Origin of the sequence: Bacillus sp. SH5-2 (genome assembly GCF_008368905.1) — a bacterium.
Lineage (GTDB): Bacteria > Bacillota > Bacilli > Bacillales > Bacillaceae_G > Bacillus_A > Bacillus_A luti.
The window spans coordinates 229,229-343,218 of sequence record NZ_QOSD01000020.1; the positions used below are offsets into that span (position 1 = coordinate 229,229).

Consider the following 113,990-nt stretch of genomic DNA (forward strand, 5'->3'; position numbering starts at 1 on the left):
AATGAGAGAGCTATTTAGAGAAATGCCGTTACCAGTCACGCGTGAAGAATTTGAAATACGTGCAAAACTTGTTCAACTTGTATATGAAATGGAGCAATATTTACTCATTAAAAGTCGTTTTAAGGGAAAGGATAATATAAAAGAACTTATATAGAAGGTAGGAATTATTTATGCCGTATCTTCTCTCTTTCATATTATGCCTATCTTTATCGCCGATTTGGCCTCTTGGTGATAATCCGCGTGCAGGGGACCCTTTCATTATCGTAAATAAAGCAACGAATAAATTAGCTTACATTGACGATGGAAAGATTCAAAAGGTTTTTCCAGTAGCGACAGGGAAAACGAATGAATTAACTCCAGAAGGAACTTTTGATGTTGTAATGAAAGCAAAGGATCCGTATTACATTGCGAAGGATATTCCAGGTGGATCGCCAAAAAATCCGCTTGGGTCAAGGTGGATTGGATTTAATGCAAGAGGAACTGATGGAAGTAAATATGGAATACATGGAACAAACCAACCGAGTTCAATTGGAAAGTATATTTCACAAGGGTGTATAAGAATGAAGAAAAACGATGTGGAATATTTGTTTGATCGCATTCCAATTGGAACGAAAGTATGGATTGTGAAATCGAAAAAATCATTTCAGCAATTGGCAAAAGAAAAAGGATCCGTTGCATATGAAAAAGCCAACGAAAAGGTTGGCTTTTTCTATTATAATAAGTTGTCTTGACATGTGTACATAACCGTGCGTTAATGAGAGTATAGAAAGATAAAATTAGATAAAGGGGTTGCTCATATGTACTTGAATCCAAAACTTTCGTATATGCAGTTTTTTATGGGATTTCTATTTGTTATTACATTCATATTGGCAACTTTTAATATATGTTCTTATCTTGTAGCGATTGTATGTATGGCATTACTTAATCTAACTTTTGTTATTGGGGCATTTCAGCAGAAACAATATACAAGTTTTGTAATAGCACTTGTAATGTCATTTTCCTTTAGTATTGTAGCGATTGTGTTTTATATAAAATAAACCATCTCGATGTCGAGATGGTTTATTTTGTCATATATGAAAAGTAAAAAAAGGACGAATACATCGTCCTTTTTACCAAAACATACTCGCGCCAGCAAGTAATGTTGTTACAAGCATAGAAATTAGCATTAAATAAACCATAATTTTTTGAGCTTTTTTATGCATCATGATACCTCCTTGCAAATCAGTACAATATCATTGTAACGAGAAATGATATTGTGGACAAGGGGAGAGCAAAGACAAAATTCGGGAAGAGGTTGCAACATATAACAGGAAATTTGCGTATGCGCAGAGAATATATTAAAAGAATAGATGGTTAATGTTTTGTTATGCAAGCTGAAGAATGGAGATACGATGATGAAAATATATGAGACAGATCGTTTACATTTAAGGGAAATTGATGAGTCGTATGCGGAAAAAGTTCTTCAATATTACGACAGAAATCGTGAATTTTTAAAAGCTTGGGAAGAGTATAGACCAGAGGGTTTTTTTACATTAGATTATCAAAAGAAAAGGTTACAAAAGGATAGAAAAGAGTTTGCAGAAGGAAAGATTATTAGGCTATGGATTTTTAAAAAGGGTGATGATACGAAAATAATTGGTTGTATTTCATTTAATTTAATTGTTCGTGGTATTTATCAATCTTGTGTACTCGGTTATAAATTAGATAAAGCAGAGTTGAATAAAGGCTATACGACAGAAGCGCTTAGAAAAGCCATTCAAGTTGCTTTTGAGGAATCGCATTTACATCGTATAGAAGCACCGATTATGCCGCGTAATTTAGCATCTATACAAGTAGTGACGAAGATAGGATTTCAATATGAAGGAGTATCTAGGAAGATGTTAATGGTAAATGGCGTTTGGGAAGATCATATGCGCTGGGTATTGTTAAATGAATAATAGAAAGCAGATGGGTATCTAGACATATAAACCATCTGTTTTTGTCTTGTATTTCGAAACTTTTGCGAAATTCTGTTATAATTAATATTGTTACATACATAATGGTAGTGCAGGAGGCGCAGTCTTATGATTAATCAAGAACGTTTAGTAAATGAATTCATGGAATTAGTACAAGTAGATTCTGAAACGAAATTTGAAGCAGAAATCTGCAAAGTATTAACAAAGAAATTTACAGATTTAGGTGTAGAAGTATTTGAAGACGACACAATGTCTGTAACTGGTCATGGTGCAGGTAACTTAATTTGTACTTTACCAGCAACAAAAGATGGTGTTGATACAATTTACTTTACTTCTCATATGGATACAGTAGTTCCTGGTAATGGAATTAAGCCTTCTATTAAAGATGGATATATCGTATCAGATGGTACTACAATTTTAGGTGCGGATGATAAAGCAGGATTAGCATCGATGTTCGAAGCAATTCGTGTTTTAAAAGAGAAAAACATTCCTCATGGTAAAATTGAATTTATTATTACAGTTGGAGAAGAATCAGGTCTTGTTGGTGCAAAAGCGTTAGACCGTGAGCGTATTACAGCGAAATATGGTTACGCATTAGATAGCGATGGAAAAGTTGGTGAAATCGTTGTTGCAGCTCCAACACAAGCGAAAGTGAACGCAATTATTCGTGGGAAAACAGCTCACGCTGGTGTAGCACCGGAAAAAGGTGTATCTGCAATTACTATCGCTGCGAAAGCAATTGCAAAAATGCCACTTGGTCGTATCGATTCTGAAACAACTGCAAATATTGGCCGTTTTGAAGGTGGTACACAAACGAATATCGTTTGTGATCATGTACAAATCTTTGCAGAAGCTCGTTCTTTAATTAATGAGAAAATGGAAGTACAAGTTGCGAAAATGAAAGAAGCATTTGAAACGACTGCAAAAGAAATGGGCGGTCAAGCAGACGTTGAAGTAAACGTTATGTACCCAGGTTTTAAATTTGCTGATGGCGATCACGTTGTAGAAGTTGCAAAACGTGCAGCTGAAAATATCGGTCGTACACCTTCTCTACACCAAAGTGGTGGCGGAAGTGATGCAAACGTAATTGCTGGACACGGTATCCCAACAGTTAACTTAGCAGTTGGTTACGAAGAAATTCATACAACAAATGAGAAGATTCCTGTTGAAGAGTTAGCAAAAACGGCAGAATTAGTTGTTGCGATTATTGAAGAAGTAGCAAAATAATGTAATAGAGAAAGCGTGTAAATCAATTTTGATTTACACGCTTTTTATTTTGATTCAATTGCTTTGACAAGACGTATAAGCCAATATAAGAAAATCCATGGCAATATATAAGTTGTTACTATATGAACTAGGCGAGGGAAGAATCCAGCTATGTTAATATCGAAAATAGGAAGTAGTAAATAGTTGATTACGATGATTAGTATAATTACGAGAAACGTATAATCGAGTCTATTAGTTGATTTCATAACAACCACCTTTCTTTATAATTATATCCATTTTATGTAAAATATAGCGAAAAATATAATGGAAAAGAACAAGTAATTATTATAACTATTGTATAAAATTTGATATAATAAAAAGAACGGACGTTCTGATTAGGGAGTGAGTATTATGCGAGAAATGTATCCGAAAAATGGTCGTGTAATTTTGCATGTAGATATGAATTGTTTTTTCGCATCTGTTGAAATTGCTCACGACCCATCATTACAAGGGAAACCACTAGCGGTTGCTGGAAATGAAAAAGAAAGAAAAGGAATTATCATAACATGTAGTTATGAGGCGAGAGAATATGGAATACGTACGACGATGCCACTTTGGGAAGCGAAAAGGTTATGTCCAAAATTAGTTGTAAGACGTCCTAATTTCACATTATATCGTGAAGCTTCATTTCAAATGTTTCAAATCCTTTCCCGTTTTACGGAAAAAATACAACCAGTCTCAATAGATGAGGGATATTTAGATATTACAGATTGTTATGCACTCGGTTCGCCTCTTGAAATAGCAAAGATGATTCAGCAAGCGTTATTAACAGAGTTACAGTTGCCGTGTAGCATCGGAATTGCTCCAAACCTTTTCCTAGCAAAAACAGCTTCTGATATGAAAAAACCTCTCGGTATTACCGTACTTCGAAAACGAGATATTCCAGAAATGATTTGGCCACTTCCAGTGGAAGCAATGCATGGGATTGGCGAAAAAACAGCTGAAAAATTAAATGAAATTCATATACATACAATTGAACAGTTGGCAAAGGGAGATGAGCATATCATTCGTGCTAAAATTGGCAAGCATGGTGTTGATTTACAAAGGCGTGCGAAAGGTACGGATGATAGAGAAGTTGATCCGAGTCAAATGGGACAGCATAAAAGTGTCGGCAATTCGATGACTTTTTCAAAGGATATGGATGAAGAGAAAGAGTTACTTGATATGTTAGAACGGTTATCAAAATCAGTAAGTAAAAGATTACAAAAGCGAACTCTTGTCAGCTATAATATTCAAATTATGATTAAATATCATGATAGGCGGACAGTAACGCGGAGTAAGCAATTGAAAAATGCAATTTGGGAAGAACGAGATATTTTTCAGGCAGCATCTCGTTTATGGAAGCAACATTGGGATGGGGATTCCGTTCGTTTGCTAGGTGTTACAGCTACTGAAATAGAGTGGAAGACAGAATCAGTGAAACAATTAGATTTATTTTCATTTGAAGAAGATGCGAAAAAAGAACCGCTACTTGCTGTCATTGATCAAATTAATGATAAGTATGGAACGCCCCTCTTACAGCGAGGTAGTCAACTATTACGTAAGCAAGAGAAGTCGTTTCAACAAAAGTTAGAAAATAAGTTTATGTAGAAGGTGACATGAATATAAAATCTTTTTTTAGATAGAACAGAGAATCCAAATATGCGTAGAGGCGGTCAGATTCTTTTTTAACCCCATGCCAAGTTAAAACAAAAAGATTGAAAGAGTGTGGATATAAATAAAAAGCACTGTATGTAATCAGTGCTTTTTATTATACATTACGAGATTGTAGCATTTTCAAAAATAACAATCTCTGAACGATTTGTTGTTGAAACGCGTTGTGCGTAATATGTTAAAGCTGAAGAAATATAAGATGGCAACGTCTCATTTGTATGTGATGTTGTATATTCATGGATTAATTCTTTTAAAGTCGTCCATTCTAATTGTGCTGGGTGATCAGACACGAAAGAACTTACCCAGCGATCAAATGAAGATGAAAAATCAGTTTGTAAACGAAATACTTCTTTCATAATAAAACGCTCCCTTAAAATGTAGTATATTTATTTTAACATAAAACACGAACAATTACTAAGTTTTTTAAGTGTAACGTTCGTGTTATATAGTTGTCTAGATGATTGGTTATGTAAATTCAATTTGCCATTTGAAATAACATTCCGTAAGATGAGAGATAGATTATATAAAGAGCTGGAGGAAAGAAAGTGGAATTTGTATTTTTAGGAACTGGTGCAGGTGTTCCTTCAAAAGGAAGGAATGTTTCAGCAATTGCTTTGCAGTTGTTAGAAGAACGAGGACAGACTTGGTTATTTGACTGTGGCGAGGCGACGCAACATCAAATATTACATACATCTGTACGCCCACGCCGCATTGAAAAAATATTTATTACCCATTTACATGGTGATCATATTTTTGGATTGCCTGGTTTATTAGGTAGTCGTTCGTTTCAAGGAGGGACTACACCGTTAACAGTATATGGACCAAAAGGAATTAAACAATTTATTGAAGTAGCATTATCGGTAAGTACAACACATGTCAAATATCCACTTGAAGTTGTTGAGATAGAGGAAGAAGGCACCGTGTTTGAAGATAATGAGTTCTATGTAGAAACGAAAAGGTTGTCGCATGGCATTGAATGTCTCGGATACCGTATTGTAGAGAAGGATATACAGGGAGCACTTTTAGTCGATAAGCTCTTAGAAATGGGTGTGAAACCAGGTCCAATTTTTAAACGTTTAAAAGATGGAGAAGTAGTTGAATTAGAGAATGGGACAATGCTAAATGGAAAAGATTTTATCGGTCCGTCTCAAAAAGGGAGAATTATTACCATTTTAGGTGATACACGATATTGCGAAGCAAGTAGAGAGCTAGCACAAGACGCCGATGTACTTGTTCATGAGGCAACTTTCGCAGCAGAAGATGAACAACAAGCGCATGATTATTTTCATTCTACATCTAAGCAGGCTGCGAGTATTGCACTTCAAGCAAATGCGAAACGATTAATATTGACTCATATTAGTTCTCGTTATCAAGGCGATACATATAAGAAATTATTGGAAGAAGCAAGGGAAGTATTTTCTAATACGGAAATAGCAGCGGATTTGAAATCATTCCCAGTAGAAAGATAATAATTTCAATAAAAAAATGGTGACTTATGTTTACCATTTTTTTATTTTCAAAAAAAATTAGTAAGCAGCTGTTATCATTTTGTAGTTATACTTGTATAACACAGAATTTTATAATGCCTTGAATATATAGGATAAAAATACGAAATACCGATTGTTTAGAAAAACTGTTACACAAGAAGATGTACGTACAAGTAATACAAATGAGAAAATAAGATTTTTATTCAGAAATTTTAAAATTCAATAAAAGTAAGCGTTTTACAAAAAACAAGCTATAATGAGGGCACATTATAATTTATTTGAAATACCATTTTTAAAAGAGGTTGGACAATCAGTGGGTAGTCTAGAAGGCATAGTTGTATTTAGTGAGGGGTGTATCTCCTGTTTATGCTATGATTGTAGAGGCTTCTGTGTTAAACTTTGGATTGCTACCAGGCTTAATTGCTGGTTATCTTATATCATTTTAAATGAAAGTAATGCTATATTTCGTACATGGTATCAGGTATTATTTCAGGATATATTGGTTCACTTTTATTCAAAAACTATCCAATTCGTATAGCGGGGCAAATTCGTGGCACGGCTGGAAAAGCAATAGATGCGGTAGCTTAATAGAATGGTAAAAAATTTTCATAGAGGTTTAGGGGGAATTTTGATGAAGTATCGCTCGGTATTTGATATTATTGGTCCGGTTATGATTGGTCCATCAAGTTCACATACAGCAGGGGCAGCAAGAATGGGGCAAGTTGCTCGCCAACTGTTTCGTCATGAACCAGAGAGGGTTAGTATTTCATTATACGGATCATTTGCAAAAACGTATCGTGGGCACGGTACGGATGTGGCACTAATTGGTGGAATACTTGGATTTGAAACAGATGATTTGCGTATTCCAGATGCATTAGACATTGCAAAAGAGCGCGAAATTGAAGTGGAGTTTATTGAAGAAGATGCAAATGCACCTCACCCAAATACAGCGAGAATTCGTTTGTATAAAGGGGAGGAAGAAATTGAAGTTGTTGCATGTTCTATTGGTGGTGGTAAAATCGAAGTGGTAGAGTTAAATGGCTTTGATCTACAATTATCAGGAACGAGCCCAGCACTTCTTATTGTAAATAACGATCGCTTTGGTGCTATTGCAGCAGTAGCTTCAATCCTTGCGAAACATGAGATTAACATTAGTACAATGAGTGTTTCTCGTAAAGAAAAAGGAAGAAGAGCACTTATGGTCATCGAAACAGATGAACTGTTAGCAGATGAAGTGATTGAAGAAATAAATGCGCAACAAAATATTTGTCAAGTAACTATTATGGATTAATTGCAGGGGGGACACACCATGTTTCGGAACGCAGCGGAACTAGTGGCGCAAGCTAAAGAACAAAATGTGAAAATCGCAGAAATTATGATTCAATGTGAAATGGAAACTAGAAGTATTTCACGTGAAGAAGTAATTGCTGGTATGGAAAAAAACTTAGTCGTGATGGAACAAGCGGTAGAACGAGGTATTCGTGGCGTAAAATCACCAACTGGTTTAACTGGCGGAGACGCTGTAAAAGTTCAAACGTATATGAACAGTGGAAAAGGCTTATCTGGAGATACGATTTTAGATGCAGTGAGTAAAGCTGTTGCAACAAATGAAGTAAACGCAGCGATGGGAATCATTTGTGCAACACCAACAGCAGGATCTGCTGGAACAGTGCCAGGCGTACTGTTTGCACTAAGAGAAAAATTGCAGCCTACACGTGAAGAAATGATTGAATTTTTATTTACAGCAGGAGCTTTCGGGATGGTTGTTGCGAATAACGCTTGTATTTCTGGTGCGGCAGGAGGATGCCAAGCTGAAGTTGGTTCAGCAAGTGGAATGGCGGCTGCAGCAGCAGTTGAGATGGCTGGTGGAACACAAGATCAAGCAGCTACAGCGATGGCAATTTCATTAAAGAATATGCTTGGGTTAGTATGCGATCCGGTTGCAGGACTTGTAGAAGTACCTTGTGTAAAACGTAATGCAGCAGGAGCTGCGAATGCGATGATTTCAGCTGATTTAGCATTAGCTGGTGTAACTAGTACAATTCCATGTGATGAAGTAATTGAGGCAATGTTTAGAATCGGACAAACGATGCCAGTAGCACTTCGTGAAACAGCTGAAGGTGGACTTGCAGCAACACCGACTGGTCGTCGTCTGCAAGAAGAAATTTTTGGTAAAGTTAATAACTAAGCGTAATAATAAGAAAACGGAGCTCAAGTAAATTTGAGCTCCGTTTTTTATTTTTCTTTCGTAATTTCTTCTAATGTTTTTCCTAGATCATGTGAGCGTTTCGTTGCCTTCGTAATACATGAAACTAAAGTTTGTTGAAAGTTATGTTCCTGTAACACTTCAATGCCTGCTTCGGTAGTTCCGCCAGGAGAAGTAATTTCCTTTCGCAAAATAGAGGGGTGTTTTTCGCTTGCTTTTAGCATTTCAGCAGCACCAATCATCGTTTGAAGAATAAGTGATTTTGCAACATCTTCTTTTAAGCCTATTTTTTTTGCGGCTTCCTCCATCGCTTCTACTACATAATAAATATAAGCTGGTCCACTTCCGGATAATGCAGTGACGGCATGCATATCATCTTCCTTTACAACAGAGACGAGACCGATCGTTTCAAATAAAGCTATGGCAGTCTGAATATGTTCTGTTGTTGCATGTTTTGAAGGCGAGATAGCAGTAGCTGATTTTAAAATAGCCGCAGATGTATTTGGCATTGCACGAATAATCGGAACGTCTTTTTGAAGTAGATCTCTAATTGATTGAATAGAAACACCTGCTAATAACGAGATAATAAGCAGATTAGGATTTGTATATTCTTTAAGCGGGATAATGGCTTCGGCAACATCTTTTGGTTTCATTGCTAGAAAAAGAATATTTGCATCAGCAAGGAGTTCTTTTTGGTTATGCGTACCTTTAACACCGTATTTTTTATGTAGCTCCTGTAGCCTTGTTTCGTTAGAACGATTACTTACGGTAATTTGTTCTCCTTTAACAACGTTTGCTTGTAATAAGCCACCAATAATTGCTTCGGCAATGGAGCCTGCACCGAGAAAGGAAATATTTTGAATAGACATGATGTTCCTCCTTAAAATTTATATAGAAATTCTTATAAATGTACATACATTCGTTTTTTTATAGAAAACCCCTCTTTTTATCTGAAAATAATGACAAATCAACAGGGAAGTTGTAAACTGAAGAGGTATTCATTTTTGAACCGGAAAGAGACAGGGGGGCTAGGCATGACGGCGATTCACCGAATGGAGATTCCTGTACCATTTGCAGTTGAGACAGTGAATGTGTTTTTAGTTGAGGGGGAGACATTAACGTTAATTGATACAGGGACGAATACAGAAGGGGCAAGGAGTGCGTTAGAAAGTCAATTAGGTGCATTAGGATATACGATAGAAGATATTAAAACGGTAGTGATTACACATCATCATGCGGATCATTGTGGACTGTTAGATATATTTTCAGAGAAAACGCATATTATTGGACACCCTTGGAATGAGCCTTGGATCACGCAAAATCCAGAATTTCTAAAGTGGTACCATGAGTTTTTTAAAGAGACAGCCTTGCAGTTTGGTGTTCCAGCAGCATTTTTGAAAGACGAGGAATTATTGACGACAAAGACACTTAAATATTCTTGTAATAGATCATTAACACATACTGTGAGAGAAGGTGATCGTATTGATTCGCTACCTGGGTTTACAGTGATTGAAACACCAGGTCATGCTTCTACTCATATTTCTTTATATAGAGAATCTGATGGAATATTAATTGGTGGGGATGCTCTCATTAGTCATATTTCTTCGAATCCAATATTAGAACCACCATATGAAGGGCAAACAGAAAGGGCACGTCCATTACTACAATATAATCAAACGTTACAACGTTTAAGTGAAATGAATATTTCACGCATTTTATCAGGGCATGGGGAAGATGTTTTAAATGTGAAACAACTTATTGAAACGAGGTTACAAAAGCAAGAAACACGTGCGTTTAAAGTGCTTGAGTTATTAAAGGAAAAACCAATGACAGCATTTGAAGTATGTGTAAAACTATTCCCAGTATTATATAAGGAGCAATTGCCACTTACTATTTCAGAAACTGTTGGACAATTAGACTTTTTAGCATATAATCAACAAGTGATGATTGATGAGTCTTCGCAACAATTGATTTATTATGCAAAGTAGGTGACAACAATGACGGGACGTTTACAAGAAAAAATAATCGTCATTACAGGTGCTTCTAGTGGAATTGGAGAGCAAGTTGCAATGCAAGTTGCAGAGCAAGGAGCGACTCCAGTATTAATGGCTAGAACAGAAGAGAAATTAAAAGCGTTAGCAGACAAAATTAAAGAAACGTATAATACGCCTTGCTACTATTATGTATTAGATGTAAGTGAAGAGACGGGGGTAAAATCTGTTTTTTCAAAAGTATTACAAGAAGTGGGACGTATTGATATATTAGTAAACAATGCGGGATTTGGTATTTTTAAAACGTTTGAAGATGCGTCAATGGATGAAGTGAAAGATATGTTCCAAGTAAATGTATTTGGATTAGTAGCTTGTACGAAAGCGGTACTACCTTATATGGTGAAAAGAAACGAAGGACATATTATTAATATTGCTTCACTTGCTGGGAAAATTGCAACGCCGAAATCGAGTGCGTATGCAGCGACGAAACATGCCGTATTAGGATTTACGAATAGTTTACGCATGGAGTTATCGAATACAGATGTTTATGTGACAGCAATTAACCCAGGTCCGATAGATACGAACTTTTTTGAAATAGCTGATCAATCAGGTACATATGTGAAAAATATGGGACGTTACATGTTAAAACCAACATATGTAGCAGAACAAATCGTAAAATCGATGCATACGAAAAAACGTGAAGTAAACTTACCGAAGTGGATGGGAATGGGTCCGAAACTTTATGCATTATTCCCAGGTTTATTTGAGCGTGTTGCAGGTAAATCATTAAGTAAAAAATAGGAGGTTTCCATATGGAAACCTCCTATTTTTTTATTTTCCAGTCACATAATCGTAAACGATATCCTCAACTGCTTCGTATACATCAATTTTAGTATTTGAATGAATTATCGTTTGAATATGTTTAATAAGCATTTCCTGATCCTCATTTGACATAGGAGTACATTGATATTGCTGAAAACTTTTTATAATCATTTTCTCAATTATTTTTTCATTCATGCTTTCCCCGCCTGTATGTACATATGTATTGTTTTTATTGTACTTGAAGTGGAGTGAAAAAACTACCATGCACTGATTATGTATAAAAATTCGGTTGTATATATTGTTTTTCTAGTAAAATTAAGTTCTTTAAGTTTATAAAATTTATAAATATTTAATTGACTCTATAAATATACAATATTATAATCATACTTAATTTAAAGAATCGATATGAGGAGGAGCATATGAAAGTCGCGATTATTGGAGCAACTGGGTATGGAGGTATTGAGTTAATTCGGTTATTAGAGCAACATCCATATTTTTCGATAGCATCTCTCCATTCTTTTTCACAAGTTGGCGAGTGTATAACAAATGTATATCCGCATTTTCAAAATGTTTTTGTTCATACGTTACAAGAAATTGATGTGGAGGAAATAGAGAAGGAAGCAGAAATTGTATTTTTAGCAACCCCAGCAGGAGTATCAGCAGAGTTAACTCCAAAATTATTGGCAGTAGGTTTAAAGGTAATTGACCTATCTGGAGACTTTCGTATGAAAGATCCTTTGATATATGAACAGTGGTATAAAAGGGCGGCTGCAAAAGAAGGAGTCCTTAGGGAAGCTGTATATGGGTTAAGTGAATGGAAAAGGTCCGAAATTCAAAATGCAAATTTAATTGCAAACCCGGGATGTTTTGCTACAGCTGCATTATTAGCGATATTGCCGTTAGTTCGTAGCAGCATAATTGAAGAAGATTCAATTATTATTGATGCGAAATCGGGGGTATCTGGAGCAGGCAAAACGCCAACAACGATGACTCACTTTCCTGAGTTATACGATAACTTGCGTATTTATAAAGTAAATGAGCATCAACACGTTCCTGAGATTGAGCAAATGCTTGCAGAGTGGAATAGGGAAACGAAGCCAATCACGTTTAGTACACATTTAATACCGATATCACGGGGGATTATGGTTACACTTTATGCGAAAGTAAAACGAGAAATGGAAATAGAACAACTTCAAAAATTATATGAAGAAACGTATGAGCAATCGGCTTTTGTTCGAATTCGCAAGCAAGGAGAGTTTCCAAGTCCGAAAGAAGTGAGAGGCTCAAATTATTGTGATATGGGGATAGCTTACGATGAAAGAACAGGAAGTGTGACAGTCGTTTCTGTTATAGACAATATGATGAAAGGTGCGGCTGGGCAAGCGATTCAAAATGCAAATATAGTAGCGGGACTAGAAGAAACAACAGGTTTACAACATATGCCGCTTTATCTATAAGGGGGACATGATGATTAAAGTAGAGTCTATTACAAAATTAGAAAATGGTTCAATTGTAACGCCAAAAGGCTTTTCGGCAATCGGTACTGCAAATGGTTTGAAAAAAGAAAAAAAGGATTTAGGTGTAATCATTTGTGAAGTGCCAGCATCATGCGCCGCCGTTTATACAACAAATCAAATACAAGCAGCCCCGCTGCAAGTAACGAAAGACAGTATAACGGCTGAGGGGAAATTACAAGCTATTATCGTCAATAGTGGAAATGCAAATGCTTGTACAGGAATGAAAGGATTACAAGATGCATACGAGATGCGTGCATTAGGGGCGGAACATTTTGGAGTAAAAGAAAATTACGTTGCAGTAGCTTCAACAGGTGTAATTGGTGTTCCTTTACCGATGGAGATAATCCGAAAGGGAATTGCAACTCTTATCCCGACGAAGGAAGAAAGTGAAGCGCATTCTTTTTCTGAAGCAATCTTAACGACGGATCTTATAACGAAAGAAACTTGCTATGAGATGATTATTGATGGGAAGAAAGTGACGATTGCTGGTGTCGCTAAAGGTTCAGGGATGATTCATCCGAATATGGCAACGATGCTAAGTTTTATTACGACAGATGCTCATATAGAGCATGACGTATTGCAAACAGCATTATCACAAATAACGAATCATACATTTAATCAAATTACGGTGGATGGAGATACTTCTACAAATGATATGGTCATCGTTATGGCAAGTGGATTATCAGAAACGAAGCCAATCAATATGGAACATAAAGATTGGGAAACATTCGTATTTGCTTTACAGAAGGTATGTGAAGATTTAGCAAAAAAAATTGCGCAAGATGGTGAAGGCGCTACGAAGTTAATAGAAGTAAATGTGTTAGAAGCTCGAACAAATGAAGAGGCAAAGAAAATTGCAAAGCAAATAGTCGGTTCGAGTCTTGTGAAAACAGCAATACATGGTGAAGACCCAAACTGGGGGCGAATTATTAGCAGTATTGGACAAAGTGAAGTAGCGATTAATCCAAATACAATTGATATTACTCTTCAAACTATCACTGTGTTAAAAAATAGTGAACCTCAAATGTTTTCTGAAGAGGAAATGAAAATGAAATTAAAAGAACATGAAATTATGATTGATGTGTGTCTACATTTAGGAGAAGAGACAGGATCAGCTTGGGGTTGTGACTTAAGTTATGAATATGTGAAAATAAACGCTTGTTATCGTACGTAAGGAGAGAGAAGATGAGTGATTATATTGTAGTGAAATGCGGCGGTAGCATGTTGGATCGATTAAATGATGTGTTTTTTGATTGTATAAAGAAATTGCAACAGAAGTATAAGGTAGTGATTGTTCATGGTGGTGGCCCAGAAATTGATGCTAAATTAAAAGATTGTAACATCAAAGTAGAAAAAAGAGATGGATTACGGGTAACGCCAAAAGAAGTTATGGATGTTGTTCAAATGGTGCTATGCGGAAGTACAAATAAAAAGTTTGTAATGAGTTTACAAAAGCATAATTTACTTGCGGTAGGGCTTTCAGGGTGTGATGGTAATTTACTTCAAGTTCAACCTATCAGCGAAGAGATAGGATATGTAGGAGAAGTAAGTTATGTTGAAACGGCCTTACTAAAAGGATTAATAAATATGAATTACATTCCTGTTATTGCTCCGGTCGGGATACATGATAATGAGATTTATAACATAAATGCGGATAGCGCTGCAGCTGGGATTGCGGTCGCACTATCCGCAAAAGAACTCATTTTTATTACAGATGTAGATGGGATATTACACGAAGGGAATTTGATAAAGAAAGCGGATGAATCTGAAATTGTTACTTTTATAGAAAAAGGAATCATTACAGGTGGGATGATTCCGAAAGTACAGGCAGCACTTACATCATTAAAAATGGGAGTACAGAAGGTTAGTATCGTAAATGGTACAAAGGATTTTACTAAAGTTACAGGAGAGTGTATTGGAACGACGGTAACGAAAGGCGTGAGTATTGTATGACAAGTCATCTTTTTCAAACGTATGGAAGACGAAATATTGAGTTTGTAAAAGGAAATGGAACGAAAGTCATTGATAAAAATGGTAAGCAATATTTAGATTTTACATCGGGTATTGGAGTGTGTAATTTAGGGCATTGTCATCCTATTGTTGTAAAGGCAGTAAAAAAACAACTTGGAGACATATGGCATATATCTAACTTATTTACGAATTCCTTACAAGAAGAGGTTGCATCGTTATTAACAGAAAATACAGCATTAGACTACGTGTTCTTTTGTAATAGCGGGGCAGAGGCAAATGAAGCAGCTTTAAAGTTAGCACGTAAGCATACTGGAAAATCTCTCGTCGTAACATGTGAGCAGTCTTTTCATGGTAGAACATTTGGAACGATGAGTGCAACAGGACAAGATAAAGTGAAAAAAGGATTTGGTCCATTGCTTCCGTCTTTTTTACATATCCCTTTTAACGATTTACAGGCGTTAGAGGAAGCAATGAATGAAGAGGTTGCGGCGGTAATGGTAGAGGTTGTTCAAGGAGAGGGTGGGGTAATACTTGCTGACCCATCCTTTTTGAAAGAAATTGAAAAACTGTGCAATAGGTACAATGCTCTTTTTATTATTGATGAAGTACAGACGGGGATAGGAAGAACAGGAACGTTATTTGCTTATGAGCAAATGGGAATACAGCCTGATATCGTTACTATTGCAAAGGCACTAGGAAATGGTATTCCTGTTGGAGCGATGATTGGTCAGAAAGAACTGGGAACTTCCTTTGCTGCTGGATCACACGGTTCAACTTTCGGCGGGAATTATATTGCAATGGCTGCGGCGAAAGAAGTATTACAGTTAAGCAAAGAAGCGACGTTTTTAAAAGACGTGCAAGAAAAAGGCGCGTACGTATTAGCGAAATTGAAAGAAGAACTGTGCAGTGCTGAATGTATTAAAAATATTCGTGGTAAGGGCCTTATGATTGGAATCGAATGTAAGCAAGAAGTTGCGAGTTTTATAGAACAATTAGAAAAAGAAGGACTGCTCGTATTACAAGCGGGTCCTAATGTTATAAGACTATTACCACCACTCATTGTAACGAATGAAGAGCTAGAACAGGCAGTATATATGATAAAAAAAGTAGTTTGTACAAAAAACGTATCAATCATATAAGGGGGAAGTTCCATGTCAACTGTACAAGTACCGAAATTAAATACGAAAGATCTTTTAACATTAGAAGAATTGACGCAAGAAGAAATCATTTCATTAATTGAGTTTGCTATATATTTAAAAAAGAATAAGCAGGAGCCTTTATTACAAGGTAAAATATTAGGGCTTATTTTTGATAAGCATTCCACTCGTACTCGCGTTTCTTTTGAAGCAGGAATGGTACAGCTCGGGGGACATGGAATGTTTTTAAGTGGGAAAGAAATGCAAATTGGAAGAGGGGAGACTGTTTCAGACACAGCAAAAGTATTATCACATTATATTGATGGGATTATGATACGTACATTCTCACATGCAGATGTAGAAGAGCTGGCAAAAGAATCAAGCATTCCTGTTATTAACGGATTAACGGATGATCATCATCCTTGTCAGGCGTTGGCGGATTTAATGACGATTTATGAAGAAGTGAATACATTTAAAGGAATTAAATTGGCTTACGTAGGTGATGGGAATAATGTATGTCATTCATTGTTATTAGCGAGCGCAAAAGTCGGAATGAATATGACTGTGGCAACGCCTGTAGGGTACGAACCGAATGAGGGAATTGTAAAAAAAGCATTAGCGATTGCAGGTGAAACAGGGGCTGAAATTGAAATTTTGCATAATCCTGAATTAGCGGTACGTGAAGCAGATTTCATTTATACGGACGTTTGGATGAGTATGGGGCAAGAGGGAGAAAAAGAGAAATATACGTTATTTCAACCGTATCAAGTTAATAAAGAACTTGTTATGCATGCGAAACAAACGTATCGTTTCTTACACTGTTTACCTGCTCACCGTGAAGAGGAAGTAACAGGAGAAATTATAGATGGACCGAAGTCTATCGTCTTTGAACAAGCGGGTAATCGATTGCATGCTCAAAAAGCGTTATTAGTGAGTTTATTTAAAAATGTAGAGGAGCCTTCCTAAAAGGGAGGTTTTTTTATGTTGAAATGTCGGATGTATATTTAGTTAATTATTTCTATATCATTTATAATAAAAAGAGAAAACTAATTTTATTTTTCATATGATGTAAGGACATACTAGGTATAAAAATATAGTTAAAGAGATGATGAATTTGAAAACAACTAAGAAAACATATTCGTTTTTTCATCGAATGTGGAGAATATTAAAGTATCAATATTATAAGTTGCTTCGGTCGCCAGAAGGAGCAAAGAAAGTATCATTAGGGTTTGCTATAGGCTTTGGTTTAGAAATGTTAGTAATTTATACGGCATCGCTCGTATATTTAATATTTTATCCAATCGTCAGGTTAGCGAAAGGGTCTTTTCCAGCGGCAGTCATTGGTAATATTATTGGAAAGATATCGTTTCTCCCAGTATTTTTATTTCCGCTTGCTTATGCATTAGGGAAAATGATTTATCCGTTTCCGCTGCAGAAATTACACCATAAACCATTTACAATATCAGATTTGTTTTCGAGCCATATTTTTACGGTATTAAAGAGTTTATTGCAGAGTGAAGTGTATGTATTAATTGGAATGACGATTTTAGGAGTGGTGTTTGGTACTATTTCATATTTCGTTGTGCATTATTTATATGAGAAGAACCGGAAGTTACGTTTGAAGAAAAGAAAGAAACGAGTGCGAGAACCACTTGTGCAAATATAAAGGGTGTCACATCCATTTTCTCCTTTGAATATGTTTAAGAAAAAGGAGGGAAGCATGAATGTATTATTACGTACCTCAAGTATATCCATATGTAAATTATTATCCTGTATATGATATGAGTAGACAATACGAATGGTATCGACAACAACAATTGCAGCAATTATCACAAATACCACAACAACAGCCTACGCAGGACCAAAAACCATATTTAACAACATGGCCGTATTCAAATGTATACTATGGTAATTATTACGAATCATAAAGCTGCTTCTATTTAGAAGCAGCTTTATGCGTTTGTTTTCAAAATTAAATTTTGAATGGTTTGAAGAGAATGAATGAGCTTCTCACGCTCTTCCTCAGATAATGTTTGGAAATTTTCTTTTAGTTTGTCTAAAATGAATTGCTGATACTGATTTACTAACAATTTCCCTTCACCTGTTAGGGAAATTAAAATGACCCGTCGATCTTTTTCGCTATAATGACGCTCTATTAGTTCTTCTTGAATCAATTTGTTTAATAGAGGTGTCATGTTAGGCCGTGAAATCGCTAGCCGCTTGCCGATTTCAGAAACTGCTAATGTTTCATTTTCATGCAGAAGCAGTAATACTTGTGTATGTGATGGCGGCATATGTCTTTGAGAAGAAAATTCTCCAGGAAGCATAAATTTGCGATAAAAAAGAGGCACTAGCGAAAGAAGATGATCAACAATACGTTCCCACTCGCGTGATTCCATATAAAGGCCCCCTTCCAATATCATTGTAACAAAAAAGACATGTTATAAAAATAGAATTGTTTTATGGAAACTTTAATATTTGTAAGCTAACACTTTTTTTGTAAATGAATTGGCAATAATCGTATAGCCAGTATCATTAGGATGTACTTGGTCAAATAGTAACTCTTTTTTATCATTCGATATTAATTTACGAATTGGTAAAACGATAGATGGTTGATTTGCTTTTGAAATGGAATAAACGGAGTCATTCCAGCCATCTAAAAACATATCTGCATAACTTGCGATGGAATCATCGAGTTGTAACGGGTTATAGAGTTCAGAGAGAATGAGTAAAGCATCTGGATTTTGATCTCGAACTGTCTTTACAATATCTTTTACATCTGCCTCAAAATGAGCTTTTTCTTTATTTAACATTTTAATACCATCTATAACACCAACATCACGATTTAAACGGAATAAATTATTTCCTCCAATACTAATTGTAATAATATTTGCAGCTCTAATCTTTTGTTTTACATCTTCTGATTGCACTTTTTTAACGAGACGATCTGTTGTAAGACCGTTTATGCCAAGGTTTTCTACTGTAATTGGTTTATGAATTTGTGCTTCTATTTGTCTAGAGGCTAATTCAGCAAATCCACCTTGTGTTGATCCATAACCTTTAGCGAGTGAATCACCTAATACGAGGTGATAAAAGGAATCGTTTGTTTGCTTGTCAATCCAACTTGGAGCGGATGTTTTTGTTGTTTTCTCTTCGGCTTCATTTTGTTTTGTCTCATCGTTCTTCTCAAAATAAGAATAAGAAATGATTAGAAGGAGGAGACAAACAATTGTTAAGATGACTTTTTTCATAAATTCATCCTCCTTGTAATTGGTAATTGTATCATATTCAGCAGTATTAACAATGTAAGGGCATATTATATATCTATGAAAAGTTTACAATAACTTTACAGAAAATTTGTAGAAGTATGTCAAAAAATATTGACGATATGAAAGGACATTATATATGATAATGTCAGATAAGGTAAAACTACGCTTAGTGGGAAGTCTATTTCCCGTTAATAGTTAGTCTTTAGTTATCGAGCTTTTGTGGGGACTACCCGTTAAAGCGGAATGAAATAAAAATCGAATCTCTACTAGAAGAAAAAAGATATGAGGTTAGAGATAGATAGAGGTTTATTTCATTATATTGGGTAATTGTATAAGGGGGATTTTTTGTGAAAAAGTCAAAAAAAATGCTAGCTGGAGCAACTCTTGCTATTGGCGTAATAGCGCCGCAAGTATTGCCAATAACAGCTCATGCGGATGAGAACAATGGGGAGAGTACGGTTAATTTACGAATTCTAGAAACATCAGATATTCACGTTAACTTAATGAATTACGATTATTATCAAACGAAAACAGATAATAAAGTAGGTCTCGTACAAACTGCAACACTTGTTAATAAAGCACGTGAAGAAGCGAAAAACTCTGTCCTATTTGATGATGGGGATGCATTACAAGGGACACCGCTTGGAGATTATGTAGCGAATAAAATAAATGATCCGAAGAAGCCTGTGGATCCTAGCTATACACATCCATTATATCGTTTAATGAATTTAATGAAGTATGACGTCATCTCTCTTGGAAATCATGAATTTAACTACGGTTTAGACTATTTAAACAAAGTAATTAGTAAAACAGAGTTCCCAGTTATTAACTCGAACGTCTATAAAGATGATAAAGATAATAATGAAGAGAACGACCAAAATTACTTTAAACCATATCATGTTTTTGAAAAAGAAGTAGAAGATGAATCAGGGCAAAAACAAAAAGTGAAAATTGGCGTAATGGGATTTGTTCCACCTCAAGTTATGAACTGGGATAAAGCAAATTTAGAAGGAAAAGTTAAAGCAAAAGATATAGTTGAAACAGCGAAGAAAATGGTACCAAAAATGAAAGCAGAAGGTGCAGATGTTATCGTTGCACTAGCGCATTCCGGTGTTGATAAGAGTGGATACAACGTTGGCATGGAAAACGCATCGTATTATTTAACAGAAGTTCCGGGTGTAGATGCAGTATTAATGGGACATTCACATACTGAAGTGAAGGATGTATTTAATGGTGTTCCAGTTGTAATGCCTGGTGTCTTTGGAAGTAACTTAGGTATTATTGATATGCAATTGAAAAAGGTAAACGGAAAATGGGAAGTACAAAAAGAGCAATCGAAGCCGCAACTTCGTCCGATTGCTGATAGTAAAGGAAACCCATTAGTACAATCTGATCAAAAATTAGTTAATGAAATTAAAGATGATCATCAAGCGACAATTGATTATGTGAATACAGCTGTAGGAAAAACGACAGCACCAATTAATAGTTATTTCTCATTAGTACAAGATGATCCTTCTGTACAACTTGTGACAAATGCACAAAAATGGTATGTAGAAAAGTTATTTGCTGAAAATGGACAATATAGCAAATATAAAGGAATTCCAGTTTTATCTGCCGGCGCACCATTTAAAGCAGGTGGCCGAAACGGTGCTACATATTATACAGATATTCCAGCTGGAACGTTAGCAATTAAAAACGTTGCAGATTTATATGTATATCCAAATACGTTATATGCTGTAAAAGTAAATGGGGCACAAGTGAAAGAATGGCTTGAAATGTCTGCAGGTCAGTTTAATCAAATCGATCCAAAGAAAACAGAAGAACAGCCATTAGTAAATATAGGCTATCCTACATATAACTTCGATATTTTAGATGGCTTAAAATACGAAATTGATGTAACACAACCGGCGAAATACGATAAAGATGGAAAAGTTGTAAATGCAAATGCGAATCGTATTATAAATATGACATATGAAGGTAAGCCAGTAGCTGACAATCAAGAGTTCATCGTCGCTACAAATAACTATCGTGGAAGTAGCCAAACGTTCCCAGGTGTAAGTAAAGGGGAAGTTGTATACCAATCACAAGATGAAACACGTCAAATCATTGTGAAGTATATGCAAGAAACACCAGTTATTGATCCGGCAGCAGATAAAAATTGGACGTTTAAACCGATTGTTGCAGATAAATTAAATACAACATTCGATTCTTCACCAAATGCACAAAAGTATATAAAGAAAGATGGGAAAATATCATATGTTGGACCATCTGAAAATGAATTTGCTAAATATGCAATTGATATAACGAAGAAGGACGAGGATAAGGAAACTGGTGGAGAGAATCCGACGCCACCACCAACAGGTGAAGGCAATAACGGAGAAAATCCAACGACACCACCAACAGGTGAAGGTAATAACGGAGAAAATCCAACGACGCCACCAACAGGTGAAGGTAATAACGGAGAAAATCCAACGACACCACCAACGGATGAAGGTAATAATGGAAATAACGCAGCAAATGAACAAACTACGACGGACAATCAAAATACAAAAGAAACAACTGTAAGTGAAAATAAAGAAGAGCGTGATTTACCGAAAACAGGTACAAGCGTCGTTTCTACAATTGGAGCAGGCTTGGCGTTTGTTGGAGCGGGATTCCTTCTGTTATTTAGAAGAAAGAAAGCAAATAGATAGTAGAGGAATATAAAAAGGATTACCGATTGAGGTAATCCTTTTTATTATATTATGAAACTGGTACTGCTTTTTCTTTCTTCCATGAAAGGCCAAATCCAGTAAATCCAACGATGATCGTTAAGACTGGGCAAGCTAAACAGAAGATTGCGTATGGAAGGTAATCGAATGTCGGAACGCTAAGGACGTTTGTTAAGAATACGCCACTTACACCCCATGGTACGAGTGGGTTAATAACTGTACCCGCATCTTCTAATACGCGTGATAAATTACGACGTTCTAAACCGACTTCATCGTATTTGTTAGCGAATGCTTGTCCTGTTAAAACGATGGATAAGTACTGTTCACCAAGTAAGAAGTTTACACCAATTGCAGTTGAAGCTGTAGAAATAATTAAGCGTGTACTATTTTTTACGAAGCTAGAGATAATATTCATTAGCTGCGCTATAATACCCATTCCTTGTAATAATCCTCCCATACAAAGAGCTAGGAAAATAAGAGCAATTGACATCATCATACTTTGCAGGCCACCGCGAGATAATAAGCTATCAATATCTTTTATACCAGTTTTAGAAACGTAACCGTCTTGCATAATTTTCATTAAATCAGCTAAAGAAGTACTAGGGTTAAAAATAAAGAGAATAATGATTCCTACTACAATTCCAGCAAGTAATGTTGGAACTGCCGGAACCTTTTTAAATGCGAATAGGAACAGTAATAAAATTGGAATCAGTGTAACGATAGAAATCGTTGCGTTTTTCTCTAATGTACTAATAAAGTTTGTGAAGTCAACGTCTCCACCAGTACCGCTTCCTAAAATGAAAAATGCGACAAAAGAAATAATGAAAGCTGGAACTGTTGTCCAAAGCATGTTACGAATATGCTCAAATAAATCTACACCCGTTACCGCAGGAGCTAAGTTTGTTGTATCAGATAAAGGAGACATTTTATCTCCAAAGAATGCACCAGAAATAATTGCACCAGCAATAAGAGCTGGATCGTATCCAAGGGCACTGCCCATTCCCATAAAGGCAAGTCCTACTGTTGCCGCAGTTGTAAAGGCACTACCGATACTTGTTCCAACAATTGCACAAACAACAAAAACAGTTGGAACGAAAATCTTTGGAGATACAAGCTGGAAACCGTATACCATTAAAGTTGGAATTGTTCCAGCGGCGATCCAAACACTAATTAATACGCCTACAAGTAAGAAAATAAATATAGATGGAATACCAGCGGAAATACTACTTATCATTCCTTTTTCCATAGTAGACCAAGAGACTTTTTTTATAAATCCAAATGCTAATAAAAGAACGATGCCAAATAAAATCGGGATGTGTGGTGAAACTTCTAATTTGATAACACTAAAGCCAATGCAGAAAAAGATAAAAATTGTTAAAAGAACAGATTCAATTTTTGAAACCATTGTTTTCCCCTCCTAAGTAATCTAAAATAGCTCTTTTTTATATAAAATTCGCCAATATTGTTTATTTCCTTCTAAAATTTAGAATTTTGTGACAAATTACCGGTAATTGTCCATATCTCAATATGATGCGGAAATGATTGGATAAAAAAACGTCCCTGCATATAATTATGCAGGGACGAAGAAATCGCGGTACCACCCTAGCTTGTGAAATGAATGTATCACAAAATAAAGGATCGTATGATATGAGTTAATAAAATAAAAACGCCCCTGCAATATATGCAGGGACGAAAAATTCGCGGTACCACCCTAAATTGTGAAACAGTGTCGTTTCACCACTCTTTAGACATAACGGTCTATAACCGTCTTTCACTACTCCTTACGTTTCGTAAAAGAAGCTCCAGGGGGTAATTCATAATTCGCTCTGTACTGGTTCGCACCGACCACCAGCTCTCTGAAATCAGAAATCGAAATACTACTAAATCCTATCAACGCCGATTCATATGATGTTAGTTAAATTTTTATCATATATTCGTCTTACATGTCAATAAAAATGTTCAATAATTTTTTAGGAAAATATAGGAGAAAGGTTTTAATACTGTGAAAACGTGCGTTATAATGAATTTGAAAGGGGAGGAAAGAGTGAAGAAAAAAATAATTCTTTTTACCACCTTACTAGTCGTTGGCGGAAGTGCTGGAATTTACACAGCTTTTGCAGCTGAGTCAGAGCAGTTGAAACAAAAGCAAATACAGCAGTCAGAAGTGAAGAAAGTGAAAGAAACTGAAGAGAAGAAGTCGATGGAAAAAGCAGCTACGAAACTAGGAGTTTCTACTGAAGGAAAAACAAAAGAAGAGATTACGAAAGAAGTAAATACAGCAAGATTTGAGCAGCGCCATGATTTATTAATTGAGCATGCGAAGCAACTTGGAATTGATACAGAAGGAAAAAAAGATGAAGAGATTATTTTAGAAATTGGAAAGATACAACATGGAAAGTAGAACAACTTATCGTATGATAAGTTGTTCTTTTTTAAGAACTATTTGATTTAAAAATAATTGACAGTCATTTAATTTTAATGTTAACTATATTTATAAACCAGTTAACATTAGGGGTGGCAATTGTGACTGTTAATAGTAATACGACTGAAAAATCATCTTATACATATGAAGAGTTATCGAAGAAAAATAAAGCTTACGTATGGCATCCGTTTACACAAATGAAAGATTATTTAGAAGAAGATCCTGTCATTATTGAACGTGGAGAGGGAAGAAAGCTATACGATGTAAATGGAAATGAATACTGGGACGGTGTTTCGTCTATTTGGTTAAATGTTCATGGGCATCAAGTACCGGAACTAGATGAGGCAATTCGTGAACAATTAAATAAAATTGCACATTCTACAATGTTAGGGCTTGCTAATGTTCCATCTATTTTATTAGCAGAAAAAATAATTGATGTTGTACCAGAAGGTTTGAAGAAAGTATTCTATTCAGATTCTGGTTCAACAGCTGTTGAAATTGCAATTAAGATGGCTTTTCAATATTGGCAGCACAAGGGGAAACCGAGAAAACAAAGATTTGTCACATTAAAAGAAGCGTATCACGGCGATACAATTGGAGCGGTTTCAGTAGGAGCAATTGACTTGTTTCACCAAGTGTATAGTTCACTTTTATTTGATGCGATTAAAATGCCATATCCGTATACATATCGTTCTCCTTATGGAGATGATAAGGAAGAAATTGTGAAGAAACATTTAGAAGAAATGGAAGAATTGTTAAAAGAAAAGCATGAAGAAATAGCTGCCATCATTGTGGAACCGCTAATGCAAGGTGCTGGCGGGATGATTACAATGCCAAAAGGATACTTAAAAGGACTGCGCGATTTATGTACAAAATACAATGTATTATTTATTACAGATGAGGTAGCGACTGGATTTGGGCGTACAGGGAAAATGTTTGCATGTGAACATGAAAATGTGACACCGGACATTTTAACGGCTGGGAAAGGTTTAACAGGTGGATATTTACCAATTGCAGTTACAGTAACGACAGACCAAATATATAATGCTTTCTTAGGAGATTATGAAGAACAAAAAACGTTTTTCCATGGGCATAGTTACACAGGTAATCCGCTAGGGTGTGCCGTAGCAATTGCAAATTTAGAACTATATGAAAAAACAAATTTAATAGAAGATGTTGCATATAAAACGGAATATGTGTCTGAGCAATTAGCGGCACTTTATGAATATAAACATGTGGGGGATATTCGTCAGTGCGGATTAATGATTGGTATTGAACTTGTGAAAAATAAAGAAAAGAAAGAATCATATGAATGGACAGAAAGAGTCGGTGTTCAAGTATGTAAACGCTCAAGAGAGTTAGGCATGATTTTACGTCCACTTGGTAACACCATTGTATTTATGCCTCCTCTGGCATCTACAATTGCCGAAATTGATGAGATGTTACGAATTTTATATAAAGCAATCTCGGATGTTACGGAGGGAGAATAATGGGTGGTTTCTTTATAACAGCAACAGATACTGAAGTTGGAAAAACTGTAGTTGCAGGTGCGTTAGCAGGTGTATTTAGAGAATTAGGATATAACGTAGGAGTATATAAACCGATGCAAAGCGGGCATGTTGCGTCAAATCCAGAGGGAGATGCAGCAAGGCTAAAAATATTATCGGGTGTACCGACAAGAGAAGAAGAAATTTGTCCTTATTCTGTTGAAGAACCGCTTGCTCCGAGACTTGCTATGAAAAGAGCTGGAAGGACAGTAACGTTAAAAGAAATTACGGATCACTATAATGAACTACTAAAAGAGTTTAATAGCCTACTTGTAGAAGGTGCAGGTGGACTAGCTGTTCCATATACAGAAGACGCTTTAGTAATTGATTTTGCAAAAAAATTACACCTTCCTCTTATTGTAGTAGCACGTCCTACATTAGGAACAGTAAATCATACAGTTTTAACGATTGCTTATGCAAAGGCACATGGCTTAACAGTAGCAGGTGTCATTTTATCTGGCTGCAAAGAATGCGAAATGGAAAGGGTACAAGAAAATAAAGTAATGATTGAAGAGCTGAGCGGGGTACCGGTTTTAGGCTTATTACCATTCTTTGAAGGTGAGTTTACAAAAGAAGAAGTCTTGGAATCTGCAAAGGAATATATAATGATTTCAAAATTAGAGGAGTTCATCCGAAATGAATCAACCGTGGCGCACACATCTTCAAACTAAATTACAACAATTACATGAGCAAGGGCAGTATCGCAATTTGCGTGTAACAGAACAAGCAGAAGAGACATGGCTTATTCGAGATGAGAAAAGGATGCTAAATTTAGCGTCAAATAATTATTTAGGGTTAGCTGGAGATGAAAGGTTAAAAGAAGCTGCTATCGCATGCACAAAAAAATATGGAACTGGGGCGACAGCATCAAGGCTCGTTGTAGGAAACTATTCGCTGTATGAAGAGGTTGAGAGAAGTATATGCGATTGGAAAGGCACTGAAAAAGCCTTAGTTGTAAATAGTGGATATACTGCAAATGTTGGAGTGATTTCTTCGTTAGCCTGCCGCCACGATATTGTTTTTAGTGACAAATTAAATCACGCAAGTATCGTTGATGGAATTATATTAAGCGGAGCAGAACATAAAAGATATCGTCATAATGATTTGGATCATTTAGAGAAGCTGTTGAAAATAGCGTCACCTGAAAAGCGGAAATTAATCGTAACAGATACTGTTTTTAGTATGGATGGTGATACTGCCTATTTGAAAGATTTAGTGCAGCTAAAAGAGAAATACGGGGCAATCATTGTAGTTGATGAAGCACATGCAAGTGGAATATATGGAATCGGCGGAGCTGGGTTATCTCATATAGAAAAAGAACTGGCTCAAAAAATTGAAATACATATGGGGACGTTTAGTAAGGCTTTAGGGTGTTATGGTGCGTATTTGACAGGTGATGCAATTTATATAGAGTATTTACAAAATATGATGAGAAGCTTTATTTTTACTACTGCTTTACCACCAGGAACGTTAGGAGCGGTACAAAAAGCGATTGAAATTGTGAAAGAAGATAATGAAAGAAGAGAGAGACTTATAGAGAATGGAGCATATTTCAGAAACCATTTACGAGAAGCTGGTTTTGATATTGGGAATAGCTCAACTCATATTGTACCGATTGTAGTCGGTTCAAATGAAACAGCTTTACGGTTTAGTAAAAGGTTGCAAGAGGTAGGTATTGCAGCAATTGCAATTCGTCCACCAACGGTTCCAGTTAATAGTTCACGGGTCCGTTTTGCAGTTACGTCTCAACATACAATAGCTGATTTGAAATGGGCTATTGAGCATATTATACGCATTGGTAAAGAAGAGGGGTTTTTAGTATGAAAGAGCTAAAGATTATTTTTATTCCTGGGTGGGGAATGGAAGAAGGTGTTTGGACTTTAGTTCGGCCGTATTTTAAAGGATATTCTGTTCAATGTATCAATTGGCGTAATGTGAAAGAACAAAGTGAATTTGCAGAGCGAATAATAGATGTAGCGCAGGATGAAAATGTAATTTTAGTTGGATGGTCACTAGGAGCGTTAGCAGCAGTAGAAGCTTATAAAAAGGTTAAGGCGAAAGGTATAGTACTAATTGGTGGTACTGCCAAATTTACAAATACGAGCGACTATACGAGTGGATGGAATGCTTTGCATATAGAACGGCTGAAAAAGAATGTGGCGAGAAAGAAAGAAGATACGCTCAAGCGTTTCTATGAAAATATGTTTACAAAAGATGAACTGAAAGAGAATACGAGTTTTGAAGAGATTGCGCTGAATTTTAAAGGAGACTCGATTCAGTCATTACAATTAGGCTTAGATTATTTAATAGAAACAGATATGAGAAACGAATTAACAGATGTCAAAGTCCCGCTGTTACTTCTTCATGGAGAACAGGATGTGATATGTCCATTATCTGCAGCTCATAGTATGACAGAGAATACGAATGCTAAGTTAAAAGTAGTAAGTGAGGCTGGGCATGCATTATGCGTAACGAATTTTGAATATTGCGCAAATGAAATCATTCAATTTGTAGAGGGGATACGACATGATCAACAAAACGTTACTGCAAAAACGGTTTAACGGGGCGGCTGTATCCTACGATCAATATGCAAATGTACAAAAAAAGATGGCGCATTCATTACTTTCTACATTGAATCGGCGATATAGTGCAAATTCATCGATCCGTATTTTAGAACTTGGATGCGGGACAGGATATGTTACAGAGCAATTATCAAACTTATTTCCGAAAGCGCATATTACAGCTGTTGATTTTGCTGAAAATATGATTGCAATTGCGAAAACTAGACAAAATGTGAAAAATGTAACGTTTTACTGTGAGGATATTGAACGATTACGACTAGAAGAAACATATGATGTCATTATTTCAAATGCCACATTTCAATGGCTAAATGATTTAAAACAAGTGATAAGAAATTTATTTGATCATTTGTCTATAGATGGGATATTACTCTTTTCAACATTTGGACATGAAACATTTCAAGAATTGCATGCTTCGTTCCGGCGGGCGAAAGAAGAGAAAAATATACAAAACGAAACATCGATTGGGCAACGTTTTTATTCGAAAAATCAGTTACGCCATATATGTGAAATAGAAACAGGAGATGTGCATGTTTCTGAAACATGTTACATAGAGAGTTTTACAGAAGTTAGGGAGTTTCTGCATTCTATTCGAAAAGTAGGAGCGACTAATAGTAATGAAGAATCATATTGCCAAAGTCCCTCACTCTTTCGTGCAATGCTTCGCATATACGAAAGAGACTTCACGGGAAATGACGGGATAATGGCAACGTATCATGCTTTATTTGTGCATATAACAAAAGAGGGGAAGAGATGAAATGAAACAAGTACAAACAAAAAGGGATTGGAAAAAACTTGCATATGACGTAGTAGAAGAGAAAATGATTACGAAAGAAGATGCAATAGCGATATTAGAGGCTGATGATACAGAGGTTTTGGAAATTATGAATGCAGCTTACATCATCCGCCATCATCACTTTGGTAAAAAAATAAAGTTAAATATGATTATTAATACGAAATCTGGATTATGTCCTGAAGATTGTGGATATTGTTCACAGTCTATTATTTCAGAAGCACCGATTGATAAATATGCATGGTTAACGCAGGAAAAGATTGTAGAAGGGGCGCATGAAGCGATTCGCCGTAAAGCGGGTACATATTGTATTGTAGCATCTGGTCGTCGTCCAACAGATAAAGAAGTAAATCACGTAATTGGAGCCGTTAAAGAGATTCGTGACACGACAGATTTGAAGATTTGTTGTTGTTTAGGTTTCTTAAATGAAGATCAAGCAGGACGTTTAGCGGAAGCAGGCGTACATCGTTATAACCATAACTTAAATACGCACGCAAACAATTATGATAGCATTTGTTCAACTCATACGTATGACGATCGTGTTGATACAGTTCAAAAAGCGAAACAAGCTGGTATTTCACCATGTTCTGGTGCAATTTTTGGAATGGGAGAGACAATTGAAGAGCGTGCTGAAATTGCATTTGAATTACAACGTATAGACGCAGATTCTATTCCGTGTAATTTCCTTGTTGCTGTAAAGGGTACGCCGCTTGAAGGACAAAAAGAGTTAACACCAGTAGAATGTTTAAAAGTGCTGGCGATGATGCGTTTTGTAAACCCAACAAAGGAAATTCGCATTTCAGGTGGTCGAGAAATTAATTTACGTTCTGTACAGCCGCTTGGTTTATTCGCAGCAAATTCTATTTTTGTCGGTGATTACTTAACGACAGCTGGGCAAGAGCCGACTGCGGACTGGGGTATGATTGAAGATTTAGGATTCGAGATTGAGGAATGTGCATTATAAGATAGATGGAAAAGCAAACCTGTAAAAAGGTTTGTTTTTTTTGTAAATAAAATGTAATAAAAAGCCATTATGACTTGATATGAATGGTTTTTCAGCGAGAAAATGAATTTTTGTGGACGAATTTTCCAAGCCCTAGTTGTACATAGTAAATATGTAATTTATATTGGGTTGGAGGATTTTACATGCACAAATATATATTAGCGATTATGACTTGTCTCATTTTACTAAAAGCAATAAGTGCTGATCCAGTTAAGGCCGCCGAAAATCCTGAACAAAAAGAGATGCAACAACGAATTGAACAACATTTTCGAACGAAAGCTGAACATTTTGGATTGAAAACAGAAGGGAAAGATTTAAAGGAAGTACGAAAAGAAATTACTATTATAGAAGAAGCGAAGAAAAGAGAGAATGTATGGAGAACAGCACAGACGCTTCGTATACAAACAGAAGGAAAAACAATGGATGAATTAATAAAAGATGTACGGAAAAAAGTGAAGAAATAAAAAAAGAGGCCGCAGCCTCTTTTTTTATGCCCATTGTTTTGATAAGTGAGCCATTTCAATCGCAGCAACGGCGGATTCATAGCCTTTATTACCAGCTTTCGTGCCCGCGCGTTCAATCGCTTGCTCGATCGTTTCTGTCGTCAATACACCGAAAATAACCGGGATGTCTGTTTGTAGTGATAAAGATGCAACACCTTTTGCTACTTCATTACAAACGTAATCGTAATGTGTTGTAGCACCTCGAATTACTGTCCCTAATGTAATAACAGCATCATACTTTCCGCTATTAGCCATCTTTTTAGCGATTAAAGGAATTTCGAATGCGCCAGGAACCCACGCAACATCAATATCATTTTCTTCTACACCGTGACGCTTTAATCCGTCTAAAGCGCCGCCGAGTAACTTACTTGTAATAAATTCATTAAAACGTCCAACAACAACCCCAACTTTTAATCCTGTACCAACTAAATGACCTTCGAATACCATAATAAATCTCTCCCTTAATTATAAGTTTAGTAAATGTCCTAATTTGTTTACTTTCGTTTGTAAATACGTTTTATTCTCTTCTTTTGCGGGCATTTGCAATGGCACACGCTCAATTACTTCTAAATCGTAACCTTGTAAGCCAGCAATTTTTCTTGGATTATTCGTTAATAATCGTAAATGTTGTAAACCTAAATCTTTTAATATTTGAGCACCGATACCGTAATCACGCAAATCAGCAGGGAAGCCAAGCTTTTCATTTGCTTCTACAGTATCGAATCCTTCTTCTTGTAATTTATAAGCGCGAAGCTTATTAAGAAGGCCAATGCCTCGTCCTTCTTGTCTCATATAGAGAAGAACTCCTTTTCCTTCACGCTCAATTTGAGCAAGTGCAGCATGGAGTTGTGGTCCGCAATCACAGCGGCATGAACCAAATACATCTCCTGTTAAGCATTCTGAATGAACGCGTACAAGTACAGGCTCTCCTGTTGAAATATCACCTTTTACGAGTGCGATATGTTCTTTCGTATCTAATGAGTTAGAATAGCCAACTGCATGGAAAGTACCGAAATCTGTAGGTAATGTAATTTCCACTTCTCTCGTCACTTGTGTTTCATGGTGGCGGCGATAAGCAATTAAATCTTCTATTGTGATCATTTTTATATCGAATTGTTTTGCACACTGTAGTAAATCAGGTACGCGTGCCATCGTACCGTCTTCATTTATAATCTCGCAAATGACTCCAGCTGGTTCTGCTCCGCAAAGCTGTGCTAAATCAACAGCAGCTTCTGTATGACCAGCACGGCGCAGGACACCGCCTTCTTTCGCGATTAATGGAAAGATATGTCCAGGACGATTGAAATCATCACCTTTTGATGCAGGGTTTAACAATTCTTGTATCGTAGTTGCACGTTCGTGAGCGCTAATCCCTGTTGTTGTAGAAACATGATCAATGCTCACTGTAAATGCAGTATGGTGCGAATCTGTATTATGAGCTACCATTGGTTCTAATTGTAGACGTTCTGCGTATCCTTCCGTAATCGGTACACAAACGAGACCACGCCCATGTGTAATCATAAAGTTAATCGTTTCTGGCGTAATATACTCTGCTAAAGCGATAAAATCGCCTTCATTTTCACGGTTTTCATCATCACATACGATAACAACTTTTCCTTGTTTTAAATCTTCTAGAGCTTCTTCAATACGATGAAACATAATGCTTCCCCCTTATAGAAATCCGTTTTCTTGTAAAAAGCTTTCGGTCATTGAGCCTGTTCTTTTTACTGGTTTAGTAATAAAGCGTTCGATATATTTACCAATCATGTCACACTCAATGTTTACGATGTCTCCCGCATTCTTTTCTCCGATAACAGATTCACTTACTGTGTGCGGAATGAGTGAGATTGTAATGGAAGATTCGTCTATATCAAATATTGTTAAACTCGTTCCATCAACAGCAACGGATCCTTTATGCAAACAATAGCGCAGCAATTCATCAGAAATAGCTATTTTGTAATAGACGGCATTATAGTGTTGTTTTTTGTTTAATATCGTTCCGATGCCATCAATATGTCCCGAAACGAAATGTCCACCGAATCGTCCGTTTGCAGCCATTGCTCGTTCTAAATTTACTTTAGAGTGAGGTTTAAGCATGCCAAGTGATGTTGATTGCATCGTTTCAGGCATTGCATCCAATGTGAATGAATTTGTTGTGAAATTCGTTACAGTTAAGCAAATACCGTTAACCGCGATACTATCACCTAAGTGAACATCTGATAAAATTTTATTGGCATGAATCGTTAACTTCATCGCTTCGCCGCTTTGTTGCATGTTTGCAATCGTTCCTAATTCTTCTACAATTCCTGTAAACATTCCGTCACCTCACTTCGGGCATTCGCAACGATTTTTATATCATCGCCAATTTGTTTCATCTCTCGAATTTCTAAGGAAAGTGCATCTTGTAATGTTGCGAAACCATTTCCCCCAAATAAAGTAGGGGCATCTTTCCCGCCAATTAATTTTGGGCTTATATAAGTTATAACTTCATTAAAATGCTTTGTTTGTAAGAAGCTTGCATGAATGGATTGGCCTCCTTCAACGAATAGAGAAAGAATTTGCTTCTCTCCAAGAACGAAAAGGAGGTCCTCGATTTCAATTTCCTTCGTTTTCATTTGGAATATAGCTATATTTTCAGATTCATAAGAAGCTATTTTTTCTTTATCTACATCCTTACCGACAATAATCCATGTTGGTGCTAAACCATCTGTTATGACATGAGAAGATGGTGGCGTTCGTAAATGGGTATCTAAAATAACGCGAATAGGGTGTTTCCCACCATTTGGAATTCTTGTCGTTAAATGCGGATTATCAGCTATAACCGTATTCACTCCAACGAGAATCGCATCATGTGTATGACGGTATTGGTGAACATCAGCTCGTGCTTCTTCACCTGTGATCCACTTACTTTCACCAGTGACAGTTGCTGTTTTTCCATCTAAGCTCATCGCTGTTTTTATTGTTACAAATGGACGTTTCGTTTTCATGTAGTGAAAAAAGAAACGATTTAATAAGGTGGCTTCTGCTTCAAGAACACCGGTAGTTACTTCAATGCCAGCTTCTTCTAATCTCCTTTTTCCATTACCAGAAACGAGAGGGTTGCAATCAAGCGTAGCAATTACAACCCGTTTGACACCCTTTTTGATGAGCAATTCACAGCAAGGTGGTGTTTTTCCAAAATGACTACACGGTTCAAGTGTTACATAAACGGTAGCTCCTTTTGCTTTTTCACCAGCCATATGAAGAGCATGAACTTCTGCGTGTTCTTCACCAGCACGTAAATGAGCTCCCATACCGACGATGTTTCCGTCTTTTGCAACAACAGCACCAACCATAGGATTTGGACTTGTTTGTCCGGATGTTCCTTCTGCTAACTGCAGGGCAATCCTCATATATTCTTGATCTGTCATTCTCTTCACCTCTCCTGAAAAAATCAAAAAACCCCAAGGATTTTATATCCTTGGGGTTTGGGAGACGTGATTTCTAGAAATATAGTTCGAATACGAAAGTATAGGAAAGAAACCTAACGATGATTGATATTTTTGCATGAGGAAAAAACCTAGCAAAATATCGAATTTTTCAAACGCTAGTCGTATCTTTTTATTTCAGTATAGAAACATAAGTATACAAAATAAAACATATATAAAGATTCAAAACGAAACTTTATATATATGCATACTGAAATAAAAGTGTATTCGCTATATAAAATTACTAGAAAACATATCCTTCTCCCATCCAGACTATACTGTCGGCCCTAGAGTTTCACTAGATCCACCGTTTTCGAGTTGAAAACGGGTCACGGACTTAGAAGCTTTCGCTTCATCACCGCCGGTTGGGAATTTCACCCGACCCCGAAGGATGTTGTTTGCTCAAATTATAGCACAAAAAAAATAAAAGGCTAGTAAAAAATATTCGAATGTGAAGAATTGTGTGAAAATACATGTGAGTTGGAATGAGGTCAAAAGTATGAGAAATGTTGTAAGGAAAAGGGGGGACGAGAGTTAATGAAAAGAAAAAACATGCACAAAAAAATGTGCATGCCACATGTGAAATTATTCTGCCTCTGGTGCTCTAACAACAGACTCGAATTTACCTTTATGCGAAGCATCGCAATAAGGCATGTTTTTTGATAAACCACAACGGCATAAAGAAAATGCCGGTTTTGCTGGGAATACATTCCCTTGTGAATCGACTAATTCCACGTCCCCTGTAACGCGAAAAGAGCCATTATCATTTACTTTAATTTGTACTTTTGCCAACGTTATCCCTCCTTCCCAAACGCTTAATTTCATCATATAATTAAGGGAAGTACTTGACAATATAAAAAGAGCACTTTGTTTGAGAAAGAAGAGAGTGTTATAATAGTTTTCATAACTGACTAGAGTAAGGTGACGAGAGATGGATAAACAATTACATACATTACGAAACATTGCAAATGAGCGCACGTGGGCATCATTTTTGAATGATAATCATCCATATAGTTTGTTACATTGGTCCATTGCAGGTGTAGGGCAAGAGGCAAAAGATGTTTGGTTACTTCAAGATGAAGTAACATTTCAAACGACAGAATTTCCAACGTTAGATGATGCAATGCAATGGATTTCTGAAAATATGGAACAAGTTACAGACGTTTTAGCGCAATAAAAAACAGGCTTATGCAAGCCTGTTTTTTGTTTCTTTTACGTATGTGTTTAAAAATTGATCGAGGGCTGCCTCGTACTCTTCTTTATTTTCGTTATAAGAGCAAGCGTGTGCACCGTGTTCTGCAATATACAGTTGTTTATTATTTTCTTTCGCTTCATATAACGCTTTTGTCATATCAGCTAAAATATAATCGTCATCTTTACTGTGAATAAAGAGAACGGGATTGTTAATGTTTTTTATACAGTCGATTGGTGAAACTTCACGAATTGTATAACCGTCACGAACTTTTAAAAATGCGTTTGCTAAAGGTAATAAAGGCCATTTTGGTAAATGGAATTCAACTTTTAAACGGTGCTGTAATTGTCCGTAAAAATCAGAGAAAGGACAATCTGCAATATAAAAATCAGCACCATCTTCTACAAGTCCTGCGTATTGAAGAAGTGTTGCAGCTCCCATCGATTCACCATGAATACCAAGGGTTATATTTGTGCCGAAACGCCTTTTTAGCCAATCAACTACAGATTTTAAATCATGTTTTTCATAGTATCCATAGCTTGTTGTTTTTCCGCCAGTTCTACCATGACGACGATGATCATAAATAACGACATTATATCCTCTGTTTAAAAATAACTTTGCATATTTTACAGAGTTCATTTTATTTACAGTTACGCCGTGACAAAAAATCATAAACTTATTGGAATGACCAGAAGGAATGTAATATCCGTGAAGATCATATCCGAATTGCGAAGGAATATGAATTTCTTCTTTATGAAGAGCATCAAAATCCTCTATACGAAAATGTTTTTTCGTTTCTCTTTCGAGTACTTCTTCCTCTGTTTTTTTCTTTAAGTACATCACTTTATTTGTAAAGAAAATCCCAAGGGCAGTTATCGCACCTAGTATAGTAAACAATGCTGCAAAAAAACGTTTCATACTTTACCTCATCCTCCAAATACCGTTACATGTGATACACTTATATTGTATCACAATGATAGAAAAGGGGAGAAATAGGAAATGCTGCATATACAAAAAATTACGCCAGCGATGAAAGAAACAATCCGAATGTTCATGTGTGAGAACTGGGGAAGTTCATTGATGGTTTCACGTGGTAAGGGGCATCAGTTAGAAGAGTTGCCAGGATTTGTTGCGCTCTTAGATGACAGAATAATCGGAATTATAACATATGAAGTGACCGGAAATATGTGCGAAATTGTATCGTTAGATAGCTTTGAAGAAAGAAAAGGAATAGGGACGAAACTTGTGGATTGTGTATTACAAGTTGCAGAAGAACAAGAGTGCAAGCAGGTTTGGCTCATTACAACGAATGATAATATGAACGCATTACGTTTTTACCAAAAGCGTAATTTCATGATGACACATTTATATGTGAACGCAGTGGAAGAGGCACGAAAAATAAAAAAAGAAATTCCGCGTATTGGGTATGATCAAATTCCAATCTTACATGAAATTCAGTTAGAATATCGTATAATGAAATGATGTAACAATTTTCAGAAATGTAAGTTATTATCCTTGACGAAAGTTGTAATTTAAGTTACCGTGAAATTGTAATCTATTACCATATTAAGGGGTGACGATGTGGCAACTATACGTGATGTTGCAAAATTGGCAGGTGTTTCAGTCGCAACTGTTTCAAGAGTTATTAATGAAAAAGGATACGTTCATGAAGACACAGTAAAACAAGTAAAGGAAGCAATTGAGGAATTACACTATAGACCAAATAGTGCGGCGAAACCATTATTTAAACAAGATTCAACGATAATTGCATTACTTGTAGATAATTTATGTAATCCATCAAACATCACTTTGCTACATTGTATTGAAGAACTAGCATATAAAGAAGGATATCAAATAATTGTTTGTAATATAGAGAATAAAGATAAATATATACATATGTTAAAGCAAAATAACGTTGCAGGTGTTATTTTGACGAAAGCAGTTTTTAAAAATCTAGGGGAAATCTCACTTCCGTTTGTAGTGATTGATGAAAAACAATCTCTTACAGATTATTATGAAGGTGGACAGAGAGCTGTTTCTGTACTGAAAGAGAAAGGGTGTCACTTTCTTGCTTATATCGGTGAGGGGGATGAAAGTGAAGAAAAAGAAGACCATGTGTCAGGATTTTTAGACGCTGTTTGGGAGGAAGGAATCTCTTATCGAGAAGAAAGTGTGCAAGGATATACGAATAAGCAGTTCATTACATTATTACAAAATCACCCGTATATAGATGGAATTGTAATCTCAAATGATAAGATTGCTATTGAGTTAATCCGAGCAGCGAAATTTTTAAATATCCATATACCAGATAAATTACAAATTGTTGGACCTAACGGGTATATAGAGTGCGGATGGATAGGCCCATCACTATCGATAATTGAAAGTGATGTCGAAGAAAATGGGAAAATAGCTTTTCAAAAATTAATTGGAAAAATAAAAGTAAAAGGTGCGTTGTAAAAAACGCACCTTTTATAATGTAATGGCGGCAATAAAGCCGAATATAAGTAACGGTATATTATAATGCAGAAAAGTTGGTACACATGTATCCCATATATGATGATGTTGACCATCAGCATTTAAACCGGATGTTGGTCCAAGTGTACTATCTGATGCTGGAGAACCTGCATCACCTAGCGCTCCTGCTGTACCGATAATTGCAATCGTGGCCATTGGACTAAATCCAAGTTGGATGCAAAGCGGTACAAAAATTGTTGTTAAGATAGGGATAGTTGAAAAGGACGAACCAATTCCCATCGTAACGAGAAGTCCAATAACAAGCATCAGAAATGCAGCAAGTGGCTTGTTATTTCCAATTATTTGTGCACTCGTTTGCACAAGAGATTCAACATGTCCTGTTTTTCGAAGAACAGCTCCAAATCCAGCGGCAGCAATCATAACAAAACCAATAAAGGACATCATGCGCATTCCGCTTGTTAATATCGCATCTGCTTCTTTAAGTGGTAGACTGCCACTTACTGATAAGACGATAATCCCCGCTAAAGCACCGAAAATCATTGATTCGGTCGCTAATTGAACAGTTAATGTGGCTATGATAGATAATAATCCGAAAGTAATACTACGTTTTGTATAGGGAACGATTTCATTTTCGGTAGTGTGAATTTGTTCTGTTTCATACGTACGAGGTTTTCGATACGTAATGAATACTGCTATACATAATCCAATAATCATACCGATTGCTGGAATAGTCATTGCTTTTGGAATAAGCGCAACATCAAATGTAAGACCGCTTTGCGCAGCATTTGTTTGCAATACGTCATGATAAATTTTTCCGAAACCTGCTGGAATCCACATATAAGGAGTAATCAACCCGAATGTAATAATACATGTAACTAGTCTGCGATCCACTTTCAGCTCATTTAATACTTTTAAAAGTGCTGGAATTAAGATGGGGATGAACGCGATATGAACAGGAATAACGTTTTGTGAGAAACAAGCCATCGTTAAAATGATGAATAAAATAAGTATTTTAGAATAAACTTGTTTTTTCGTGTCTTGCTCATTGCCAATCCATTTTAATGCAGTTTGAATCATAGCATCAGGAAGCCCTGTTTTAGAAAGGGAAATAGCGAAACCGCCAAGCATTGCATAACTTAAAGCGATTGGAGCACTGTTTCCAAGACCAGTTGTAAAAGTGTTAATAGTTTCTGAAATACCGAGTCCGCCGATAATTCCGCCTGTTAAAGCTCCAACAATGATGGCGACAATGACCTGGACACGTAACAAACTAAGCAATAGCATAACTGCTACTGCGACGAGTACAGCATTCATAATAAATGTAATCTCCCTAAATTTTTATTGTGCTAAGGCAAGTAAATATGAAGCACCTTGCTATATTTATACATAGTTGCGACATATTATTATAAAGTGTTTTCTATGAAATGTAAAAGAGCCTTTTGTTATTAATGCTGAAAAGCCAGCTCTTGTTTAATTGATTGTAAAGAATGAGCGAATAATTCTGGTTCTTCTAAATCGGGAGAATGTGCTGAATTTGGGAACCAAATCATCTTTTTTATGGGTGCTTCTATAACATCACAATATTCCTGAACGAGTGCATAAGGAGTTTGGTAATCATAGCGACCAGAACAAAAATAAACCGGAATAGATAAACTTGAAATAGAAGAAAAGAAATCGATTGTCAACATTTCTTCCCATAAAACGCCAGATTTTAAATTTCCTGCGAGAAACTTGAACCAATCTAATAGCGTATATTCAGGAGAAAAGAAGCCTTTCCGTATGAAAGAAAAGGAAGATCCGTTTTGGATTGCTCCTCCGAATGTGCCAAGCCACTTTCTTTGAATAATAAGACGTCTCGTATCCAAAAATGGTGGTTTACCTAATTTTAAAAGAGACGCTAATGCTTTTTTATGGTCATGTTTTTTCGCAGAATGAATCAAATGCTGGTATAGCAATTCTTCGTTTTGTTTCATATGTACAATCTGCCCAATACCGATGTAAGCCTCGATATACTGTGGATATTGATGTGCTATGTTAAGCCCAATAATGCTTCCCCAAGAATGACCAGCGAGAAATAGTTTCTGTTTATTGAACTTTTTAAGTACATATTGAATTACTTCTTTTGCATCGGCAATGAATTGTTCGATTGTAAAATTGGCTCCGAAATCTTTCATTGAAAAGGATTTACCTGCCCCGCGCTGATCCCAATTAATAACGATGAAGTGTTTCTCCAATTCTTTTTGAAAATGACGGATAAATCCAATTTGTGCCATGCCAGGTCCGCCGTGACAGCATAATAAAAGGGGTTGCTCTACGTTTTGCCCGCGCATAAGGAGAGTTAGTTTTCGGTTATTAATTATAACGCTTTCTAGCGTAGCGATACTATTTGGAATGAGTTGTTTATTTTCATCATAAAACTGTGGGGTATTGCTACGAAAAAGCATGTGGAAACCTCCTTTTCTGAAATGATACGAATCGCACAGGCTATTTGTTTTGCATATACTGTTAGAAAATCATTGTAACATACCATACTAGTGTCATTTCAACACGGGAGGAGGGAAATTGTGACGATTGGAGAAATTATAGATTGTTTAAATAGACGTGAATCCATCGCTATTATAGCAAAACGTCTTGAAATAAGCCCGTATACATTATCGAAGAAATTAAGATTGATTGGATACGAATATGATGGAGAACGGAAGAAGCGTATTTTTGTAGGAGATGGAGAAGAACCGCGTCACTTACAACTCCAAGAAGCGACCGCCCTTCAATATGCGAAAACAGATTATCAACTATTAATTTATGAGCAATTACAAAGTATTTATGAGTTATTAAGAAAGAGAGAAGAAGTAATTGCGCCCATTATGAATATAAGTACAGAAAAAAAGAAACGTACCTTTTCTATTAATATAGAAATATTAGCGAAATTAGATGTTATATCAGAATCGAAAGGAATTCAAAAATCTAAACTTGTCGAAGAGGCGTTACAACAATTTTTACAACAATATGATGTTAACAAAACATCACATTTTGATAACTAAAGAAAAGGATACTATGTTCATGTTAAGAACGAGTATCCTTTTTGGGGTTCACATATATTACAAGTAAAATAAAGGCTGTTTGTTCCTAGCGTACTTAATTTATTTTTTGAATTCTTCCATCAATAATTGGTTGAATCGGTTCTTTTAATTGTTTTACATAATCGACTAGCGCTTCAAAGTCGTTTGGACCAGTTTCTGAATTCTTCCCATTTTTAAATGATACGAATCCGTCACCACCAGAAGCTAAGAAAGCGTTCGCAACTACGCTATATGTTTTAGATGGAGATAATTCTTCGCCATTTGTTAAGCGTATATTTGTAACCTTTTCACCGTTTGGTTTATTTGCATCCCAAGTATATTGAATACCTGAAATTTGAAGCATTCTTGTTGTTCCTTTTTGCCATTGTTGATTTAAAATATCACGAATATCTTGACCTGTTAAATCTACTTTAATCAATTGATTTCCAAAAGGCTGAATGCCGTATAATTCGCCCCATGTAATATCACCAGCGTCTAAATCATTACGAATGCCACCAGGATTCATAAGTGCGATTTGAGCTTGCATCGTTTGGCGCTGTGCATCGGCAATTACATTTCCAAGAGTGGACTCACCAGCATCGTTTTGTTTACGATCGATAGGTGCTGTAGACTTTCCGACTACTTCATTTACAAGTGGTGCAATTTTTTCTTTATATTGATTTAACTTTTGTTGTACTTGTTTATCAGGTTCTACACCTTCATGATATGTTGTAATAACTTCAGCTTTTTTCTTTACAATATCTTTTGTTTTACGATCAATCGTTACATCTACGTCAGAGAAAGCCATTCCGTAAGAGTTCGCTTGGACAATTAGTTTATTATTAACTGTACCGTTTACATACGTGTGACTATGTCCACCGAAAATAACATCAACTTCTGGATCTGTTTCATTGGCAATTCGAGTAAGATCTCCATTTGTTACGCCTGACTCCTCGGTCGTTCCGCCAACATGGGCAAGGACGACAATGGATTTAACGCCGAGACGCTTTAATTGTTGCGTTGATTTATTAATAGCTTCCACTTCGTCAGTAATCTGTACATTTTTAAGCATAGTAGGCATAACAACATTTGGTGTATCAGTTGTAACAACGCCAATGAATCCTACAGGGACACCATCTATCATTTTTACAGTAAATGGTGGTAAAAATAAGCGACCAGTTGATTTGTTATAGAAGTTAGCAGCGACATAAGGGAAGTTAGCACCTTTGAAATTCCCTGTTTTTTCGTGATAGCCACCGTAAATAAGGCGTTTCATTTCATCGATGCCTTCATCAAATTCATGGTTTCCGATTGTACCGACATCAAATTTCAAGTCATTTAAAAATTCAATCGTCGGCTCATCTTGTAATAATGCTGAAACTGGTGGACTAGCTCCGACAATATCACCAGCATGCACGAGAAGTGTATTAGGGTTTTGTTTTTTACGTTCTTTTAAATAAGTAGCTAAGTAATCAGCGCCACCAGCTTCTTTGTTATTAATTTTTTTTACAGTATCTAGTTGTCCATGGAAATCATTAATACCAAGCATTTGTACGTCTATGTAGCGGTTTTTTTCAGCTGGAGTCTGAGATGGGGGAGCGGCAAATACACTTGAAAAAGTAATGGTGCTTAAAACAGCAACGGCAGGAATAATTTTTTTCCACATAGTTCATTTCTCCTTTTTTATTATCTGACATCATACGACATAATTTTAATAGATTCATAGGATTATATCTATAATAAAATTTAGTTTTTTCGAAAAATTAACACATTTACAAAAAAAGAATAATAAAGTAGGGAACCTTTTTTATTGTCGATTCTACTGAGTATCTACTATAATGGAGAAAAAAGTAAAAGGTGAGCAGCATGAAGAAAAAGAAACAAAGACAAGTACAAAGACAATCTCAAGTGAATCAACAAAAGAATGAATCGCTAACATTAGGGGATCAATTAAATGATTCACTTATGCAACAATTAAAAAATAAGAAAAAAGAGTTGCAAGTGAGAGAAGAGAAAAAAGAGGCAGCAGAACTAGAAAGAAAGCGTCAAGAACAAAAAGAACGTGAAAAAAATAAATCATTTGAAGAACTGTTAAGTGAAAGCAATCTTACTTGGAAAGACTTTAAATAATAACAAAAATGATCAGTGAAATAGCACTGATCATTTTTTGACGAGTTTGTAAGAAAAGGGGAGTTAGAATGAGAAAAATTGTAGTCGTTCCGTATGAAAATCATTGGGGTGAAAAGTTTCAAATCGAAGCTGAAAGATTAAAGTCAGCGATGCCAGAAACGGTGAAAATCCATCATATTGGCAGTACATCGGTGCCAGGACTGGCAGCTAAACCTATTATTGATATGATCATGGAAGTAGAAAGTATTGACAGAGTAGATAGGTGGAATGAACGATTTATAGAACTTGGTTACATCGTCAAAGGGGAAAATGGTATTTCAGGACGCCGCTTTTTTATTCATGGAACGGAGGAAAAGCGCTCGTATCACTTGCACGTGTTTGAAAAAGGAAATCCGGAGATAGTAAGGCATTTAGCATTTCGTGACTATATGATGGCTCATTGTGAAGAAGCAGAGGCGTATGCAACTTTAAAGAAAGAATTAGCCGAAAAATATACATATGATGGCACGCGATATACGGAAGGGAAAAATGAGTTTGTCCGTAATGTGGATGAAAAAGCGAAAGAATGGAGAGAAGGAAATGTGAATAATTGAGTTCACGTTTTTAGTGTATAAAATTATTATGTAAACTGTACGTATGTTTTGACTTTTGGGATAAATATTGTTGAAATAAAGTTGTGGTTTATAAAAATGTAACAATGAAAGGGAGACGACTGTGCATATTCCAACAATTACACTTCATAATGGCGTGAAAATGCCGATGATTGGCCTAGGCGTTTATAAAGCGAAAGAAGGCGACGAAGTAAAGCAGGCAGTAAAAACAGCGTTAGAGGTTGGATACCGTTCAATTGATACAGCAACTGTATACGAAAATGAAAGCGGTGTCGGAGAGGCGGTTCGTGAATCAGGAATCCCGAGAGAAGACATATTTATTACGACAAAAGTTTGGAACGACGATCAAGGATACGAGGAGACACTTGAGGCGTTTGAAAAAAGTTTAAAGAGATTACAAATGGAATATGTAGATTTATATTTAATCCATTGGCCAATTAGAGGAAAGTACGTTGATACGTACCGAGCTTTAGAAAAATTATATGAAGAAGGTAAAGTGCGCGCAATTGGTGTTTCTAATTTTCATCAACATCATTTAGAATTGTTATTACCAAATTGTAAAGTTAAGCCAATGGTAAACCAAGTGGAGCTTCATCCGATGTTATCGCAATTTGAATTGCGTACTTTCTGTCAAGGTGAGCAAATTCAAATGGAAGCATGGAGTCCATTAATGAGGGGCGGCGAAGTATTCCAGCATCCAATCATTCAAGCTATTGCTAATAAATACGAAAAAACACCTGCGCAAGTTATATTACGATGGGATATTCAAAGTGGAATTGTTACAATTCCTAAATCTGTTACACCATCTCGCATTCAGGAGAATTTTACTATTTTTGATTTCTCACTAACTGAAGAAGAGATGAATCAAATTAATACGTTAAATCGTAATTTACATGTAGGAACGAATCCAGATAAATATGATACGCTATAAAAAAGACGCTACCAGCATGGTAGCGTCTTTTTAACGATGTAAAGCATAGATATCACATTTGGCAATTTGCTGAAGCTGTATATATTCTTCTTTTGTTAATTGTGTTTGTTTACTAGCCTGTATATTCTCCTGTAATTGCTGAATAGAACTTGCACCAGGTATAACAGCTGCAACAGTTTCATTATGTAAGCAATATTGAATAGCTGTTCCTGTTAAAGAGCTTTCTCCAATCGTTTCTTTTACACTCGCTAGTGTTGTATTTAATTCATCGTAGGAATAAGAAAGATAATCCTTTTCTTTTACTCTTTCTATCTTTCTGGCATTGTTGTCAGTTAAAATTCCTTTTGCAAGTGGTCCGCGAGCAATGACGCTAATTTGATGTTCAGTAAGAAGTGAGAACCATTCTTCTGGACGACGATTTAAAAGGCTATATTCCATTAGTACGCTAACGATATTTGAGCGTTTTGCATACTGGCGGATGACATTTGGACGTATAGAAGAAATCCCGTAATGGCGAATGATACCTTCTTTTTTCAATTCTTCAAAAGCTTCAATGGTTTCATCTATAGGATCTTCAATCGTCCCGCCATGTAGTTGATAAAGATCAATATAATCTGTTTGAAGTCTACGTAAACTTTCTTTTACTTCAGTCTTTATATAAGCTTTGGAAGGATCCCAAGACCAGCCATTTTTTTCTTCTGTCCATCGATTTCCAACCTTCGTTGTAAGAACAAGTTTGTCTCGTTTTCCTTTTAAGGCTTTTCCAACAAATTCTTCATTTAATCCATAATCATATAAATCCGCTGTATCAAAAAAATTGATTCCCAAATCGATTGCTTCATCGATAATACGCATAGCCTCTGTTTCAGATGTACCGAGAGACATACAGCCAAGGCCCATTTCTGTAACAAACAAATCTGAGTTTCCTAATTGACGTTTTTTCATAGGTCAACCTCCTTATCTTTATTGTACGAGAGGGAAAAGAGGTTGACAAACGTTTCCTTTTGATCCCGCATTAACTGCCGTAAAAGTCCGAGTGGCGTGGGTTAATAATCCGATGAGGATGACCTCTTCTGACTAACGTTTCACTTTATTTGCTGTAATCCACTCTTGTACAGTTGTATACTCTTTGCCATATTGTTTTAGCTTATGGCGAATTTGCCATGCTTTTCCGACTAAAGTGACGCGATTTGGTAAAATATAAACTTTCATTTCTATCACGCTCCTTTCAATGTGGTAAAATGTATGAGGAAAGAATAGGAAATAGAACAGGGAGATGAAGTAGTATGAGTAATCTTGCAGAGAGAACAGTAAAAACTGAGCCGATTTTTGATGGTAGAGTTATAAAAGTTCGTGTTGATGATGTAGTATTACCAAATGGAGCAATGAGTAAACGTGAAATTGTAAATCACCCTGGTGCAGTTGCTATTATTGCTATTACTGATGAGGGGAAAATTGTACTTGTTGAGCAGTATCGTAAAGCGCTTGAAAAGGCGATTATAGAAATTCCGGCCGGCAAGTTAGAACCTGGTGAAAAACCTGAGGTGACAGCAGTTCGTGAATTAGAAGAGGAAACAGGTTATGTATGTGAAAATATGGAGCTTATTACTTCTTTCTATACATCTCCAGGATTTGCAGATGAAATTTTATATGTATATAAAGCGACAGGTTTGACGAAAAAAGAAAATAAAGCTGCGTTAGATGAAGATGAGTTTGTGGAATTGATGGAAGTATCATTAGAAGAAGCAACTACTCTTATGAAAGATCTTCGTATTCATGATGCGAAGACGATGTTTGCAGTACAATATTTACAACTACAAAAATAAACACTCGCCAAAGGCGAGTGTTTTTTAATTAATTTTTGCATATACGCGTGCATCACGTAAGCTACCATCTGGTGCTATGAAATCATTTTCCATTGTACCTTCTAGAATAAATTCTAAACGTTCTGCTAGGTTACATGCATTTGTATTTGTTGCATCAATACGAATTTCAATTCTTCTAGCACTTAGTTTATCAAAGGCAAATTGAATGGCACCTTTAACAGCTTCGGTCATATAGCCTTGTTTTGTATAAGCGCTATGTAGCCAGAAGTGAAGTGAAAACTTTGGAATATCCCAGTTTTCAGGCTTGAGCGTTATAGCTCCGATGAACGTACCAGATACTTTATCGTATAAGTGAAAATCAAGTGTTTCACGAAGTAAAAACTGTCCGTGAGCGTTACGAACGATTTCTTCAGCACTTTCTTCTGTTTCAGCGTTAATTGGTATCCACGGCACTAAGTCTTCTAGGGAAGCTTGGATTGCTTCATACACTTCGGTACCATCACCTGGAAACGGTTTGCGAACTTGTAAGCGTTCAGTTTGAAATAATGTTGGAAAATCTAATAATAATGGTTTCAAGAGAAATCCCTCCTATTCTCTACTTTTTAGTTTAGCAAAGTAGAGCGGAATTTCAATGTTAATTCGTCATACTTTTTTTCTTTCTTTCATACATTTTTAGTAATAGTGTGAACGGAGGGAAGAAAAATGTGGCGAAAAACTTGGCAAGACCGTGTAATGTCTCACATACAGGAAAACTCTTCATTATATATATTTAACGCTGTTTTATTATTGATGGGAGTAATATTTGGAGCTATTCTTGTAAATAGTTTACAAATAAATCAAAAGCAAGATTTATCATTTTATTTACAGCGTTTTTTTGGACAAGTTTCTAAAGGAGAATTTGCTATCGCGGGCGAAATGTTTCGAGAAAGTTACTTTTCGCAGTTAAAATACATCGGCTTTATTTGGATTTTAGGGATTTCAATTATTGGATTACCACTTATTTTTATTTTATTATTTGTAAAAGGAGTAGTTGTTGGATTTACAGTAGGTTTTTTAGTCAGTCAGCATGGTTGGAATGGATTATTACTTGCATTCGTATCTGTATTGCCACAAAATCTCATCATAATTCCAGTATTTCTCGTTATGACAACAATTGCCGCCAGCTTTTCCTTACGCATGATTAGACATCAATTTATCCGGAAAATAACCGAGCCTCTACTACCATTATTAATTCGTTATACATGCTTCTTTCTTGTGATTGGAGCGGTGTTAGCTCTTGCTTCTAGTGTGGAAGCTTATGCATCGCCAGTTTTAATGAAAGAAGTCGTTGAGGCTATTAATAAAAAATAAATACTTTTTGAGAATAATTATCAATTTGTTTTTATTGTTTTTCTTTTGACAGAAGCTCTTCTTCTGATATAATGGTGTAAGAGTGGCGAGGAGGGAGTAGTACCGAATGGAAGAAAGAATTGAACGAATTAAGAAGCAATTACATGCAGCGAGCTATAAATTAACACCGCAACGTGAAGCAACAGTTCGTGTGCTGCTAGAAAATGAAGAAGATCATTTAAGCGCAGAAGATGTTTACCTCCTTGTAAAAGAAAAGTCGCCAGAGATCGGATTAGCAACTGTCTATCGAACTTTAGAGCTATTATCTGAGTTGAAAGTTGTCGATAAGATTAACTTCGGAGACGGTGTTTCACGCTATGACTTACGCCAAGAAGGTGCGCAGCGTTTCCACCATCATTTGATTTGTACACAATGTGGTGCTGTACAAGAAATACAAGAAGATTTACTTGGTGAAGTGGAAAGGAAAGTAGAACGAGACTGGAGCTTTAAGGTGAAAGATCATCGTTTAACATTCCATGGAATTTGTAAAAATTGTCAAGAAATTGAAACGGATGAAAAATAACCTTTTCCTATTTATCTAGGAAGAGGTTTTTTATTTGAATAAGGTATAAATTGGTGAAAGCTTGGCATATGTTGTAATAACTTATATTTTGGAGGAATTTACAATGCGCCGAGCTTTAAAATTAACTTTTGATGGAATAAAAGTATTTTTATTATTTACAAGTTGTACGATTTTGTTTTATTTCGCTATACTATGGATAAATGAAGAATATGAAAGCTATCATCGTTATGAAAAACCAAAAGAAGAGACTGTAGAAAAAGTATCAGGGAATGAAGAACCGGCAAAGGATGCTTTCGTAAATAGAATGATGTTTTTCTATGAAAATGGGGAGTAGTGTAGATTGGAAGATCAATTAAAAGATTTTATTCATTATATGGTTGTCGAGAAGGGATTAGCGAAAAATACAGTAGTATCTTATGAACGTGATTTGAAAAGTTATGTAAAGTATTTGCAAAATGTAGAACAGACCAAAACTTTTCATGAAGTGACACGCTTGCATATTGTTAACTTTCTGCAACATTTAAAAGAAAACGGAAAATCTTCGAAAACATTAGCACGTCATATTGCATCGATTCGTTCGTTTCACCAATTTTTACTTCGTGAACGAGCGGTAGAACACGACCCATCCGTACATATTGAAACGCCGCAAGGGGAGCGGAAATTACCAAAAGTATTATCAGTTGATGAAGTAGAGGCGTTACTTCAGACACCAAAAATGACGAGTGCTTTTGGAGTTCGTGATAAGGCGATGCTAGAGTTACTGTATGCGACAGGACTTCGCGTTTCAGAATTAATTGCACTAAATTTAGAAGATGTACATTTAACGATGGGGTTTGTTCGTTGCATAGGGAAAGGGAATAAAGAAAGAATTATTCCATTAGGAAGTTTAGCGACGGAAGCAATTCAAAAGTATATTGAAAAAGGAAGACGAGAATTGATGGGGAAAAAAGTAGTAGATGCACTCTTTTTAAACCATCATGGTAATCGATTATCAAGACAAGGTTTTTGGAAAATTTTAAAACGATTAGCGAAAGAAGCAAATATTGAAAAAGAGCTGACACCGCATACGTTGCGTCACTCTTTTGCTACGCATTTATTAGAAAATGGGGCAGACTTGCGTGCCGTACAAGAAATGCTTGGACATGCAGATATTTCAACGACGCAAATTTATACGCACGTTTCAAAAACTAGATTAAAAGATGTATATAAACAGTTTCATCCGAGAGCATAGTTACTATGCTCTTTTTTCATAGATTCAGAAGGGAAGGTCGTTTCACAGAAACTTCACAAATATTTCGTACATTGTTTTCAGCGGAAGACTGGAATATTACAATGTTTTTCCTCTATACTAAATAAGGTATGAAGGAGGAAATGATGATGAAAAAACTTATTATGACTTTATTTATCGCGATGCTAGCGTTGGCTGGCTGTAATACAAACAAAGAAGAACCGAAAAAAGAACAGAAACTGGAAGCTGTAAAAGTAGCAGTTCAAACAAATCCGAAAGAAATTAAACCAGGTGAGAAAACAGAAGTACAAGCACTTGTTACACAAGGAAAAGAAAAAGTAACGGATGCTGATGATGTAAAGTTTGAAATTTGGAAAGCTGGCGACGAGAAGCATGAGATGTTAGATGGTAAGCATAAAGGGAAAGGTGTTTATGCAGTAGAGAAAACGTTTGAGACGGATGGAGTATACCATATTATCGCTCACACAAATGCACGTGAGATGCATGTTATGCCAGAAGTAAAAGTTGCTGTAGGAAATGCGAAAGTAGAAGATGCGAAAAAAGAAAGTAACGATCACGATGCAGGGCACGGCGATCACAAAAGTGACACAATGATCCATCTTATGACTGGTGATATAAAAGTAAATAATGAAGCAACAATGAAAGTTCATTTAAAGCAAAAAGAAGAGGCATTAACGGGTGCTGAAGTCCAACTTGAGATTTGGAAAGATGGTGTTGAAAAACACGAATTTATTCCTGCGAAAGAAGGGAATAAGGGAGAGTATGAAAGTAAACATACTTTTAAAGAGAACGGTACTTACAAAGTGAAAGTGCATGTGAGAAAAGGCGAACTGCATGAACATAAAGAAGAAACAGTAGAAGTCAAATAAAAAGCAGCTCGTTAGAGCTGCTTTTTATTTTATATAAAGAAATAAGTCACAAAATAGTTAGCACTTCTTTGTAGAATGGATTACAATAGAAGTGTGAAGAAAATGAGAAATTCTACGAAAATGTATTAAAAAGAAAGCGTAAACATGTTATGATATCAATATCAGATGTCTGACATCTGACTTAGAAAAAACTAGAAATGTTTTTACGTCGTTTCAAGTAAAATAAAATAGGTTAGAGAATGATTTAAAGAAGTACTGTTTGACAATGAGAACGAAAGATAATTCTTATGGAGAACAGTTTCACTTTATAGCGTTTTGAACATACTACAAGAAGTAGAACTGAACTTATAGGAGGTCGCAGTTATGAATAAATATAAACGTATATTCCTAGTCGTAATGGATTCTGTTGGAATCGGTGAAGCGCCAGATGCTGAACAATTTGGTGATTTAGGATCTGACACAATCGGTCACATTGCTGAACATATGAATGGGTTACAAATGCCTAACATGGTGAAATTAGGTCTTGGTAACATTCGTGAAATGAAAGGTATCTCTAAAGTAGAAAAACCACTTGGATATTATACAAAAATGCAAGAGAAATCTACTGGTAAAGATACAATGACAGGACACTGGGAGATCATGGGGCTTTACATTGATACACCATTCCAAGTGTTCCCTGAAGGATTTCCAAAAGAATTACTTGATGAATTAGAAGAAAAAACAGGCCGTAAAATTATCGGTAATAAACCAGCTTCTGGAACTGAGATTCTTGATGAACTTGGTCAAGAACAAATGGAAACAGGTTCTTTAATCGTTTACACTTCTGCTGATAGTGTATTACAAATCGCAGCACACGAAGAAGTAGTGCCACTTGATGAATTATATAAAATTTGTAAAATTGCACGTGAATTAACGTTAGATGAGAAATACATGGTAGGACGTGTTATCGCTCGTCCGTTCGTTGGAGAACCAGGTAAATTCACACGTACACCAAATCGTCACGACTATGCGTTAAAACCATTCGGTCGCACAGTAATGAATGAATTAAAAGATAGTGATTATGATGTAATTGCTATCGGTAAAATCTCTGACATCTATGATGGTGAAGGTGTAACTGAATCACTTCGTACGAAGTCTAACATGGACGGAATGGATAAGCTTGTAGATACATTAAATATGGACTTTACAGGTCTTAGCTTCTTAAACTTAGTTGACTTTGATGCATTATTCGGTCACCGTCGTGATCCACAAGGATACGGAGAAGCTCTGCAAGAATATGATGCACGTCTTCCAGAAGTATTCGAAAAACTAAAAGAAGATGATTTATTATTAATTACAGCAGACCACGGTAATGACCCAGTTCACCACGGTACGGATCATACACGCGAATATGTACCGTTATTAGCATATAGCCCAAGTATGAAAGATGGCGGACAAGAATTATCACTTCGTCAAACATTTGCTGATATTGGTGCAACTGTAGCAGAAAACTTCGGTGTGAAAATGCCAGAATACGGAACAAGCTTCTTAAACGAGCTAAAGAAATAGGGGGATAAACAAATGAATCGTGAACTTATTACAAAATCAGCTTCATACTTAAAAGAGAAATTTCAAGAGACACCACAAGTAGGACTAATCCTTGGATCAGGACTAGGTGTATTAGCAGATGAAATCGAGAACGCAGTAACAGTACCTTACAGTGAAATCCCTGAATTCCCAGTATCAACTGTAGAAGGTCATGCAGGTCAACTAGTATTCGGTACACTTCAAGGTGTTACTGTAGTAGCAATGCAAGGACGTTTCCACTTCTATGAAGGATACGACATGCAAAAAGTAACATTCCCAGTTCGTGTTATGAAAGAACTAGGTGTAGAAACAGTTGTTGTAACGAATGCAGCTGGTGGTGTAAATACATCATTTGAGCCAGGTGACCTTATGTTAATTTCAGATCACATCAACTTCATGGGTACAAATCCATTAATCGGACCAAATGATTCTGAAATGGGCGTACGTTTCCCTGATATGTCTACATCATATACGACAGAACTTCGCGAAATGGCGAAACAAGTTGCAGCAGACTTAAATATTAAAGTGCAAGAAGGTGTATACGTTGGAATGACAGGTCCTGTATATGAAACACCTGCTGAAATTCGTATGCTTCGTACACTTGGCGGAGATGCAGTTGGTATGTCAACAGTACCTGAAGTAATTGTAGCGCGTCATGCAGGTATGAAAGTACTTGGTATTTCTTGTATTTCAAATATGGCAGCTGGTATTTTAGATCAGCCACTTCACCACGATGAAGTAATCGAAACGACAGAACGTGTTAAAGCTAACTTCCTAGCATTAGTAAAAGCAATCGTAAAACAAATGAAGGGGTGACCTCACAATGAGAATGGTGGACCTAATTGCAAAAAAACGTGACGGACATGCATTAACGACAGAAGAAATTAACTTTATTGTTGAAGGATATACGAATGGTGATATTCCTGATTATCAAGTAAGTTCACTTGCAATGGCAATTTTCTTCCAAGATATGAACGATCAAGAACGTGCTGATTTAACGATGGCAATGGTAAATAGCGGTGATACAATCGACTTATCAGCTATTGAAGGTGTAAAAGTAGATAAGCACTCAACAGGTGGTGTTGGTGATACAACAACACTTGTATTAGGTCCATTAGTAGCCGCTTTAGGTGTACCAGTTGCAAAAATGTCTGGACGCGGTTTAGGACATACTGGTGGTACAATTGATAAATTAGAAGCAGTTCCAGGATTCCATGTGGAAATTGAAAATGATGAATTCATGCGTCTTGTAAATGAAAACAAGATCGCTGTTATTGGTCAAAGTGGAAACTTAACACCTGCCGATAAAAAGTTATATGCACTTCGTGATGTAACGGCAACAGTAAACTCAATTCCGCTTATTGCAAGCTCGATTATGAGTAAAAAAATTGCTGCTGGTGCAGATGCAATTGTTCTTGATGTAAAAACTGGAGCAGGTGCATTTATGAAAACAGATGAAGATGCAAAACGTTTAGCAGAAGCAATGGTGCGCATTGGTAATAACGTTGGTCGTAATACAATGGCAGTTATTTCTGATATGAGTCAACCACTAGGTGAAGCTATTGGTAACGCATTAGAAGTACAAGAGGCAATTGATACATTACAAGGTAAAGGACCGAAAGATTTAGAAGAGTTATGTTTAACACTTGGAAGTCAAATGGTATACCTTGCTGGACAAGCTTCATCTTTAGAAGATGCTCGTGAAAAGCTAATTGAAGTAATGAACAACGGAAAAGCATTAGAATCGTTTAAAACGTTCTTATCAGCGCAAGGCGGCGATGCATCTGTTGTTGATGATCCTTCTAAATTGCCACAAGCACAATTTAAAATTGAGGTAGAAGCGAAAGAAGACGGATATGTATCAGAAATCGTTGCAGACGAAATCGGAACAGCAGCAATGCTTTTAGGAGCAGGACGTGCAACGAAAGAGTCTGAAATTGATTTAGCAGTTGGTCTAATGCTTCGCAAAAAAGTAGGGGATAGCGTGAAGAAAGGTGACTCACTAGTTACAATTTACGCAAACCGCGAAAATGTTGAAGATGTAAAAGCGAAAATTTATGAGAACATGAAGATCTCTAAAGAACACGTAGATGCACCAACTTTAGTACATGGTATCGTAACGAAGTAATAAAAAAGCTGAGGAGATTTCTCCTTGGCTTTTTTTACTATTTTTTGTTTATAATAATAATGGGTGAAATTATGATTAGAATTTGTGCAGTAACAAAAACAGATGAAGTATTATATGATGTTTCGCTAGAAGAAACAACGAAAGACCATATTGTATGGTATTGGCTAGATTTATATAAGCCAACGAAAGAAGAGTATACTTATATTTTGCAAGATCATTTTAAGTTCCATCCCCTTGCAATTGAAGACTGTCTTGAATATGTACAGAGGCCAAAAGTTGATTTCTATGATGGATATAACTTTTTAGTTCTTCACGCATTTGGAGAGGATGGGCTAGAACCACATGAAATCGATTTATTTGTTAGTGATCGCTATATTGTTTCTTTCCATTTTTCTCATAACAATGCGATTGAAAGAGTATGGAAAACGCTTGGGGAAAAGAAACGGATTAAGAAGGGCCCTTTACATGTAGCACATACGATTACTGACCAAATTGTAGATGATTATTTTGCGCCTGTGTATTACATTGAAGATCATTTAAATGCAATTGATGATAATTTAACAGGTGAGACTGCGGGAAGTGTATTAGAAGAAGTATTTGATATAAGGGCTGATTTATCTAAGCTAAGGCGTACAATCATTCCGATGCGTGATTTATTGTATCGAATTTTAAATTCGACCCGTTTTTACGGTATAAGTGATCATGAGATTTATTTTAAAGATATACATGATCATTTGCTGAAGCTGACTGAAATGATTGAAGCGAGCCGAGAGTTAACGGCAGATATTCGGGATAGCTATTTTTCATTAAACTCGCACCATATGAATAATATTATGAAAACATTAACGGTTTTCTCTACTATTTTTATGCCATTAACATTTATTGCGGGAGTATATGGAATGAACTTCTCACATATGCCGGAGCTAGGCGGACAATATAGTTATTTTATTTGTCTACTAATCATGGTGTTAATTGGCGGTGGAATGATGGCTTGGTTTTATAAAAAAGGATGGTTTAAGTAAAAAAACACCGAGGATTTCCTCGGTGTTTTTTCTTAACCAATAGCATGTAATACAAACATGGCTAAGAATAAGCATGTAATGATATACATAGATGGTGCGACTTCTTTACGCTTTCCAAGTGCAACTTTTAAGATAGGATAAGCAATAAATCCGAATGCAATGCCATCAGCGATACTATATGTGAGCGGGATCATAACGATAATTAAAAACGCTGGAAATCCTTCTGAAAAATCGTTCAGAGGAATTTGTTGAATGCTTGTAATCATTAGACCGCCAATAATAATTAAGATAGGTGCAATGGCACTATCAGGAATTAATTTGACAAACGGAAGCGCAAACAGTGACGCGAAGAATAACAACCCTGTAACGATAGACGTCAGACCTGTTTTGCCGCCTGCAGTAATACCTGCGGCACTCTCTACAGTTGAAACAGTAGGGCTTGTGCCAAATAGACCACATGTCATTGCTGAAATTGCATTTGCTTGATAAGCACGCGGGAATTTACGATCATCTTCTAATAAACCGTGCAATAGTCCCATGTTCTCAAAAATAAGCACCATGCTTAAGGAGAATGTTGCAATCCAAAACGGTAAGGAAGAAAGTTTGCCAAATGACATAGCTCCAAACACATCGCCATAATTAGCGAATGAGAATGAACTATTTCCGATTTGACTTGTATCAACAAGGCCAAATAGCCATGCAATACCAGTTCCTATTGCAATCGTCCATAAAAAGTTTCCACGTACGTTACGAATAAATAATACAAGTGCAATGATAAGAGTAAGCACGGTCGCAAGAACGACAGGGTTACTTAATTTACCCATTGCAACAGCAGTATTTGGATTCGAAACGACTAAACCACCTTTTTGCAATCCGATAAACGCTAAAAACAATCCGATGCCGACAGTAATAGCTTCCTTTAATGACTTTGGAATCGATACTGAAAGCACGCGAGCGATTGGTGTAAACGCAGCAATTGCAAAAATAATACCAGAGATGAAGACAGCTGCTAATGCTTCCTGCCAAGTTAATCCGAGCGTATGCACAGCAGTGTACGTGAAGAATGCATTTACACCCATACCAGGGACAAGAATAGCAGGGGCATTTGCCCAAAATGCCATGAGTAGACATCCGACAAATGAACTGAAAACAGTTGCTAAAATTCCAGCTTCAAGAGGAATGCCAGCATCGGATAAAATGGATGCATTTACAATCATAATATATACGATCGTGAAAAATGACGTAACTCCAGCTAAAACTTCTTGTTTCGGTGATGTTTCGTGTAAACCTAATTTAAATGTTCTTTCAAGTATTCCTTTCATGTTAAACCTTCTTTTTCATATCCCTCTCCCACCCGTGATATCTCTTTTGTAAGAGCTCACCGTCCTTTATTATATCAGAACATCATGTTTTTACAACAAGGAAAATGATAACGTTTACTTATAAATGAAATTATTTATAAATACGTAAAAATCGCCCGTATTGTAGAAATTATCTCTAATTCTCCCGATTGAATAGGAGGGGCTGCTTGTGCATGTAAAGTAGCGTAGGATGCGACTTCCCGTGGTAATTGGGCAGACTCTTCAACGAATGAGAGTGGGACAGGATTAATGTTTAAATTATATGTACTCGCAATAGCACGAGCTTTTTCTACTGCTTGTTGCAGAGCTTGTATGAGGGCTTGCTCATAATATTTATTTGGATGAGATATTCGAAAGCGTAATCCTTTTGCTACGTTTGCCCCATTGGAAACGGCTATATCATATACTTCCCCTGCTTTTTGTACATTTAAAACGGTAATTTCATACAAATGCTCCACGCGGTATCCCTGAAGCAATGCTTTATCATTTACATATTCGTACTGAGGAGTAATTGTATACGAAATGGTTTCGATATCTTTGTCGGCAATACCTAGTTGTTTCAGTGCATCTAGCAATTGTTTTGATTGCACTGCATTTTCTTCTTGCGCTTGTTTTACATTTTTATGATCTGTTCGAATGCCGAGTGTTAATATGACAACGTTTGGTTTTGCTTTTACAATTCCTTCTCCCTGTACAGTAATAGTAGCTTCTTTACCAGTATTTGTCGTACGGATATTATGTAAATATGGATTCATTCCACCTTGCATTTTCCATCACCATCCTTTTTTATATGTATATGTGTGAACAAAAAAGAAATTTATATGAAAAAAGTTACATAAATGAGAATGTTGAGGGAAGAAAGCATATACAACATAGGTATTTATAGATTATAATATGTGTAAATATGATAAAAAAGGGACGAGGCTAGTGAACGAAAAAAGAGAAACACTGATTTTAGAGTTATCCGGATCATTTAGAAAGATGATACGTTTATTACAAAATGATATTAATACACGTTTTGCAGAACATATGCCATATAATGAATTTTCTGTATTACGCGCGTTATTTTTAAAAAGTCCACAGATGGCTTCGCAAATTGCGAGTGAAGTAAACGTAACCTCCAGTCATATTACAGCTGTTACAGATCGTCTCGTACGAAAAGGGTTTGTAGAAAGAAAACGTTCAAACTCAGATCGTCGTATCGTGTATTTAGAAATTACTGAACACGGAAGAGAAGTAACTGAGAAACTTGAAGCTGTGCGTAAAGAATATTATAAAGAGAGATTTAAAGGTTGGAGCGACCAAGAAATAGAAATGGTGTTAGAGCTATTTGGCCGCGTATTATAATAAATGAGGATAGGGAGCGAAAGCTTTCCTATCCTTTTTCTTTTGAATAAAAATATTTTGAAACTCCAATACTTTAATTAAAAAGAATCGGAGTGAAAAATTATGAAACGTATTTTTACGCTTCTTATTATGACTGGAGGTTTTTTCTGCTTTCATCAATTCGTGGATGCTGCAACGCCAATTCAAGTCGTCCAAAAAGAATTACAACATATTTCAAATAAGCAACCTGTCTTATATTCGAAGCTATGGATTCGCTCTATGCAGAATACGATTTTATTTCATCATAGCGATAACGTTCGGCATGAAGATACGATAAGCAATGTGACAAAGTCTTCTCTTGTAAAAGTAAAACAACTGCCACTTCAGAAAGCATCACAGTACATCCCGAGATTATCACAATATATTTCTAAGTTTGAAGCTGAGAATGTGCAAGTGTATTATGTGGCGGCCCGTTATGAAGTGAAAAAAGAGAACCCGTACCAATTAAATGGAATGAATTATTTTATGCAAGTGTTTATTCAACAAGGGGGAGAATGGAGAATTGCTGAAAGCATAGTTGCTCCAACCGATCAAATCGTAGCAAATGGTGATGGGTTTGGAACGAAGCAAGAAAAAGAGTATGGGAAAAGAAGAGAGAATGTAAAATAGCCTCCTCAATAAGAGGAGGTTATTTTATTTGAAATTCCAAGATACTTTCCATTTTAATATTTTAGCTAGGAAGAAATACGTAATTAAACTAGCCACCAAAAACCCGATGTAAAAATTGAGCAAGGAATGCGCGTCACTGAAAATTAAGCCTCCAGTGATTCCAGCAAGTAGAATAGCACAAGTCAAAACTACTTTTTGTAATTTTGGATATAATAAGTAGTTACCATTTCGTTCATTGATTGAACGAACGTATAAATATATGCCGAGTGGTAATAAAATAATGATATGTGCGATAGGTCCAATCAATGTTTTTGCTGGTGGAATCTTTGTAAAGTTTGGTTCGTTATGCCGCACTCCATTTGAATCGGTATAAGCCCTTTGTGGATCATAATTAAATATAATCTGAAATTCTTCTGCTGGACTAGAAATACGTATGTTTTCCATCACATCATGTATAAGGCCGTTGTCCTCATGAAATTCAGTGTTTGAGTGAACAGCAATGACTCCTGCAATAAGTGATGGGAGTAACACAGGGAATATTAATATAGCTGCAGTGAGAAATCCTTGCGATATAATATTCCCTGTAATTGTACCTATACATAAGGCAATTGTATAAATAGCGATTAATACAATTAACATGTATATAAAATAACTATGAAAGGGGGAGAATACTTGATATTTATTATGAAAAGTTAACTTTTTCATAATAGCAAATAGCCCCCAGTTTAAAACGACAACAGCGGTGATATTACAGATTCCAAACAACCACTTTGTTATATAGAGGTGTGAACGTTTAAAGGGCATAGACCACAACAAATCACTAGAGTTATTTTGTCTCTCCCATCCAACTAACGTACAAGCTAGAACGATAAGTATACTACCTAACAGTATGACAGGGTTTAAAAGTGTTAAATCAAAGTAATAATGATATACATAATTCCACTCTTTATCCTGTTTTAGAAAGTATTGTTGTTGAATAGAAGCCATATAATATTTATACGATAAAGTATAGAAGCTGGTGAGCCAAAATAACCATACAACATATTTACTTTGTTGATACGTTCTTAGCCATAGTGCTTTTTGAAACATAGGATCTCTCCTTTAAAAAACTTTATAATTTGTTAGGCGTGATAATACAACATAAGTAATAATTCCAGCGAGAAACAAACTAATATAGTAGTTAGGTAAGAAATAAAATTGGTTCATTTTATAGCCACCTAGTAATGCAAAGTAAATGGTTGTCACCCATATACATATTCGTAAATGCTTTTGGAAAATAAATATCTTTTGACTGTTTTCATTTGGTGATCGCATATATAAATATGTTCCAAGTAGTAAGTAAAAAATTGTATAAAAAATAGGGACTAGCATTGATTTTGCTGAATAATATTTATGAGATACTGGATTTCTTAAAGTAGTTGGATCGTCTTTCTTCTCAAGGTGTTCTGGATGATAGTTATAATTAATTGAAAAGCGATAAATTGGTGCAACTATATTTGTTTTTTGATTGATTTCATAAAGTTGTTGATCTAATTTATTATTTTTAGTATTTGTAGCCTCTAAATGATTTATCGTAAAGGTGTACACTAGTGGAATAAATGTAAGCCCCATTAGTAGCCATGGAATACAAAAAACGACTTGTGACACGATGCTTCCAGTAAAAGTACCGATACATAAAGCAGCTGTATATACTGCGACATAAGAAACAATCGCATAAAGAAAGTATCGATGAAATGGACTAAAAGATTGATAATCAAAATGAATAGTTGTTCTATAAATAACATACATAAGGATCCAATTGATAAGTAACGAGACCAAAATACAAAATGAACCAAAAGCCCATTTAGATAAGAAAACATCTTTTCTTTTAAACGGCATCGTCATAAGTAGTGTATTAGATTGGTTACTACGCTCCCAGCCTATCAATAAGCAGGCTAAAGCAATGAGAAGAACTGTTAACAAAAAACTATTACCTTCTCCTGAAGAAAAGGAATAAAAATAATAATACTGTTTCCCCTTCTCTTGTAATTCGTAATATTCAGCAAGTTCCACCTGAGCACTTCTATAGTAGCCGAAAGATAACAAGTAAAGCGAACTAAAGAAGAATAGTAACACAGCATATTTCCCGCGCTTCCAATTCCACATCCACAACGCCTTATGAAACATACCCATCCTCCTCCAGTGTCGTAACGAAGACATCTTCAAGTGACATTGTTAATTCTTCAATGAGTATAGGTTGTTCTTTATAAAACTTTTCCAGTGTTGTAGCCACATTTCCCTCAATTAAGATTGTATATACTTTTCCTGTTTGATTTAATATTTTAATATTGTTTAAGTTTTCTAGTTTTTGAGGTAATGAACGTTCATAAGCTACTTGTATTTTTGCGAATCGTGATTTTGCATCGTCTAGTGATGTAATAGAAGATATAGTATGGCCTTTTAATATAATGATTGTATCTGCAATTTGTTCCACTTCATCTAAATGGTGAGTGGAGATAAAAATGGTAATCTCTTTTTCTGCAACTTCTCCAACGAGAAACTGTAAAATTTGCCTTTTCACGATAGGATCAAGTCCATTTGTCGGCTCATCTAAAATGATATATTCGGCCTTTGTAGAAACGGCTAAAATGATGGCGAGCAGTGCTTTCATTCCTTTTGAGTAGCTACGAATTCGTTTGTTTGGTAAGTTAAAACGTTCTAACAGTTCATAGAAATGTGTTCCATCAAATGCGGTATAAACTTCTTTATAAAACTTTACAATTTCTTTTATCGTATAGCCGTTCAATATGTTAGTAGAATCAGGAACGTATACGATTTTTTGCTTTATTTCAGGACACTGGTGAATGTTTGTATCTTCATATGTAACAGTCCCTGCATCAGGGTCTAAAATGCCGACCATCGTTCGTAATAAAGTTGTTTTCCCCGCACCATTTCTTCCGAGTAATCCGATGATACTCCCTCTTTGCAATGTGAAAGAAACATCGTCTAAAATCGTTTGATTATCAATTGTTTTCTTCAGGCTTGTCACTTTCAGCATCCGTATTTCCTCCAATCTCTTTGTAGTATGAATCTATCCAATCGTGAATTTTATCTTTCGTAACACCAAGATAAGAGGCTTCTAATAGTAATTGATGAAATTGCTTTTCAACCATAGCGATTTTCCTTTCGTCTAATGTTGGGGTAATCGATTGGGATACAAATGTTCCTTTTCCTCGTAATGTTTCAATAATCCCTTGTCGCTCTAACTCTTGATAAGCTTTACTCACTGTATTTGGATTTATAACGAGTAAAGAAGCGAGTTCGCGTACAGAAGGAAGTTTATCACTTGGAGCTAACATGTTTTTCAATACGAGTTCTTTTATATTTTGAACAATTTGTTCCCATATCGGAGTGTTGCTTCTTGGATCAAGTTGAATATGCAAGAGCAATGTCTCCTTTCTGACGTGTATTAAGTGTACTACTATGTGTAATACATTTAATACAATATAGGTGATGAATGTGTTTGTCAACTGAAAATGTTAGAAAAATATGGTATTAAAAAATAATAAATTGGAAAAAATAGGTTTGATATAGAATGGAGGGTTAGTCATGAAGCGAGTTTTTGGAATACTTGTTTGTTTCATGTTATTGCTTTCTGGTACTTCAGTGAGTTTTGCACAATCTGAGAAAACGAAACAGGAGAAAACAGAAGAAACCGCGCCGAAGTTAGCGGAACAAGCATCGTCAGCAATCGTAATTGAACAAGATACAGGTAAAATTTTATTTGATAAAAATCCGAATGAGAAGTTACCACCTGCTAGTATGACGAAGATTATGACAATGCTATTAATTATGGAACAAGTTGAAAAAGGAAAACTAAAACTGACAGATAAAGTTAGAGCAAGTGAGCATGCAGCTTCAATGGGTGGGTCGCAAATCTTTTTAGAGCCTGGGGAAGAGATGACTGTAAATGAAATGCTAAAGGGTATTGCCATTGCATCTGGAAATGATGCGTCTGTTGCAGTAGCGGAGCATATCGCTGGTTCAGAAGAAGGTTTTGTAAATATGATGAACAAAAAAGCGAAAGATTTAGGACTGAAAAATACTCATTTTCAAAATCCGACAGGTCTCCCAGCAAAAGATCATTATTCCACAGCAAATGATATGGCAATTATGGCGAGAGAATTGATGAAGTACCCTCTTATTCGTAAATATACAGGTAAATATGAGGACTATTTACGTGAAGATACGGATAAGAAGTTTTGGCTCGTTAATACGAATAAATTAGTACGTTTTTATCCTGGAGTAGATGGAGTGAAAACGGGTTTTACGACGGAAGCGAAATATTGTTTAACTGCATCAGCTGAAAAAAATGGCATGCGTGTTATTTCAGTTGTTATGGGAGCACCTACATCTAAAGAACGGAACAATCAAGTGACGAAGCTTCTTGATTATGCGTTTGGTCAATATATGACAAAGAAAATGTATACGCGCGGTGAAAAAATTAAGACTGTACAAGTAGGAAAAGGTAAAAAGGAAAAAGTAGATTTAGTTGCGTCAGATAATGTGTCTCTTCTAATGAAGAAGGGCGAAAATATGGACAAAGTAAAACAAGAAGTAATCGCTGAAAAGAAAGTTAAGGCACCAATTAAAAAAGGTGATGCGCTTGGTACACTTGTTATTAAAAAAGATAAAGAGGTTTTATTAAAACAAACAATCGTAGCAAAAGAAGATGTTGCAGCAGCAAGCTGGTGGGAGTTATTTAAGAGAAGTTTTGGGATGTTTTCAACATCAAAATAGCGGCGGGAAATTTGCCGCTTTTCTGCTTGTTTGTACAGGAATAATTGCTGAAAGATTTCACATTATGGCGAAATAGTACTTCTTTTGTCAGTAGGAAGGATTCTTATTCTCTGTCACGAAAATCTTATGTATGCTAATGAGTAAAGTTTGAGCATAAGGAGGAAATCGTGTGAGTCTTTCCATGCAATTAGAGGTAAAGCGTGACGTCTTATGTGTGAGGTTAGCGGGTGAATTAGATCATCATACTGCTGAAGAGTTGCGAACGAAAGTAACAGATATGATTGAGACGCATGGTGTTCATCATATTGTTTTGAGCCTAGAGAATTTATCATTTATGGATAGTTCTGGTTTAGGTGTTATATTAGGCCGATATAAACATGTAAAGGGATTAGGTGGAGAAATGGTTGTTTGTGCAATCTCACCACCTGTTAAACGTTTATTTGAAATGTCAGGCCTATTCAAAATTGTTCGTTTAGAAGAAAGTGAAGCGCATGCGCTCGCGACGTTGGGGGTGGCATAAATGAGAAATGAAATGAACCTTCAATTTTCAGCGTTAAGTCAGAACGAATCATTCGCTCGTGTTACAGTAGCTGCTTTTATTGCACAACTAGACCCGACGATGGAAGAACTAACGGAGATTAAAACAGTTGTGTCAGAAGCGGTTACAAATGCAATTATTCATGGGTACGAAGGAAATGCAGAAGGTGTTGTTTATATTTCAGTGATTTTGGAAGAAGCAATGGTGAAACTCACGATTCGAGATGAAGGGATTGGTATCTTTAACTTAGATGAAGCGAGACAACCCCTGTTTACAACTAAACCTGAATTAGAGCGTTCCGGAATGGGATTTACTATCATGGAAAATTTTATGGATGAATTAGAAGTTATTTCAAACGAATCTTTCGGGACAACAATCCATTTGACAAAATACTTATCAAATAGTAACGCTCTATGCAATTAAGGAGAATAGCCTATGGACATAGAGGTCAAAAATGAGAAGAAGAAACCTCAGTTAAAGGACCACGAGCTAAAAGCGTTAATTCAAAAAAGTCAAGATGGAGATCAACAAGCAAGAGATACAATCGTTCAAAGTAATATGCGTCTCGTATGGTCGGTTGTTCAGCGGTTTCTGAACCGAGGATACGAACCAGACGACTTATTTCAAATTGGATGTATTGGACTCTTAAAATCGGTAGATAAATTTGATTTATCTTTCGACGTGAAATTTTCAACATATGCAGTTCCCATGATTATTGGAGAAATCCAACGATTTTTACGCGATGACGGATCGGTGAAAGTGAGTAGATCTTTAAAAGAAACAGGAAACAAAATTCGAAAAATGAGAGACGAGCTTTCAAAAGAATTTGGAAGAGCTCCAACGATTAATGAAGTAGCTGAGGCTCTGGAACTAACGCCAGAAGAAGTTGTTTTGGCACAAGAAGCGAGTCGTGCGCCTTCATCGATACATGAAACTGTGTATGAAAATGACGGGGATCCAATTACTATTTTAGATCAAATCGCAGATCAATCTGAGACGAAATGGTTTGATAAAATTGCTTTAAAAGAAGCGATTAGAGAATTGGATGAACGCGAACGTTTAATTGTGTATTTGCGCTATTATAAAGACCAAACACAATCAGAAGTAGCTGAGCGTATTGGTATTTCACAAGTGCAAGTGTCGAGACTTGAAAAGAAAATATTAAAACAGATGAAAGATCGAATAGACGAATAATTATCTATTCGATTTTTTTTATTGTCATGAAAAGGATATGATTACAACTATTTCTAAAAAATTGACAGAATTTATTGATAATTTAGTAAATTTAAAATATAATCCAAGTATGAACTTGTCACAAAGGGGGAAGGAAACATGGAAACGAGGCAACAATGGGGAACGAGGGCTGGATTTATTTTCGCAGCGGTCGGCTCTGCCGTTGGGTTAGGGAACATATGGCGTTTTCCTTATACAGCATATGAAAACGGAGGAGGCGCATTCTTTTTACCGTACTTATTCGCATTATTAACGACTGGTATTTCATTGTTAGCGTTTGAATTTGCTCTCGGGCATCGCCATCGTGGTTCGGCGCCACTTACATTTTTTCGCATTCATCCACGTGCTGAATTTATTGGTTGGTGGCAAATGTGTGTAACATTTATCGTATCAACATATTATGCTGTAATTATTGCTTGGTCTATTTCCTATACATATTTTGCAATTACTGGAGCATGGGGGAAGGACACGGAATCATTTTTATTTAAAGAATATTTACATGTTGCGGATAAACCAGGACAATTTGGAGGGCTTGTGCCAGAAGTATTAATTCCATTAGCGCTCGTTTGGATTATTGTGCTTGGTGTTGCATTTAAAGGAGTTAAAAAAGGAATCGAAGTCGTTAACCGTATTTTTATTCCCTTACTAGTTGTGATGTTCCTGATTATCGTAGTTCGTGCAGTGACAATGGAAGGTGCGATGCAAGGATTAGATGCATTCTTTAAACCGGATTGGAGTCGTATTTTTGATGGGAAAGTATGGCTTGCTGCTTACGGTCAAATTTTCTTTAGTTTATCATTAGCATTCGGAATTATGATTACGTATTCTAGTTATTTACCGAAAAACTCAGATACAACAAATAATGCTTTTATTACAGGGTTTGCGAATTCAGGATTCGAATTATTAGCAGGTATTGGTGTTTTTGCAGCTCTTGGATTTATGGCGAACAATATGGGGGTACCAGTTGATAAAGTTGCGAGTGCTGGTGTAGGGCTTGCATTTGTCGTATTCCCGCAAATTATAAATGAGTTACCGATGTCATCGTTATTTGGAGTATTATTTTTCTTATCTTTAACTGTTGCTGGAATTACATCACTCATTTCACTTGCGGAAGTATGCTTTGCCGCTGTATCTGAAAAATTCAGCTTAAGTCGCCAAAAGACGATTGGAATTATGGGAACACTTCTAGTGTTAGTTTCTCTTGTTTTTGCAACACGTGGTGGACTTATGTTCCTAGATGTTGTAGATTATTTCGCTAACAATTTTGGATTGATTTCAATAGCACTTGTGGAAGTAGTGACAATCGGACTGTTTCTACGCCGTTTACCAGTTTATCAAAATCACGCAAACTTCGTATCTGATATAAAGTTAGGGACGTTTTGGAGAGTGAGTTTACTCGTTATTACTCCGCTTATGTTAGGATACATGTTAATTGATGGTATAATCCAAAATATTCAAAAGAACTATGGAGATTATCCAACAGAGTTTGTCGTAACATATGGTTGGTCAATTGCAGCAGCGTTCCTTATTGTTGCACTAATCATTAGTCTAAAAAAATGGAATGCACAAATACATTCGGATTCTGCTAAGCTTGAAAAAGAATGGAAAGATCGAGGTGTTTCATAATGAGTGGATCAGCGATTATGATGATGATCATTGGTATTGTAGTCATTTGGGGCGGGCTTGCATTAAGTATCGCAAATTTATTCAAGAAAAAGGCATAAACTAAAAAACATCTGTACCGAAACGGTACAGATGTTTTTTTATGAAAAATTGTATGAGAAAAAAATCCAATAACCATACTACAACTACGAGGAAGAGTGAAGAGGTGAATGTAAATTGGAACGAACTATATATATTAAAATGCGCAACCGCTTAAAAGTTTCTCCTTCGTATGAAGTGAAGCTCGGTGATGTTGCTCAGCTTGCTGGAGATGCTTTCGTAGTTGAAGCGTTACAAAATGAGATTGTTTACAAAATAACAGCACACGATAAGACGCATGTTGTAATTGATGTTATGAAGATAATTGAGATCATTAGGCAAAAAGCGGCTCACATACAAATTAATTTACTCGGTTCTGGACAAACTCTTGTTGAAATTATTTATGAAAAAAAGAAAGTGCACCCAGTTTTCTTTGGACTTGTATGGTTATTACTTTTTATTGGAGCAGCTCTTGCAATCATTTATTTCCATGAGGACGTAAGTATGCAACAAGTACATCAACGGTTATATTACATGATTACTGGAGAGTTTAAGGAGCAACCACTATTATTTCAAATTCCATATTCAGTAGGTCTTGGATTAGGTATGGTTTTATTTTTTAATCATGTATTTCAAAAGAGAATTAATGAAGAGCCGAGTCCGTTAGAAGTCGAGATGTTTCAATATCAACAGGCGCTTGATCAATATGTAATTGTGAACGAAAACAAGGATAACATGAAACAGCTTGCCGATGATTGAATGTGGGTTTGTTATATTAATTGGTTTAGCTGGCGGGATTGCAGTAGGGAGCGGGTATGTTGCCTTTTTGGCTGTACTTGGTATAATCCCTCGTTTAGCTCAACTAACGAGAAGTGGAAAGCATGTTCAATATTTTGAGTGGGCTGTCATTGCGGGTACGTTAACAGGGGCTTGGTGTAGTTTGAAAAACATTACATTTCAAACATCGCAATATTGGCTTGTAATATTAGGGTTATTTTGTGGCACATTCATTGGAATGCTTGCTGCAGCATTAACAGAAGTATTAAATGTTTTACCTATTTTAGCGAAACGAGTTGGGGTAGAGGGGAAAATTATTATTTTACTCGTTGCTCTTGTACTTGGAAAAGTAATAGGCTCATTGTTTCACTGGATTTATTTCGTAAAGTAGGAGGCATATTAATGAAAACGCGAAAATTGAAAGATGATTACATAAATAAAGTGAAAGAGTACCATCCAAAACCAAACTATTTGCTGAATTGTGTGAAGGCATTTCTTGTAGGAGGGCTCATTTGTACAGTTGGGGAAGTATTGATGAAATTTTATATACATTATTTTCACTTTAGTGAACAAGAGGCAGGAAATCCGACAGTTGCAACTCTTGTTTTATTATCAGCGATTTTAACAGGGTGTGGTGTATATGATAAAATCGGTCAATTTGCTGGAGCAGGATCGGCAGTTCCAGTTACTGGATTTGCGAATTCTATGGCGAGTGCTGCGCTAGAACATAAGAGTGAGGGCATTGTTCTAGGAATTGCAACAAACATGTTTAAGCTTGCTGGAAGTGTTATCGTGTTTGGCGTTGTTGGAGCATATATTATCGGATTAATAAGGTACACTTTTAAAATTTTTATGTCTTAAAGGAGGGGCGAGTATGAGGTTGACCGGGAAACAAACGTGGGTATTTCAAAATGATATTTATGTGAATGCAACCGGTACTGCTGTCGGTCCGAAAGAAGCTGAAGGCCCTCTTGGAAAGGATTTTGACATTTCATATGATGATTTACACTGTGGAGAAGAAAACTGGGAACTTGCTGAACGAAGATTAATGTCAGATTCAATTCAACAAGCGGTGCAAAAAGGGAATATAAAAACATCGGAAATTGATTTCTTTTTAGCTGGCGATTTATTAAATCAAACAGTGACAGCAAATTATGTTGCTAGGGAGTTTGGCATCCCTTTTTTAGGAATGTTTAGCGCTTGTGCAACGTCAATGGAAACTTTAGCGGTGGGATCAGCCTTTATAGACGGTGGATTTGCCAATCGTGTCTTAGCTACAGTAAGCAGTCATAATGCAACAGCTGAAAGGCAATTTCGTTATCCAACAGAGTACGGGGGGCAAAAACCGGGAACAGCAAATTCAACTGTTACAGGTGCGGGATCCATATTAATTAGCAAAGAAAAAAGTGCCATTAAAATTACAGCAGCTACGATTGGGAAAGTACAGGATTTAGGAATAGCGAATCCTTTAGATATGGGATCGGCGATGGCGCCAGCAGCTGCTCATACAATTCAGCAGCATTTTGAAGATTTGAGGAGAAGTGCAACTGACTACGATTTGATTGTTACAGGTGATTTATCAGGTGTTGGGACACCACTCGCGAAGCAACTATTATTGGAAGAAGGTTACGAGCTTGGGCATATATATACTGATTGTGGATTAATGATTTATGATTCCGATCAAGAAGAGGTATTTGCTGGTGGTAGTGGCTGCGCTTGTTCAGCTGTTGTCACATATGGTCATTTATTACGAGAGATGCAAAAAGGGAATTTACAACGAATTTTGGTCGTTGCTACCGGTGCGTTATTAAGTCCGATGATGATGCAGCAGAAAGAAACGATTCCGACGATTGCACATGGTGTCGTATTTGAGAGAGTGAAAGGAGAGTGAAATGTGGATTTTATATATGCATTTCTTGTAGGTGGCGCTATTTGTGTAATTGGACAAATATTGTTAGATTTCGCAAAGTTAACCCCAGCGCATTTAATGGCAACTTTTGTAGTTATCGGAGCGATTTTAGATGGATTTGGATTGTACGATAAGCTTATAAAGTTCGCGGGTGCCGGGGCAACAGTTCCTATTACAAGCTTTGGTCATTCACTATTGCACGGAGCGATGCATGCGGCAGAGAAACACGGTTATTTAGGAATTGGCATTGGCATGTTTAGTTTAACGTCTGCGGGCATTTCCGCAGCGATATTGTTTTCATTTTTTGTAGCAATTATATGTAAACCGAAAGGATAAAATCAAATGAGACGAAGGGTTGTTTTGGTTACAGATGGAGATGAATATGCAAAGCGGACAATTGAGCTGTTAACAAAGGAATTTGGGGGAAGGTGTATTTCAGCATCGCAAAGTAATCCAACCAAATTGACAGGGAAGAAAGTTGTTGAGCTTATTATGCAAACGCCATATGACCCTGTATTTGTCATGTTTGATGACAGTGGATTTATTGGAGAAGGTTCTGGTGAAAAGGCTTTAAAATATGTAGCAACACATAAACAAATCGATGTGCTGGGTATTTTAGCAGTAGCGTCTAATACACATCATTGGGAATGGGCACGAGTAGATGTAAGTGTGGATAGAGACGGGAATTTAACGGAATACGGTGTTGATAAGTTTGGATTACCAGATGGTGAGGTTGGCAGGATTAGCGGAGATACGATTTATTGTTTAGATGATTTAAATGTGCCTGTCATTGTTGGTGTTGGGGATATTGGCAAGATGTGTGGTAACGATGAATGGGAGAGAGGATCACCTATTACTAAAAAAGCAATTCAACTAATTTTGGAAAGGAGTGGGTTTTATGACCAAGCCTAAAAAAGTGAATATACCTATCTCAACTTTTATAAGTGATAATGAAAATTATTTAAAGCAGACGGTTGGATTAGGTGTTACATACGATGTTGGTATTCGTAAATTTCAAATTTTAAATAAAGAAATTGGTGTGTTATTTGTAAATGGACTTTGTGATACAAATTATATTATCCCTATTTTAGAAGAAGCAGTGGATACAAATGAAATAAGAGATGTAGAAGAAGATACAGTGAAGCTTTTAGAGAATCGTTTAATTCATCAGCAAGTAAGTAAAGTGAAAACGATGGATGAGGTAATGCTCCAAGTATTATCAGGACTTATCGTTATATTTGTGGAGGGTGAAACGGAAGCGTTTGCGATTGATGTTCGAAGTTATCCAGGGCGAACGCCGACAGAACCAGATACTGAAAAAGTAGTACGTGGTGCGAGAGATGGATTTGTTGAAAATATCGTTGTAAATACAGCGTTAATTCGTAGAAGAATTCGCGACCCACGTCTCCGAAATGAAATGATTCGAGTAGGGGATAGATCGCAAACGGATATTTGTATTACATACGTTCAAGATGTTGCAAATCCGGATTTAGTTAAGATTATAAAACAAGAACTAAGTAGCATTGAAGTAGATGGGATTACGATGGCGGATAAAACGATAGAGGAATTTGTCGTTAAACAAGGTTATAATCCATTCCCGCTTATTCGATATACAGAAAGACCAGATGTAGCAGCAAATCATCTACTAGAAGGACATGTATTAGTACTCGTTGACACATCACCAAGTGCTATGATCACTCCAACAACATATTTCCACCATTTACAGCATGCGGAAGAGTTTAGACAAAATCCAGCTGTAGGTACATTTTTACGTTGGGTACGTTTTTTAGGTGTTATATTTTCGCTGTTCTTACTACCTTTTTGGTTAGTGTTTGTTTTTGATCCAACTCTTTTACCGGAAAGTCTTGCTTTCATTGGACCAAACAAGATGACGCATTTACCAATTTTATTACAAATTTTGATGGCCGAAATCGGACTTGAATTTTTAAGGATGGCTGCCATTCATACACCGACATCATTGTCGTCTGCAGCAGGATTAATTTCTGCCATATTAATTGGTCAAATTGCAATTGATGTAGGTTTGTTTGTACCAGAAGTTATTTTGTACGTAGCAGTTTCTATGATTGGGGCATACGCAACACCGAGTTATGAACTAGGGCTTGGGAATAAAGTCGGAAAGCTATTTGTCATTATTTTGACAGGTATATTTCATGAAATAGGATTTGTAGTCGGAATGACGATATTGATTTTATTTTTAACGTCTATAAAAAGTTTACAAACGCCGTATTTATGGCCGTTTTTACCATTTGATTGGGGCGCATTAACAAAAATTTTACTCCGTCCAACGATGTCTAGTTTAAAAGTACGACCAAGTATTGTAAGACCTCAAAATGTAAAAAGACAAAAATAAACGGGATTATACTCCCGTTTATTTTTTTATCGAAAATTTATTGTTTTTTTAACAAAAATCAAACATTTTTTGTGTACACTTAGAGTAGACATTGTGTATGGAAGGGGAAGAGGACATGATTAAATTATTTGTAAGTGATTTAGATGATACGCTCGTTTACAATGTGAATCATATGCAAAAAGAAGATGAACGGGCAATTTGTTGGTTAGCGGAAAAAGGGACAAATATTTGTTTTGCCTCTGGTCGTTTTACGCACAGAATTGATGAAGTCGTAAAAAGGTTTGCATTCCCATACTACACAACTGGTTTAAATGGGGCAACAATGTTACTGCCGGATGGAACCGTATTTCATGAATCGAGTTTTGAAGAGCAGGTTGCCCAGGAAATATATCGATATATACATAAAAAGGGGCTAGCGGATATTGTTTGTGCAAATGAGCAGCGATATACAAAAAGAAAGAATGAAAATCATCATTCTTTTGAAGCGTATATGGGTGTGCATATTGCTGAGATTGAAGCATTAGAAGCTGAATTTGGGAAAACAGTACATCCAGCGAAATTATTTGTATTTGGGGAAGAAGAAAAAATTATAGCGTTAGATCAAGAGTTACGGGATACTTTTCATGGCGAAGCGGAGGTCTTTATATCAGGTAAACGCTATGTTGATATTATGCCAAGGGGCGTAAGTAAGGGAAGTGCCCTCAAGCGATTAATGGAACATTTACAAATTGAAGCAAATGAAGTTGCATGTATTGGAGATTCCTTCAATGATATTTCTATGTTTGAAGTAACCCCGCATTCATTTACTCTTCACCATGCTCATCCATATGTGAAGGAGAAGGCAAATCATGTTGTTCGGTCGGTTGAAGAAGCTGTTATGAAATTGCCGTTACTCGTATAAAAAAAGAAGCCCGTCACTGGCGAGCTTCTTTTTTACTTGAATAAAGATTTAACAAAATCAATAATACTAGAGAAGAAATCTTTCACTTTATCTAGGAAGCCTTGACCTTCTTCAGATCCTAAAAAGGCAGAAACATGTTCTTTGGCTTTATTTAATTGACTGCCAACTTGATTCCAATCGATATTAAGATTTTTCATTTTATCAAATAACGTTACTAAGTTATCTAGTTGCTCATCCGTTAATGTAATGCCAAGTTGATCAGCAATTTTTTTAATTAATGAACGTAAATCTTCTGTTGTTTTTGGCTGTTCTTTTGCAATTTCTTCTTTAATTTTTGCAACAAGTTGAACTGCTTTTTCTTCACCGATTTTATCGCCGAGCTGGGCTGTTTGCACCATTTCTTCGTTGGCTACTTTTTTTACTTCCTCAGGAATTGCTTTATTTGATGTCGTCTCATAAGCCTTCATTAACCCTGTTAAAGCAGCAGTTCCTGAAACTTTAAATGGCGCAGTAATTTGAATCTCTGCATCTTTCACACCTGCTGTAATAAGTGCATTTGTGTACATTGCATCTGTTATTGAATTAATGTTTTTCGAACGTACAATAAGACCAGATCCTGGTTTTGTGTATGTAATCATAGAAGAGGAAATTGCTCGTGTACCAATTTGTGCTTTTGGAACAATTCCGTCTAGAAATTTATGTTCTTCCGCATTAGACACAGTAATGATTGTAGCATCTTTTGGTGCTTTCATTTCTTTTAACAGATCTTGTTTTTGTTGTTCAGATAAGTTTTCTCCTAGTGTAACAATTGATTCTCCCTCAATGATGTCTGCGAATGAAGCTGTTGGCATCATAAATACCGTAACAGCTAATAGCAGAGCTAGTAATTTCGTTTTCACGAAAAATCGCTCCCTTTCTCTTTCTGAAATTTTCGGGCAACACAGTTATTATAGTATATATTTCTTATTTGTCACCTAGCTTTTGCCACATTTCAAAAAAGAACGGTGTAGATTGTCGGATTCTTTTTGTTTCTAGTCATGAATGTGGTAATATAATGCTGAGATAGTTGAAAGGAGACATATACGTATGAAAACTTTAGGATACATATTAATGGAAAATGGTGAAAAAATCGATTTAGAATTCTTCCCGGAGGAAGCGCCAAAAACAGTAGAAAACTTTAAAAAATTAGCAGAGCAAGGATTTTATGACGGTGTGACATTCCACCGTGTTATTCCTGGTTTCGTAAGCCAAGGTGGAGACCCAACAGGCACAGGTGCAGGTGGCCCAGGTTACTCTATTCCATGTGAAACTGATGCAAACCCGCATAGACACCTTGTAGGATCACTTTCTATGGCTCATGCTGGCCGTAACACAGGTGGTAGCCAGTTCTTTATCGTTCATGAGCCACAACCACATTTAGACGGTGTACATACTGTATTCGGTAAAGCGACAAGCGGTATTGAAACAGTATTAAACATGCGTCAAGGCGATGTAATGAAAGAAGTTAAAGTTTGGGAAGAATAAGTTATGGAAAAAGAGAGCTTTTGCTCTCTTTTTTATTTTTAAAATAGGAATGGGTATTTCCATTGCGTTACATGATACAAGTCAAGTAGTACTGTTATTGTTGTTAAAATATATTACTTATGAGAACAAACTTTTAACAAATTACATAGAATACTTTAGATTATATGGTTCCAATAAATATTTTTTGTTATATAAATTTTGCTAGAATTACTCTGCTATAAGGTGAATAGTAATGAGGCGGTAATGAGTAGTGGATGTTTCTCTTAACTTTCATAGAAATTGTCTCTTTTTTTTATTTATTTAGAAAGAAACAGTACTGAAACATATATTTGACTTTCTTCTTTTCACTTTGTATGATTATCAAGTTGTTTTTAGCACTTCTCACTCTGTTGAAAATATTGTAAAATGAATGTGATATGAAAAGAGTGGTTGAGGGGATTAATAGTTTGTAACTTTTGTAAGAAGGGATAAGGGTTATGTTAATTCGTTTTAAAAAAAGTTATGAAAAGATTGCAATGGGGCTTCTTTCATTTATGCCAACTGAAAAAGATGTAAAAACATTACAATTGACTATGAAAGAGTATGAAGCAAAGGATGATTGGCAACTGTATTTGTGGAAACAAAATGAAGATTTTGTTGGGATAATGGGGATTGTAAAAAAAGAAAAGAATCAAGTACTAGAAATTCAGCATTTGAGTGTGAACCCGTCTCACCGTCATATGGGGATTGGGACGAAGATGGTTCAAGAGTTAAAGAGTAAATTTCTTGAGTTTACAATTTGCGGAAATGAGCAAACAGCAAGTTTTTGCGAAAAATGTAAAGGGCTTGAACAAAATATACATTCGTGAAAGCAGAGATAAGTATTTTATTATCTCTGCTTTCTTTTTTGTAATTGTTCGTTTCGTTCAGTGATTACTTCTGTTCGATCACGCAATGTATGCTTATGAATGATATATTCACTAGGAGTAGCGTTCACATCTTTCCAAGGAAGGTTTTGTTGCTGACATAATTGCACGCATTCCTTTTCTAATGATGTGTCCCATAATGGTAAAAATAACGGTGTAAAACTTTCTTTTTTTTGTATAGATTGTACTCTTTCATTGAGTAAGGATAGAAGTTGTGTCTGATTGATTCCTAAACGTTGTAAATGTGCACTGTTTTTTTCTAAAATTGTGATTGCGCTTTTCATCATCTTTGTGGAACCATTCCAGTTAGAGCGTCTTTGATGGTATAAGGAAACTGCAATTTGAATAAGGCCAACTAAGTAATGATCACGATTTCCTCTAGGTTTTATTTTCCAATACTCTTCCAATATTTCATGGCATTCAAAATAATCATAATCTCCGTGAAAATGAATTAAAAATTGTATGTATTCAGTAGGATACATTTTTTTCGCCCCTGTCTAACGGTTATAAATACAAGTGTATCATAGAAATATGAACAATAAACGGCTAGGGGATTTCCCTAGCCGTTATTGTTCATATTAGCAGAAGCAAGCTGCCCCTACAATAATTAGTAAAATAAACAATACAACAAGTAATGCGAACCCACCGCTAAAACCGCAATCAACGTGACCCATAGTTTTTTGACCTCCTACATTGTTCTTACTACACTGTTATCATATGAAGCGATGGGCATGATGACATAGGCATAGGTCTATTTTTAATTAAATTTCTTAAAAAGGTTGGATAGAACATGAGTATGCTCTATACTTATGTTGTTATAGAAAAAATGTGGTGGGATGCTTTGTGCAGTATAATTTTAAAGTAGAGGCTTTTGAAGGGCCTTTAGATTTATTGTTACATTTAATACATCGTTATGAAATTGATATATATAATATTCCTGTAGCGGAAATTACAGAGCAATATTTATCATATGTTCATACGATGAAGGAACTACAATTAGATGTTGCAAGTGAGTATTTAGTAATGGCTGCAACGTTATTACAAATTAAAAGTAAAATGTTGTTGCCGAAACATGAAGAAGATGTACTTGATAACGGTGATGACTTTATAGATGATCCTCGTCAAGAATTGATGGAGAGGTTAATTGAATATAAGAAATATAAGCAAGTTGCTACTGAGTTAAAAGAAAGAGAACAAGAAAGAGCACAGCTATATACACGTCCGCCAATTGATTTTACATCGTTGCAACAAGAAGAGGAGACAAGCTTGCCTCTTGATGTTACGTTATATGATATGCTAGCGGCATTTCAAAAACTAATGCGCCGTAAAAAAGCGAAAAAACCTGTAACGACACGTATAACTCGTCAAGAAATACCAATTGAACAGCGAATGACTGATATTTTAAAGCAGTTAGAAATACAAGGTGGTCGTCAAAGTTTTTATGATTTGTTTGCTGATGATGAACGTGAAATAATGGTTGTAACATTTTTAGCGGTTCTTGAGCTTATGAAAAATCAACAAATCATAATTGAGCAAGAACATAATTTTGATGAAATTTTCGTATCAAGCTCTAATAAATCCGTATAGAGTTGGTATAGAAAAATGAGGTGGAAACATTTTATCTCATGTTACGCTTTAATGTATCGTTTGGAACAAGAAAAGAAATATTGAACCGAACGCATTGACTGTGATTCGGTTTTTTGATGTGTATTTTTATGGGAATCAGGAGAAAGGAGTTTGTAAAATGGATAGAAAAGAACAGAAATCAATTATTGAAGGGCTTTTATTTGTTTCAGGTGATGAAGGGATTTATCCAGAACAAATAGCGAAAGTTCTTGAGATTGAAATGAAAGAAGTAATTGATACTTTAGAAGAAATGCAAAAGGACTGTGAAGAGTCACATCGTGGTTTGCAAATTGTACAGTATGCAAAAGTATATCGTTTTGCAACAAAGAAAGAACATGCTTCGTATTATCAAAAATTAATAGATATTCCAACAGCTGCTTCACTCTCTCAAGCTGCACTTGAAACATTAGCGATTGTTGCATATCGCCAACCGATTACAAGGACTGAAATGGAAGAGATTAGAGGGGTAAAAACTGATAAGGCGTTACAAACGTTAGTTTCACACTTGCTTATAAAAGAAACAGGAAGAGCAGAAGGGCCTGGACGTCCTATTTTATATGGAACGACGAAAGAATTTTTGGACACATTCGGATTGAAAACATTAGATGATTTACCGGCGCTATCTGAAGAAAACGAGCAAATGAATGAAGCGGATTTATTCTTCGGTTCTTTACAAGAAATATCAAAATAAAAGCTTAGCATTTTGCTAAGCTTTTTTTGTATATCAATTATATACCGTGCCATACTAAGTGAAAAAAGGAGACGGGTTATGAGAGGTATGCGAAGTATTTTAATATTAGTTGTAGTGTTGTTATGCTTTTCTTTAAATAGTGCATCGGCTAAAAGATATATGATGTCTATTCACGCTACGTCTCCTTTACATATGCAGCGGCAGCATCTCGGTAAAATGAAAGTGAGTTTTTTAAAAGTTGGGCAAGGGGATGCAACACTTATCACTTTGCCGAATGGACAAACGATGTTAATAGACGGTGGACCTTATGAAGCAGGAGAGGTCATTATTCAAAAATTAATTGAGAAAGGGATTAATCATTTAGATGTTATTGTCAGTACGCATCCTGATATGGACCATATAGGTGGTTTGATTCCGATTGTAGAACAAATGCCAGTTGCACTAATACTAGATAGCGGGAAAACATATAGCTCTATTACTTATCATACGTATCGGAATCATATTAAAAAAAGAGGAATACCATTTGTATCAGTGAAAGAAGGACAATACATACCACTAGATCCGCATGTTTCTATACAAGTATTAAACAATGGGACATCAAAAGATGAAAATAATGAATCTTCCATCGTGTTAAAGGTTCGATATGGAAAAGCAGATTTTTTATTAATGGGTGATGCAGATGTGCGGACGGAACATGAAATATTAAAGCAATTTGATGTACATGCGGATGTGTTAAAAGTGGGACATCATGGCTCATATACTTCAACAAGTGAAACGTTTATAAAAAAAGTAGAACCGCAGTTCGCTATTCTTTCATATGGGAGCAGGAATCCGTATGGACATCCACACCAAAGTGTAGTAAGGCGATTAAGACATCATGGTATAATGATATATGGAACAAATAAACGTACAGTAGAAATGGAAACTGACGGTGAACATATTACAATAGGGTCAAGTGGATTAATGCCTTTACTTAAGTAATTAATATTAATGGTGGATATTGCCCCTTTTTGGAAAAAATGAATAACATATATTATAATTGTGAGACACAAAATGAGTTTCCTTTTTTGGTAAACAAAGAGGAAATTTCTTTAGAATGTATAGACAACTACTCGTGCATATATTAAGATGGAATTAGGCGAATAAGGTAATAATAACAAGTAGGTATTTCATGGGAAAGGATCGATGAAAATGAAAACGCAAGTTGTCATCAATGCCAAAATTTATACAGGTCAAGAAGTAGTGGAAAACGGATTTATTCGTTACGCAGAAACAATTAAAGAAATTGGTTTGATGGCTCAGTATGTACCACAAGAAAATGAAACTATTTTTGATGCTACAGGGAAGATTGTCATTCCAGGTATGATTGATGTTCATATTCACGGTGGATACGATATTGATGCGATGGATGCAAATAGCGATGGGTTAGTAACTCTAGGTAAAGAAATGTTAAAAGAAGGAGTTACAACTTACTTCCCAACAACAATGACACAAGCTCCAGAAGCGATCGAAGCGGCGCTAAGTGCTGCGAAGGAAGCGAAAGAAAAAGGAGCACATTTCGAATATATTCACTTAGAAGGCCCATATGTTTCAAAAAAACGTGCAGGTGCACAACCACTTGAACATATTGTTCCTGCGAATATTGAACAATTTAAACAATGGCAGGAAGCAAGTGGGAATCTAATTAAATTAGTAACATATGCACCAGAAGAAGAAGGCGCATTAGAGTTTGAACAGTATCTTGCTGAAACTGGTGTTGTTGGCACAATGGGGCATACAGATGCAATTGATGCGCAACTAAAAAATAGAAACATTACACATGCAACGCATTTATACAATCAAATGCGTGGATTACATCACCGTGAACCAGGAGTTGTTGGTCATGTGTTATTAAATCCAGATGTAATGGTGGAAGTAATTACAGATGGTATTCACATTCACCCTGATATGGTGAAATTAGCATATAAATTAAAAGGACCGAAAAAAGTAAGTGTTATTACTGACGCAATGCGTGCAAAAGGTCTTGAAGATGGATTATATGAGCTTGGCGGACAGCCAGTACATGTAAAAGATGGTAGTGCTCGATTAGAAGATGGAACGTTAGCGGGTAGTATTCTAAAAATGGATCAAGCTTTCCGAAATGTAATTGAATTTACAGGTTGTTCAATCGAAGATGCAGTACTGATGACATCAGTTAACCAAGCAGAAGAGTTTGGATTAAATAATAAAGGTGCATTAGCGGTAGGAAAAGATGCAGACTTTGTTGTGATGAATGAAGATTTACATGTATATGATACGGTTCGTTTAGGAATTCATATGAAGGAAGGGAAGTAATTAAATGAATATTCTTGTTGTAAAAACTCCAGAAGAACTAGCAGAAGCAGGTTATAAATTAATTGAAGAAGTTGTAAAAACAAAAGAAAATCCAACATTAGGAATGGCTACAGGAAGCTCTCCATTAGGTATTTATGCAGAAATGCGAAAAAATAAACTTGATACAAGCCGTGTAACCACTGTAAACTTAGATGAGTACGTAAATTTACCACATGAAGATAAAAACAGCTATCACTATTTCATGCAAGAACAGTTGTTTGATCATCTTCCATTTAAACAAACTTATGTACCAAACGGGATGGCAAGTGATTTAGAGGAAGAGTGCAAACGTTACGAGGGCATTCTAGCTGCTAACCCAGTTGACCTACAGATTCTTGGAATCGGTGAAAACGGTCACATCGGATTTAACGAGCCAGGAACACCGTTTAATTCTCCAACAAATATTGTTGAATTAACAGAATCTACACGCCAAGCAAACCTTCGCTTCTTCGAAAAAGAAGAAGATGTGCCAACTCATGCAATTACAATGGGAATTGGAAGCATTATGAAAGCGAAACAAGTTCTACTTGTTGCTATGGGTTCTAAAAAGGCAGAAGCTGTTAAAGAATTATTGCAAGGTGAATATAGTGAAGCGTGTCCTGCTACAGTTTTACAACGTCATCCGAATGTAACCGTAATCGCTGATCAAGAAGCTCTATCTTTATGCAGTGAGGCGATTGCTGATGAACATCGACAAGTATTCACCATTTCCGATCTATTATCAGATTCAAGAGTGGGTGAAACAGCTAATTGAGGACGGCGAATGGAAGCCGGGAGATAAAATCCCATCTGAGAATGAACTTTGCGATAAGTTCGAAGTGAGTCGTATGACAATCAGACAGGCGATTAATAATTTAGTTGAACAAGGTTATTTATATCGGAAGCGTGGAATCGGTACGTTTGTCCAACTTCCGAAAGTGGAACAAAAGTTGCAGGGAATGACGGGATTCACAGAAGATATGATTTCTCGTGGGATGAACCCAAGTAGTCAATTACTTAGTTTCCGCCTAGTTCCAGCTACTGCGAAAATAGCAGACCGGTTGAGAATACAGGAGGGAGAGTCGGTTTATGAAGTGAGGCGTATCCGCTTAGCTGATGATGAACCGATTGCTTTTGAGACGACATATTTGTCGCCAGCTCTTGTAAAAGATATTAACGAAGAAATATTGCAACAATCTTTATATGAACATTTAGAGAAAAAACTGGGCTTTAAACTTGTTAGCGCTACTCAATCAATTGAAGCTTCAATTGCAACGGATAATGAAGCTGAACATCTGCATATTCCTAAAAAGGCGCCAGTGCTTGTAATGCGTCAATGGTCATATTCAGAAGGTGAAGTACCGTTAGAGTATGTGAAATGTATTTATCGCGGGGATCGTTATAAGTTTATTACAAACATCGCACGTAACAAATAATATATTTCAGTTTGTGAAGTACAGTGAAGTTTAAATTGTTTAACATGTAAAGAAATAAAAATACGACTCATCCTTACAAGGAGTGAGTCGTATTTTTATTATGAGCGATTACGTGGTTCACAGCATCTTTAACTGTATTTACTACATAATGAGCGTGTTCTTTTACAGCGTCATCTGCTTGAGACATAGCGAAACTGTGAGGAGTTAAAGAAAACATTGGAATATCATTGTAAGAATCCCCTATGCAAGCAACTTCCTCTGGTTGTATTTGAAACTCATTTAATAAAACAGAAATGGCAGAACCTTTACTAATATTAGGTGGCATTACATCTAAACATTGTTCTGCTGAAATGAAAGTACTAACTTTTCCGTGGAACTTTTCATCAATTTTTTTCTGAAGGAGTTGTAAGCTCTCCTTTGTTCCGCCGACAGAAATTTTATTTGGAAAAATTGTATCATCTATTTTCTGTAATAAATTTGGTTCTTCAACAGAAGTCATTGTTACTTGTTGTTCCAGTTCGTGAATAAAAGGTGTTTTTTCTTCAATATAGTAATTATGTTCATCACTTACATAACGAAAATAAGGCTCTTCATTCGTCATATCTAACAATTCAGGAAGAATGCTGGAATCAAAAGTTGCAGATAAGAGTTGCTTATTTTCATCTGTATATACGAAAACACCATTAACACTAATACGATGGAAATTTGTATTTACAGCTTTCATTAAGTCTGCGATTTCATTATCAAGTCGTCCAGAGGCGAAGCAAAGAATAACATTTTGCTCAGCAAGACTGCGCAGTGCCGCAACATCTTGCTCATCAATGAGACCTCCGTGTTGCATCATTGTACCATCGATATCACTTACAAACATTTTAATCATATTGTTATCTCCTTTCTATGTACAGTTGCTCTTACATTATACGCATCATATATAAACATGTCTAAAAAATGAATTTTTATGAAATGGTAGATGTTTTACATTGACGACAAAGAAGAATGTTCTGTAACATAAAAGCAGGCTATTTAAGTACGAGGGTGGTGTTATATGAGTAATTATCTAGAAATTAAAAAAGTTTTAAATAATAATGTCATCATTGCTAGCCATCCTGAACACGAGGAAGTAGTAGTGATTGGTAAAGGAATTGGATTTGGGAAAAAGGCGAAAGATGTATTGGAGCAAGAACAAATCGAAAAAATGTTTGTTTTAAAAAATGAACGTGATCGTGAACAATACAAACTGTTAGTGCCGCATGTGAGTGAAAAATTAATTGAATTAATGAATGATATTATGTTCTATATTCAAGAAAAAGCAAAATCACCATTGAATGAACATATTCATATCGCTTTAACAGATCATATTTCTTTTGCAATTAAGCGATTAAAACAAGGACTTACAATTGATAATCCTTTTTTAGTTGAAACGAAAATGTTATATCCAGAGGAATATGAAATCGCTGAAGGTGTTGTAGAACTTTTAAATTCTCGTTTGCAAATTACATTGCCAGAAGGAGAAATTGGTTTTATTGCACTCCATATTTACAGTTCACTTACAAATTCAGATTTATCTTCAGTTAATCAAAACTCCCGTCTCATTGCACAGCTTGTATCCTTAATTGAGACAAACTTACAAATTACATTAGATCAAGAAAGTATTCATTATTTACGCCTTATTCGTCATTTGCAATATGCTATTGAACGAGTGAAAAAAGGGGAAAAAGTAGAAGAGTCACAAAGTTTTGCAGATTTATTAAAGGCAGAATATCCAGTTTGTTATAATTTAGCTTGGAAGCTAGTTAAGGTCATGCAAAAAGAATTGCAATTGCCTGTATATGAAGCAGAGAGTATATACTTAACGATGCACTTGCAACGATTAGTGAAAGCGGAGCATGTGTAAAAAGACATATATTCTTGTCTAAAATGAAAACGTTAGAAAAAATCATTGAATCGCTTACAATAGTTATGTATAATAACTATTGCAAAGTTATACAATTTTCGACAAACACATTAAGGTGAATAACGAAAACGTTTGCCTTAATTATAGTGAACTCATACGTAAACCTATTTTTGACACGTGTTACTGATTCGATCAGGCATGAGTGGAGAAAAGTAAGGAATGTAAGCTACAGAAAGGGATATACTACCCTTTGTATAGCTATCGTTCTATCTTTTTTTCCTCATGCCTTTTTGGCGTTTGTCGAAAAGTATCAATATAGATAAGAGAGGAAGGGTTTCCATGTTTAAGAAGATCTTTGGTGTTCTTCAAAAAGTCGGAAAAGCGCTTATGCTTCCAGTAGCGATTTTACCGGCAGCAGGTATTTTACTTGGATTTGGTAATGCGTTTCAAAATCCACAGTTAACAAATGTTATTCCTGCTTTAAAAGCAGATTGGTTCGTAATGGTTGCCAAAATTATGGAACAATCTGGTGATATTATTTTCGCTAACCTTGCATTATTATTCGCAGTTGGGGTAGCAATTGGTTTAGCTGGTGGAGACGGAGTAGCTGGTTTAGCAGCGTTCGTCGGCTACTTAATTATGAACAAAACGATGAGTGTGTTCTTAGAAGTAGATAAGCTAGTGAAAGTAACAAGTTCTGGAGCAGATCCAGTGAAGATTGGATTTGCAGATCCTGCATATGCCAATGTATTAGGAATTCCAACACTGCAAACAGGTGTATTTGGTGGTATTATCGTCGGTATAGTAGCGGCATATTGTTACAATAAATACTTCAATATTGAATTACCATCATACTTAGGTTTCTTTGCAGGTAAGCGTTTCGTACCGATCGCAACTGCAACATTCTCATTAGTAGTAGGTATTATCATGTGTTTCGTTTGGCCATACATTCAAGGTGGCTTAAATACGTTCTCACATCAAATGATTGATGCAAATAGAACGTTAGCAGCATTTATTTTCGGTTTAATTGAACGTTCATTAATTCCATTTGGACTACATCACATTTTCTATTCACCATTCTGGTTCGAATTCGGTCAGTATACAAATGCAGCTGGCGAATTAATCCGTGGTGACCAAAAAATCTTTATGGCACAGTTAAAAGATGGTGTAGAATTAACAGCAGGTACATTTACAACTGGTAAGTATCCGTTCATGATGTTCGGTCTTCCAGCGGCAGCATTAGCGATGTACCATGAAGCACGTCCAGAAAATAAAAAATTAGCAGCTGGTATTTTAGGATCTGCTGCATTAACATCTTTCTTAACAGGTATTACAGAACCACTTGAATTTTCATTCTTATTCGTAGCGCCAGTATTATTTGGAATTCACGCTGTATTTGCTGGTCTATCATTTATGACAATGCAAATTTTAGGTGTTAAAATTGGTATGACATTCTCTGGTGGTTTAATTGACTTTATGCTATTCGGTGTATTACCAGGCCGTACAGCATGGTGGTGGGTAATTATTGTTGGTCTTGTACTAGCAGTTATTTACTACTTCGGATTCCGCTTTGCGATCCGTAAATGGGATTTAAAAACACCTGGTCGTGAAGTAGCAAATGCGAATGACGGCGCAGGAAAAGCAGAAGCAGGAGAACTTCCTCGTGAAGTATTAGTAGCACTTGGTGGTAAAGAAAATATTGCATCATTAGATGCTTGTATTACTCGTTTACGTGTTCAAGTTAACGAACAAAAAAATGTAAACAAAGATCGTTTAAAAGAGCTTGGTGCAGCTGGTGTACTTGAAGTTGGAAATAACATTCAAGCAATCTTTGGACCGAAATCTGACACATTAAAATCACAAATTCATGATATTATGTCAGGCCGTACACCTCATGTAGAAAAAGAAGAGCCAGTAAAGGTAGAAGAAGCTCCTCAAAAAGTTGATGAAAACGAAACAATCGTATCACCAATTGAAGGGAAAATTTTACCGATTACAGAAGTACCTGACCAAGTATTCTCAGGGAAAATGATGGGAGACGGATTCGCAATTGAACCAACTGAAGGAACAGTAGTTTCTCCAGTTAACGGTGAGATTGTTAACGTATTCCCTACAAAGCATGCGATTGGTATTCAATCTGAAGGCGGAAAAGAAATTTTAATCCACTTCGGTATTGATACTGTAAAATTAAATGGTGAAGGTTTTGAAGCACTTGTAGCACAAGGTGATAAAGTGAAACAAGGACAACCATTATTAAAAGTAGATCTTGCATTTATAAAAGAAAATGCACCATCTATCATTACACCTATTGTCTTTACGAATTTAGAACAAGGACAACAAGTTGAATTGAAAAAAGATGGAAATGTTAAGAAGGGCGAAAACGCTATTATTGACATTCAGTAGGAATTTGACGCAAAATGTTTATAATTATAATAGGCGATGTGGTTGACCGAACATCGCCTATTATATACAATAGATGATGTAGTACTCACGTCTATACAACTAAAAAAATACGTAATTTAAAGGAGATAAATTATCATGGAAAAAATCTTTAAAGTAACTAGCGACTCAGGAATTCATGCACGTCCAGCAACTCTACTTGTAAACACTGCAAGCAAATTTGGTTCTGACATTAACTTAGAGTATAACGGAAAAAACGTTAACTTAAAATCAATCATGGGCGTTATGTCTTTAGGCATTCAACAAAACGCAGAAATTAAAATCACTGCAAATGGTGATGATGCAGCTCAAGCACTAGCAGCTATCGAAGAAACTATGAAAAACGAAGGATTAGGAGAATAATGACTCTTAACATTCAAGGGATCGCTGCATCAAGTGGGATTGCTATTGCAAAGGCTTTCAGACTTGAGAATCCTGAATTTAACATCGAAAAGAAATCAATTACAAACGAAGCTGCAGAAATTGCACGCTTAGATGCTGCGCTTGAGAAAGCAAAATCTGAATTAGAAGCTATTAAGGACCACGCTTTTGCTGAGCTAGGTGCTGATAAAGCTGCGATCTTTGAAGCACATTTATTAGTGTTAAATGATCCGGAATTAGTAAACCCAGTAAAAGATAAAGTAAATAGCGAAAAAGTAAATGCTGAATTTGCAATGGATGAAGTTGCATCAATGTTCATTTCCATGTTTGAGAACATGGATAACGAATACATGAAAGAACGTGCTGCGGACATTCGTGACGTAACAAAACGCGTTCTTGCACATTTACTAGGAATTAACTTCTCAAATCCTGGTACAATTTCTGAAGAAGTAATCATTATTGCTGAAGATTTAACACCATCTGATACAGCTCAGTTAAACCGTAAGTATGCAAAAGGTTTTACAACTGATATCGGTGGACGTACATCTCACTCTGCAATTATGGCTCGCTCTATGGAAATTCCAGCTGTTGTTGGTACGAAAGTTGTTATGGAGAAAATCCAAAATGGCGATATCGTAATCATCGATGGTTTAGATGGAGAAGTAATTGTTAATCCATCAGAAGAAACTCTTCGCTCGTTTGAAGAAAAGAAAGCGAAATTTGAAGAGCAAAAAGCTGAATGGGCTAAATTAAAAGACCAAGCTACTGTAACAAGTGATGGACATCACGTTGAGCTTGTTGCAAATATCGGAACACCAAATGATGTACAAGGTATTATCGATAATGGCGGAGAAGGCGTTGGTTTATACCGCACAGAATTCTTATACATGGGCCGTGACAATCTTCCAACAGAAGAAGAGCAGTTCGAAGCGTATAAAGCAGTTCTTGAAGGTGTAAAAGAAGGTCAACCAGTCGTTGTTCGTACACTTGACATCGGTGGAGATAAAGAGCTTCCATACTTACATTTACCAAAAGAAATGAACCCATTCTTAGGATACCGTGCAATTCGCTTATGTCTTGATGAGCAAGATGTGTTCCGTACACAACTTCGTGCATTACTTCGTGCTAGCGTATACGGTAACTTAAAAATTATGTTCCCAATGATTGCAACTCTTGATGAGTTCCGTCAAGCGAAAGCAATCTTATTAGAAGAGAAAGCAAAACTTGTAGAAGCGGGTACTACTGTTTCTGATTCTATTGAAGTTGGTATGATGGTTGAAATCCCAGCTTCAGCAGTATTAGCGGATCAATTCGCAAAAGAAGTTGATTTCTTCTCTATCGGAACGAATGATTTAATCCAATACACAATGGCTGCAGACCGTATGAATGAACAAGTATCTTACTTATACCAACCATATAACCCATCAATTTTACGTCTTGTAAAAATGGTTATCGATGCCGCTCATAAAGAGGGCAAATGGGCTGGTATGTGTGGTGAAATGGCGGGAGATTCACTTGCTATCCCATTATTATTAGGATTAGGTTTAGATGAGTTCAGTATGAGTGCAACATCTATTCTTCCTGCAAGAACACAACTAAGCAAGTTGTCAAAAGCAGAAATGGAAACATTAGCAGAAAAAGCATTAACAATGTCAACTGCTGAAGAAGTTGTTGAACTAGTTAAAAGCATATAATCAATAAAAAAACCTGAGTCGATTTGAAATCGGTCTCAGGTTTTTTCTATGAGAAAAGTAAATCTTATTTTCTTACTATAGAGGATAAGGAACAGAATTAGATAGCGATAGCAACGATGTCAGTTGGGCATACACGTAAAATACCAGTAAAAGTATTTCGATTTTGATTGTTCTTATCGTCTTTATTGTTATCTTTGTCGTCTTTGTTATTACGAGCTAAAGCAGAGAAAAGAGCAACACCGTTAGCGAAACCTTCAAAAATTACATTGTTGAAAGTGCCGTTACCTCTAATGCTTAAAAGAGAAAGCTCTGTTCCAACTGAAATGCTAGCAAGTACGTTACATACAGCAGTTTGTTGTGGTCTAACTTCTTCTCTCTCTTTCTCACGATGGTCGCGATGTTCGCGATGGTCGCGCTCTCTTTCATGATGATGACAGTCTCTAAAGTTATCACAGCATCCAAATGATCCAAACATAATCCTCATCACCCCCTTCACACTTATAATCTATGTAAGTTCGGTAGTGAGTGACTGGACAGAGCGTGGAATTTTTTCTAGGGTATTTTCTCATTTTAAAAGACTAGCTGGGTATTTAGTACGGAATGATGTTTAAAATAGGACAAATATCATAAAAAAAGTGTAAAGACCACCAAAATGAATGAATTAGTCTTTACACTTTTTTGCTTTTATATAAAACGATAATATATACAGGAAGAGCTAACAGTAATGGTGCAATGGATCGGGCAGTATGTTTTTCTGCTTCTAATTGGAACGCTTCTTCTTTTGGGAATTGTAACACTGATATGTTTGCAGCATCGCCAATAAAATATAGAAGTAGTACAGTCACTATGTAACTTAAAAGTGCGATAAAGCTTCCGTATGAACTCAATGAAAATCCCTCTCTTGTTATCTATTTGTTATCATTGTATCATAATTGTAACAAAAACACACGGTTATATTTCGATACTTTAACAAAATTCGACATGAAACGTCATTTTTATATATGAAAATAGCATAAAATTTACTATTTTTTTATGTATAGATGTCGAATAATACATTGTAATATTACGGATGTGTGACAGAACAAAAAGAAACGAAGGTAATGAAATTACCTTCGTTTCTTTTTTATTCCGTATTAATGTGCAGTAAGACCTCACACTGATTAAAGTTTCACTTTATTATTTCGCCCATTCACTCACTTGTTCTACGCTCATGCGTGGAGCAGGATGGCCTTTTAAAGTTGATTCACCAATTGTAATAAGCATAATTGGTACGTATCGAGATGAAACATTGAATTCTTCTGAAAGTGCTTGAGGATTGAAGCCACCGATAGCACAAGTATCCCAGCCAGTTGCTTTAGCTGCAAGCATAAGTTGCATTGCTGCTAAAGATGCATTTGAAAAGGCTGCATCTCTTGGGAATTGTTCACGAGCATATGCAGATTCAATATTATTCGCTAAACGTTCTTTTGCTTCTTCTTTCATAAATCCTTGTTCTACAATTGGACCATATACTGGTTCAACATTTTTATAAGCTTCTAAATCACCTAAAATAGCAACTACTGCAGAAGCATCAAGAATTTGTTGTTGGTTATAAGCAATTGGGTGCAATCTTTTTTGTACATCTTCCCCTTGAAAAACAAGGAATTTCCAATGTTGTAAATTCCAAGCGGAAGGTGCTTGGGCAGCTGCTTTTAAAATTTCGTGTAATTCTGGACTAGAAATTTCTTTATCTGGGTTGAATGCACGTGTAGATGTCCGTTCATATAAAACGTTAAAAAAGTTGTCGGTTGTCATTATTTATCCTCCAAATTACATATCAAATATATTCTACTTACATTTTGTAAGTTATTGAATTTAAGAATATAATATCTGTATTTTAATTGTCAAGTTTTAAAGAGTAAGCTAGGGCATTCATACAAACGATACAATTCCTATAATCATACACTAAAAAAGGAATTTATAGAGTGAAAAAGCAAGGATAACATTCTCAATTAGCTTGTTGACCTGTATCCCTTACTAATTCATGTTTTTAAGGAACAGTCTATTATAAAATATTTGTGAGGAATTCAGTAGAACAAGATATATGAAGTGAGTGAAGACTAGTGATGAACATACTACATTTTTTATTAGAGAATACGGTTTTCCAAAATGTATTACAAGATCTTCAGTTAAATGTCCTTTATATAGAAAATGGGTGCACACATCAACAAACAATAGAAAATATCCATCCAAAATGTATGTTTATAGCAAATAGTTTTGAAGAAGGAGAAGTATTGTTTCATAAGACTAGGCCGCATATTGTAATTGTGTATGTAACGGATTTTTCTCAAATAAAATATATAAAGAATATGTATAATCCGCATAGTACATTTATTGTCATTTGGGATCAACAGATAACAAGCGAGTTTGCAGAGGTGCTTGCGTTAGGAATACGTAATATTGTGATAGCTCCCGTAACTCCACAAGGGGTGTTAGAGGAAGTAAATAAGAGTTTGTATCAACTTTCTTTAGTACGGCAAGTAAGTTTGCAACAAGAGCTACTTCAAACGATGTTTGATTTTCAAAATGACCTATTATTTATAGTAGAAGATGATGAAATTGTTGATTGTAATACGAATTTTTTAGCGTTTTTCGGATATGAAAATTTGTTTGCTTATCGTGAGCAACATTTAGTATTTGCTGAACATTTTATTAGAGAAAATGGATACTATTCGACGACTCATGATATAACATGGCTAGATGATACATTATCATATGATAGAAGAATTAAGATGTCGAATTATGAAGGAATCGTATCAACTTTTTTATTACGTGCGACACCATTGCCAGAAGATTTATCGAGATTTATTGTAAAGTGTACAGAGATTACAGAATTAGATGAAATCTATCAAGAGCAAGAAAGACTTGCTATGATAGATTCATTGACAGAGATTTATAATCGTTTGAAGTTCCAACAAATACTAGAGGTAGAGTGGGACAATGTAATACGAAACGATGAAAAAATAGCAATTATTTTATTTGATATAGATAATTTTAAAAAAGTAAATGACACGTATGGTCATGATTTTGGTGACTTAGCGCTAGTGCAACTTGCAGAGCTTATGAAATCTAAAGTGGAACAGCAACATGTATTTGCAAGGTGGGGTGGAGAAGAATTTATTATATTAGTGACAAATACAGTAGAAAAAGAAGCATTTCAAGTTGCAGAGTCACTACGATTTTTCATTGAAACAAAGCAATTCTCTGGAATTTCGAAATTAACAGCGAGTTTTGGAGTTGCGTTATATGAAAAAGGGATTACAAGGGAAGAATTAATGCAAAGAGCGGATATTGCATTATATGAAGCGAAAAAAAATGGGAAAAATCAAGTATGCGTGTATAGAAAAGAAAAAATGTAATTTTTCGCAACAAATTGTTGCGATTTTTTTTTATTGTTTGATAATAGAATATAGGGGGGATTTTGAACGAAGGAATTATGGAGGAACAACATGATAAAAAAAATAATGACGATGGCTTCGCTGTCAGTTGTAGTTTGTGGTGGAGTATACTATTTTCTCTATAGCCCCAATATAAAGGAAAGCACTGTATTAACAACTAAGGTGAATCCTACTATTGAATCAGAAGTACAAGAGAATATAGAAGAAAAAGAAGAACAGCAAATTGATTATGCTAGTATATCTCAAAAGTTAGATCAATATTTAATAGGAAAGCAATTTAATGGAACAGTTTTAGTAACAGATAAAGAGCATGTTATATTGAATAAAGGATATGGATATGCTGATGTTCAAAATAAGATAGAGAATACGCCTCAAACGAAATATCGTGTCGGTTCTATTTCGAAAACAGTTGTGGCCACATCTATTTTGCAGCTACAGGAACAAGGGAAGCTAAATATTCAAGATAATGTAAATAAGTATATTCCCTCTTTTCCAGTAGATAAAAATATTACTTTATATCATTTGTTAACACACACATCAGGTTTACCAGAAAGCGGAAAAGGGAAAGTGAATGCCGCTTCTCGTATAAACTTAGTAAATTGGATTGGAAGCCAAAAATTAGAATTTCCACCAGGCACAGGTTGGAGATATACAGATTATAATTATATGGTGCTTGCCTACATTATAGAAAGCATATCAAAAAAACCTTTAGGAGATTACATAAAAGAAAATATATTTACTAAAGCAGGAATGTACGAATCTGGTATGGGAAATATGGCTCCAGGTGATCAGCATTTTACTAAAGGCTACGTAAAGAAAGATAATGTACTTGAATCTGCACAAAAATTATCAATGGATTGGTTATATGGTTGTGGTGAGATGTATACGACAGTTGGAGATATGAAGAAATTAGACGAAGCGATTATGAATGGGAAACTTCTTTCTGAACAAAGTATACAAGCGATGTTTTCACCTTCAGTAGAACGGAAATATGCATTTAGCTTTTATATATATCCGGATTATTTTCATAATCATGGTGTACTATCTGGTTGGAATACTTTCAATAATTTTAATAAAGAAAAAGGGACTTTTGTTATTTTATTTTCAAATGTGAAAAATAGTATGGATGATGATTTTAATAAGGAGTTCCGGAAGATGGTAAGTGATCTATTAGAACAAAGGGGATAAGAAGATGGAAAACAAAATTTTATCAATAGGTTTCATCGGTATTGGTGTAATGGGAAAAAGTATGGTTCATCATTTAATGCAAGAAGGTCATACAGTATATGTATACAATAGAACGAAAGCGAAGACAGATTCTTTAGTGCAAGATGGAGCTAATTGGTGTGATACACCGAAAGAGTTAGTGAAGCAAGTTGATGTTGTAATGACTATGGTTGGATATCCACATGATGTAGAAGAAGTATATTTTGGGATAGATGGAATTTTAGAGAATGCAAATGAAGGCACGATAGCAATTGATTTTACAACATCTACACCAACATTGGCAAAACGTATTAATGAAGTTGGTAAGAGAAAGAATGTATATACACTGGATGCGCCTGTATCTGGAGGAGATGTTGGTGCTAAAGAGGCTAGACTCGCAATTATGGTGGGCGGAGAGAAAGAAATATATGATAGATGTTTACCGTTATTTGAAAAACTAGGAACAAATATTCAGTTGCAAGGGCCAGCTGGTAGTGGACAACATACAAAAATGTGTAATCAAATTGCGATTGCTTCTAACATGATAGGAGTATGTGAAGCTGTTGCTTACGCGAAAAAGGCTGGACTAGATCCAGATAAAGTATTAGAGAGCATTTCAACGGGTGCAGCAGGCAGTTGGTCATTAAGTAATTTAGCTCCTCGCATGTTAAAGGGAGATTTTGAACCAGGATTTTATGTGAAACATTTTATGAAAGATATGAAGATTGCTTTAGATGAGGCTGAAAAATTACAATTACCAGTACCAGGTTTAAGCTTGGCGAAGGAATTGTATGATGAGTTAATTAAAGATGGGGAAGAAGATAGTGGAACACAAGTGTTATACAAAAAATACATAAGGGGGTAAACAAGATGGATCTTCAAAAGTTTGACGAGATTATTGACACCGTGCAGCGAACAACTTGTGTGCCGATTAATGATAAGCAAAAAGAAGCTTTTAAACAAAAATATGATTTTGAACCAAGTTTCGAATATGGAAGAGATGAGAAGGGGCATTATGTTATTCGAACTTCGAAAAAGATGATAGAGGAAATGGAGTTTTATTTGGCACTGAAATATGATCGGGATGGTATTTCCCTTTATATGCATGCTGAGGTTGAAGGGACATGTTATGTATCTGTTAGCTATAGTGAAGATGCACTGCATTTACAAGAGTTATTTCAATTCCTAGAAGAAAATAAATAAAGGTCCTCATTTGAGGACTTTTATTTATTTGGATATATTTAATTTTTATAATTATAAGTTAGAAGCCCGGCGGCATCGCTCAATCGGGAATGGAATAACTTGCGCGAGGTGATTAGGACCAAATTGTTTTGTGCGAGCATGGCGTAGTATATAAAATGCACACAGAATTGAAACAGGAATAGCGCCGAATAAACCGAAAAATAAAGCGCTTACACAAGAGGCAACAAAACCTAAAACGCCAACTTCTAATTCTTCCATAATAGCTCCTAAAATAACAGGAATAGCTCCGCATGAAACTCCTAGTATAAGTGCGATAAGTATACTCATGATTATCCCCCTCTGTTTGCAATATTATTTTCCTTATTAGTAATTGTAGTATATCACAAACAAAACAGAATTTTCAGAAAAAGTTCAAAAAAAGTTCAATAAATGTTCGAAAAGTGTTAAAAATTGAAGAGGGTAATTCCACCTTAAAAAGGAAAGGAATTTTGGGTGAATAAAAAATCAGACTTATTTCAGAAAATGAAATAAGTCTGTTCTATAGGAGGATGTATATATGTAGAGTGAATAAAAGGTTGGAAAAGGGGGTCCATGTCCTTTTATTCAACTAGCTACCTTAATAGATTGGAACCCAGCCTTCAGTTGTAACAAAAATACGGATAGCTACAACTTGGCGATCATCTTGCAAGGTAAAATAATGTCTTGCATTTTCAGGAACAGATATGAGATCGCCTGGCTCCAGTTCAACGTCAAAGAATATTCCATCTTTGCCTTCAATAGCAAAGATGCCATGACCGCTGACAATAAAGCGGACTTCATCATCAGTATGATGGTGTTCTTTTTGGAAATTAATTAATAATTCGTCAAGGTTAGGTGTGCTACTTGAAAGTGAAATTACATCATGTGCTTTATAACCTCGGCGTGCTGAAACATCAGCGATTTCTTTTGAAAACACTGCTAATATTTCAGCTTTGTTTTCATCTGTTAACGAATAATTTTCATTTAAATGAGTAGGAAGTTTAGAAATATTCCATTTCTCATATAAAACGCCTTCCTCTTGTAGAAATTTTGATACTTCCACCTCATTTTCAATGCGAGTATTTACTTCATGAATACGAATTTGCGCCATTAGAAACGCCTCCTTGAATTGATAATAGTTTTATATGAAATTGGAATAAAAACTCATAAGCTTCTAATCTTTTCTTTGCATCAAAGCTATCTCGGCCCCATACAGTAATACCGTGATTACGGATTAATACTGCTCCTGAATCTCCTTGTATATGTTTTCGGAAGTCCTCTCCAAGTGTTGGAATATGAGCATGGTTTTCAATAATAGGAATATGAATTGTTGCACCTTCTTCCCAAATATCAAGGGCTTTAATAATTTCTTGATTTTGAAGTGTGACTGCATCGCCATATAAATTTGTGATGACATTGTTATCAGTTGTATGAACGTGAAGTACACACCCGGCATTCGTATTGTTATAAATATGTGTATGCAATATTGTTTCTGCTGAAGGGCGTAATTCGGTATCTAAAACGGGAACCCCTAGATGATCTACTAACAGAAAATCATCTGGAGTAGTTTTTGTTTTATCTTTACCGCTTGCTGTAATAAGAAAAGTAAGTGGTTCATGACTAACCTTTATAGAAATATTACCACTGGTTGCTGGAAACCAATTACGTGTTGTTAACTCTTTTTTAATCTCGCTTAAGTCATACCATTGACGAAAAAGTTGTTTCATAATTTCACCTCCAACAAATGTTTTAATTCAGCTAGAACATCGTGAAATGTTACAAAGGGTGTATAAGCAATATGATTTTCTTCACACTTTGTAATAAGGAAGTCGCGAGCAAACACTTTATCAGCTTGTTTCGCTGCTTGTAAATCAGTAATAGAGTCTCCGATTACAATATGAAAATCATTTGTATCACTTAATTTACGGATTAGTGACGATTTACATAACCCGCAATGGTTTTGACAATGCTCATCACAAGGATGAGGCCATTTAACTGTAATAAATTCTGATGAAAAGTCTGTTTCATTACAGTAAATTTGCTCCTTTGGAATGATCCCTTGCAAGAGTGGATAGACGAAAAAATCCATCCCACCTGATATAACGTAAAAAGAAATATTATTTTCATTTACAAATTGTATAAATTCATGAAAGCCAGTACGGATTTCGGCAGTTTCTATTAAAAACTGAACTATTTCATGCTGCAAATTAGTAGGTAGCAATTGAAATAATTGAGAAACACCTTCTTGAATAGAAAGCTCTTGTGATAAAATTCTATTCTTTACTTCTTCTGCTTCTGGTGGTGCGAATTTTTCCATAATGGACATGATATTATCGTTATTTGTAATCGTACCATCGAAATCACAAAATACTTGAATACTCATAATTTCACCTCATGTGAGGGATTTCCCCATATTTGTAGTGCGCTATGCAAATTTATGTCGTCTACTTCATGGAGTGGTTTTCCTTGCAAAGTAGCTTCAATTGCAGTACGGAAAGCTTTCCCCCCGCCTTGCGCTCCATTTGGATGTCCGTGTATCCCGCCGCCAGCATTAATAACAACATCTTTACCGAAATCCCGTAGAATAAAGGGAACGAAACCAGGGTGAATACCAGCAGACGGAACAGAAAAACTCTTATTGAAAAATGCATCATCTTCAGTTAAATGTTTTGAGATGGCAAGAGCTTCTTCTTTTTCTAGCGCAACACTTCCATATGGAGATGGGAATAATGAAAAATCAGCCCCAGCATAACGAAGCAGCTTTCCAAGTAATAATGGAGATGAGATTCCATATAACTGTGAGGCTGAATAAGCACCACTTACGGCAGGGTGTGCCATAATAGGAACTGAAATTTCATCATCTTCTGCAAGTGATTGCAGTACATCTAGTCCATAAGCGAATGCGTTAAATAATAGAATATCAGCCCCAGCTTGCGCTGCGCGTTTCGCATTTTCTTTTAAGTCAAAAGTTCGTCCTGTTAAATTTACGGCATATAACGTTTTATGGCCGTGTGTTTCATATACGGATTGTAAAACTTCTTTTCCAGATACAATTCGCTTCGTTAGTGGTGTTAATGCATTATCAAATAAAATTTCATCATCTTTTACGATATCTACACCACCACTTGCTTGATCACGTAATTGAGTTTTTAAATATCCAATATTTCGTCCAATCATGCCTTTAAAAATACTCATTAAAAGAGGACGGTCATATACTTGTAAAAGGTTTCGAATACCATCTATACCGAACTTAGGACCAGGAAAATGCTGTTTTAACTCATCTGAAAAAGTTAAATCAATCAATTTCACTTCACCATCAAGTGATAGCTTTCCGAATGTAGTTGTTAAAATCGCTGGTAAGTCTGGACTGAAATTTAATAATGGGTATTCGATTTTAATAACCCCGCGTTTTACTTTTTTACCTAGATACGAATTGATATGTTCTTGTTCATCTAATTCCTCAACATGAATGACATTGCCTTTATGCTGTTTTAATTGTTCTTGTAATAAGTGTGGCAAATGAGTCCAAGAGCCAATTGTTAAACCGAGTGCAATTTGCTCAGCTTTTTTTTCTAAGTTATGTGAATCGTCATGGATTAAATAAGTCGCTATTATTCCGCTCATTGTTATAACCTCCTAGTTAAATAAAAAAACCTCTCAGCTAAGGAGAGGTTTTTTTACAACCAGCTCCTTATCTGTCAGCATAATGCTGCGAGAATTAGCACCGTGTCTACAATTGTAGATCGGTTGCCGGGTTTCGTCGGGCTCGTCCCTCCACCTGCTCTTGATAAGAAGTATTTAGAAATGTTTAAATTTTTAAGATAACTGAATTTTGTCAGATATTTTTTATGTTGTCAATGGCTTTTTGAAAAAATTTAATTTATCAATTCGATTAATGGCTTCTCGTAATCTATCTTCTGTATGCAAGAGACCAACGCGGACATACCCTTCGCCATGCTCACCAAACCCAACACCAGGAGCAACTGCGACGTGTGCTTTTTCTAGTAAAATATCAGAAAATTGCTCAGATGTATAACCTTCCGGTACAGGAAGCCATGCAAAGAATGATCCTGTTGGAATGTCTACATTCCAACCAATTGAGTGACAAGCTGAAATAAGAGCGTTTCTCCGGGATTCGTAACTATTTACAAGATCTACTACACAAGACTGTGAACTTAGTAGTGCTTCACGAGCAGCATCTTGAACTGCACCAAAAATACTAACATACATATGATCTTGTAATAAGTTAATTGTTTCGATAACACTTTCATTCCCTACTGCAAAAGCAATACGCCAGCCAGCCATATTGAAAGTTTTTGATAAAGTATAAATTTCAATTCCTGTATCTTTGGCACCGTCTGCTTGTAAGAAACTAACCGGCTTTTGACCATCAAACCCAATAGCGCCGTAAGCAAAATCATGAACAACTAATATATTATGTTTATTAGCAAAATGAATGGTTTCATCAAAAAAATCTTTTGATGCAGTAGCACCAGTAGGATTGTTTGGATAGTTTAAAAACATTAATTTTGCACGCTCAGCGATAGTACTATCAATTTTTGTGTAATCTGGTAAAAATTTATTTTCTGCAATAAGCGGCATTGTTTTAAATTGTGCTTTTGCTAAAGCAACTCCTGATAAATAATCTGGATAGCCTGGATCTGGAACGAGAATAGTATCACCAGGGTTTGTAAAACACATTGGTAATTCTACTAATCCAGCCTTTCCACCAAACAAAATAGCAACTTCAGTTTTTGGATTTACTACTACATCATATTCACGTTGATAGAATGTTGCCACGGCTTCTTTTAAGCTCTCGTGTCCACGAAATGGCGGATATTTATGATGAATGGTCTTTTCTGCAGCATCTTGTAAAGCTTTTACGATATGCTGCGGGGTTGGTTGATCTGGATTACCTTGACCTAGATTAATAACATCGTGACCAGCTGCAACGACCTTGTTAACTTTTGCAACAAGTGAAGCGAAAAATTGTGTAGGCAATGATGTTACTATCTCAGAAGGTTGAAATAATTTCATACTTTCCACCTCTTTTGAAAGTTGTTACAATTCTAGTGACAAATGATATAATCTTTCCAGTATTTTGTAAAGAAAAAAATGAGAATGGGGCTGACAAAATGAAAGTCGCATGTATTCAAATGGATATTGTCTTTGGAGATGTAGCAAAAAATATTGAGAACGCTAAAAATAAAATAAGTGAAGCGATGAAGGAAAGACCAGATGTTATCGTCTTACCAGAACTATGGACGACAGGATATGATTTAACGAGACTTTCTGAAATTGCAGATAGGGATGGAGTAGAAACGAAAGAAACGTTGAAAGAATGGTCGAAACAATATGGTGTACATATTGTTGGTGGTTCTATAGCGAAGCAAACAGAGCAAGGTGTTACAAATACAATGTATGTTGTAAACAAAGAAGGAGATCTAGTCAATGAATATAGTAAAGTACATTTATTTCAGTTGATGGATGAACATAAATATTTAGTAGCTGGAAATAGTACAGGCGAATTTAAGCTAGATGATATAGAATGCGCCGGCACAATTTGTTATGATATTCGTTTTCCAGAGTGGATGCGCGTTCATACTGCTCGAGGGGCAGAAGTTTTATTTGTTGTAGCAGAATGGCCATTAGTCCGTTTAGCGCATTGGCGCTTGCTGCTGCAAGCAAGAGCAGTTGAAAATCAATGTTATGTTGTTGCGTGTAATCGGGCAGGAAAAGATCCGAATAATGAATTTGCAGGTCATTCTTTAATTGTGGATCCTTGGGGTGAAGTGGTGGTAGAGGCAAATCAGGAGGAATCCATTTTGTTTGGAGAGCTTACATTCGAGAAAATTCAAGAGGTTCGTAAAGGGATTCCAGTTTTTGCGGATCGTCGCCCAGAATTATATAAATAAAATATTGACAAGTGATTTTTATTCTTGGTATAGTCTTCAACATAAAGTTAAAAATTCAAAAAATTATACAACTCTTATCAAGAGCAGGTGGAGGGATTTGGCCCGATGAAGCCCAGCAACCGACCGTAATACCATTGTGAAATGGGGCGTATATTTACGACGCCAAAAGGCACGGTGCTAATTCCAGCAGAAAGTATACTTTCTGGTAGATAAGAGGGGAGAAGATAAACTTCAAACCTCTTTCTTTGTGGAAAGAGGTTTTTCTTATGCTAGAAAAACCTCTGAATTAAAAAAGGGGGAGAAAACTATGGGATATTATTCATTAACAGAAGTAACCGCTGTACAATATGCGAAAGAACGTGGCTATTTTGAAAAGAAAGCGAATGTAGTTTGTCATGAAATTGGAGATGGAAATTTAAATTACGTGTTCAAATTAGATGATGGAGTGAAGTCAATTATAATAAAACAAGCACTACCATATGCGAAAGTAGTTGGTGAGAGCTGGCCATTGTCTATAAAAAGAGCAACGATTGAAAGTAGGGCACTGCAAATTTTTGCAAAGTATGTGCCGGAATATGTGCCGGTAGTGTATAGTCATGATGAAGAATTAGCGGTAACAGTCATAGAAGACTTATCAAGATTAACAATTACAAGAAAAGGATTAATAGACGGAGAAGAGTATCCACTTCTATCCCAGCATATCGGTCGTTTTCTAGCAAATGTTTTATTTTATACTTCAGATTTCGGTCTACAGTCAGAAGAAAAAAGGGTACTAGAAGGTACATTCGTGAACCCAGACCTGTGCAAAATTACAGAAGATTTAGTGTTTACAGATCCGTTCGGTCATTACGATACGAATGATTATGAGGCGGAGTTACAATTGGCTGTTGATGAACTTTGGAGTGATAAAATTTTAAAACTAAAAGTGGCTCAATATAAATATAAGTTTTTAACGAAAAAAGAAGCGCTTATTCATGGTGATTTACATACTGGTAGTATTTTTTCATCACCTTCTGAAACGAAAGTGATTGATCCAGAATTTGCAACGTACGGTCCATTTGGGTTTGATATTGGTCAATTTATTGCAAATCTATTAGTAAATGCTTTATCTAGAGAAGAAGAAAAGAGAAGTGTACTATTTTTCCATATAGAAAAGACATGGAGTTATTTTGTAGAAACTTTTACGAAGTTATGGATTGGAGAAGGCGTAGAAGTATATACGAAAGAAAAACAGTGGTTACCGATTATTTTGCAAAATATCTTTACTGATGCTGTCGGATTTGCAGGATGTGAGCTTATCCGAAGAACAATTGGCTTAGCGCATGTAGCTGATTTAGATGAAATAGAAAATCAAGAAAGAAGAATTCAAGCTAAGAAACAAGCGCTATCCTTAGGTAAAGAACTAATAAAATATGAATCTAAGAACGCTGATATTCAACTGTTCCGAACATTATTTCAGCAGACAGTTTCTGGAGGGGTAAAAGCATGAGTACAATTGTTACTATTCCGAGATCTGTCAGTTGGAAAGGTGATGCGATTGCAGTATTAAATCAAACAAAGTTGCCGCATAGCACAGAATACAAAACATTAAAGACGATTGAAGAGGTATGGAAAAGTATTGTCATGCTAGAGGTACGCGGAGCACCCGCAATTGGAATTGTAGCAGCATTTGGCTTGGCACTTGCATCAAAAAAATATAATACTGTACATATTGAAGAATTTCAGAAGAAGTTTAATAGAGATTGTAACTATTTAGGAACATCACGCCCGACAGCAGTCAATTTATTTTGGGCAATCAATCGCATGAGAGAATCTGTTCGAGAGATTACTACAATAAAAGAAGCACAAAAAATATTAGAAGAAGAAGCGCTTCGCATTCAGCAGGAAGATGAAGAGGTATGCCGGAGCATTGGGGAATATGCGTTAACATGTTTTACAGCCGGTGATAAAATTTTAACAATTTGTAACGCTGGCAGTATTGCAACTGCACGATATGGTACTGCATTAGCACCGTTTTATATTGGGAAAGAAAAAGGTATACATTTACATGCGTATGCATGTGAAACGAGACCCGTTTTACAAGGTGGACGTTTAACAACTTGGGAATTAAAACAGGCAGATATTGATGTAACACTTATTACAGATAATACGGCAGCTCATGCTATTCAAACGAAAGAAATAAACGCAATTATTGTGGGAGCGGACCGAATTGTTGCAAATGGAGATACCGCAAATAAAATCGGAACAATGAATCTGGCGATATTAGCAAAGTATTTCGATATTCCATTTTACGTAGCAGCTCCGTTATCTACATTTGATATTACGAAACAAATAGGCGCTGAAATTGTTATTGAAGAGAGAGATGAAACAGAAGTTACGAAAATCTTTGGGAAACAAGTAGCACCAATTGGAACTGACGTTTATAATCCTGCATTTGATGTAACGCCGAATGAATTAATTACAGGTATTATTACTGAGAAAGGGATTTTACGAGGAGATTATAAGCGAGAAATTGCATCATTGTTTAAAAAAACAAGCTAATACATAATAGCTTGTTTTTTTATGCCTAAATGTGTTCTTTTCTCTTATTTATATAATGAAAGGAGGCGAAAAAGATGGAAGAGTGGATCAAGATGATAGGTAATGTAGGGTTTCCAATTGTTGTAACATTATATTTACTTCATCGTATTGAAAGTAAATTAGATGGGGTAATTGTTGCAATAGAAAAGTTGCCGCGGCAATTACTACAGTATGACGATCCTCGCGATAAAAAATAAAGTTTGCTCTTCGTGAGCAAACCTTATTTTTTATTGAGCAGTATAACCGCCATCGATAACAACAGCTTGGCCAGTTATACCTTTAGCTTTTTCACTTGCTAAAAATATAGCATAATCCGCAATTTCTTGTACTTGTAATAAGCGTTTTTGTGGGACAAGTGGATAAATGACATCCTCTAAAACATTTTCAAGTGGTACATTTCGTGTAGTAGCTAAGTCTTGTAGTTGATTACGTACAAGAGGGGTATCGACATAACCAGGACAAAGGGCATTTACAGTAATACCATCGGTGGCACCTTCTAAAGCTGCCACTTTTGTTAATCCAATTACACCATGTTTGGCGCTATTGTAGGCGGATTTTCCTGCAAATCCAACAAGGCCATTAATGGAAGCGACATTAATAATTCGGCCATACTTTTGCTTTTTCATAATCGGAAAGGCATGTTTAATGGCGATAAATGGAGCGATTTGCATGATTTTGATGAGGAGCTCGAATTTTTCGCTTGGAAACTCTTCAATTGGTGAAACATGTTGCATTCCTGCATTGTTAATTAATATGTCTAATGAACCGAAATGAGTAACTGTTTGAGAAATTGCTACTGCAATTTCTTCCTCAGATGTAACATCACATTTTAAACCAATTGCTTGAAATCCCTCTTTTTGTAATTGTTCAGCAGCTTCTTTCGCACGCTCTTCAAGCCGGTCACTAATAACAACTTTTGCGCCTTCTTTTGCAAAAGCATTCCCCATTTCATAACCAATACCACTCGCGGCACCTGTTAAAAAGACAACTCGATTTGTAACCATGATGAAAAACATCCCTTCATAATAAAGTTTTCATATTGCTCTATTTAGAGAGGGTATAATAAAATTCCTGCAAACATTTGGAAAAATATCATTAACTATCTTGTTTTGCAAAATAGTCTCTGCTATACTATTTTGTAAAGCAAGATACTTACGCTTATCTATCTTGTAAAACAAGATAGCGGGAGGATTTGAATTATGTCGACAAGTCAAATGCTGAAGGGGATTTTAGAGGGGTGCTTACTTGCTATTATTTCCGAAGGTGAAATATATGGTTATGAAATGAGTGAAAAGCTAGCGAAGTATGGCTTTACCATGGCGAGTGAGGGAAGTATTTATCCGTTATTAATACGAATGCAAAAGGAAGGATTAATAACAAGTGTAATGAAGGAATCTCCATCTGGCCCAAAGCGAAAATACTATACATTAACAGAAAAAGGCGAGGAAGCACTAAATGAATTTATGGATCGCTGGGAAGCGATGCAAAGTAGTGTGGAACGCCTACTTGAAGGGAAGGGGAGAAGAAAATAATGCTATCAAATGAAGCACGAAAATTTTTATTAGATATGAGATTATTTTTGACTGCAAAGAGTGTGAAAGAAAGCGATATTGAAAGCTTTATCGAAGACGCAGAACTTCATTTAATAGAAGGTGAAAGTGATGGGAAAAGCGTAGAAGAAATTTTCGGAAGCTCACCGAAAGAATATGCAAATGAACTTGTAAAAGTGATGGAAAGAGATAGACAAGAAACGTGGAAGCAAATTGGATTTACGGTAATGAATATCGTTTCGTTTTGGATTATTGCTTCTATCCTAATAGTGAATAACGGAGTATTACAAATGTCACTTATTCAATGCGTTGGGTATAGTTTTTCATTGGTTTTAGTTGTAATAGGGCCGAATTTTCTACTTCGCAAAATGACCTTTGTAACAAGCTTTACAAAAACATGGTTTTCCATGTGGTTTTTAGTTATGATCGCGCCAATGTTTTTAATGGGGGCTGTCACGATACTAGACGTGATATATCCTACAAAAATGTTTACATTCACCGAGTTGCAAAGTTATATATTAGCTGGTGGAATTTTTGGCATCACAGTAGCTATAAATATATATTTTGAAGGGTGGTTTAAAAACTTATATTTAATCATTCCACTTTCTATAATGTTAATATTTAAAACATTTACATCGGAAGATCTTATGCCAATGCTATTTCAAATTATATGTTTATACGGAAGTTTATTTATATTAATTTTTATTGAAATTATGATGAAAACGAATAGAAGAGAAACAGTTAAATAAGGGAGGGGTTATAATGGAGGTTTCTAAAGAAGGCGAAAAGTTTTTAATCGATACGAAAGTGTATTTAATAACAAAAGGGATTAAAGAAAAAGATGTGGATGCCTTTTTAGAAGATGCAGAACTTCATTTAATAGAAGGTGAGAAAGAAAGAAAGACGGTAAAGGATATATTTGGTGATTCACCAAAAGAGTATGCGGAAGAGTTGGCGAAAGAGATGGAGAAGGATAAAAGCGGGAGTATAAAGAGTATTTTAGGAATGATAATTGGGATAGGCGGATATTGGTTACTTACAAATATTTTATTTGAGAGTCCTAATCATGAATTTGTATTAACGAATGTGCAGTTGATTGGATATCCAATTGTATTAATGGTTACTGTTGCAGGAATTATATTTGCTTTTAAAATGTCATCATTTAAGAGCAAAATAAAAGAATTTAGCATTATTTATGTAGCAGCTTTGCTACCGATTTTATTACTAGTATTATTAATGTTTATGAATAAATGGTACGGGACACCTGTATTACAATTAACTACTATGCAAAGTTATATATTAGCTGGAACTATCTTAATTGTGCTGTTAGTTGCCGAAGCATATATACTTGGATGGATTGGAATATTAGCTGTTATCGTGCCGTTATTAATTATGTTTGTATTTAAGGAATTAGGGAAGCAAAACCCATATTGGGGAATGTTAGAGCCTTTACTTCTATACGGAAGTTTATATGTATTAATGAGATGGTCTTTAAAAATTGAAGAGAGAAAAAGTGTGAACTAGGAGTTCCATAGAAAAAGGCTGCCTTGAATATACAAAAATTATTTCCAAAGAAATACTATATTTTGATTTTTAGAGGGATTACATTTATGTTTAGTTGCTTATTTGTATTTCTAGCAGCCGGGAATTGGTTCGTCGATTAAATAAGTTGTTTTAAACAGTAACATGACAGTTACTGTTTTTTTCTTTGTAATAAAGAGCTTTGTAAAGAGAGTGCTTTTTGTTCACTCGTTAATAGGGACTGAATATGGACATTTTCAGGGCGCGGGACTATCGGATACATAAGATTTGCTGGAGAAGGGTGGTGCTCCGAACCGGTTGGAGAATGAGGATCTGCATGAGTAAGCTTTCCGTGAACACGTCTTGTAAATAAAATATGACCGATTTCGTGAGCGAGTGTATATATATTTTTCATAGGAGCAGCTGAATTTGTTAAAACGATATAACCAGTAAGTTGCTGTTGTTTTACTAAAGAGTAAGCACAGGCAATTACTGCTGTTTCTTTGAAATAATCACTGCCAATATAACAAATGTAAAGGTCGCATTCAGGAGCTTCATTTACACACGTTTGGAAAAAGGATGATAATTTTTCCTGACTTTGAATGGAATTTTTATAACTAATTTCACGGTCAGAAAAACGGAAAAGTTCATTTAAAATAATGATTTCTTTAATTTGAAATGTAATCGGGTGCCAAATTGACTCTGCAACTGCTAAATCTTTTGCGATACGGTCATTAGAAATATCGGCGCCTGGAGTAATGCAAATACATATATTGACGTATGGATCCATAAGGAACACCTCAACTGAAAAAATTCTTCCTATAATATATGTTGGGAAAAGATCCTATGTATGGATAAACGCCTTGTTTATTACAAGTCGAAAAAATTTCATAGTTCTATAACATGGTGTGGTCGCCTTTTTGATATAGTAAAGGAAAGGGGGAGAATATATGTATACATTAAAAATCGTTTCAGACAGAGAAGCACTTTATCAATTTGCGAGTTATGTAAGAGTTGTACAAGGGATTGAAGATGTATATGTAGAGGTGGGAGAACCTTTATATGAACATCCTTTAATGAAGTTTTATGTACATATTAAGCTGAAGGAAACATATGAGCAGCATAAAGCGTTACAGGAAATAGCAAGGTTAGTAGAATTGGGTCGTTTTACATATGTCCATTATCGTAATGATGAAATTGAGGAAGCTTTTGAAGCTGTAAAATATGAAAGTTTTAAGAAATAAAAGATGAAAAAAAGGAGGCGAAAGCTTCCTTTTTTTCTTTAAAATTACATCAACAAAAGGAGAAAAATTTTGTTATGATAAGGGAGGGTGAGGAAAGGAGAGTTTACATATTGGGGTATATTGAAGATTTACGCAAAGTCGTTGGTACGAGGCCACTTATTCTAGTAGGGTCAGCAATTATTATATTAAATGATAATCAAGAAGTATTGCTTCAATATCGTTCAGATACATATGATTGGGGTGTGCCTGGTGGAGCGATGGAGCTTGGAGAAACGACAGAAGAAACTGCTCGTAGAGAATTATTCGAGGAGACGGGACTAACTGCAAAAATAATGCAATTTCTTGGTGTCTTATCAGGAAAGGAAGTATATTTTCGTTATCCAAATGGAGATGAAATTTTTAATGTCATTCATCTGTATCAGGGGCATTATGTGAGTGGTGAATTGAAGCTCGATCATGAAGGGTTACAACTTCAATACTTTCCAGTAGATAAGTTACCAAAATTGAATGAAACGACAGAGAAAATTTTACAAAAGTTTTTATATGCGTTAACAGAATAGAAGGTTAATTCCTTCTATTTTTATTATATTAAATATTTTGATTTTTTAGTATGTTTATAGTATGATAGTTGTAGACATACATCTTATGGAATTTCACCTAAAAACTGACTAGTGTACATAAGAGAGGGGCAAGTGCAAAATGCATAATGTTGTTATTACAGCTGCAGTTCGTTCGCCAATTGGAACTTTTGGGGGAGCGCTAAAAAATGTAACGCCAGTAGAATTAGCTGTTCCTGTACTTCAGGAAGCTGTAAAACGAGGCGGGGTAGAACCACATGAAGTTGATGAAGTAATTTTAGGTCATTGTATTCAAAGAACTGATGAAGCAAATACGGCGAGAACGGCTGCATTAGCGGCAGGATTTCCTGACACAGTTACGGGGTATACAATCCAACGCCAATGTTCTTCAGGTATGCAAGCAATTATGTCAGCTGCAATGCAAATTCAATTAGGTGTAAGTGATATTGTTGTTGCAGGTGGAGTAGAAGCAATGAGTTCGAGCCCGTATGCATTGAAACAGCACCGTTGGGGACAACGTCTACAGCACGGAGAAATTCGTGATACGGTGTGGGAAGTACTAGAAGATCCGATTCATCATATTATGATGGGTGAAACAGCGGAAAATTTAGTTGAACAATATGAAATTACAAGAGAGGAACAGGATGAGGTTGCGCTTCGTAGTCATACACTGGCACTGCAGGCAATCGAGTCTGGATACTTTGACGATCAAATTGTTCCTATTACAATAAAAGAGCGTAGAAAAGAAGTTGTATTTTCGAAAGATGAACATCCACGTGCAGATATTACAGCGGAAAAATTAGCAGGATTAAAACCAGCATTCCGTAAAGATGGATCTGTAACTGCAGGGAATGCATCTGGTCTGAATGACGGAAGTGCAGTTCTAGTATTAATGAGCGAAGAAAAAGCGAAAGAAAAAGGCTTACAACCGTTAGCTAGAATTGTTGGATATTCAGTAGCTGGAGTAGATCCGAAAATTATGGGTATTGGACCAGCACCAGCAATCCGAAAAGGATTAGAGAAAGTAGATTGGTCATTAGAAGATGCAGATCTACTTGAAATTAATGAAGCTTTCGCGGCACAATATTTAGCTGTAGAAAAAGAATTAGGTTTAGATCGTGAGAAAGTGAATGTAAACGGTAGTGGTGTAGGACTTGGGCATCCAATCGGTTGTACAGGAGCTCGTATTACGGTAAGTTTAATTCACGAATTAAAGCGACGCGGCTTAGAAAAAGGAATTGCCTCTCTATGCGTCGGCGGCGGTATTGGGGTAGCATTATTTATAGAAGCACTATAAAAAAGAAGCAGCAATCGCTGCTTCTTTTTTTACGACTCAAATAGATGATGGAATAATCGATCACGATTTTCAAAGAAAAGTTTCGTCGTTTGATAATGCTCGGTTTCTTCTAATGTAGATTCGTGAATCCCCTCTTGTGTTAAAGAGTATATAGTGGATTCAGGGTAAGCCATTAAAATAGGAGAATGTGTCGCGATAACAAATTGTGAACCTTGTTCCGCTAGCTCATGCATTCGAATGAGCATGGAAAGTTGTCTCATTGGTGATAGAGCGGCCTCAGGCTCATCTAAAATGTATAAACCTTGTCCTGAAAAACGATTCATAAATAATGAGAAGAATGATTCACCGTGTGATTGTTCGTGTAATGAAATACCACCATAGGAATCAATAACTGGATTTCCATGTGCTTCCAAATCAGCATCTATTTCATCAATATAAGAAGCAACGTTATAAAATGATTCAGCACGAAGAAAGAAACCATCGTTTGGTGTATTGAAACTTTTGGAAATTCGAAGGTATTCATGTAAAGGTGAGTGTGAATCGTTTGTGCTAAAGCGGAAGTTTTTGGTTCCACCTTCAGCATTAAAACCTAAAGCGATTGCAATTGCTTCGAGTAATGTTGATTTACCCGTTCCGTTTTCTCCAATAATGAATGTTACATTTGGATGGAAAGCTAGTGATTGTAATGTTCGGATAGCGGGTAAGCAGTACGGATATACGGAAAAACTAGGGATATTTTCTTTTTTTAATGTGACATTTTTTAAAAAAGGTACGTCAATCAATATATAAACCTCAATTCATAACGGATTTTGATTCTAAAAAGGCAGCAATACAAGTGTAAGACAGCTTGCGGCTAGAATTGTATACTGAAGTGCGCCAAAACCGAGACCTTCCCAGCCGAAAGTCATTCTCTTCCATATAAAAATGAAAGAACGCTCATAAAGCCAACGAGAGCGGGCGTGTATTTTATAATCTTTAAATGCTTCCAGAGAAAAAATCCAATGTATGTACTTAAAAACAAGGTAAACAGAACAAGAAAAAAGACAAGTGTTAATGACACGTGAATCTCTCCTTATTTTCTGAATATTTCATGTGGATTATAACATGTAAACTATCATATTCCAATGTGGAAATAAATATTGCATGGAGATTATTTATGTCGTTATGATAGTATGTATTCTATTGTAATTATGAAAAGGAGTTAAAACATGCCGTTTACATTTGCGCATCCAGCAGCAGTTCTTCCTTTTGCGAGAAAGCAGTCCAAATATATTTCAGTAACGGCTCTTATATTAGGGAGTATGACGCCTGATTTTGAATATTTTTTATACTTTAGACCGTATGGTGTTATTGGTCATACATGGCTTGGGTTCTTATATGTTAATTTACCACTTGTATTTCTGTTCGCATACATATATCATTACATTTTAAAAAAGCCGTTTATAAAACATTTATCTAAACCATTTGCTGGCTACTATTCATATGCAGTAGATGAGAGGTGGTGGCTTCATACATGGAAGGAATTCTTTGTATTTTGCTATTCCGCTTTATTTGGTATGCTCACGCATGTCGTTTGGGATGCGTTTACTCATAACACGGGCTACTTCGTTATGAAAATACCATTTTTACAAAGAGAATTACATAGTATTCCAGTGTATAAATATATGCAACACGGGAGTACATGTGTTGGTTTATTATTGCTATTATACGTACTATGGAAGTATAAAGATGAAACAGGGAAAGATATTATTATAGCTTCAGAAAAAAGAAAGTATTGGGTTTCAGTAATCATTGTGACAGCTATTATATTTATCGTTCACGCGTTCGTAGATCCCTATTTTCATATTTTCCAAATAGGGGGTATAATAGTATCTGGACTGACAAGTTCGTTTTGTGGACTTCTTATTGTTTCTATAGTTTACAAAGCAAGGGACTAATTTTATATTAATGAATGATAGTGTTAGGAGAAATTAAATGATGAAAGCATGGAAAAGTATTTTTGTTTTATGTAGTTTTCTTCTTATGTTAAGTGGTTGCTTCCATCAAGAAGAAAAGAAAGCTGAACCGAAGAAGAAAGAAGCTATTCCTGAAACGAAAGAATATGGTGGACGTGAGCTGAAAAAAGTAGGACAAAAAGTGAAGGAAACAGGATGGGGTACTTTCAAGTTAGAACAGATGCATTCTGTTAATCAAACATTTGAAGTAGCGCCTATGAAAATTCATGTGCAAGATGTGAAAGTAATCTCTTTATCACAGATGAGTGAAGATGCAAAAAATGTGTTGAAAGCATATACGGCATTAACTCCTGAAGAAGTAAAGCGTAGATTAGGCGATAAAGTAAGTCAGGAAGATGCAGAATTATATGCATCGCTAAGTGGAACAGAGATTAGTGATACGATTCGTTACGTTGAGATTACATACAAAGTGGAAAATAGCGGAAATAAAAATATGCAATTTTTCTCTATGAAGGATGTTACGATTAATGATAAACAGCATTTTAAAGTAGCAACGCAAAACTTTTTATATGATGAAGATACGCTCGTTGGTACAAAAAATGTATCTAGAGAAGACTATAAGCCTGGTGAAACAAGAGATGGAATTATCGGTTTAATACTTGATGATGGAAAAGAAAAGGTAAAGGATATTAAGTTTACAACAGATGATTTAATTGCAGGAGATACAGAGACACAGGATGTTGTTAAAGAATCACAAATTTTTAATATTTCACTTTCTGAGTAAACTTTTTTAATGTAAGTAAAAACAGTCAGCATTTAAAACATTATGCTGACTGTTTTTTTATTTCTTTTATGTATGAATCTACATTTTGGAAAGGTACTTTAATTTTAAACGCATCTTTTTGTTCGTTAAATTGTTTTTCATTATAGGGACCAAAACGCTTATTGTGTTTTACGTCAATAATCCAATAATGCTCACTTTTTTTATTTGCAATCGCCCCATCAGGATTATTTGGATCGGACTTTTCCTCAGTTTGTTTTGCAATAATGTATTTATCATCCCAACCAATGTCTGTAATTTTTGCAGGGATGTATTGTGTGGCATATACAGCATCTTGCGTCGGGAAAAGTTCAAAGGCATTTGCAGAAGTACGTATGAGTTCGTATTCATCGTTAATCGTATAAGTTAAGTGGCTTGTATTCCCTGCACAACCAGCTAATAGGAAGGCGAAGAATAGGATTATCCATTTTTTCAATATGGGAACCTCCTTTACAATGCTGTTGTAACACATTGTACAAGAAAAGTAAGAGAAACGCTAGTTTACAATGTTTTTTAGAAGTGGTACGATGAAACGGGTAAAAAAGGATATGAAGGAGTCGACATAAAATGAAGTTAAAGATGCATCGACCAGCGCTTGTAATGAATCGCATAGGTGCCGCCCTAATTGACATGTTTTTAATCTCGGTTATGTATGGTGCAGTAGTAGCTGTTATGACCGGAAACTATAGTGCTATTTTTAATCGTTTTAATATAAGCTTTGGTGACTACAAATATGACCTTACAGTAGTTTTCATATTGATGGCCCTATATTTTATTTTGTTACCTTTTATTTGGAACGGTACTACACTTGGTAAAAAAATAACAAGAACAAAATTAATTTCATTGACGAGTGAAAAGTTAACGCTACAAACATTAATTGTACGATTTTTTGTATTGTTATTACCAAACATATTGCTACTTGGAATTCCAATATTATGTAACGTATATATGATGTTATTCCGTAAAGATAATTGTGGTTTTCAGGATTTAATTACAAAAACGAAAGTGATAAGTCTTGTATAGTAAAAGGAGACCTTTTTATTCATAAAATAAGAAGGTCTTTTTTTATTATATAAATATATTTTAAAGGATATATAATAAGAAAAAGTTAATCCATGTCATTTTCGGTTTTAATAGATTGAAAATTAAGAAAATGTTATAATAATTAAAATAATATCTTTATATAATAAGGGGGAAATTGAAATGACTGGAGGTAGCGTAATCTTTTGGGGGATTTTAATTTTCATCGGTTTAGTTTTCGATCAGCGTAATAGTAAGAAAAAAGAAGGAGTAAAAAAGTAATCGCTTACAAATAAATAAGCAACTTTTCTTGCTTGCAGACTAATCTCATAAAGCAGTATACTGAATGACGGTAAGACTTATAGAAGGGGTAATGAAAATGAAGCTTGCAGGAAAAGTTGCCATCGTAACTGGCGGTGGCATCGGTATTGGACGTAATACAGCTCTTTTGTTGGCTAAACAAGGCGCAAAAGTAATTGTGACGGACATTGATCAAGAAAGTGGACAAGCAACAGTGGAGGAAATTACGAATCTAGGCGGAGAAGCACTTTTTGTATCCTATGATATGGGGAAGCAAGGAGATTGGCAACGCGTTATCAGTATTACTTTGAATGCATTCAGTCGTATTGATATGCTTTTTCAAAATGCTGGTTTGTATAAAATAGATTCTATTTTTTCACGCCAACAAGAGAACGATTCCAATGTACTTTGTATTAATGACGTATGGATAGAGATAAAACAATTAACGTCATCTTTTATGAAACAGCAAGAAGAAGTGGTGCTGAGTGACTTGCCGATTTTCGGTATTATTGGCACGAAAGGACAATCATTTCATACAGTAGAAGCCCTCGTATAATAATGAAAACCGCCCTCAATATGTGGACGGTTTTTTTGTATATTATATTGTAGAAAATTAGTTTTTAACGAATACGTTGTTCAGTTTGGCTATCAAAGAAATGCGCTTTATTCATATCAAATGCTAGTTTAATTTGGTCACCAGGTGAAAATGTATGTCTTGCATCAACACGAGCTGCAAAATCTTGATTTCCAAGTTTCATATATAAAATAGATTCAGCACCTAACAATTCAGCAACTTCGATTTTTGTTGTAAAGGCAGTCGATTGTGAAGCTTCTAAAAATAATAGTTCATCATGAATATCTTCAGGACGAATACCTAAAACAATGTCTTTATTTACATAGCCTTGTTCACGTAACATCTTCATTTTTCCTTCAGTTACTTTAATTTTTAATGCATTGTCTATAACGAAATCGGTTTCAGTTAATTTACCACGGAAGAAATTCATCGCTGGAGAGCCGATAAATCCACCAACGAAAACATTTTCAGGTGTTTCATATACTTCTTTTGGAGTACCGATTTGTTGAATTTTTCCGTCTTTCATAACAACAAGACGAGAAGCCATTGTCATTGCTTCAGTTTGATCATGCGTTACATAAATTGTTGTCGTTCCAAGGCGGTGATGTAACTTAGAAATTTCTGAGCGCATTGCAACACGTAATTTAGCGTCTAAGTTAGATAAAGGCTCGTCCATTAAGAATACTTTCGCGTCTCGAACGATCGCTCTACCTAACGCAACACGTTGACGTTGTCCACCGGATAACGCTTTCGGTTTTCTATCTAAATATTGTTCCAGTCCTAAAATTTTTGCTGCATCTTTCACACGACGATCGATTTCATCTTTTGGTATTTTTCGAAGTTTTAATCCAAATGCCATATTATCATACACACTCATATGTGGATAAAGAGCATAGTTTTGGAAGACCATTGCGATATCACGATCTTTTGGAGGAACATCATTCATTAGCTTACCATCAATTGAAAATTCTCCTTTTGAAATATCTTCAAGTCCAGC

At 35.8% G+C, this 113,990-nt stretch carries 135 protein-coding genes, 2 pseudogenes, 3 riboswitches and 1 other annotated feature (2 of these 141 running past the window's edge); of the genes and pseudogenes, 92 read left to right on the forward strand and 45 right to left on the reverse strand.

Translation table 11 applies throughout. The features are described 5' to 3' along the window. The 3 genes from DN410_RS16315 to DN410_RS16325 all read left to right on the forward strand — a co-directional run. Positions 1–154, forward strand: partial view of an aromatic acid exporter family protein gene (locus DN410_RS16315; RefSeq protein WP_149177264.1) — the final stretch only. 815 nt of this gene lie to the left of the window's left edge; only the last 154 of its 969 coding nucleotides appear in the window; the start codon falls outside the window, past its left edge; its stop codon occupies positions 152–154. A 16-nt stretch (positions 155–170) separates the two neighbouring features. Further along, positions 171–731, forward strand: coding sequence for a L,D-transpeptidase (locus tag DN410_RS16320; RefSeq protein WP_149177265.1), 561 nt, complete (start codon positions 171–173; stop codon positions 729–731). Between the two features lie 66 nt (positions 732–797). Beyond that, the gene (locus DN410_RS16325) at positions 798–1,037 is read left to right on the forward strand and encodes a DUF3894 domain-containing protein (protein ID WP_000281167.1); all 240 of its coding nucleotides are present in this window, start codon (positions 798–800) and stop codon (positions 1,035–1,037) included. 72 nt (positions 1,038–1,109) lie between these two features. On the opposite strand, the gene prli42 is transcribed toward DN410_RS16325, so the two are convergent. Continuing rightward, on the reverse strand, positions 1,110–1,202 hold the full coding sequence (prli42, locus tag DN410_RS16330; protein ID WP_149177266.1) for a stressosome-associated protein Prli42: 93 nt from the start codon (positions 1,200–1,202) through the stop codon (positions 1,110–1,112). A 189-nt stretch (positions 1,203–1,391) separates the two neighbouring features. Here prli42 and DN410_RS16335 point away from each other — a divergent pair, with 189 nt between their 5' ends. Together DN410_RS16335 and DN410_RS16340 are read left to right on the forward strand one after the other, a co-directional pair. After that, positions 1,392–1,937: a GNAT family N-acetyltransferase gene (locus DN410_RS16335; RefSeq protein WP_149177267.1), complete on the forward strand. Its 546-nt coding sequence runs from the start codon at positions 1,392–1,394 to the stop codon at positions 1,935–1,937. A gap of 126 nt (positions 1,938–2,063) precedes the next feature. Next, entirely contained in the window at positions 2,064–3,182 is a 1,119-nt protein-coding gene (locus DN410_RS16340; protein WP_149177268.1) for a tripeptidase T, read from the forward strand. Positions 3,183–3,226: 44 nt separating this feature from the next. Here the strand turns inward: DN410_RS16340 and DN410_RS16345 are convergent, their stop codons facing one another. Next, positions 3,227–3,427, reverse strand: a complete 201-nt coding sequence (locus DN410_RS16345; protein ID WP_149177269.1) for a hypothetical protein — start codon at positions 3,425–3,427, stop codon at positions 3,227–3,229. Positions 3,428–3,572: 145 nt separating this feature from the next. Here DN410_RS16345 and DN410_RS16350 point away from each other — a divergent pair, with 145 nt between their 5' ends. Continuing rightward, on the forward strand, positions 3,573–4,811 hold the full coding sequence (locus DN410_RS16350; protein ID WP_149177270.1) for a DNA polymerase IV: 1,239 nt from the start codon (positions 3,573–3,575) through the stop codon (positions 4,809–4,811). A gap of 167 nt (positions 4,812–4,978) precedes the next feature. Here the strand turns inward: DN410_RS16350 and DN410_RS16355 are convergent, their stop codons facing one another. Continuing rightward, positions 4,979–5,230, reverse strand: a complete 252-nt coding sequence (locus tag DN410_RS16355) for a DUF3932 family protein (RefSeq protein ID WP_149177271.1) — start codon at positions 5,228–5,230, stop codon at positions 4,979–4,981. A 189-nt stretch (positions 5,231–5,419) separates the two neighbouring features. Here DN410_RS16355 and rnz point away from each other — a divergent pair, with 189 nt between their 5' ends. From rnz to sdaAA, 3 genes are all read left to right on the forward strand, one after another. Then, the gene (rnz, locus tag DN410_RS16360) at positions 5,420–6,343 is read left to right on the forward strand and encodes a ribonuclease Z (RefSeq protein ID WP_149177272.1); all 924 of its coding nucleotides are present in this window, start codon (positions 5,420–5,422) and stop codon (positions 6,341–6,343) included. A 649-nt stretch (positions 6,344–6,992) separates the two neighbouring features. Then, positions 6,993–7,652: an L-serine ammonia-lyase, iron-sulfur-dependent subunit beta gene (sdaAB, locus tag DN410_RS16370; RefSeq protein ID WP_149177273.1), complete on the forward strand. Its 660-nt coding sequence runs from the start codon at positions 6,993–6,995 to the stop codon at positions 7,650–7,652. 18 nt (positions 7,653–7,670) lie between these two features. Then, complete coding sequence (sdaAA, locus tag DN410_RS16375) at positions 7,671–8,549, forward strand: L-serine ammonia-lyase, iron-sulfur-dependent, subunit alpha (RefSeq protein ID WP_000489466.1); 879 nt, start codon at positions 7,671–7,673, stop codon at positions 8,547–8,549. Positions 8,550–8,596: 47 nt separating this feature from the next. Here the strand turns inward: sdaAA and proI are convergent, their stop codons facing one another. After that, entirely contained in the window at positions 8,597–9,436 is an 840-nt protein-coding gene (gene proI, locus DN410_RS16380) for a pyrroline-5-carboxylate reductase ProI (RefSeq protein WP_149177274.1), read from the reverse strand. A gap of 165 nt (positions 9,437–9,601) precedes the next feature. Between proI and DN410_RS16385 the strand changes: the two genes are divergently transcribed. Next, positions 9,602–10,555, forward strand: coding sequence for an MBL fold metallo-hydrolase (locus DN410_RS16385; RefSeq protein ID WP_149177275.1), 954 nt, complete (start codon positions 9,602–9,604; stop codon positions 10,553–10,555). Between the two features lie 9 nt (positions 10,556–10,564). After that, positions 10,565–11,359: an SDR family NAD(P)-dependent oxidoreductase gene (locus DN410_RS16390; protein WP_149177276.1), complete on the forward strand. Its 795-nt coding sequence runs from the start codon at positions 10,565–10,567 to the stop codon at positions 11,357–11,359. A gap of 30 nt (positions 11,360–11,389) precedes the next feature. Here the strand turns inward: DN410_RS16390 and DN410_RS16395 are convergent, their stop codons facing one another. Beyond that, positions 11,390–11,575, reverse strand: a complete 186-nt coding sequence (locus DN410_RS16395; RefSeq protein ID WP_149177277.1) for a YqzH family protein — start codon at positions 11,573–11,575, stop codon at positions 11,390–11,392. Between the two features lie 224 nt (positions 11,576–11,799). Here DN410_RS16395 and argC point away from each other — a divergent pair, with 224 nt between their 5' ends. The 7 genes from argC (at position 11,800) to DN410_RS16430 (ending at position 17,932) form a co-directional block, all read left to right on the forward strand. Continuing rightward, entirely contained in the window at positions 11,800–12,837 is a 1,038-nt protein-coding gene (gene argC, locus DN410_RS16400) for an N-acetyl-gamma-glutamyl-phosphate reductase (protein WP_149177278.1), read from the forward strand. A 10-nt stretch (positions 12,838–12,847) separates the two neighbouring features. Then, positions 12,848–14,071, forward strand: coding sequence for a bifunctional glutamate N-acetyltransferase/amino-acid acetyltransferase ArgJ (argJ, locus tag DN410_RS16405; protein ID WP_149177279.1), 1,224 nt, complete (start codon positions 12,848–12,850; stop codon positions 14,069–14,071). A gap of 11 nt (positions 14,072–14,082) precedes the next feature. Next, a complete protein-coding gene (gene argB / locus DN410_RS16410; RefSeq protein WP_149177280.1) occupies positions 14,083–14,850 on the forward strand; it encodes an acetylglutamate kinase in 768 nt (255 codons plus the stop codon). Continuing rightward, positions 14,847–16,007: an acetylornithine transaminase gene (locus tag DN410_RS16415; RefSeq protein ID WP_149177281.1), complete on the forward strand. Its 1,161-nt coding sequence runs from the start codon at positions 14,847–14,849 to the stop codon at positions 16,005–16,007. Before argB ends, DN410_RS16415 begins: the two co-directional genes overlap by 4 nt. A gap of 12 nt (positions 16,008–16,019) precedes the next feature. Then, positions 16,020–16,970: an ornithine carbamoyltransferase gene (gene argF / locus DN410_RS16420; RefSeq protein WP_149177282.1), complete on the forward strand. Its 951-nt coding sequence runs from the start codon at positions 16,020–16,022 to the stop codon at positions 16,968–16,970. A gap of 139 nt (positions 16,971–17,109) precedes the next feature. Beyond that, positions 17,110–17,670 (forward strand): DUF2062 domain-containing protein, encoded by a 561-nt coding sequence (locus tag DN410_RS16425; protein WP_149177283.1) that lies wholly within the window; start codon positions 17,110–17,112, stop codon positions 17,668–17,670. 58 nt (positions 17,671–17,728) lie between these two features. Then, positions 17,729–17,932: a hypothetical protein gene (locus tag DN410_RS16430; RefSeq protein ID WP_149177284.1), complete on the forward strand. Its 204-nt coding sequence runs from the start codon at positions 17,729–17,731 to the stop codon at positions 17,930–17,932. A 24-nt stretch (positions 17,933–17,956) separates the two neighbouring features. On the opposite strand, the gene DN410_RS16435 is transcribed toward DN410_RS16430, so the two are convergent. Next, complete coding sequence (locus tag DN410_RS16435) at positions 17,957–18,403, reverse strand: MarR family winged helix-turn-helix transcriptional regulator (RefSeq protein WP_000445815.1); 447 nt, start codon at positions 18,401–18,403, stop codon at positions 17,957–17,959. Positions 18,404–18,475: 72 nt separating this feature from the next. Beyond that, entirely contained in the window at positions 18,476–19,255 is a 780-nt protein-coding gene (locus DN410_RS16440; RefSeq protein WP_149177285.1) for a GDSL-type esterase/lipase family protein, read from the reverse strand. A 365-nt stretch (positions 19,256–19,620) separates the two neighbouring features. Here DN410_RS16440 and cpdB point away from each other — a divergent pair, with 365 nt between their 5' ends. Then, positions 19,621–21,966 (forward strand): bifunctional 2',3'-cyclic-nucleotide 2'-phosphodiesterase/3'-nucleotidase, encoded by a 2,346-nt coding sequence (gene cpdB / locus DN410_RS16445; RefSeq protein ID WP_149177286.1) that lies wholly within the window; start codon positions 19,621–19,623, stop codon positions 21,964–21,966. A 49-nt stretch (positions 21,967–22,015) separates the two neighbouring features. On the opposite strand, the gene nhaC is transcribed toward cpdB, so the two are convergent. Further along, the gene (gene nhaC, locus DN410_RS16450) at positions 22,016–23,389 is read right to left on the reverse strand and encodes a Na+/H+ antiporter NhaC (protein ID WP_149177287.1); all 1,374 of its coding nucleotides are present in this window, start codon (positions 23,387–23,389) and stop codon (positions 22,016–22,018) included. Positions 23,390–23,666: 277 nt separating this feature from the next. Continuing rightward, positions 23,667–23,887: a binding site (T-box leader), on the reverse strand. A gap of 141 nt (positions 23,888–24,028) precedes the next feature. Here nhaC and DN410_RS16455 point away from each other — a divergent pair. The 8 genes from DN410_RS16455 (at position 24,029) to DN410_RS16490 (ending at position 30,792) form a co-directional block, all read left to right on the forward strand. Next, positions 24,029–24,385: a hypothetical protein gene (locus DN410_RS16455; protein WP_071713078.1), complete on the forward strand. Its 357-nt coding sequence runs from the start codon at positions 24,029–24,031 to the stop codon at positions 24,383–24,385. A gap of 77 nt (positions 24,386–24,462) precedes the next feature. Beyond that, positions 24,463–25,896: an adenosylmethionine--8-amino-7-oxononanoate transaminase gene (bioA, locus tag DN410_RS16460; RefSeq protein WP_149177288.1), complete on the forward strand. Its 1,434-nt coding sequence runs from the start codon at positions 24,463–24,465 to the stop codon at positions 25,894–25,896. Further along, positions 25,896–26,624, forward strand: coding sequence for a dethiobiotin synthase (gene bioD, locus DN410_RS16465; RefSeq protein WP_149177289.1), 729 nt, complete (start codon positions 25,896–25,898; stop codon positions 26,622–26,624). Before bioA ends, bioD begins: the two co-directional genes overlap by 1 nt. Beyond that, entirely contained in the window at positions 26,590–27,777 is a 1,188-nt protein-coding gene (bioF, locus tag DN410_RS16470) for an 8-amino-7-oxononanoate synthase (protein ID WP_149177290.1), read from the forward strand. The genes bioD and bioF overlap by 35 nt, the downstream gene beginning before the upstream one ends. After that, positions 27,774–28,514, forward strand: coding sequence for an alpha/beta fold hydrolase (locus DN410_RS16475; protein WP_149177291.1), 741 nt, complete (start codon positions 27,774–27,776; stop codon positions 28,512–28,514). Before bioF ends, DN410_RS16475 begins: the two co-directional genes overlap by 4 nt. Then, a complete protein-coding gene (gene bioC / locus DN410_RS16480; protein ID WP_149177292.1) occupies positions 28,480–29,289 on the forward strand; it encodes a malonyl-ACP O-methyltransferase BioC in 810 nt (269 codons plus the stop codon). The genes DN410_RS16475 and bioC overlap by 35 nt, the downstream gene beginning before the upstream one ends. Before the next feature lies 1 nt (position 29,290). Continuing rightward, a complete protein-coding gene (gene bioB, locus DN410_RS16485; protein WP_000815850.1) occupies positions 29,291–30,289 on the forward strand; it encodes a biotin synthase in 999 nt (332 codons plus the stop codon). A gap of 182 nt (positions 30,290–30,471) precedes the next feature. Then, entirely contained in the window at positions 30,472–30,792 is a 321-nt protein-coding gene (locus DN410_RS16490) for a hypothetical protein (protein ID WP_000549778.1), read from the forward strand. A gap of 24 nt (positions 30,793–30,816) precedes the next feature. Here the strand turns inward: DN410_RS16490 and ribH are convergent, their stop codons facing one another. From ribH to DN410_RS16515, 5 genes are all read right to left on the reverse strand, one after another. Next, entirely contained in the window at positions 30,817–31,278 is a 462-nt protein-coding gene (ribH, locus tag DN410_RS16495) for a 6,7-dimethyl-8-ribityllumazine synthase (RefSeq protein WP_000230892.1), read from the reverse strand. 18 nt (positions 31,279–31,296) lie between these two features. Further along, complete coding sequence (ribBA, locus tag DN410_RS16500; RefSeq protein WP_149177293.1) at positions 31,297–32,490, reverse strand: bifunctional 3,4-dihydroxy-2-butanone 4-phosphate synthase/GTP cyclohydrolase II; 1,194 nt, start codon at positions 32,488–32,490, stop codon at positions 31,297–31,299. 12 nt (positions 32,491–32,502) lie between these two features. Next, positions 32,503–33,147, reverse strand: coding sequence for a riboflavin synthase subunit alpha (gene ribE, locus DN410_RS16505; RefSeq protein WP_149177294.1), 645 nt, complete (start codon positions 33,145–33,147; stop codon positions 32,503–32,505). Further along, positions 33,129–34,241 (reverse strand): bifunctional diaminohydroxyphosphoribosylaminopyrimidine deaminase/5-amino-6-(5-phosphoribosylamino)uracil reductase RibD, encoded by a 1,113-nt coding sequence (gene ribD / locus DN410_RS16510; protein WP_149177295.1) that lies wholly within the window; start codon positions 34,239–34,241, stop codon positions 33,129–33,131. The genes ribE and ribD overlap by 19 nt, the downstream gene beginning before the upstream one ends. A 309-nt stretch (positions 34,242–34,550) precedes the next feature. Beyond that, positions 34,551–34,694: riboswitch (FMN riboswitch) on the reverse strand. A 189-nt stretch (positions 34,695–34,883) separates the two neighbouring features. Continuing rightward, entirely contained in the window at positions 34,884–35,090 is a 207-nt protein-coding gene (locus DN410_RS16515) for a CDGSH iron-sulfur domain-containing protein (RefSeq protein ID WP_001151582.1), read from the reverse strand. Positions 35,091–35,229: 139 nt separating this feature from the next. Here DN410_RS16515 and DN410_RS16520 point away from each other — a divergent pair, with 139 nt between their 5' ends. Beyond that, complete coding sequence (locus DN410_RS16520; RefSeq protein ID WP_000360793.1) at positions 35,230–35,475, forward strand: DUF2552 family protein; 246 nt, start codon at positions 35,230–35,232, stop codon at positions 35,473–35,475. 9 nt (positions 35,476–35,484) lie between these two features. On the opposite strand, the gene DN410_RS16525 is transcribed toward DN410_RS16520, so the two are convergent. Continuing rightward, positions 35,485–36,408 (reverse strand): alpha/beta hydrolase, encoded by a 924-nt coding sequence (locus DN410_RS16525; protein ID WP_149177296.1) that lies wholly within the window; start codon positions 36,406–36,408, stop codon positions 35,485–35,487. A gap of 81 nt (positions 36,409–36,489) precedes the next feature. Here DN410_RS16525 and DN410_RS16530 point away from each other — a divergent pair, with 81 nt between their 5' ends. Both DN410_RS16530 and DN410_RS16535 read left to right on the forward strand, forming a co-directional pair. After that, positions 36,490–36,972, forward strand: a complete 483-nt coding sequence (locus DN410_RS16530) for a GNAT family N-acetyltransferase (protein ID WP_149177297.1) — start codon at positions 36,490–36,492, stop codon at positions 36,970–36,972. Positions 36,973–37,071: 99 nt separating this feature from the next. Beyond that, positions 37,072–37,947 carry a LacI family DNA-binding transcriptional regulator gene (locus DN410_RS16535; RefSeq protein WP_149177298.1) on the forward strand — a complete coding sequence of 292 codons (876 nt, stop codon included), beginning with the start codon at positions 37,072–37,074 and terminating at the stop codon, positions 37,945–37,947. Between the two features lie 12 nt (positions 37,948–37,959). Here the strand turns inward: DN410_RS16535 and DN410_RS16540 are convergent, their stop codons facing one another. Both DN410_RS16540 and DN410_RS16545 read right to left on the reverse strand, forming a co-directional pair. Beyond that, positions 37,960–39,279, reverse strand: a complete 1,320-nt coding sequence (locus tag DN410_RS16540; RefSeq protein ID WP_149177299.1) for a Na+/H+ antiporter family protein — start codon at positions 39,277–39,279, stop codon at positions 37,960–37,962. Between the two features lie 131 nt (positions 39,280–39,410). After that, the gene (locus DN410_RS16545; protein WP_149177300.1) at positions 39,411–40,409 is read right to left on the reverse strand and encodes an alpha/beta fold hydrolase; all 999 of its coding nucleotides are present in this window, start codon (positions 40,407–40,409) and stop codon (positions 39,411–39,413) included. 120 nt (positions 40,410–40,529) lie between these two features. Between DN410_RS16545 and DN410_RS16550 the strand changes: the two genes are divergently transcribed. After that, positions 40,530–41,006, forward strand: coding sequence for a ribbon-helix-helix domain-containing protein (locus DN410_RS16550; protein ID WP_149177301.1), 477 nt, complete (start codon positions 40,530–40,532; stop codon positions 41,004–41,006). Between the two features lie 94 nt (positions 41,007–41,100). Here DN410_RS16550 and DN410_RS16555 read toward each other — a convergent pair whose 3' ends face one another. Beyond that, positions 41,101–42,690, reverse strand: coding sequence for a bifunctional metallophosphatase/5'-nucleotidase (locus DN410_RS16555; protein WP_149177302.1), 1,590 nt, complete (start codon positions 42,688–42,690; stop codon positions 41,101–41,103). Between the two features lie 200 nt (positions 42,691–42,890). On the opposite strand from DN410_RS16555, the gene DN410_RS16560 reads away from it, so the two are divergent. The 3 genes from DN410_RS16560 to DN410_RS16570 all read left to right on the forward strand — a co-directional run bounded on the left by DN410_RS16560 (position 42,891) and on the right by DN410_RS16570 (position 44,696). Next, positions 42,891–43,154 (forward strand): YqkE family protein, encoded by a 264-nt coding sequence (locus DN410_RS16560; protein WP_149177303.1) that lies wholly within the window; start codon positions 42,891–42,893, stop codon positions 43,152–43,154. A gap of 68 nt (positions 43,155–43,222) precedes the next feature. Continuing rightward, positions 43,223–43,747: a GrpB family protein gene (locus DN410_RS16565; protein ID WP_149177304.1), complete on the forward strand. Its 525-nt coding sequence runs from the start codon at positions 43,223–43,225 to the stop codon at positions 43,745–43,747. A gap of 121 nt (positions 43,748–43,868) precedes the next feature. Then, positions 43,869–44,696: an aldo/keto reductase gene (locus tag DN410_RS16570; RefSeq protein WP_149177305.1), complete on the forward strand. Its 828-nt coding sequence runs from the start codon at positions 43,869–43,871 to the stop codon at positions 44,694–44,696. 30 nt (positions 44,697–44,726) lie between these two features. Here DN410_RS16570 and DN410_RS16575 read toward each other — a convergent pair whose 3' ends face one another. Then, positions 44,727–45,641 (reverse strand): aldo/keto reductase, encoded by a 915-nt coding sequence (locus tag DN410_RS16575; RefSeq protein ID WP_149177306.1) that lies wholly within the window; start codon positions 45,639–45,641, stop codon positions 44,727–44,729. A 132-nt stretch (positions 45,642–45,773) separates the two neighbouring features. After that, positions 45,774–45,908 carry a Z-ring formation inhibitor MciZ gene (gene mciZ, locus DN410_RS16580; protein ID WP_149177307.1) on the reverse strand — a complete coding sequence of 45 codons (135 nt, stop codon included), beginning with the start codon at positions 45,906–45,908 and terminating at the stop codon, positions 45,774–45,776. Positions 45,909–45,982: 74 nt separating this feature from the next. On the opposite strand from mciZ, the gene DN410_RS16585 reads away from it, so the two are divergent. Further along, positions 45,983–46,522: an NUDIX hydrolase gene (locus tag DN410_RS16585; RefSeq protein ID WP_000067038.1), complete on the forward strand. Its 540-nt coding sequence runs from the start codon at positions 45,983–45,985 to the stop codon at positions 46,520–46,522. Positions 46,523–46,546: 24 nt separating this feature from the next. Here DN410_RS16585 and DN410_RS16590 read toward each other — a convergent pair whose 3' ends face one another. After that, positions 46,547–47,098 carry a GNAT family N-acetyltransferase gene (locus DN410_RS16590; protein WP_149177308.1) on the reverse strand — a complete coding sequence of 184 codons (552 nt, stop codon included), beginning with the start codon at positions 47,096–47,098 and terminating at the stop codon, positions 46,547–46,549. A 126-nt stretch (positions 47,099–47,224) separates the two neighbouring features. Here DN410_RS16590 and spoIIM point away from each other — a divergent pair, with 126 nt between their 5' ends. From spoIIM to corA, 9 genes are all read left to right on the forward strand, one after another. Then, positions 47,225–47,872, forward strand: coding sequence for a stage II sporulation protein M (spoIIM, locus tag DN410_RS16595; protein ID WP_000269099.1), 648 nt, complete (start codon positions 47,225–47,227; stop codon positions 47,870–47,872). Between the two features lie 106 nt (positions 47,873–47,978). Then, positions 47,979–48,434: a ferric iron uptake transcriptional regulator gene (fur, locus tag DN410_RS16600; protein WP_000392656.1), complete on the forward strand. Its 456-nt coding sequence runs from the start codon at positions 47,979–47,981 to the stop codon at positions 48,432–48,434. Positions 48,435–48,537: 103 nt separating this feature from the next. Continuing rightward, the gene (locus DN410_RS16605) at positions 48,538–48,768 is read left to right on the forward strand and encodes a YqzK family protein (RefSeq protein WP_001250432.1); all 231 of its coding nucleotides are present in this window, start codon (positions 48,538–48,540) and stop codon (positions 48,766–48,768) included. 6 nt (positions 48,769–48,774) lie between these two features. Continuing rightward, the gene (gene xerD, locus DN410_RS16610; protein ID WP_000390086.1) at positions 48,775–49,665 is read left to right on the forward strand and encodes a site-specific tyrosine recombinase XerD; all 891 of its coding nucleotides are present in this window, start codon (positions 48,775–48,777) and stop codon (positions 49,663–49,665) included. Between the two features lie 143 nt (positions 49,666–49,808). Beyond that, positions 49,809–50,552 (forward strand): FixH family protein, encoded by a 744-nt coding sequence (locus tag DN410_RS16615; RefSeq protein ID WP_149177309.1) that lies wholly within the window; start codon positions 49,809–49,811, stop codon positions 50,550–50,552. Between the two features lie 363 nt (positions 50,553–50,915). After that, complete coding sequence (gene deoB / locus DN410_RS16620; RefSeq protein ID WP_149177310.1) at positions 50,916–52,100, forward strand: phosphopentomutase; 1,185 nt, start codon at positions 50,916–50,918, stop codon at positions 52,098–52,100. A gap of 12 nt (positions 52,101–52,112) precedes the next feature. Beyond that, positions 52,113–52,934 carry a purine-nucleoside phosphorylase gene (locus DN410_RS16625; protein ID WP_001078444.1) on the forward strand — a complete coding sequence of 274 codons (822 nt, stop codon included), beginning with the start codon at positions 52,113–52,115 and terminating at the stop codon, positions 52,932–52,934. A 7-nt stretch (positions 52,935–52,941) separates the two neighbouring features. Further along, a complete protein-coding gene (locus tag DN410_RS16630) occupies positions 52,942–54,246 on the forward strand; it encodes a pyrimidine-nucleoside phosphorylase (RefSeq protein WP_071713099.1) in 1,305 nt (434 codons plus the stop codon). Positions 54,247–54,305: 59 nt separating this feature from the next. Then, a complete protein-coding gene (corA, locus tag DN410_RS16635) occupies positions 54,306–55,268 on the forward strand; it encodes a magnesium/cobalt transporter CorA (protein WP_149177311.1) in 963 nt (320 codons plus the stop codon). 32 nt (positions 55,269–55,300) lie between these two features. On the opposite strand, the gene DN410_RS16640 is transcribed toward corA, so the two are convergent. Then, entirely contained in the window at positions 55,301–56,590 is a 1,290-nt protein-coding gene (locus DN410_RS16640) for an NCS2 family permease (RefSeq protein ID WP_000676247.1), read from the reverse strand. A 134-nt stretch (positions 56,591–56,724) separates the two neighbouring features. After that, entirely contained in the window at positions 56,725–57,396 is a 672-nt protein-coding gene (locus DN410_RS16645) for an SIMPL domain-containing protein (protein WP_149177312.1), read from the reverse strand. A 160-nt stretch (positions 57,397–57,556) separates the two neighbouring features. Here DN410_RS16645 and DN410_RS16650 point away from each other — a divergent pair, with 160 nt between their 5' ends. Both DN410_RS16650 and DN410_RS16655 read left to right on the forward strand, forming a co-directional pair. Continuing rightward, complete coding sequence (locus DN410_RS16650; protein WP_001003309.1) at positions 57,557–57,976, forward strand: MarR family winged helix-turn-helix transcriptional regulator; 420 nt, start codon at positions 57,557–57,559, stop codon at positions 57,974–57,976. 102 nt (positions 57,977–58,078) lie between these two features. Continuing rightward, complete coding sequence (locus DN410_RS16655; RefSeq protein WP_149177313.1) at positions 58,079–58,624, forward strand: hypothetical protein; 546 nt, start codon at positions 58,079–58,081, stop codon at positions 58,622–58,624. A 24-nt stretch (positions 58,625–58,648) separates the two neighbouring features. Here DN410_RS16655 and DN410_RS16660 read toward each other — a convergent pair whose 3' ends face one another. From DN410_RS16660 to DN410_RS16675, 4 genes are read right to left on the reverse strand one after another with little or no spacing between them, the layout of a single operon-like run. After that, the gene (locus DN410_RS16660; protein WP_149177314.1) at positions 58,649–59,713 is read right to left on the reverse strand and encodes an ABC transporter permease; all 1,065 of its coding nucleotides are present in this window, start codon (positions 59,711–59,713) and stop codon (positions 58,649–58,651) included. Between the two features lie 12 nt (positions 59,714–59,725). Beyond that, on the reverse strand, positions 59,726–60,790 hold the full coding sequence (locus DN410_RS16665) for an ABC transporter permease subunit (RefSeq protein ID WP_149177315.1): 1,065 nt from the start codon (positions 60,788–60,790) through the stop codon (positions 59,726–59,728). Beyond that, positions 60,780–61,661, reverse strand: a complete 882-nt coding sequence (locus DN410_RS16670) for an ABC transporter ATP-binding protein (RefSeq protein WP_149177316.1) — start codon at positions 61,659–61,661, stop codon at positions 60,780–60,782. The genes DN410_RS16665 and DN410_RS16670 overlap by 11 nt, the downstream gene beginning before the upstream one ends. After that, positions 61,627–62,046, reverse strand: coding sequence for a GntR family transcriptional regulator (locus DN410_RS16675; protein WP_017673592.1), 420 nt, complete (start codon positions 62,044–62,046; stop codon positions 61,627–61,629). Before DN410_RS16675 ends, DN410_RS16670 begins: the two co-directional genes overlap by 35 nt. Before the next feature lie 166 nt (positions 62,047–62,212). Here DN410_RS16675 and dacF point away from each other — a divergent pair, with 166 nt between their 5' ends. The 14 genes from dacF (at position 62,213) to DN410_RS16750 (ending at position 72,833) form a co-directional block, all read left to right on the forward strand. After that, positions 62,213–63,403 (forward strand): serine-type D-Ala-D-Ala carboxypeptidase DacF, encoded by a 1,191-nt coding sequence (dacF, locus tag DN410_RS16685; protein ID WP_149177317.1) that lies wholly within the window; start codon positions 62,213–62,215, stop codon positions 63,401–63,403. A gap of 169 nt (positions 63,404–63,572) precedes the next feature. Then, entirely contained in the window at positions 63,573–63,923 is a 351-nt protein-coding gene (gene spoIIAA / locus DN410_RS16690; RefSeq protein ID WP_000059133.1) for an anti-sigma F factor antagonist, read from the forward strand. Next, positions 63,924–64,364: an anti-sigma F factor gene (gene spoIIAB, locus DN410_RS16695; RefSeq protein ID WP_149177318.1), complete on the forward strand. Its 441-nt coding sequence runs from the start codon at positions 63,924–63,926 to the stop codon at positions 64,362–64,364. 12 nt (positions 64,365–64,376) lie between these two features. Further along, positions 64,377–65,135 (forward strand): RNA polymerase sporulation sigma factor SigF, encoded by a 759-nt coding sequence (gene sigF / locus DN410_RS16700; RefSeq protein ID WP_000350729.1) that lies wholly within the window; start codon positions 64,377–64,379, stop codon positions 65,133–65,135. 138 nt (positions 65,136–65,273) lie between these two features. Then, positions 65,274–66,800 carry a sodium-dependent transporter gene (locus DN410_RS16705; protein ID WP_149177319.1) on the forward strand — a complete coding sequence of 509 codons (1,527 nt, stop codon included), beginning with the start codon at positions 65,274–65,276 and terminating at the stop codon, positions 66,798–66,800. Beyond that, positions 66,800–66,898: a methionine/alanine import family NSS transporter small subunit gene (locus tag DN410_RS16710; protein ID WP_000016824.1), complete on the forward strand. Its 99-nt coding sequence runs from the start codon at positions 66,800–66,802 to the stop codon at positions 66,896–66,898. The genes DN410_RS16705 and DN410_RS16710 overlap by 1 nt, the downstream gene beginning before the upstream one ends. A 115-nt stretch (positions 66,899–67,013) precedes the next feature. Continuing rightward, complete coding sequence (locus tag DN410_RS16715) at positions 67,014–67,634, forward strand: stage V sporulation protein AA (RefSeq protein ID WP_149177320.1); 621 nt, start codon at positions 67,014–67,016, stop codon at positions 67,632–67,634. Next, the gene (gene spoVAB / locus DN410_RS16720; RefSeq protein ID WP_149177591.1) at positions 67,627–68,043 is read left to right on the forward strand and encodes a stage V sporulation protein SpoVAB; all 417 of its coding nucleotides are present in this window, start codon (positions 67,627–67,629) and stop codon (positions 68,041–68,043) included. Before DN410_RS16715 ends, spoVAB begins: the two co-directional genes overlap by 8 nt. Before the next feature lie 11 nt (positions 68,044–68,054). After that, a complete protein-coding gene (spoVAC, locus tag DN410_RS16725; protein WP_149177321.1) occupies positions 68,055–68,513 on the forward strand; it encodes a stage V sporulation protein AC in 459 nt (152 codons plus the stop codon). A gap of 13 nt (positions 68,514–68,526) precedes the next feature. Then, positions 68,527–69,543 (forward strand): stage V sporulation protein AD, encoded by a 1,017-nt coding sequence (gene spoVAD, locus DN410_RS16730; protein WP_149177322.1) that lies wholly within the window; start codon positions 68,527–68,529, stop codon positions 69,541–69,543. Between the two features lie 3 nt (positions 69,544–69,546). Then, positions 69,547–69,897 (forward strand): stage V sporulation protein AE, encoded by a 351-nt coding sequence (gene spoVAE / locus DN410_RS16735; protein WP_149177323.1) that lies wholly within the window; start codon positions 69,547–69,549, stop codon positions 69,895–69,897. A 6-nt stretch (positions 69,898–69,903) separates the two neighbouring features. After that, on the forward strand, positions 69,904–70,473 hold the full coding sequence (gene spoVAEA / locus DN410_RS16740; protein ID WP_149177324.1) for a stage V sporulation protein SpoVABEA: 570 nt from the start codon (positions 69,904–69,906) through the stop codon (positions 70,471–70,473). Further along, positions 70,460–71,932, forward strand: coding sequence for a spore germination protein SpoVAF (spoVAF, locus tag DN410_RS16745; protein WP_149177325.1), 1,473 nt, complete (start codon positions 70,460–70,462; stop codon positions 71,930–71,932). Before spoVAEA ends, spoVAF begins: the two co-directional genes overlap by 14 nt. 97 nt (positions 71,933–72,029) lie before the next feature. Further along, positions 72,030–72,833 carry a Cof-type HAD-IIB family hydrolase gene (locus DN410_RS16750; RefSeq protein ID WP_149177326.1) on the forward strand — a complete coding sequence of 268 codons (804 nt, stop codon included), beginning with the start codon at positions 72,030–72,032 and terminating at the stop codon, positions 72,831–72,833. Positions 72,834–72,865: 32 nt separating this feature from the next. Here the strand turns inward: DN410_RS16750 and DN410_RS16755 are convergent, their stop codons facing one another. After that, positions 72,866–73,732, reverse strand: a complete 867-nt coding sequence (locus DN410_RS16755; protein ID WP_149177327.1) for a DUF1002 domain-containing protein — start codon at positions 73,730–73,732, stop codon at positions 72,866–72,868. A gap of 187 nt (positions 73,733–73,919) precedes the next feature. Here DN410_RS16755 and DN410_RS16760 point away from each other — a divergent pair, with 187 nt between their 5' ends. After that, a complete protein-coding gene (locus DN410_RS16760) occupies positions 73,920–74,357 on the forward strand; it encodes a peptidylprolyl isomerase (protein WP_088230290.1) in 438 nt (145 codons plus the stop codon). A gap of 476 nt (positions 74,358–74,833) precedes the next feature. Next, on the forward strand, positions 74,834–75,205 hold the full coding sequence (gene ribT, locus DN410_RS16765) for a GNAT family N-acetyltransferase RibT (protein ID WP_149177328.1): 372 nt from the start codon (positions 74,834–74,836) through the stop codon (positions 75,203–75,205). 20 nt (positions 75,206–75,225) lie between these two features. Here ribT and DN410_RS16770 read toward each other — a convergent pair whose 3' ends face one another. Together DN410_RS16770 and DN410_RS16775 are read right to left on the reverse strand one after the other, a co-directional pair. After that, positions 75,226–75,744: a DUF309 domain-containing protein gene (locus tag DN410_RS16770; protein ID WP_149177329.1), complete on the reverse strand. Its 519-nt coding sequence runs from the start codon at positions 75,742–75,744 to the stop codon at positions 75,226–75,228. 96 nt (positions 75,745–75,840) lie between these two features. Then, entirely contained in the window at positions 75,841–75,936 is a 96-nt protein-coding gene (locus DN410_RS16775; protein WP_000510194.1) for a YjcZ family sporulation protein, read from the reverse strand. A 169-nt stretch (positions 75,937–76,105) separates the two neighbouring features. On the opposite strand from DN410_RS16775, the gene scpA reads away from it, so the two are divergent. From scpA to phnF, 6 genes are all read left to right on the forward strand, one after another. Then, on the forward strand, positions 76,106–76,849 hold the full coding sequence (gene scpA / locus DN410_RS16780; protein WP_149177330.1) for a segregation/condensation protein A: 744 nt from the start codon (positions 76,106–76,108) through the stop codon (positions 76,847–76,849). A gap of 157 nt (positions 76,850–77,006) precedes the next feature. After that, positions 77,007–77,579, forward strand: coding sequence for a segregation/condensation protein ScpB (gene scpB, locus DN410_RS16790; RefSeq protein WP_149177331.1), 573 nt, complete (start codon positions 77,007–77,009; stop codon positions 77,577–77,579). Between the two features lie 78 nt (positions 77,580–77,657). Further along, entirely contained in the window at positions 77,658–78,560 is a 903-nt protein-coding gene (locus tag DN410_RS16795; protein WP_149177332.1) for a ComEC/Rec2 family competence protein, read from the forward strand. A 210-nt stretch (positions 78,561–78,770) separates the two neighbouring features. Further along, the gene (nagA, locus tag DN410_RS16800; RefSeq protein ID WP_149177592.1) at positions 78,771–79,913 is read left to right on the forward strand and encodes an N-acetylglucosamine-6-phosphate deacetylase; all 1,143 of its coding nucleotides are present in this window, start codon (positions 78,771–78,773) and stop codon (positions 79,911–79,913) included. A gap of 4 nt (positions 79,914–79,917) precedes the next feature. After that, positions 79,918–80,706, forward strand: coding sequence for a glucosamine-6-phosphate deaminase (nagB, locus tag DN410_RS16805; protein ID WP_149177333.1), 789 nt, complete (start codon positions 79,918–79,920; stop codon positions 80,704–80,706). Beyond that, on the forward strand, positions 80,636–81,367 hold the full coding sequence (phnF, locus tag DN410_RS16810; protein ID WP_002194085.1) for a phosphonate metabolism transcriptional regulator PhnF: 732 nt from the start codon (positions 80,636–80,638) through the stop codon (positions 81,365–81,367). Before nagB ends, phnF begins: the two co-directional genes overlap by 71 nt. A 73-nt stretch (positions 81,368–81,440) precedes the next feature. Here phnF and DN410_RS16815 read toward each other — a convergent pair whose 3' ends face one another. Next, the gene (locus DN410_RS16815; protein ID WP_149177334.1) at positions 81,441–82,247 is read right to left on the reverse strand and encodes an HAD family hydrolase; all 807 of its coding nucleotides are present in this window, start codon (positions 82,245–82,247) and stop codon (positions 81,441–81,443) included. 165 nt (positions 82,248–82,412) lie between these two features. On the opposite strand from DN410_RS16815, the gene glcT reads away from it, so the two are divergent. From glcT to ptsP, 4 genes are all read left to right on the forward strand, one after another. Further along, positions 82,413–83,261: a glucose PTS transporter transcription antiterminator GlcT gene (gene glcT, locus DN410_RS16820; protein ID WP_149177335.1), complete on the forward strand. Its 849-nt coding sequence runs from the start codon at positions 82,413–82,415 to the stop codon at positions 83,259–83,261. Between the two features lie 339 nt (positions 83,262–83,600). Further along, positions 83,601–85,664 carry a PTS glucose transporter subunit IIABC gene (gene ptsG / locus DN410_RS16825; protein WP_149177336.1) on the forward strand — a complete coding sequence of 688 codons (2,064 nt, stop codon included), beginning with the start codon at positions 83,601–83,603 and terminating at the stop codon, positions 85,662–85,664. Positions 85,665–85,799: 135 nt separating this feature from the next. Next, positions 85,800–86,063, forward strand: coding sequence for a phosphocarrier protein HPr (gene ptsH, locus DN410_RS16830; protein ID WP_000411080.1), 264 nt, complete (start codon positions 85,800–85,802; stop codon positions 86,061–86,063). Next, a complete protein-coding gene (ptsP, locus tag DN410_RS16835; protein ID WP_149177337.1) occupies positions 86,063–87,775 on the forward strand; it encodes a phosphoenolpyruvate--protein phosphotransferase in 1,713 nt (570 codons plus the stop codon). The genes ptsH and ptsP overlap by 1 nt, the downstream gene beginning before the upstream one ends. A gap of 97 nt (positions 87,776–87,872) precedes the next feature. Here ptsP and DN410_RS16840 read toward each other — a convergent pair whose 3' ends face one another. From DN410_RS16840 to DN410_RS16850, 3 genes are all read right to left on the reverse strand, one after another. Then, positions 87,873–88,250: a DUF3915 domain-containing protein gene (locus tag DN410_RS16840; protein ID WP_149177338.1), complete on the reverse strand. Its 378-nt coding sequence runs from the start codon at positions 88,248–88,250 to the stop codon at positions 87,873–87,875. Positions 88,251–88,443: 193 nt separating this feature from the next. Then, positions 88,444–88,662: a hypothetical protein gene (locus DN410_RS16845; protein ID WP_000100490.1), complete on the reverse strand. Its 219-nt coding sequence runs from the start codon at positions 88,660–88,662 to the stop codon at positions 88,444–88,446. Positions 88,663–88,951: 289 nt separating this feature from the next. Continuing rightward, positions 88,952–89,569: a nitroreductase family protein gene (locus DN410_RS16850; RefSeq protein ID WP_149177339.1), complete on the reverse strand. Its 618-nt coding sequence runs from the start codon at positions 89,567–89,569 to the stop codon at positions 88,952–88,954. A 311-nt stretch (positions 89,570–89,880) separates the two neighbouring features. Here DN410_RS16850 and DN410_RS16855 point away from each other — a divergent pair, with 311 nt between their 5' ends. The 4 genes from DN410_RS16855 to DN410_RS16870 all read left to right on the forward strand — a co-directional run bounded on the left by DN410_RS16855 (position 89,881) and on the right by DN410_RS16870 (position 93,621). Beyond that, entirely contained in the window at positions 89,881–91,173 is a 1,293-nt protein-coding gene (locus DN410_RS16855; RefSeq protein ID WP_149177340.1) for a GGDEF domain-containing protein, read from the forward strand. A 90-nt stretch (positions 91,174–91,263) separates the two neighbouring features. Beyond that, complete coding sequence (locus DN410_RS16860) at positions 91,264–92,400, forward strand: serine hydrolase (protein WP_149177341.1); 1,137 nt, start codon at positions 91,264–91,266, stop codon at positions 92,398–92,400. A 4-nt stretch (positions 92,401–92,404) separates the two neighbouring features. Continuing rightward, entirely contained in the window at positions 92,405–93,283 is an 879-nt protein-coding gene (locus DN410_RS16865) for an NAD(P)-dependent oxidoreductase (protein WP_149177342.1), read from the forward strand. Between the two features lie 5 nt (positions 93,284–93,288). Continuing rightward, complete coding sequence (locus DN410_RS16870) at positions 93,289–93,621, forward strand: DUF3909 family protein (RefSeq protein ID WP_149177343.1); 333 nt, start codon at positions 93,289–93,291, stop codon at positions 93,619–93,621. A gap of 51 nt (positions 93,622–93,672) precedes the next feature. On the opposite strand, the gene DN410_RS16875 is transcribed toward DN410_RS16870, so the two are convergent. The 6 genes from DN410_RS16875 to DN410_RS16900 form a co-directional block, all read right to left on the reverse strand. After that, positions 93,673–93,948 carry a hypothetical protein gene (locus tag DN410_RS16875; protein WP_000025444.1) on the reverse strand — a complete coding sequence of 92 codons (276 nt, stop codon included), beginning with the start codon at positions 93,946–93,948 and terminating at the stop codon, positions 93,673–93,675. 289 nt (positions 93,949–94,237) lie between these two features. Further along, positions 94,238–94,750: a 1,2-dihydroxy-3-keto-5-methylthiopentene dioxygenase gene (locus DN410_RS16880; RefSeq protein ID WP_000057320.1), complete on the reverse strand. Its 513-nt coding sequence runs from the start codon at positions 94,748–94,750 to the stop codon at positions 94,238–94,240. Then, on the reverse strand, positions 94,728–95,366 hold the full coding sequence (locus DN410_RS16885; protein ID WP_149177344.1) for a methylthioribulose 1-phosphate dehydratase: 639 nt from the start codon (positions 95,364–95,366) through the stop codon (positions 94,728–94,730). The genes DN410_RS16880 and DN410_RS16885 overlap by 23 nt, the downstream gene beginning before the upstream one ends. Then, positions 95,363–96,022, reverse strand: a complete 660-nt coding sequence (locus tag DN410_RS16890) for a 2-hydroxy-3-keto-5-methylthiopentenyl-1-phosphate phosphatase (RefSeq protein ID WP_149177345.1) — start codon at positions 96,020–96,022, stop codon at positions 95,363–95,365. Before DN410_RS16890 ends, DN410_RS16885 begins: the two co-directional genes overlap by 4 nt. Beyond that, complete coding sequence (gene mtnW, locus DN410_RS16895) at positions 96,019–97,263, reverse strand: 2,3-diketo-5-methylthiopentyl-1-phosphate enolase (protein ID WP_149177346.1); 1,245 nt, start codon at positions 97,261–97,263, stop codon at positions 96,019–96,021. The genes DN410_RS16890 and mtnW overlap by 4 nt, the downstream gene beginning before the upstream one ends. Positions 97,264–97,327: 64 nt before the next feature. Then, positions 97,328–97,433: riboswitch (SAM riboswitch) on the reverse strand. A gap of 52 nt (positions 97,434–97,485) precedes the next feature. After that, on the reverse strand, positions 97,486–98,676 hold the full coding sequence (locus DN410_RS16900; RefSeq protein ID WP_149177347.1) for a pyridoxal phosphate-dependent aminotransferase: 1,191 nt from the start codon (positions 98,674–98,676) through the stop codon (positions 97,486–97,488). Positions 98,677–98,690: 14 nt separating this feature from the next. Here DN410_RS16900 and DN410_RS16905 point away from each other — a divergent pair, with 14 nt between their 5' ends. The 4 genes from DN410_RS16905 to DN410_RS16920 all read left to right on the forward strand — a co-directional run bounded on the left by DN410_RS16905 (position 98,691) and on the right by DN410_RS16920 (position 102,331). Further along, entirely contained in the window at positions 98,691–99,554 is an 864-nt protein-coding gene (locus tag DN410_RS16905; protein ID WP_149177593.1) for a carbon-nitrogen family hydrolase, read from the forward strand. 71 nt (positions 99,555–99,625) lie between these two features. Continuing rightward, a riboswitch (SAM riboswitch) is annotated at positions 99,626–99,770 on the forward strand. Positions 99,771–99,861: 91 nt separating this feature from the next. Further along, complete coding sequence (mtnK, locus tag DN410_RS16910; protein ID WP_149177348.1) at positions 99,862–101,043, forward strand: S-methyl-5-thioribose kinase; 1,182 nt, start codon at positions 99,862–99,864, stop codon at positions 101,041–101,043. Next, on the forward strand, positions 101,040–102,095 hold the full coding sequence (mtnA, locus tag DN410_RS16915; protein WP_149177349.1) for an S-methyl-5-thioribose-1-phosphate isomerase: 1,056 nt from the start codon (positions 101,040–101,042) through the stop codon (positions 102,093–102,095). Before mtnK ends, mtnA begins: the two co-directional genes overlap by 4 nt. A gap of 74 nt (positions 102,096–102,169) precedes the next feature. After that, positions 102,170–102,331, forward strand: coding sequence for a YvrJ family protein (locus DN410_RS16920; RefSeq protein WP_000393331.1), 162 nt, complete (start codon positions 102,170–102,172; stop codon positions 102,329–102,331). 30 nt (positions 102,332–102,361) lie between these two features. On the opposite strand, the gene DN410_RS16925 is transcribed toward DN410_RS16920, so the two are convergent. After that, positions 102,362–103,138: a 3-hydroxybutyrate dehydrogenase gene (locus tag DN410_RS16925; RefSeq protein ID WP_149177350.1), complete on the reverse strand. Its 777-nt coding sequence runs from the start codon at positions 103,136–103,138 to the stop codon at positions 102,362–102,364. A gap of 195 nt (positions 103,139–103,333) precedes the next feature. Between DN410_RS16925 and DN410_RS16930 the strand changes: the two genes are divergently transcribed. From DN410_RS16930 to DN410_RS28520, 4 genes and pseudogenes are all read left to right on the forward strand, one after another. Continuing rightward, complete coding sequence (locus tag DN410_RS16930; protein WP_000107988.1) at positions 103,334–103,666, forward strand: PadR family transcriptional regulator; 333 nt, start codon at positions 103,334–103,336, stop codon at positions 103,664–103,666. Next, positions 103,666–104,433, forward strand: a complete 768-nt coding sequence (locus DN410_RS16935; protein ID WP_149177351.1) for a DUF1129 domain-containing protein — start codon at positions 103,666–103,668, stop codon at positions 104,431–104,433. The genes DN410_RS16930 and DN410_RS16935 overlap by 1 nt, the downstream gene beginning before the upstream one ends. 13 nt (positions 104,434–104,446) lie before the next feature. Beyond that, a complete protein-coding gene (locus tag DN410_RS16940) occupies positions 104,447–105,208 on the forward strand; it encodes a DUF1129 domain-containing protein (protein ID WP_149177352.1) in 762 nt (253 codons plus the stop codon). A gap of 32 nt (positions 105,209–105,240) precedes the next feature. Beyond that, positions 105,241–105,348: pseudogene (locus DN410_RS28520) on the forward strand (DNA-binding protein); the annotation flags it as partial. A 29-nt stretch (positions 105,349–105,377) separates the two neighbouring features. Here DN410_RS28520 and DN410_RS16945 read toward each other — a convergent pair. Beyond that, a complete protein-coding gene (locus DN410_RS16945) occupies positions 105,378–105,995 on the reverse strand; it encodes an ImmA/IrrE family metallo-endopeptidase (RefSeq protein ID WP_149177353.1) in 618 nt (205 codons plus the stop codon). A 160-nt stretch (positions 105,996–106,155) separates the two neighbouring features. Here DN410_RS16945 and DN410_RS16950 point away from each other — a divergent pair, with 160 nt between their 5' ends. From DN410_RS16950 to DN410_RS16960, 3 genes are all read left to right on the forward strand, one after another. Further along, positions 106,156–106,449, forward strand: coding sequence for a DUF3928 family protein (locus DN410_RS16950; protein WP_016111246.1), 294 nt, complete (start codon positions 106,156–106,158; stop codon positions 106,447–106,449). 110 nt (positions 106,450–106,559) lie between these two features. After that, positions 106,560–107,009 (forward strand): NUDIX hydrolase, encoded by a 450-nt coding sequence (locus tag DN410_RS16955; RefSeq protein WP_149177354.1) that lies wholly within the window; start codon positions 106,560–106,562, stop codon positions 107,007–107,009. Positions 107,010–107,148: 139 nt separating this feature from the next. After that, complete coding sequence (locus DN410_RS16960; protein WP_000552066.1) at positions 107,149–108,324, forward strand: acetyl-CoA C-acetyltransferase; 1,176 nt, start codon at positions 107,149–107,151, stop codon at positions 108,322–108,324. 29 nt (positions 108,325–108,353) lie between these two features. On the opposite strand, the gene DN410_RS16965 is transcribed toward DN410_RS16960, so the two are convergent. Both DN410_RS16965 and DN410_RS28525 read right to left on the reverse strand, forming a co-directional pair. Then, on the reverse strand, positions 108,354–109,106 hold the full coding sequence (locus DN410_RS16965) for an AAA family ATPase (protein WP_149177355.1): 753 nt from the start codon (positions 109,104–109,106) through the stop codon (positions 108,354–108,356). Between the two features lie 10 nt (positions 109,107–109,116). Beyond that, positions 109,117–109,384: pseudogene (locus DN410_RS28525) on the reverse strand (hypothetical protein). 148 nt (positions 109,385–109,532) lie between these two features. Between DN410_RS28525 and DN410_RS16975 the strand changes: the two are divergent. Further along, positions 109,533–110,261, forward strand: a complete 729-nt coding sequence (locus DN410_RS16975) for a DUF4184 family protein (protein ID WP_149177356.1) — start codon at positions 109,533–109,535, stop codon at positions 110,259–110,261. A gap of 37 nt (positions 110,262–110,298) precedes the next feature. Beyond that, on the forward strand, positions 110,299–111,063 hold the full coding sequence (locus DN410_RS16980; RefSeq protein ID WP_149177357.1) for a hypothetical protein: 765 nt from the start codon (positions 110,299–110,301) through the stop codon (positions 111,061–111,063). 40 nt (positions 111,064–111,103) lie between these two features. Here the strand turns inward: DN410_RS16980 and DN410_RS16985 are convergent, their stop codons facing one another. Continuing rightward, a complete protein-coding gene (locus DN410_RS16985; RefSeq protein ID WP_000758767.1) occupies positions 111,104–111,535 on the reverse strand; it encodes a DUF3997 domain-containing protein in 432 nt (143 codons plus the stop codon). 131 nt (positions 111,536–111,666) lie between these two features. Between DN410_RS16985 and DN410_RS16990 the strand changes: the two genes are divergently transcribed. The 3 genes from DN410_RS16990 (at position 111,667) to DN410_RS17000 (ending at position 112,975) form a co-directional block, all read left to right on the forward strand. Beyond that, positions 111,667–112,122 carry an RDD family protein gene (locus DN410_RS16990; RefSeq protein WP_149177358.1) on the forward strand — a complete coding sequence of 152 codons (456 nt, stop codon included), beginning with the start codon at positions 111,667–111,669 and terminating at the stop codon, positions 112,120–112,122. Between the two features lie 180 nt (positions 112,123–112,302). Next, positions 112,303–112,401, forward strand: coding sequence for a hypothetical protein (locus DN410_RS16995; protein WP_000145657.1), 99 nt, complete (start codon positions 112,303–112,305; stop codon positions 112,399–112,401). A 64-nt stretch (positions 112,402–112,465) separates the two neighbouring features. After that, the gene (locus tag DN410_RS17000) at positions 112,466–112,975 is read left to right on the forward strand and encodes an SDR family NAD(P)-dependent oxidoreductase (protein WP_000218424.1); all 510 of its coding nucleotides are present in this window, start codon (positions 112,466–112,468) and stop codon (positions 112,973–112,975) included. Positions 112,976–113,039: 64 nt separating this feature from the next. Here DN410_RS17000 and DN410_RS17005 read toward each other — a convergent pair whose 3' ends face one another. Continuing rightward, positions 113,040–113,990, reverse strand: the 3' portion of a protein-coding gene (locus tag DN410_RS17005; protein ID WP_149177359.1) for an ABC transporter ATP-binding protein. 150 nt of this gene lie beyond the right edge of the window; 951 of the gene's 1,101 nt are visible here — the last part of the coding sequence; its start codon lies off the right edge, out of view — the gene reads right to left on this strand; its stop codon occupies positions 113,040–113,042.

Coding starts and splice junctions, on each gene's coding strand:
- DN410_RS16320 (WP_149177265.1), top strand. CDS start 171: ATGCCGTATCTTCTCTCTTTCATATTATGCCTATCTTTATCGCCGATT.
- DN410_RS16325 (WP_000281167.1), top strand. CDS start 798: ATGTACTTGAATCCAAAACTTTCGTATATGCAGTTTTTTATGGGATTT.
- prli42 (WP_149177266.1), bottom strand. CDS start 1,202: ATGCATAAAAAAGCTCAAAAAATTATGGTTTATTTAATGCTAATTTCT.
- DN410_RS16335 (WP_149177267.1), top strand. CDS start 1,392: ATGATGAAAATATATGAGACAGATCGTTTACATTTAAGGGAAATTGAT.
- DN410_RS16340 (WP_149177268.1), top strand. CDS start 2,064: ATGATTAATCAAGAACGTTTAGTAAATGAATTCATGGAATTAGTACAA.
- DN410_RS16345 (WP_149177269.1), bottom strand. CDS start 3,427: ATGAAATCAACTAATAGACTCGATTATACGTTTCTCGTAATTATACTA.
- DN410_RS16350 (WP_149177270.1), top strand. CDS start 3,573: ATGCGAGAAATGTATCCGAAAAATGGTCGTGTAATTTTGCATGTAGAT.
- DN410_RS16355 (WP_149177271.1), bottom strand. CDS start 5,230: ATGAAAGAAGTATTTCGTTTACAAACTGATTTTTCATCTTCATTTGAT.
- sdaAB (WP_149177273.1), top strand. CDS start 6,993: ATGAAGTATCGCTCGGTATTTGATATTATTGGTCCGGTTATGATTGGT.
- sdaAA (WP_000489466.1), top strand. CDS start 7,671: ATGTTTCGGAACGCAGCGGAACTAGTGGCGCAAGCTAAAGAACAAAAT.
- proI (WP_149177274.1), bottom strand. CDS start 9,436: ATGTCTATTCAAAATATTTCCTTTCTCGGTGCAGGCTCCATTGCCGAA.
- DN410_RS16385 (WP_149177275.1), top strand. CDS start 9,602: ATGACGGCGATTCACCGAATGGAGATTCCTGTACCATTTGCAGTTGAG.
- DN410_RS16390 (WP_149177276.1), top strand. CDS start 10,565: ATGACGGGACGTTTACAAGAAAAAATAATCGTCATTACAGGTGCTTCT.
- DN410_RS16395 (WP_149177277.1), bottom strand. CDS start 11,575: ATGAATGAAAAAATAATTGAGAAAATGATTATAAAAAGTTTTCAGCAA.
- argC (WP_149177278.1), top strand. CDS start 11,800: ATGAAAGTCGCGATTATTGGAGCAACTGGGTATGGAGGTATTGAGTTA.
- argJ (WP_149177279.1), top strand. CDS start 12,848: ATGATTAAAGTAGAGTCTATTACAAAATTAGAAAATGGTTCAATTGTA.
- argB (WP_149177280.1), top strand. CDS start 14,083: ATGAGTGATTATATTGTAGTGAAATGCGGCGGTAGCATGTTGGATCGA.
- DN410_RS16415 (WP_149177281.1), top strand. CDS start 14,847: ATGACAAGTCATCTTTTTCAAACGTATGGAAGACGAAATATTGAGTTT.
- argF (WP_149177282.1), top strand. CDS start 16,020: ATGTCAACTGTACAAGTACCGAAATTAAATACGAAAGATCTTTTAACA.
- DN410_RS16425 (WP_149177283.1), top strand. CDS start 17,110: ATGATGAATTTGAAAACAACTAAGAAAACATATTCGTTTTTTCATCGA.
- DN410_RS16430 (WP_149177284.1), top strand. CDS start 17,729: ATGTATTATTACGTACCTCAAGTATATCCATATGTAAATTATTATCCT.
- DN410_RS16435 (WP_000445815.1), bottom strand. CDS start 18,403: ATGGAATCACGCGAGTGGGAACGTATTGTTGATCATCTTCTTTCGCTA.
- DN410_RS16440 (WP_149177285.1), bottom strand. CDS start 19,255: ATGAAAAAAGTCATCTTAACAATTGTTTGTCTCCTCCTTCTAATCATT.
- nhaC (WP_149177287.1), bottom strand. CDS start 23,389: ATGGTTTCAAAAATTGAATCTGTTCTTTTAACAATTTTTATCTTTTTC.
- bioA (WP_149177288.1), top strand. CDS start 24,463: ATGTTAACTATATTTATAAACCAGTTAACATTAGGGGTGGCAATTGTG.
- bioD (WP_149177289.1), top strand. CDS start 25,896: ATGGGTGGTTTCTTTATAACAGCAACAGATACTGAAGTTGGAAAAACT.
- bioF (WP_149177290.1), top strand. CDS start 26,590: ATGAATCAACCGTGGCGCACACATCTTCAAACTAAATTACAACAATTA.
- DN410_RS16475 (WP_149177291.1), top strand. CDS start 27,774: ATGAAAGAGCTAAAGATTATTTTTATTCCTGGGTGGGGAATGGAAGAA.
- bioC (WP_149177292.1), top strand. CDS start 28,480: ATGATCAACAAAACGTTACTGCAAAAACGGTTTAACGGGGCGGCTGTA.
- bioB (WP_000815850.1), top strand. CDS start 29,291: ATGAAACAAGTACAAACAAAAAGGGATTGGAAAAAACTTGCATATGAC.
- DN410_RS16490 (WP_000549778.1), top strand. CDS start 30,472: ATGCACAAATATATATTAGCGATTATGACTTGTCTCATTTTACTAAAA.
- ribH (WP_000230892.1), bottom strand. CDS start 31,278: ATGGTATTCGAAGGTCATTTAGTTGGTACAGGATTAAAAGTTGGGGTT.
- ribBA (WP_149177293.1), bottom strand. CDS start 32,490: ATGTTTCATCGTATTGAAGAAGCTCTAGAAGATTTAAAACAAGGAAAA.
- ribE (WP_149177294.1), bottom strand. CDS start 33,147: ATGTTTACAGGAATTGTAGAAGAATTAGGAACGATTGCAAACATGCAA.
- ribD (WP_149177295.1), bottom strand. CDS start 34,241: ATGACAGATCAAGAATATATGAGGATTGCCCTGCAGTTAGCAGAAGGA.
- DN410_RS16520 (WP_000360793.1), top strand. CDS start 35,230: ATGGATAAACAATTACATACATTACGAAACATTGCAAATGAGCGCACG.
- DN410_RS16525 (WP_149177296.1), bottom strand. CDS start 36,408: ATGAAACGTTTTTTTGCAGCATTGTTTACTATACTAGGTGCGATAACT.
- DN410_RS16530 (WP_149177297.1), top strand. CDS start 36,490: ATGCTGCATATACAAAAAATTACGCCAGCGATGAAAGAAACAATCCGA.
- DN410_RS16540 (WP_149177299.1), bottom strand. CDS start 39,279: ATGAATGCTGTACTCGTCGCAGTAGCAGTTATGCTATTGCTTAGTTTG.
- DN410_RS16545 (WP_149177300.1), bottom strand. CDS start 40,409: ATGCTTTTTCGTAGCAATACCCCACAGTTTTATGATGAAAATAAACAA.
- DN410_RS16555 (WP_149177302.1), bottom strand. CDS start 42,690: ATGTGGAAAAAAATTATTCCTGCCGTTGCTGTTTTAAGCACCATTACT.
- DN410_RS16560 (WP_149177303.1), top strand. CDS start 42,891: ATGAAGAAAAAGAAACAAAGACAAGTACAAAGACAATCTCAAGTGAAT.
- DN410_RS16565 (WP_149177304.1), top strand. CDS start 43,223: ATGAGAAAAATTGTAGTCGTTCCGTATGAAAATCATTGGGGTGAAAAG.
- DN410_RS16575 (WP_149177306.1), bottom strand. CDS start 45,641: ATGAAAAAACGTCAATTAGGAAACTCAGATTTGTTTGTTACAGAAATG.
- mciZ (WP_149177307.1), bottom strand. CDS start 45,908: ATGAAAGTTTATATTTTACCAAATCGCGTCACTTTAGTCGGAAAAGCA.
- DN410_RS16585 (WP_000067038.1), top strand. CDS start 45,983: ATGAGTAATCTTGCAGAGAGAACAGTAAAAACTGAGCCGATTTTTGAT.
- spoIIM (WP_000269099.1), top strand. CDS start 47,225: ATGTGGCGAAAAACTTGGCAAGACCGTGTAATGTCTCACATACAGGAA.
- fur (WP_000392656.1), top strand. CDS start 47,979: ATGGAAGAAAGAATTGAACGAATTAAGAAGCAATTACATGCAGCGAGC.
- DN410_RS16605 (WP_001250432.1), top strand. CDS start 48,538: ATGCGCCGAGCTTTAAAATTAACTTTTGATGGAATAAAAGTATTTTTA.
- DN410_RS16615 (WP_149177309.1), top strand. CDS start 49,809: ATGATGAAAAAACTTATTATGACTTTATTTATCGCGATGCTAGCGTTG.
- deoB (WP_149177310.1), top strand. CDS start 50,916: ATGAATAAATATAAACGTATATTCCTAGTCGTAATGGATTCTGTTGGA.
- DN410_RS16625 (WP_001078444.1), top strand. CDS start 52,113: ATGAATCGTGAACTTATTACAAAATCAGCTTCATACTTAAAAGAGAAA.
- DN410_RS16630 (WP_071713099.1), top strand. CDS start 52,942: ATGAGAATGGTGGACCTAATTGCAAAAAAACGTGACGGACATGCATTA.
- corA (WP_149177311.1), top strand. CDS start 54,306: ATGGGTGAAATTATGATTAGAATTTGTGCAGTAACAAAAACAGATGAA.
- DN410_RS16640 (WP_000676247.1), bottom strand. CDS start 56,590: ATGAAAGGAATACTTGAAAGAACATTTAAATTAGGTTTACACGAAACA.
- DN410_RS16645 (WP_149177312.1), bottom strand. CDS start 57,396: ATGCAAGGTGGAATGAATCCATATTTACATAATATCCGTACGACAAAT.
- DN410_RS16655 (WP_149177313.1), top strand. CDS start 58,079: ATGAAACGTATTTTTACGCTTCTTATTATGACTGGAGGTTTTTTCTGC.
- DN410_RS16660 (WP_149177314.1), bottom strand. CDS start 59,713: ATGTTTCAAAAAGCACTATGGCTAAGAACGTATCAACAAAGTAAATAT.
- DN410_RS16665 (WP_149177315.1), bottom strand. CDS start 60,790: ATGTTTCATAAGGCGTTGTGGATGTGGAATTGGAAGCGCGGGAAATAT.
- DN410_RS16670 (WP_149177316.1), bottom strand. CDS start 61,661: ATGCTGAAAGTGACAAGCCTGAAGAAAACAATTGATAATCAAACGATT.
- dacF (WP_149177317.1), top strand. CDS start 62,213: ATGAAGCGAGTTTTTGGAATACTTGTTTGTTTCATGTTATTGCTTTCT.
- spoIIAB (WP_149177318.1), top strand. CDS start 63,924: ATGAGAAATGAAATGAACCTTCAATTTTCAGCGTTAAGTCAGAACGAA.
- sigF (WP_000350729.1), top strand. CDS start 64,377: ATGGACATAGAGGTCAAAAATGAGAAGAAGAAACCTCAGTTAAAGGAC.
- DN410_RS16705 (WP_149177319.1), top strand. CDS start 65,274: ATGGAAACGAGGCAACAATGGGGAACGAGGGCTGGATTTATTTTCGCA.
- DN410_RS16710 (WP_000016824.1), top strand. CDS start 66,800: ATGAGTGGATCAGCGATTATGATGATGATCATTGGTATTGTAGTCATT.
- spoVAB (WP_149177591.1), top strand. CDS start 67,627: ATGATTGAATGTGGGTTTGTTATATTAATTGGTTTAGCTGGCGGGATT.
- spoVAC (WP_149177321.1), top strand. CDS start 68,055: ATGAAAACGCGAAAATTGAAAGATGATTACATAAATAAAGTGAAAGAG.
- spoVAD (WP_149177322.1), top strand. CDS start 68,527: ATGAGGTTGACCGGGAAACAAACGTGGGTATTTCAAAATGATATTTAT.
- spoVAEA (WP_149177324.1), top strand. CDS start 69,904: ATGAGACGAAGGGTTGTTTTGGTTACAGATGGAGATGAATATGCAAAG.
- spoVAF (WP_149177325.1), top strand. CDS start 70,460: ATGACCAAGCCTAAAAAAGTGAATATACCTATCTCAACTTTTATAAGT.
- DN410_RS16750 (WP_149177326.1), top strand. CDS start 72,030: ATGGAAGGGGAAGAGGACATGATTAAATTATTTGTAAGTGATTTAGAT.
- DN410_RS16760 (WP_088230290.1), top strand. CDS start 73,920: ATGAAAACTTTAGGATACATATTAATGGAAAATGGTGAAAAAATCGAT.
- ribT (WP_149177328.1), top strand. CDS start 74,834: ATGTTAATTCGTTTTAAAAAAAGTTATGAAAAGATTGCAATGGGGCTT.
- DN410_RS16770 (WP_149177329.1), bottom strand. CDS start 75,744: ATGTATCCTACTGAATACATACAATTTTTAATTCATTTTCACGGAGAT.
- DN410_RS16775 (WP_000510194.1), bottom strand. CDS start 75,936: ATGGGTCACGTTGATTGCGGTTTTAGCGGTGGGTTCGCATTACTTGTT.
- scpB (WP_149177331.1), top strand. CDS start 77,007: ATGGATAGAAAAGAACAGAAATCAATTATTGAAGGGCTTTTATTTGTT.
- DN410_RS16795 (WP_149177332.1), top strand. CDS start 77,658: ATGAGAGGTATGCGAAGTATTTTAATATTAGTTGTAGTGTTGTTATGC.
- nagA (WP_149177592.1), top strand. CDS start 78,771: ATGAAAACGCAAGTTGTCATCAATGCCAAAATTTATACAGGTCAAGAA.
- nagB (WP_149177333.1), top strand. CDS start 79,918: ATGAATATTCTTGTTGTAAAAACTCCAGAAGAACTAGCAGAAGCAGGT.
- phnF (WP_002194085.1), top strand. CDS start 80,636: ATGAACATCGACAAGTATTCACCATTTCCGATCTATTATCAGATTCAA.
- DN410_RS16815 (WP_149177334.1), bottom strand. CDS start 82,247: ATGATTAAAATGTTTGTAAGTGATATCGATGGTACAATGATGCAACAC.
- glcT (WP_149177335.1), top strand. CDS start 82,413: ATGAGTAATTATCTAGAAATTAAAAAAGTTTTAAATAATAATGTCATC.
- ptsG (WP_149177336.1), top strand. CDS start 83,601: ATGTTTAAGAAGATCTTTGGTGTTCTTCAAAAAGTCGGAAAAGCGCTT.
- ptsH (WP_000411080.1), top strand. CDS start 85,800: ATGGAAAAAATCTTTAAAGTAACTAGCGACTCAGGAATTCATGCACGT.
- ptsP (WP_149177337.1), top strand. CDS start 86,063: ATGACTCTTAACATTCAAGGGATCGCTGCATCAAGTGGGATTGCTATT.
- DN410_RS16840 (WP_149177338.1), bottom strand. CDS start 88,250: ATGTTTGGATCATTTGGATGCTGTGATAACTTTAGAGACTGTCATCAT.
- DN410_RS16850 (WP_149177339.1), bottom strand. CDS start 89,569: ATGACAACCGACAACTTTTTTAACGTTTTATATGAACGGACATCTACA.
- DN410_RS16855 (WP_149177340.1), top strand. CDS start 89,881: ATGAACATACTACATTTTTTATTAGAGAATACGGTTTTCCAAAATGTA.
- DN410_RS16860 (WP_149177341.1), top strand. CDS start 91,264: ATGATAAAAAAAATAATGACGATGGCTTCGCTGTCAGTTGTAGTTTGT.
- DN410_RS16865 (WP_149177342.1), top strand. CDS start 92,405: ATGGAAAACAAAATTTTATCAATAGGTTTCATCGGTATTGGTGTAATG.
- DN410_RS16870 (WP_149177343.1), top strand. CDS start 93,289: ATGGATCTTCAAAAGTTTGACGAGATTATTGACACCGTGCAGCGAACA.
- DN410_RS16875 (WP_000025444.1), bottom strand. CDS start 93,948: ATGAGTATACTTATCGCACTTATACTAGGAGTTTCATGCGGAGCTATT.
- DN410_RS16880 (WP_000057320.1), bottom strand. CDS start 94,750: ATGGCGCAAATTCGTATTCATGAAGTAAATACTCGCATTGAAAATGAG.
- DN410_RS16885 (WP_149177344.1), bottom strand. CDS start 95,366: ATGAAACAACTTTTTCGTCAATGGTATGACTTAAGCGAGATTAAAAAA.
- DN410_RS16890 (WP_149177345.1), bottom strand. CDS start 96,022: ATGAGTATTCAAGTATTTTGTGATTTCGATGGTACGATTACAAATAAC.
- mtnW (WP_149177346.1), bottom strand. CDS start 97,263: ATGAGCGGAATAATAGCGACTTATTTAATCCATGACGATTCACATAAC.
- DN410_RS16900 (WP_149177347.1), bottom strand. CDS start 98,676: ATGAAATTATTTCAACCTTCTGAGATAGTAACATCATTGCCTACACAA.
- mtnK (WP_149177348.1), top strand. CDS start 99,862: ATGGGATATTATTCATTAACAGAAGTAACCGCTGTACAATATGCGAAA.
- mtnA (WP_149177349.1), top strand. CDS start 101,040: ATGAGTACAATTGTTACTATTCCGAGATCTGTCAGTTGGAAAGGTGAT.
- DN410_RS16920 (WP_000393331.1), top strand. CDS start 102,170: ATGGAAGAGTGGATCAAGATGATAGGTAATGTAGGGTTTCCAATTGTT.
- DN410_RS16925 (WP_149177350.1), bottom strand. CDS start 103,138: ATGGTTACAAATCGAGTTGTCTTTTTAACAGGTGCCGCGAGTGGTATT.
- DN410_RS16930 (WP_000107988.1), top strand. CDS start 103,334: ATGTCGACAAGTCAAATGCTGAAGGGGATTTTAGAGGGGTGCTTACTT.
- DN410_RS16935 (WP_149177351.1), top strand. CDS start 103,666: ATGCTATCAAATGAAGCACGAAAATTTTTATTAGATATGAGATTATTT.
- DN410_RS16940 (WP_149177352.1), top strand. CDS start 104,447: ATGGAGGTTTCTAAAGAAGGCGAAAAGTTTTTAATCGATACGAAAGTG.
- DN410_RS16945 (WP_149177353.1), bottom strand. CDS start 105,995: ATGGATCCATACGTCAATATATGTATTTGCATTACTCCAGGCGCCGAT.
- DN410_RS16950 (WP_016111246.1), top strand. CDS start 106,156: ATGTATACATTAAAAATCGTTTCAGACAGAGAAGCACTTTATCAATTT.
- DN410_RS16960 (WP_000552066.1), top strand. CDS start 107,149: ATGCATAATGTTGTTATTACAGCTGCAGTTCGTTCGCCAATTGGAACT.
- DN410_RS16975 (WP_149177356.1), top strand. CDS start 109,533: ATGCCGTTTACATTTGCGCATCCAGCAGCAGTTCTTCCTTTTGCGAGA.
- DN410_RS16980 (WP_149177357.1), top strand. CDS start 110,299: ATGATGAAAGCATGGAAAAGTATTTTTGTTTTATGTAGTTTTCTTCTT.
- DN410_RS16990 (WP_149177358.1), top strand. CDS start 111,667: ATGAAGTTAAAGATGCATCGACCAGCGCTTGTAATGAATCGCATAGGT.
- DN410_RS16995 (WP_000145657.1), top strand. CDS start 112,303: ATGACTGGAGGTAGCGTAATCTTTTGGGGGATTTTAATTTTCATCGGT.
- DN410_RS17000 (WP_000218424.1), top strand. CDS start 112,466: ATGACGGTAAGACTTATAGAAGGGGTAATGAAAATGAAGCTTGCAGGA.